Genomic DNA, 115,343 nt, shown 5'->3' with positions numbered 1-115,343 from the left:
TGTAGTTCCGCCCCCAATGTCTACTATCATGCTTCCTGTTGGCTCATTTACTGGAAGTCCAGCTCCAATAGCTGCTGCCATTGGTTCTTCCATTAGATATGCATCTCTTGCACCTGCACTTTTAGTTGCTTCCTCTATTGCTCTTTTTTCAACTTCAGTTACTCCAGATGGAAATCCAACTACAATTCTTGGACTTGTAAGTCCTTTTGGGCTAACTTTATTTATAAAATGCTTTAGCATCTTTTCAGTAACATCAAAATCTGCAATGACACCATCTCTCATAGGTCTAATTGCAACAATATTACCTGGTGTTCTACCTATCATTTGTTTAGCCTCTTCGCCAACGGCAAGTACCTTATTAGTATTTATATTTATAGCTACAACAGAAGGTTCTCTTAGTACAATTCCTTTCCCCTTCAAGTAAATTAACGTATTTGCTGTTCCTAAATCTATTCCCATATCACGAGATGTTCCGAATATTCCCATTATAATTTCCCCTTTCGTATCTAAAGCATTCCTTTTTCTTTTAAACTCGTATAAGTTCCATTCCCAATTATTATATGATCAAGCACTTCTATTCCTAGTAATTTGCCACATTCCTTAAGTCTTAAAGTAATGCTTATGTCTTCCTTACTAGGCGTTGGATCCCCTGAAGGATGATTGTGACAAATAACCACGGAAGCACTACACTTTTTTATAGCTTCGTAAAAAACTTCTCTTGGATGTACTATTGAAGTATTTAAATTACCAATTGAGATATCCTTTATGCTTATAATTACATTCTTCGTATTAAGCATAACTAATTTTAAGTATTCCTTTTTTAAATATCTCATATCCTCCATAAGATATTCTGCAACATCTTTTGGGGAAGTAATTTTGTACTCTTCTCCTGATTTAAAGCTTCTAAATCTTTTTGAAATCTCTATAAGTGCTAAAAGTTGTGTTGCTTTGGCATTTCCAACACCTTTTAAATTCATAAATTCTTCTGCACTTGAGCTGTAAAGTCCATTAAGGCCGCCACATTCAGCAATTATCCTACCACAAAGACTTATAATATTTTCATCTTTCGAACCTATTCTAAGTATTATAGCTAACAGTTCATTGTTGGATAATGTATCAGCGCCATATCTTAATAGTTTTTCTCTTGGTCTTTCATTTTGGGGCAAATCCATAATTTTATAAGCCATTACTATAAACAACTCCTTTATAGATTGACCCCCATCTCCCTTAACATATAATACAATTTATTCACTGGCAACCCCACAACACTATAATAGCAGCCCTTTATTTCTTCTACAAATAAAGATGCTCCTCCTTGTATTCCATAAGCCCCAGCCATTCCACTAGATTCGCCTGTTTCTATGTAATTGTTTATTTCTTTTTCTGATAATTTTGAAAATTTCACCTGTGTACAAACATATTCAGTGCTAATCTCTTGAGTCTTTGTATTTATTACTGCAATTCCTGTATATACCTCATGTGTATTACCGCTTAAATCACTAAGCATTTGAACAGCTTCAAGATTGTCTTTAGGCTTACCAATCACTTTACCGCGAAAATAAACAATAGTATCGCATCCTATTATAACAGATGAGTGTTTCACGCTACTGCAAATAGCCAAAGCTTTCCCTTTTGCTAAAGTCATAACATAGTCTCCACAATTCCCAGAAAATAATATGTCACTTTCTTCAAAATCACTTACCATCACCTTAAAATTACTAGTTATTCTTTTTAAAAGTTCAGCCCTGCGCGGCGACGCAGAAGCTAGAATAATATTCACTACACCACTCCTAATATTTCCTATATAATATTATTGCCAAAATAATGCCTATAATAGACATAATATTAATATTAAAATTTATACCGAAATTTATTGCAAGCACTTTTAAATCTATAAGCATAGGTGTACTCATACCTATCGTGAATGAAGTCTTAAAAAATTTGAGTGCACCGATATTATTTCCTAATAGTTCACCTATAAAACTTCCTGAAATGGCACCTATCATTATAAAAAAAATAAAATACGGATTTCTTTTATCTGCACTTTTCAAATCGTTCGCCCCCCACTTTACTTATATATCTTATACATTTTAACATTTAATAAATTGTTGCACAAGTATATAAAATTATTATTCAAAAAAAGTTAATAATTAAATTTCATTAAGTTTGTGGAATACCAACTGAATATCAGACGTGAAAAACCGCAAATAGATTAAAATAATCCATTTGCGTGTAATCCTCTATGCCTTTAACATCTTTTTTATAAATTTATATATATATATATATCCCTCTTCTGTTTTTTCTTTTTTAAATTCCTGTGGTAATGCTGTTAAATATGTTTTTATTTCGCTCATGTTACTATAATTTTTACTTTTTTCATCTGCGCCCTTTAATGTGAGCATCCATTTCTTAAGATCCGCAGTTTTATATAATTTAGTATCTTTTTCTGAAAGTTTATTTAATATTTTAACATCTGCGCTTATCATTTCATTTGTTTGCGCGCTGGTTGAATCTGATCCATCTAATTTGTAGCTAATCTTAACAAAAGTTATTTTTTTTGCATTAAGTTGTTTAATAACACTTTCTACGCCGCCACTTGGATAAACTCCTAATATAACTTTATTTAAATTACCTTCTACAATAATAAATGGTGTACCAAATTCAGTTAAGCTATTTTTAAGTTGCAAAGCACTGTCCTTATTACTAAAAACTCCACATTGCAATGCTACATAATCTATACTATTGCTTACCGCGGTCGATTTAGAAGTGTCTACCGCATCTTTTTCTAAACTTACTTTAGTGGTCTTATCCGTGGTGCTTGTACCTTGCATATTATGAGGTAGCAGTTTAGAAAAAACTGTTCCCAATGCAATTGCTACTATTAATGTTAATGTAATAATAATTATAAAATTATTATTTTTCTTGGGCGCTTTATAATTATATCTTGTATATCTCACTTTAACATCCCCTAACTTAATAGATCTCTCTTAGAATATTATTAATAATAAAATGATTTTAGAATCAAAAAATAAAAATATATTAGAAACCTGCGTGGAATAATTTATTTCCCATTTAATTTCTACAACAAAAATAACAGACATTAAATGCCTGTTTTTCTAGTTTATAATTGTTTTCTTTAAAATGAGCATATCATTGTTTTTACTATCTAGTTCTAAAAAATTATTTGTTACTCTACTTATTTCAAAGTTATTATTTTTCCATAATTTCAGCATATCATTATTATTAGCTGAAACAAAAGTATAGAAATTACTTATCCCATAATTCTCATGAAAATGCTTTAAAAATTCATTAATTATTATAGTTGATACATCATCACCATACATTTTCGATTCCATTAGATAACACATAATCCATACTTCATTAGGATTTTTAAACTCTATCCTACCCTTTAAAATGCCAATAAGTTCATTTTTACATAAGACTTTAACAAAGTACTCACCTTCACTGACAAAATACTCTAAATATCTTTCATAGAATTCTCGAATGCCATAATTTAATCCATCTTCTATGTTATAAACATGTTGATTATTAATCCAATTCTTTATTTTAAATATATCTTCTTTTTCTACATTTATAATACTAACATCATTGAACTTAATATCTATGTTAAACATGCCTACCCCTCTTTACTTTCATCTCTAATTAGAAATTATTTTTATAACTCATTAATAAATATATTCTACGTTTATTATCAATTTCCTTCAATTTTAATTACAAATTCTATCGACTTAATTTTAGTATCTAACAAACAGTTTTAATAACAAATTCCATAAGCTTTACTTTTAAAATTAAAATAACCCCATAAGGCCTTATAGGGTTATAAACTAATTATTTTTTCTTTATGTTAAATGTAGGCCATTCTTTATTCATCTCTATGCATAAGTGACAAATTTACAATTCTTCTAACTATCTCTTTTGCTTCTGCATAAGGTATACCGCATCTAGTCAAACGCCTAAATATTGCAGGATTATACTTTTCAATTCTAAATACAATTGACTCAACACTATTGTATTGTGGCTTAGGCTTATTGTAAGGCTGCTTAACAGGTTCTCTACTTTGATACTTATCTAATTGCCTTGAAGCCTCATCCTCATATTCATAGTCATTATTAGTTTCCTCACCATACGATGCTCCCATTGGATTAAAATCATTTGTAAACATATCTTCGTTAAATTGACTTGATCCCATCCATGGATTCATTCCAGTATTTTGGTTAATTCCCATACATGAATTTGTTCTCATATTGAAATTTGACTCCTGCCTAAATCCTTCTGGCATTCCCATATTTGGCATAGCATTCATTTGACCACATCCATACATCATAGGTTCTAGTGGAACCATTTCATATTCATCCTCGTTGTCTATATCTTCAATATTTCTGTCCTCTAGTTTCATAATTTCCCTCCCTATTCTGATATTACTAATACATTACCAATTTATGCTGAAGGTTGTGTTTTGATACTAATTTAAAAAAATAAAAAGAAGTGACTTCCTTCAAAATAATTAAAATCATTTTGAAGGAAGCCGCTTCTTAACTAGTGCATTTTATAATTCTTTTAATCCTCTTACTGGTTTTCTCATGTTGCTATCACCATTCATAGTTACAGGATTTTCTTCGTTACTTTCTCTTTTAGCTTGTTTTTTGTGTTTTATATCTGGGTCATTCTTTTTGTTTTTCATAAATAACACCTCTTTCAGATGTTAGTTTTTCCATATTCCTTTTAATAATTCATTTCTTTTAAAATTAATAATAAATAAAAAAAGGTGTGTCATTTCATTAATTAATAACCTGATATACTATTCATAGCATCGCTCATTACACTTGCAAATAATGCAAAAAATATTACGTATAATACTAGAACAATTGCGCCAAATATTAACGATGCTTGACAAAAAGTCTTCTTACTTCTATTTACATCATGTCCTGTTGCCCAAACTATTGCTAATACAAAACCTACAATTGGAATACCCATTACTAACAGTGTTACCAACCATTGTCCTATTGTCATTGGAATTTCATTAACATTAACTGCCTCATTAAAACTTGTTTCCATTTAAAATTCGCCCCCTAATAAATTCTTTTATACTTATAATTATTCTAATTAAAATCTTACCATATATTCTAAAATACTACAATAAATACTTATTATATTATAAAATCGACCAAATCTTTCTTTTAAAATAACTACAACACATCCATATGATTTTAAACACATTAGACGCGTTGTACGTTTTGGCGCTATTCTATACAATAAAAAAGTACCAACACAATCAAAGTGTTGATACTTTTTTATTCTTTGGTGCAACAGACGGGACTTGAACCCGTATGGTCTCCCACACGTCCCTTAAACGTGCGCGTCTGCCATTCCGCCACTGTCGCATATATTATCTAGTAAAAAGGATTAATCTTGCAGTCACTCCGTATTGGTACCCCTCACGACTACAAGATTGATTATATATCAGTTTGATGTAAATTGTCAATATTTTTTATTCACTATTCCTTATTGATATCACTTAACTCTTTACCGTATAGTTTCACATAAACATTGTAATTTGTCTTTACTTTTTTAACATACTTATCTGTTTCCTCAAAAGGTATTACATCTAATGTTTTTCCATCGCTTGAGTACTCCGCAACCTTAAGCCACTTCTGAACATTTCCACGTCCTCCATTATATGCTGCAAGAACCAATTCTATATTTCCACTAAATTCAGTATTTAAATTATTAATATACCAACATCCCATTTCAATATTAAGTTCGTCATCATATAATTTTTCAACATTAAAATCTTTTAATTTCATATTCTCCGCAATCCAAGTTGCTGTCTCAGGCATTATCTGCATAAGCCCGTATGCGCCTCTATGTGAAGTCGCTTTATCGTCAAAATTACTTTCTGCTCTAATTACTGATATAACTAAAGAAGGGTCTACATTATATTTTTGTGAATACTTAAATATTTGATCCCCATATTTAATTGGGTAAAAACTTTTAAAAATGGTTTTAATATTAATTAAAATAATAAACAGAATAACTAGGCATAAAATCTTTATAATTTTTTTAAACATCATTTTTCACATTTAACCCCTCTAGTTGTGTAATAATCGAATCTAGCTGCAATTTCGTATTTTCAACGCTTCCTCCGTTATCAATGATGAAATCTGCAAATTTCTTCTTTTCATCTATTGACATTTGAGCTCTTATTCTATCCATTGTTTCATCTAGATCCAAACCATCTCTAGACATGACCCTTTGTATTTGAACATCTTTCTCAACCCACACTAAAATCGTTATATCCATATTAGTATGAAAATGATTTTCTATTAAAGTAGGCGCATCTAAAAAGCAAATTTTCATATTTTCTTCTTCACATATTTTTATTCTGTCATTTATCTCCCGTCTTATAAAAGGCATAATTATGCCTTCAAGCTTTTTTCTTAGAAGATCACTCTTAAATATATATTTTCCAAATTCTTTCCTATTAAGTTCACCTTTTTCATTAAAAAACTCATAACCGAATTCTTGTTTAATAGTGAATGCTATCTCAGGGTATATTATAAAAACCTCTCTAGCCACAATATCTGCATCGATGATAGGAAAACATTTGTCTCTTAGCATATTTGTCACAGTGCTCTTTCCACTACCTATCCCGCCTGTTATTCCAACCTTTAACATTATATTATCCCCCGCTTTTATAGTTAACCGCAATTTATAAGTTATTAATTATTTAGCCTCATACCAACTTTCACCAACACTTATTTCTACTTCTAACGGAACTAAAAGTTTAATAACATTCTCCATTTGATCCTTAACCAAATCTTCAACTTGTTTAATCTCATCCCTATATACATTTAATATCAATTCATCATGTACTTGCAAAATCAACGTACTTTTAAGTCCCTCTTCCTTTAATTTATCAAATACATTTACCATAGCTAGTTTAATAATATCTGCAGCACTACCTTGTATAGGTGTATTCATAGCAAGTCTTACACCAAATGCCTTGACCATTTTGTTTGAAGATATTATCTCTGGTATAAATCTACGCCTATTCATTATAGTAGTAACACTACTATTTTCTTCAGCCTCAATCACTATGTCTTTCATATATTTTTTAACATTTGGATATCTTTCGAAATAAGTTTCAATGTATGTTTTAGCTTCTTTCCTAGAGATATTTAAATCTTTTGCTAAACTAAATTCACCAATACCATATACTATTCCAAAATTTACAGCTTTAGCATTACTTCTCATCTGTTTTGTAACCTCATCTATTGGTACATTAAATACCTCAGAAGCTGTTTTAGTATGAATATCACTATGCTCCATAAAAGCCTCGATTAAATTATCATCTTTAGCTATATGAGCAAGTACTCTAAGTTCTATTTGAGAATAATCGGCAGACAAAATAACACACTGATCATTGTGTGGTATAAATACACGCCTTATAGCTCTGCCCATTTCGTTTCTTATAGGTATATTTTGCAAGTTGGGTTCTGTGCTTGAAAGCCTTCCTGTTGTTGCAACTGTCTGCATAAAGTTTGAATGAATTCTACTATCTGTATCAATTGCTGCCTGTAGTCCCTCAATATACGTAGAAAAAATTTTTGTTACCCCTCTATACTTAGTAATTTCTTCTATTATAGGATGCTTATCTGCTAATGCTTCTAAAACTTCAGCATTAGTTGAATATCCTGTTTTAGTCTTCTTTATTACAGGTAAATCTAATTTCTCAAACAATATCTTTCCTAATTGCTTTGGTGATTTTATATTAAATTCTTCTCCTGCTAAAGCAAAAATAGTGCTTTCTAACTCAACTATATCTGCAGCAAACTTTACTTTAAGTTCTGCTAGTTGATCTTTGTCAATCGTAAATCCTTCCGCTTCCATGTATGATATAGCTTCTGTCAATGGCTGTTCCACCTTATACAGAAGTTCTTCCATTTCATACTCTTTAATTTTCTTTTCTAATATCTCATAAAGTCTCTTTAGAAGTGCAACTTTATTAATTTCTTTATCAAAGCCTTCACCCTTAATAGTAATTCTAAGATTTGTATCCATAAGAGTTTCTAAGCTGTATTCTTTTTTTGCAGAATCAAGTAAATAAGCAGCTAGCTCTGTGTCAAATTGTACACCTTGCAATTTAATACCTTTTTTATTGAGAGCAGCGTAAGCATTTTTTACAGCATGAGTCACTTTTTTAATATCATTACTCTCAAGTATAGTTTTCAAACATTTTATAGTTTTTTCTTCATCATCTTTATATAATTCATCAACTTTGATAAGATAGTTTTTTTCTTTGTAATTAAGGTATATGCTATCTATACACATTTTAGAAAACACATTTGCAAAAGATATATCAAAAATTATATAAATAGTATCTTTAATTTCGAGTATAAGCTCCTCAAGTAATGAGACCTTATCTACTACTTTAAAATCAGCAGAAAATACTTCCTCAGTGGAATTTTCATCATCTGCTATTTTACCTATTAAAGATTTAAACTGTAACTTATGAAATAAGTCTCTTACAGCACGCACATCATATTTTTCTTTTGATTTAATTGATTCTAAATCAATCTCCATAGGAACACATGTAATAATAGTGGCTAACTTTTTACTAAAAATAGCCTGTTCACTATATGTTGTTAAATTTTCCACTAGTTTTTTTCCACTAATTTTATCAATATTCATAAGAAGATTTTCTATACTTTTATATTCTTTAATAAGCTTATAAGCAGTTTTTTCACCTATTCCCGGAACTCCTGGAATATTATCAGAAGCGTCTCCCATTAATCCTTTTACGTCTATAAATTCTGTAGGGGTTACTCCGTATTCATCTGTCATACGTTTTCTATCATATATTTCTTTTTCTGACATTCCCTTTTTATTAATTACAACTTTAACATTATCTGTTGCAAGCTGAAGTGCGTCTCTGTCTCCTGTTACTATAAAAACTTCAAGTCCTTCTTTTTCTCCAATTACGGATAAGGTACCAATTAAATCATCTGCTTCAAATCCATCTAATTCAAAGATATCTATAGCCATTTTCTCTAAAAGTTCCCTAACTATAGCAAACTGTCCTTGCAACTCATCAGGCATTTTTTTTCTACCTGCTTTATATTCTTTATATTCCTCATGACGAAAAGTAGGTGCGCGCCTATCAAATGTTGTAACAATATAGTCCGGCTCAAATTCCTCTTTCATCTTTAAAAGCATAGACGTAAAACCATAAACTGCATTAGTGTATATCCCATCCGAATTTGTTAGGGCCGGTAATGCATAAAAAGCTCTATACATAAGACTATGGCCATCTAAAATTAATAGTCTTTCCTTAGACATTGTAAATCCCTTCTTTCAATATGTTTATAATAAATCTTGCATTATGTTCTATTTAATATTATACTCGCTCTAATATTATACTCAATCAATGCAATTATTAACGTTCTTACTACTTGAATATTAATTTTTATTCACCTATGAACACTTACATGAGGCTTAAACCTCACGTAAAAATTTTAGCATATTATGTCCTTAACTTCTAGTTAAATTTACCCTTAATTTCATATAAAAAAGTTTCTCTTATATTATACCCATAAAACGTCCTAAGAATTAACAAACTTTCTAGCTATTTTTTATACATAAAAAAAGATCTACAAAATAAAAATATACTAATTTATTCTAAATAAATATATATCTGTTGCATTAATTATATATATATGGTAAGATATTTTTTGTCAGGTATGCCGAAGTGGTGGAACTGGCAGACGCGCTGGACTCAAAATCCAGAGGTAGCAATACCGTGCGGGTTCGATTCCCGCCTTCGGCACCATATATTTTGAATAATGACTGTATCACTTAGTTTAAAAGCTAAATGGTTCAGTCTTTTTTATTTATTTGCAACAATATTTATAACAACTAGGTTTTAATTCTATTTCTTTGATCTAATATTCCTTATAGCTTATGCTAATATATTGAAAGTATTTCACTGAATCATTTATTTTCTAACTTAAGATCCTCAACTTCTGTTTCTAATCTAGTCTTCAATTTCTGTGATATAATCTTACACTAGACATATTGTGTACCTAATATTTTTCATTCCTTTATCTCTTTAAAAAGCTCATATGCCTTTCTCCTTGCTTCTATAAGAACCTCTTCCCCCATAGGCGTAATTGAGTAGTACTTTCTTATCTTTCCATCTACATTTCTATTGTTAACTTTTAAAACCCCGCTTTTCTCTAGATTGTGAAGTATAGGATATAGAGTTCCTGCACTTATATCATATCCATGCTCTTTAAGTTCATCTATCATCCATAGTCCATAAAAGGGCTCCTTTTTAGAATGATGTAATATATGAATATGAATGAATCCTAAAAATAATTTTCTCATAATTTGCTCTTGCATTTAAATTCCTCCTGTGGTATCTTATTTATAATATCGAATTTCGATATCAATGTTAGATATCATCTTTAGCTATTTACTTTATATTTTATCAATTGGATATAATATAGTCAAGGAGGTCATATCATATGAAAGAAATATTTTATTATTTTTTTTAAAATAGGTTTAATTGGGTTCGGTGGTCCCATGGCACATATTGCAATGATGGATTCCGACCTTGTAGATAAAAGGAACTGGGCCACAAAGGATTAATTTTTAGATGGTCTTGCGGTATGTAATATACTTCCAGGGCCAGTTTCAACTCAGTTAGGTATGTATTTGGGATTTCTTAGAGGCGGAATTTTGGGTGGGATATTGGCTGGTATTGGTTTTATTCTACCTGCATTTGTAATTATAAATATACTTAGTTATGTATATTTATAATTCGGCGAGATACCTAGTATAACGGGTATACTATATGGAATTAACGCAGTAGTTATTGCATTGATATCGTCTTCACTGTTAAATATGTATAAGAAGACAGTAATTAATAAACCACAACATCTCATATTTTTAGTTACAACAATTGCTATAACACTCTTCAAAGTGAATATGATTGTTGCAATGCTCTTTGCTGCTATAATTGGCGTATTTATATATTCAAACCCAACTAAAAATATTAATGGTAAGAAGCTATTTTCAATTGCTGCTCCACTCGCTTTTGCTCCACTACTTTTAAGCCTGTTTATGTTTTTTATAAAGGTTGGATCATTTATTTATGGTGGTGGTTTAGTTGTCATCCCTTTTATAGAAAATGAAGTTGTAAATAAATTAGGTTGGTTAACTCAAACAGAATTTTTAGCAGGTATAGCCCTGGGACAATTAACTCCTGGCCCTGTAGTAATTACTGCGTGTGTTGGCATATCCGGTATACTAGGTTCAATACTAACTTTAATATAACCCAAAGGAGGAATTATAATGACCCAACCATTATTTCAAGCGAATAATCTTATTTACAAATCCAATTTAACTTATAATGATGTAAAAATTAAGCAAGGCATGATTAATTTTATTGTTGGGGATAGTGGATGTGGTAAAAGTACATTTTTAAAGTTATTGAACCAATCCATAAATCCCGTCTCTGGTGAACTATTATATAAAGGTATCCCAGTTGATGCGTATGATCCTATTGATCTAAGGCGTGAAGTAAGCCTAGTTTCTCAGGAAGTATTTCTTTTTGATGAGAGCATAATAGATAATTTCAAAAAATTTTATTCGCTAAGGCAAAAACCTATGCCGCCTAATGAATATATAAGTTTAATTACCGATCTTTGCTGCGTAAATGTTCCGCTTGATCAACATACATCTACCCTTTCTGCTGGTGAACGTCAAAGAGTTTATATATCTATTTTTTTATCATTATGCCCTAGTGTTATATTACTAGATGAGCCAACGTCGGCATTAGATGAGAAAAACAGTCATAAACTAATGAAAAACATAACAGGCTTCTGCAAGGCAAGGAATATTGATGTTGTAATTGTAAGCCACAATAAATCTATTGTTGAAGAATTTTGTGAAAATAAAATTGAAATATTTAAGGAGGGTTAACCATGGAAGGAAGAGTAACACTAGGTATTTTCCAGTTTTCACTTATTTACTTACTTCTAATTATAGTGCTCGTAGTTATGAAAAAATCAAGAGTTAATCAAACAAAACTTCTTCTAGTTGCAAGCTTAAGAATGACCGTTCAACTTGTAATTGTGGGTTATATTCTTCAATATGTATTTAGCAATCCAAAACCTATATTTACTATAATTTTTTTAATACTTATGCTTATTTTTTCTGTTCATATCGTAATCAAAAGCAGAAAAGACTTAAATTACAATTTTAAAATTGCAATAGGGGCATCTTTAACATTTTCAGGACTTTTTGTTTTAATTTTCTTTGTAACTGTAGTTGTAAGAAAATCCATATTTAACCCCCAATACACTATACCCTTAGCTGGTATGATTATTGGTAACGCTATGACTGGAGTAAATATTGCAATAAAAACATTTATGGATGACATAAACAAAGAAAAAAATAAAATTAATACTCTACTTAATTTAGGAGTTGAACCTAAATATATTTTGAAACCTTTTGCTAATAATGCTTTAGAAACCGCCTTAATTCCTACGCTAAATTCCATGATGGGAATGGGTATAATCTTTTTACCTGGAATGATGACAGGTCAAATATTGTCAGGCACATTGCCTACCACGGCTATTATGTATCAGATAGCCATTATGATTGCAATTTGTACTTCTGTTTGCATAACAGTTTTTTTATCCTTAAACTTAGGGTACAAATCTTTATATAATAGTAAAAAACAATTTATATAGATTTAATATTAGGTTAGTAAGTATTTATATTTAGTTAGTTTTAAGTTAAGTATTAGTAAAATCCGGTAAGCCATGTCTTAATGCCATATCAATTTTATCTGCAATTAATTTAGCATTCAAGCCAACAGACATGCTATGTTTTATCCATGGTCCTGGATTTAGTTGTGCACCTATTGACAGCTCTCTTTCTGCTTCTTTTGGACTTAACATAATATCTCCTTCCATAAACTAAACTTTTAATATATTAATTTAATTTTCATTTTTCCACAAATTCGCAATAAAACATATAAATAATTATACCATAATTACCATAAATTAATTTTGTTTGTAATTTTCTTGAAATGATTAATAGCCTCAATGTGAATGTAACTTAATTTGTATTGTGTTACTTTCAGAATATCTAAGTTTTTATATACGTACTCCTCCTTAGATTTTGTTAAAGATAGCTTTACAAATCATAGTATTATTTTATACATATTACAAGCCCTTTTTATTGTTAAACATTTACTATTTTGTAGAATATAAAAGGTATTTACATTGCATTTGTAGAATATATTAACATAAGGAGATGATATTATGTCAAACACATTTGAAAATGAAGATATCTGTACCTTATGCGATGAAAAATTTATAGATAATGATATTGCATTTTCTGAAATTCATACTTTAAAACCAAATACATTAAAAGGCGATACAGTAAAATGTAATATATGTGGTGAACTAACCCCTTGCGATAAAGAAATATAGGAAGAAAATTTTAATAAGTATTAGTGAAACAAGAGTTGTGAGTACTGCAACTCTTGTTTCATTATTTTAGTTGACATATTTTGAGATGCACAAACCCTCATTATCTTTGACCTTTAAATTCTACTATTAGGGATGAGTACATATAATATAAAAATATAAATTATGAGGGGGATTTACATTGCTTGTAGATATAAGTAAAGAAGAAATGAATATTATTATAAAAGCGCTCTCATATAAAATTATAGCTAATACCGAATTTTTAAAGATTGCTTCATCACAAGAATATGTTGATTCATATAATAGTGAAATAAGTCAATTGCAAAACTTGTATGAAAAATATACTGTGATGGCAAATTGGATTTATGAATAGTTATACATTCCCGTCTTCTCACCATAAGGCTTTCAAGAGATTTCTTGAAAGCCCTTTTTTATGCAGAAAATATTAAAAGGATATTTTTTTATCACACATCATATCTAATTATTTAATTGAGCAAAGACTTTCACATTTGGCATTTCTTTGAATATATATAATATGGAAATAATTTTTGGAGGAACTATATGAACAAGCTTTATAATACCGAGGAACCCATTACACCATGGAGAATGATGGATGTGCCTATTTCTACTTCTAATAGCAACACAACTATGCCTATTCAAATGCATACCCCTAACACTAATATGACTATGGGTATATCTATGCCTAATAACAATATGCCTATACCCATGCAAATAATGCATCTGCATATGATGATGAAAATGTGTATAACAATGCATATAAACACTCTGGAAATGATGGATGAGATAGACGATAAGACTGCTAGAATGGATAAGGTGGAAGATAAGACAGGTAAAATGAAAAAGATGGATGAAATGATGAATGATAAGGCAGCTAAGATGGCTAAAATGGATGAAATGTTGAATGATAAAACAGCTAAGATGAGCAAGATGGATGAAGTTATGAATGATAAAGCAGCTAAAATGAATAATATGGATGAAACGATAAATGCTAAAACTGCTAAGATGAGCAAGATGGATGAAGTTATGAATGATAAAACAACTAAGATGAATAATATGGATGAAACGATAAATGCTAAAACTGCTAAGATGAGCAAGATGGATGAAGTTATGAATGATAAAACAACTAAGATGAATAATATGGATGAAATGATAAATGCTAAAACTGCTAAGATGGGAAAGATGGATGAAGTTATGAATGATAAAACAGCTAAGATGAATAATATGGATGAAATGATAAACGCAAAAACAGCCAAAATAAGCAAGATGGATGAAATTATAACTGATAAAACAGCTAAGATGAATAATATGGATGAAATGTTGAATGATAAAACCGCTAAATTGGACAAGATGGATGCTAAGATGAATAAGATAAATGATAAAAGACATCAAAGATGAGAGAAAATAAATCTATAAGATTTAAGTACATGTGAAGTGAAATTCAGAAAAGCAGGAACTATAATACGCCTGAGTATATTTTTTTTAAAAAGAGCCTATCTGGCTCTTTTATTGCTATTTAAACAATTATTATCCGATATATGTACACATGGTATTGCGGATACATCTGACAAACTTAAAATACTATAGTAAAATGAATATAAAGTAGAAAACTTTAAGTAATTTATATGCAAAGGAAGTAGACAATGATAAAAAACGTAAAAATGAGATATCCAGGATATCTTAAGGAATTTAAATGTATAGGTGGAAACTGCAAAGATAGCTGTTGTATTGGATGGGATGTAGATATTGATAAAGTTACATTCAGACAATATTACAAAGTTCAAGATAAAGAAATGAAGCGTATGTTTCAAAAAAACGTTCATAATAATGATGACTATCTAAGTCCTGATGTAGATTATGGAAGGGTTAAACTAAAAAGTGGGAAACGCTGTGCTTTTTTAGACGAAGCAAATTATTGTATCATTTATACTAAAATTGGAGAAGAGTATCTTTCAAATGTTTGCACATCCTTTCCTAGAATAACAAATATAGTAGATGGATATTATGAAATGTCCCTAGATGTAGCATGCCCAGAAGCTGCAAGAATCCTTTTGCTAAAAGAAGACGGGATTGAATTTAAAGAAAGTAAAGAAACTTTAGATAAACACATAGTATCAAGTGATATCGATACTAAATCGAAACAATATAATAATTCACCTGTAAAGTATTTCAAAGAAATTAGAGATTTAAGTATAAAAATAATACAAAACAGAAAATTTAATTTAACCCAAAGGCTTTATATATTAGGTGATTTTATAAAAACATTAAGCACTAAACTTGAAAATAAGAATAGTAATGTATCCAAATTTATAAAAGAATATGATATGAATTTTATTAACTACTCTTCTAAAAAAAATCAATTGAATTATATGACTCAGATGGATTTCTTTAAAAAAATGATGGGTTTTCTAAATGTATTTAAAGAAGTGGATAGTGTTTCTTTTAGGGAATACACTAAACAAATAATATCTGGATACAATTTAGATCAAGACGAGGACATTAGTAAACATTCTGAATTTTACATAAAAGCATTTGAAGATTATAACGAGGATTTTATGAATAAGAATAGCTATATTTTCGAAAATTTTTTAGTGAATTTTATATATAATAATATGTTTCCATTTTCCGAGTCAGAATCAATATTTGATGGCTATATTATGCTTTTAATAAGATATTCATTTATTAGATTTTATTTAGTCGGGAAATATCTATGTACTAAAGAGGATACCAAAGAAGATATAGTTGATTTTATTCAATCTTTCTCAAAAACTATAGAACATCATAAAACTTACTTAGTTGAATCACTAGAATATGTAAAAAATAATAATTTAGATAATATGGAATTTGCTAAAAAACTTTTATAAAAATAATGCCAGAAGCATGAGCGCTTCTGGCATTATTTTTACATAACATTCTATAACTAGCTAACCCTAATCTATTTTCGAAATAATATCTATTCACATAAAAATTTACCCAACTCCATGTCTTCTTTGCTAATATGATTTATCCACCAGTTACATATTCTCTGTTGAATTATAATAATTGATGACGCTTTTATACCATCCAATTCAATAATTTTTCTCAATTTTGACAGACCGTTTTTAAACTTTTGGTGTTCTATGTGCTGAAGTTCATACCCTGGATAATTATTCTTCTTTTGTATAGATTCTTCTTCATTAAAATGTTTTACAACATAATCTTCTAAAAAATTTAACATATTTAATATTCATTCTATATTATATTTTAAACTTTTGAATCATTTTATTTAGCTTTTCAGCTAATTCTGCTTGACTTTGCGCAGCCTGTGCAACCTCATGAATTGCTGCATTTGTTTCATTGATACTTTCTAGTATTTCTTGTGAACTAGCAGAAGATTCCTCAGCTACAGCTGATACATTTTCTATTGCACTTTTAACTTCTGATATCGTTTCTGTTACTGTATCCATTGAAGTCATAATATCAGTAGATAATCCATTATAGAAAGATGCATCTTCACCATATTGCTGCCCAACATTTATTAAAAATTCATAATCCGGTTTAACTTGAGATTCAATGTATTCAAGCACCTCATTTGCATTTCCCGAAAGATTTTGAAATGCTTTCTCTACTCTTACTGTTACTTCTTGGATGTTTCTAACCGTCTCTGTTGATTGCTCTGCTAGCTTTCTTACCTCATCTGCTACAACTGCAAACCCTTTACCCTGCTCTCCAGCCCTAGCCGCTTCTATTGCTGCATTTAAAGCTAGAAGATTTGTTTGAGCTGCTATATTTCCTATTGCTTCTGCCATTATCTTTACCTCTTGAACAACCTTGCCTTCTTCTATTGCATTAATTATGTTTTGTTGTTTTACATTATATACCTCATTTGTTACCTCGTAGCTTTTATTTGCACTCACTTTGATTTCAATTGCTCTCTTTTCAATTTCTTTTGCAGACTTATTCCCCTCATCAGCCTTCCTTGATACTCGAAGTGCGTTTTGTGCAATATCTTCTGTTGTTGCATTTACTTGCTCCGTGGTAGAACTTAATTGCTGTGACCCTATTGATATCTCCTTTATAGATTCTCCAACTATTTCCATCTTCGATGAGATCTCTTCTGTAGTAGCAGAAAGTTCTTCACTAGTGGCACTGATACTTGACGCCCCTTCCATTATTTCTGTAATTAATACTTTTATGTTTTCTCCAGCTTTATTTAAAGAAGTAGCCATTTTTCCTAGTTCATCATTTGCAGTAATTTTCATTATCTGTGTTAAATCTCCATTACTTAAATTATTTGCAAACATCACCACATTATTTATTCTCTTCATAAGCCATGTCGACAATTTTAATCCTATTGAGAAGCTAATTAACAACCCTAACATAATAAGTACTATGGTGACTATTACAGTATTTTTAAATACACCCTTGTTAGAATCGGATTTAATTTTAGCAGATGCTCTATTATCTTGTATTATTGTATTTAATCCATCTTCTATTTGTAATCTCAATGCAGTAAACTCGCCAGTATATTCTTTTGTACCTTCTTTATAGTTACCACTTTTAATTAAATCAATTGTTTTTGTCCTTTGCTCTCTGTATTTAGTTAGTACCAATTTCAATTTATCATAATCATCTTTTTCTTTTGCATTTTCAAAAGGTATCTTTTCATATTCAGCATAATACTTATTATTTTCTGCTGCAATGACCTTGAGATCGTCCTCCATCTTACTAATGTCACTTCTGAACTCAGAATTAATTATATGTTCCATATCCGATTTTCCTCTAGAACTGTTATTTTGAACATTATATATATTCTCTATTCTAGACAAATTGTTATTGTAAATGTATTCACCATTGTTATTAATAACATTTATTCCATTTAATCCACCAAGGCCAACAATAATTAAAAATACGGCACTTATTATATTTATAGCTAATAATTTTTGTGATATTTTCATATTTTTCAACATTTTAATCCCCCCATTGAAATTTACTGATACTAATTTTTAACACGTATCTCTATATCCCTCCATTTATTATATCGTACGCTAAAATATTTACTTAATCCTTATATTTTTTACTTTTATTAAAAAAAATTGTAATATTATAAACTTTTACTTATTACCATAAAAATTCACACTCTAAACCATATATCTACATTTTTAAAATGTTGATATGTTTGAAGTTAACAAAAAAACCAGTACTAAAAATAGTACTGGTTTTTTTAATACAACTATTACAATTCATTTTAATCAATTGAATATATCATCAGCCTATTAATCCATTTACAATTGCGTTTGCTATGTTTTCCGCATTAAATCTATCCATATCTTCTTTAGAATCTACAAATCCACCTTCTAAAAGTATTGCAGGCATTTTTGTGTTTTTTAATACATATAAAAAGTTACCATTCTTTACTCCTCTATTAACATAACCTAATTTTGCTATCTCAATTACAACTCTTTTAGCTATTTCTTTACTCTCCTTTGAAATTGCATAAACTTCTGTTCCCTTTCCACGTCCTCCGTTAAAATGAATAGACACATACACATCTACATTTTCTTCATTTGCATTAGTAACTCTCCTATAAAGTGAATTACTCAAATTAGAATCGCCTCTAGGAGTGCACTTGACTACATCATGCTTAAGCAGTTTTAGTTTTTCCATGACGATATCTCCAACTTCTTTATTTAACTCATCCTCATTTTTTATACCCACGTATCCCATGTCTGCAGGTGGGCAATTATGGCCAATATCAATTCCATATTTCAAAATAATCCCCCTCTAATAAAGCATTTTTTTTAAGCGTATTTTTTAACTCTTATTTTAAAATATGCAATTAGGGCAATTTTGTGTACTAAAAAATAAAGATTCAACATATTTTATTTACAAGAGCGTTGAATCATAGGCGAAGCTATTCATTAGTTGTGTAACAATTTATAACCTGTAGTACTTCAATGTGGTTAAAGGATGTGGTTGTTTGGGTATTAATAGAAATAAATATATTTCACTTGTAATATGTGTGTTTTTTTCTTTCAGCCTTTTCGGGTGTAAATACAATTTTAATAAAAAAGTTTTTAATAAAAGTAAACCAACAAATTATTATTACACCAAATTATTAATGAAAGATATGTCACTTAAAACTCCTAATGAGCTTTATGCCTTATATATGAATTTTTATAAGAAGAAAGATTTTTCTAAAGAGGATTTAACTACTACCTCACAGTTTTTCAATTCATTAACTAACTCTAGTTTCGTGTCTAGACCATCAAACTTACCTGCTAAACCAATATATAAAATATTTATGACATTTAGTGAAAATAAATATGTTATAAATATTTATGACGAAAGATATATTTCAATTTATCCATGGGATGGCGACTTCAATATGGATTATATTGACACAAGTAAAATGTATAAGAACTACAATCTTTATGGTCTATGCAAATACCTTATACCTGAATAAGGTATAAGGTATTTGTTATTTTATTAAAGATTCTTTCATTTGAATAATAGTCTTATTCAAAATCGGATGAATAACATAAGGTGCTATATCACTTAATGGCTCTAAAACAAACATTCGTTCTTGCATTCTAGGATGAGGCAATATTATTTCTTCTAATGAACTAGTAATATTATCATACAATAACACATCCAAATCTACTGTTCTAGGCCCCCATCTTATAACCCTCTCACGTTTTAATTCCTTTTCAATAGATAATAAGAATCTTACAAGTTCTAATGGATTTAAAAGCGTTTTGACCTCAATGGCGCAATTCAAAAAATCATCTTGCTCTAGATATCCAACTGGCTTAGTTTCATAAAGTTTTGACGTTTTCGTTATTTTTGTATGATAAGAATTACTTATTTGTTCTAAGGCCATTTTTACATTTTTGTCCTTGTCCCCCATATTTCCACCTATACCAATATATGAAGTATGCCAACATCTATCTACCTCTACCGCCACATATTGAAGTGGCCTACCAATAGGCGCCCAAGGCTTTTTAATTTTAACCTTTACTCTTTGAACCAAATCATATTTTAAAAGTATGAACTCGGCTACCTTCTCTGTAGCTCTTTCTATTAGATCATAACTTTCCTTCTTGAATTCTTCCTCCACTAGGTGACAAAGCTCACCATAATGAACAGTTTTCATTATATCATCAGTAGTTCCGGCTTCTCTTAAACTCAGGAAAAGTTCTAAAGAAATTAAGAATCGTTGTCCTAAGGTTTTTTCCTCTTGAAAAACACCATGATTGGCGTAAATTTCTAAATCTCTTATGTATATTTTATCCATAGTATTATCTCCTCTTTATACCTAAGTTATTTTCCTAACTTCTAAATATGGCATCTGTTAAAACGCAAACTCTTTTATTTTCTTTTATATCATGAACCCTTATAAATTCGCAGCCCTTCATTATACCAATAGTCGTAGTTGCAAGGGTCCCCTCAAGCCTTTCACTAGTATCTAACCCTTGTGCAAATCCTATCATAGTTTTTCTTGAAGTTCCAAGTAGTACTGGGTATCCTAAACTATGTAACTTTTCTAGATTGTTCATAGTTCTCAAATTATCCTCATAGCTTTTTGCAAACCCAATGCCTGGATCCAAAATAATATTTCCCCTTTTTACTCCTGCTTTTAGTGCAATGGCAATACTTTCCTCTAAATCCTTTAACACGTCATCAATTAAATTTTTATAATTTTTATTATCCCTATTGTGCATTAGACAACAAGGCACATTGTACTTAGCTGCGACTTTTGCAATATAGTCATCCTTCTTAAACCCCCAGATATCATTAATCATATCCGCTCCAGCCTCTAAGGCAAGTTCTGCAACCTTACCTTTATATGTATCTATAGAAATAGGAACGCTTATCTCCTTCTTTAAGGCCTCTATAATTGGAATCACTCTTTTTATTTCCTCTTCCTCGCTAACAGAAGCATGACCAGGCCTTGTTGATTCTCCTCCAATATCAATAATGTCCGCTCCCTGTGCCACCATTATCTTTGCCTGATTTATCGCTGATCCAATATCATTAAATCTTCCCCCATCAGAAAAAGAATCAGGTGTAACATTTAATATTCCCATTATGTAAGTTCTTTTACCTATCTCAAAATCTTGAATACCTATTCTCATATATTCCTTCCCTTCTATAAGTTCTTATGTATTTTTTGCCTCTATGAATTTCAAGTTTTTAGTAAGTTATCTTCAAATTTTGTTTATCTTGAGGCCATTTACACTTATCAATAGCACTACAGTTAATACAATTCCTTGATAGCTTGTCACACTTATATAAAATATCACTTAAACTATTAAAACTTTCAGTATTATTTCTATGGTTTCCTATTGCCTCTAAAATCTCATTTATTTCTTTGATATCATACTTGCACTCATTCAATATTTTTTTAGCAATATGCACACTAGCAATATTGTGATCGATCCCATTTTCATATTCCTCTCCCCGACCTATATCATGCAAAAGAGCAGTAGTATAAATTATGTATTTAGGCAGATTCAAATCATTTTCTAGATTAATTATGTACATAAGTCTTGCCACATCTAAAAAGTGTTGCATATCATGTTTACAAAACTCTCTATTTTTTTCCATTTTCTCTATCTTCCTTAAATTATACTGAAAACTATGATTTTCTATAATATGATCTATTTGATTATTCATTGAATTTTGATTTCAACCCCTTTAGATTAATGTCTATTCGACTTATAATTTTCTACATATCTATCATAATATCTTTTTATTGCTGCTACAACTGTACTTTCAGTAAGAACTTTATCTTCTATTTTCCTTATTTTCATTATACCCATGACACTATTAGTAATAAAAACGCCCTCAGCTTCCATTAAATCATCTAATGTAAACTCTCCCTCTTGTACTTTTAAATCCATCGATAATGAATTATTAATAATAAAACCCCGCAAAATACCCGGTAATAACCCACATTTTATCTTTGGGGTAAATATAACTCCATTGTTAATAAAAAATATATTGCTTACAGCTCCCTCAGTTATAAAACCCTCTGTGTTTAGAAATATGGCTTCATTATAACCTTTTTTTATGATTTTATCCCGCTCAATTATGTTTTCAACGTAGTTAAATGACTTCACATATGTCAAATTTGAAAAAGCATTTCTTCTAACATCACTTAATCCTAATGAAAATCCACGCTCATAATCGCTATGCTTATATGAAATTTCCCTTGTAGTAAATATAGTGTTTTTATCAGATACCATGATCTTAAGAACACAATTCTTGCAATCAAGTTTTTTCGTAGCATTATAAATTTCTGCTAGAGTAATCTTTTTATTAATGCCTAATGTAGTAAGACCTCCATTTAGCCTTTGTAAATGCTCCACCAGAAGTATTGGTTCTTCTTTTACGAGCAAGGTCTCAAATACTCCTCTCCCAAAGAAAAACCCACTATCTAAAGATATCTTGTCTTCATTTAAGTTACCATTTATCAATATCATAACACCCTCCTAGTTGCCACCTTAGCGACAAATTGCAAGTTGAACAACTATTATATAACTTTATTAACTAGCTTACAGCACTCGCATTAGAGCCCTTGCTTTATCTAAGGTTTCATCATATTCAAATTTTTCATTTGAATCCCAAGTTATACCCCCGCCCACCCCAAAATAAGCATTCTTATCTTTTATTAAAATTGTCCTAATAATTATATTTAAATCCACATTTCCGTCAAACCCCAAATATCCCAGAGCCCCCGTATATATATTTCTTCGTACAGGTTCTAATTCCTCAATAATCTCCATGGAACGTATTTTAGGTGTTCCTGTTATCGATCCTCCTGGAAAACAAGCTTTAATACAGTCTATTGAACTTATCTCATCTTTTAACTTGCCTACTATTGTAGATACTAAATGAAAAACTGTACTATACTCCTCTAATTTAAAAAGTTCTGTTACTTTAACTGAACCAGGACTACAGACTTTACTTAGATCATTTCTTTCTAAATCTACTACCATTAGAAGTTCTGCTTTGTCCTTTTCGCTATTTATCAATATGTTTTTATTTTCCAAGTCCTTTTCTATATCTATTCCTCTTGGCATAGTACCTTTTATAGGCCTTGTTTCTACAATTCCCTTATTAATTTTCAAAAATCTTTCTGGCGAAGAGCATATTATATTAAAATCCTCAAAATTCATAAATGCAGCAAACGGAGCTGGATTTATGTGTCTTAAATCTTTATATATTTCATATGCATTTTTACTAATACTACAACTAAATCTTTGAGATAAATTAGTAATATATATATCACCGCTTTTTATATAATCTCTTACTTTTGATACAGTATCTATATACTTGCTTTTTTCAAAACCAGAAGTAAATTTATTCGTTATGTCTCCTACTTTATCATAAATAATTTTATTACCCTTTTGTATACGTCGTTTAATATCTTCAATACTTTCTTTCTGAGATTTAAGTATTCCTAGTGCAGATACATATACGATTTTTTCAAAATTATCTAAAATGATGATGTTATCATAAAAATTATAATAACAATGAGGAATATCTATATCTTCTTTAGCTATAATTGGCAACTCTTCTATTTCTCTACCCAAGTCGTAAGAAAAATATCTTATACCACCAGCCACAAAAGGCAGCTCGGTATTATTTTCTAAATCATATTCCTTTAGAATTTTATTTATCTCCTCAAAGGTATCCCCCAAATATATTTCTTCATTCTTAAAGCACATACCATTTTTACTTTTAAATGTTAAAAATGGATTAATACCTATAAAGGAATACCTACCGAGCGTTTTCTCGTCACGACCACTATCCAATAATATAGTATTAACATCATCTTTAAATATTGAATATATATCAAAACCATCAAGTTTAGTATTGAATTCTTCAATTATTAGTTTCATTTTTTCACCTTATTCTTTAGTAATTTTGTTTTTAATTTTAACCTCATCAATAAAATTTTTGAGAAGTTCATGTCCATATTGCGTAAGTTCTGCTTCAGGGTGAAATTGTACCCCCTCAATTAAAAATTCCTTATGTCTTACGCCCATTATAACTTTATCATCAGTCTCACTAGTTATTTCTAATACCTCTGGCAAAGATTCTCGTTCTATTATTAATGAGTGGTATCTTGTAACCTTCATTGGGCTCACAATATTCTTAAACATATATTTTCCACTATGATTTACATCAAATACTTTTCCATGCACTGGTTCATGTCCATGTATAATTTTACCACCAAATACCTTACCAATAATCTGATGACCTAAACATATACCTAAAATAGGTATGCTCCCTTTAAATTTTTCTACTATTTCCATGCAACTACCTGCACATTCTGGAGATTTTGGGCCAGGTGATATAATTATCGCTTCTGGATTAATTCTTTTTATATCCTCGAATGTAACTTTATCATTTCTATATACTACTATTTTCTCACCTAGCTCTTCAAAGTATCTGACTAGGTTGTATACAAATGAATCATAATTGTCTATCATCAAAAACATAATTGTTCTCCTATTCTGTTATAATTAACTATTATATCAAATACCTTAAAAAAAATCATTATGATTAATTCAATGAAATGGATTACAACATATATATCGCTATTAAATATTTTATTAAATGGCAATTGATAATAATTATTTATTAAAACCCTTTATATATTACACATTATTAGGTAAAATGGTATTAGACACATAAACGTAAACTAGCATACAAGTATGGTGTATACTTAATATATAACTAGTTAAACATTAAATTTGAGGTGATTATATGTACAATCGAGGTGATTTCCATCTCCATACAAATGCATCTGATGGAAAACTAAGTCCTAAGGAACTAATTCATGAAGCTTCTCTAAATGGTTTAGATATTATTGCAATAACAGACCATGATACTACACTAAACGTTGAAGAAGGAGTTAGAGAAGGTATAAACAATAATATAAGGGTAATCCCTGGTATAGAACTATCTACTATCCACAACAATGAAAGCATTCACATTTTAGGTTATTTTAAAGATGATAAATATAAAGATGATGATTTTCAAAAATTCTTAAATGATATTGAAGACTCTCGAATATTTAGAGCTAAAAAAATAGTAGAAAATCTAGATACATTTTTTAAGATTAAAATAAAATACGAAGATGTTTTAGATGTAGCACAAGGTGTAATAGCAAGGCCACATATAGCAAAAGCAATAATTAATGCTGGTTACAAATATGAATGGACATATATATTTGATACTTTCCTTTCAAACGATAGCCCAGCATATGTGCATATTAAGAGAATTTCAACAGCTGATGGTATTAGCATATTAAAAAAAGTAAATGCATTAGTTGTACTTGCACACCCTGTTCTCATTAAAAAATCTTCTATAGATGAAATGTTAAGTCTTGATTTTGATGGTGTTGAAGCAGTTTACCCAATAAATACAAAAAAACAAAAGACTCTTTTAAAAACGAAAGCGAAAGAATACGGTAAGTTTATTACTGCAGGTTCAGATTTTCATGGTATTTCAACATCGGACACAGGTCATGGCCAAGTTGGCTCAGTTTTCTTAAGTACTGATGACCTAGAAAAGTTTGTAAAAGAATTAGATTCATAAAAGGAGATGTCTCTTTCATGATTAAAAATCATGAAAGAGACATCTCCTTTTCTTATAAATTTCTTTCTTTTAAATCACTAAAAAAAGTATATATTACGTAAACTGCATTCGAACAAGCATTAGTAATTCTTAAGTGATTTTAATGTAAGATACGTTAAGAAAAGTAAATGTTTGAGCGTTAGCGAGTTTTTACTTTTTAGTATCTTTCATTAAAATCGGTTTAGAATTAATCAGCGTAGTAAGATGCAGCTGTAGTAATAAATACTTTTTAATTCTATATTTCTAGCAAAAATGCTTCGTAAGCTCTAAGTGCTTCATATATATCTGCCTTACTTGCAATTTCTAGTGGCGCATGCATGTTATGAAGAGCAACTCCTGAATCAATTACTTGCATACCATACTCAGCTAATATATAAGCTATTGTACCACCGCCGCCTTGATCTACTTTTCCAAGCTCTGATGTCTGCCAAGAAACGTTATGCTTATCCATTATAGTCCTAAGTTGCGCAATAAATTCTGGATTTGCATCGTTACATCCACTTTTCCCACGAGCTCCAGTATACTTGTTTAAAACTATACCTTTTCCAAAATATGCTGCATTACGTTTTTCCATAACTGATGGAAAGTTTGGATCATATGCTGCACTTACGTCTGACGATAGCATTTTAGAATTTGCTAATGCTCTACGTACTTTTAAATCACTATATTCTCCCATTAAATTGACAATCTCAGCTACTGTGTTTTCAAAGAATTTCGATTGCATCCCTGTTGCTCCGATACTTCCAACTTCTTCTTTATCCACAAGTATAACAATACAAGTTTTATCTGTTTCCTTAATGTTCATTAATGCTTGATAAGACGTATATGCACATACTCTATCATCCTGTCCATAAGCCATAATCATGCTACTATCAAGACCGTAACTTCTAGCTCTGCCTGCAGGAACTACTTCTAGTTCTGATGATACAAAATCTTCTTCATCTATATCGTATTTATCATTTAAAAGTCTTAATATATTTAACTTAACTCTGTTTTTAGCTTCCTTGTCTGCTACCGGAATACTTCCCATAAACACATTTAAATCTTCGCCTTCAATTCCTTTGTCCATAGTTTTTTTCATTTGATCTGCTGATAAATGAATTAAAAGATCTGAAATTCCAACTACTGGTTCTTTTTCATCTTCACCTATTACTATATTTACCACCGTGCCATCTTTTTTAACTACAACTCCATGGATAGCTAAAGGAATTGTTACCCATTGATACTTTTTAACTCCACCATAGTAATGTGTTTTAGCTAATGCTAAATCTGAATCCTCATATAATGGATTTTGTTTTAAATCTAATCTTGGCGAATCAATGTGAGCACCTAAAATTTTAAATCCTTTTTCAATAGGCTCAGATCCAATTAAAAATAATGCCAAAGTTTTTCCCATGCTATTAACATAAACTTTATCACCAGCTTTTAATTTAGTGTCTCCGTTTATATAGGTATCAATATTTTTATATCCATTTTTTTGGGCAAGTATAATAAACTCTGAAACACACTCTCTTTCAGTCTTGCATTTTGACATAAAATCTATATAATCATCAGATAATGCAAATACCTTTTTCAAATCTTTTTTATTATATTTGTCCCAGGCTAATTCATATTTTTTTTCTAAATCTTTAACATCAGACATGTTTACAACCTCCTTAATAAAAATATTATACATATTAATATATTTCTAAATATTCCCTTAAATTACAATTGAAATTACTAATTTTAAATAAAACACATTATATGTACTTTCAAATCTGTTTTTTACCTATTCATTTTTACGTGCTGCATTTACTTCCTCTATTCTCATATTAATAGTTTCAACAGGCGTTATCTTTGAATTCAAGCTATACCTATAATTGGCTGCTGCCGCTTCAATAATTACTGCTATATTTCTACCTGGTCTTACTGGGATTGTAATTTTTCTTAAATGTACATTTAGAATATCCATAAATTGATTATCTATACCAAGTCTATCATATTCTTCACTCTCGTTCCATTGTGTAAGCGATAGGTATAAACTAATAGTCTTAGTATTTAGAACGGAACTCATACCATAAATTGCTGGAATATCTATTATACCCATACCTCTTACTTCAAGCATTCCAGAGGTTATGTATGGACAATGACCTAATAGCACACCATCAATTTCTTTAATGTCTACTGCATCGTCAGCAATCAACCTATGACCCCTCTTTATGAGTTCTAACGCACACTCACTTTTACCTATACCACTTTCTCCAGTTAATAGTATCCCTATACCATAAACATCCACTAGAACTCCATGAAGTCTAGTTTCAGGAGCTAGTTTTGTATCCAAGTAATTTGTAAGTTTGCTAATAAATCTAGTAGAAATTAATTTTGTTCTTAAAAGCCAACGTCCGTTTTCCTGCGCGGCTTCAAGAATTTCCTTATGAAGCTCCAAATCTCTAGTGATGATAACGCAAGGTGTATCCAATTTAAAATATTTATTAACCCGTTTCTTCCTAAGGTCAGCCTCCATGCAGTCTAGAAAGCTCCACTCTGCCATGCCTATTAATTGAACTCTCTTATTACCAAAATACTCATAGAAGCCAGCAATTTGAAGCCCTGGTCTATTGATATCACTAACATCTATTTGCTTACCTTTTTCGCCTTTTACTAAAACCTCCAACTTAAAATGCTCTATTAAATCCTCTATAGTCACAGCCATTAGAATCCCTCATTTCTACTAATTTATACTAATTTATAAATTTATTATTTATTATTTATTGATAAGCTATTATTATAATTTTATAACTTCATTTACTCTTATTTAAATACAATTATATTACACTTTCTTTATTGTATTTAATTGAGATCTAAAATTCTTTTTAACATTATCAATATATTTTTGTCTTAATTCTTGTTGCTCTAATTTTTCTTCACTTGAAAGTTCCGATTCCTTACTTTTCTTATAGAGATAATTTATCCTGCTTGTCAATTCATCTATACCCATATTAATCACTCCTAAATAATTGCCATTTTTTTAATTATACCAAAGTATTTTATTTATAAATAGCAAAATACAAACATATACCAAATATTATAGAATAGAACAAGAAAATTAAGACTTTTTTCGTCATTTACATATTGTACCAAATAGCTTTTTTCAACATCTGCGCGTGTCGTTATGTAATTTTTTACCATTATTTTATTGTAGGTTTCGAAACTTTATGGTTTATTATGTATTTTTTTATATTTAAATGACTTTTAAAAAATTTAACATACCTTGAATATTATGGTATTATATATTTACTCCATAAAAACAATAATTAGGAGGTGAGGGATGAATATATGAACGTTAAATTAAACATTATAAAGAGAGAATTGGAGTCTTTAAGAATGATATTACATTTCCTGTTAAACTTCAAAAAACCTACAGACAAAATAGTAGTGTCTTGCAGTCAGCAATTAGATGAGGTTATTGTTAAGTACCAGAGAATTAAAGCCACTTCAAAAAGAGTGGCTTAACAAGTTCATTCTTTAATATATCCCATTTAACATAAAAATTAATTAAATATCTAATTCAATTAAGATATCATCAATATCAACATTTGAATCTTTATTATAAAATACTACAGCGAATTCATTAAATTCATATGCATCTTGAGATATATCACAACCAATGAATTCGTACTCAATTTCCATTTTTTCAGCACATTCTTCCATTATATCTTCAACATTATCTGCAGCAATATCGCTAAGATAAGGTAAGAAAAATTCTTCGTACCAATCTTCTTTATCTTGTTTAAAATCACCTTCTTCATTTGCATAAGAAGTAGCAGCTTCCATTTCTACATGATCATAGATATATTTAAACTTAAGTGCTATAGTTTCTTTTTTATATTCAATTTCAACTATATCATTTAAATCATTTTGATTCAAAAAATTTATTATATATTGTTTATTCAAATATATCACCTCCACGTATCATTAGTAAATTATTTATTAAAATCTTTCTTTATTAAATTTTTTACTATTATATACTCATAATTATAACAACTACATATATATCTTTTTTATTTTTATAAAAAAAAAGAAAAATTTCACTTTAAGTGATATTTTCTTTTTTATTATTAAAGATTTGAATTAAAATTTATTTTAAAATCTGTAAATATTCTTCCACAAATTTATCAGCTAATTCATATTCTTTGATGTCAGGAACAAATTTAAATTTAAGTCCTTCCTCAACAACTTTAAATTTCAAAGACTTTAATCTTTGTGTAAGCATTGGAACTCCTTCTCCACTCCACCCAAACGAACCAAAAGCAGCAGCTGCTTTGCCTCTATTAGTTATTGGACATACTAGTGATAAAACGTCCCAAGCAGGCTTCACGGCATCTTGATTAATAGTTGGTGAACCAATCATAATCCCAGATGCTTTTTCAATAAGTTCTACTATATCGCTCAATTTCATAGATGTTATTTCATGAGCTTGTGCCTTTATACCACTTTCATTAATCTTTTTAGCTATATATTCTCCCATTGCTTCTGTATTATGATATGCAGAAACATAAAAAATCTGGACATTTTTTTCTTTTATTTCATATATTTTAGCCCATTGTCTATAAAGATCTACATACATTTTTATGTCATCTACGTGAATAGGGCCATGGCTTGGCGCTACCATATCTAACTCTAAATCTTTAATTTTATCTAACCCGTCATTCACAAATTTTTTAAATGGTCCCATTATGCAATCAAAATAATATTTCATTTCTTCTAAATAATCACCAGAGCATGCATCAGTAATGCAGTTAGATGGTGAATAATGACAACCCATTACATCACAAGTAAACAATATTTTTTGTTCTTTTGCATATGTGAACATTGTATCTGGCCAATGTAGAAATGGTGCTGAAATAAATTGTAATGTGTTTTTGCCTAATGATATATCTCCTGCTGCAATTATGCTATTAAAATCTCTATTAATAATTTCTTTCAAATACATTATAGCTGCTTTTGAAGCAACAATAACAGCTTCTGGATAAACTTCTAAAAGCCTTCCTAGAGAACCACTATGATCTAATTCAGTATGTTGAACAATTATATAATCAACTTTTCTATCTCCAATAACACCTTTTATTTTGCCCAAAGATTCTTCAAAAAAACCATTTTTTACAGAATCAATTATTGCAACTTTCTCATCATCAATTAAATATGAATTATAGGTAGTTCCCTTCTTTGTTTCCATTATAATATCAAATACCTTAAGATTTGGGTCATTTACACCAATCCAATATATATCTTCTTTAAGCTCTTTTGTTTTCATTCTAAAAACCTCCTTGTAGTTCTATTTGTAAACACCATAAACTTAATTGCTGCCTACCATAAAACTATCTAATGTTTTTCTATTTAATACATTTTACCACATTTAGCAAAGCTGTTCAACTAATAATAATTATTAGTTAGATTTAAGAAGGGGACGGTTAACGCTTTTTAATATTTATTTTAATTCAAAATTTTAATAAACCTTGTGTGCGTTTATTTCCTCATCCAATAGTTAATCTAACATTTTTTTGTTTTTACATTAATTCAAAAAATATTTTATTTTAGATGCATGTCCACCTTTTCAAAATTGAAAAAAGTTATCTATATTACGCAAATTTTTTATTTATTGTATCAATAATAAATAATGTAATTAGTCTTTGTATATTTAAATCTACACTTTATGAATAACAATTAATAAATTCCTCAATAATATTTTTATGCTTTTCTTTTGTATCAATGAAATTAATTCCTATACTACTTAATTTTGATACCCTAGCCTGTGTAATATTCCCAAGTATTTTACATATCTCTTTTGATTTGAAATTACAAAGACTTCTCATTAATACAACAATTAATGCTTTTGGTTCAACAAGATTTCTACTATATTTCATGCGAATCTTAGTCTTTGATATATTCATCTTTTGTGAAACAAATTCTACCACATCATCTGGTTTAAAGTTCCTTATAATTATTTTTCTTTCATTTTTATACTCTGTTTTTTCGTCTTTAAATTCAAAATCTTCTTTCAAATTAATTTCATCCTTTAATTCAGATTCCTCATTCAAATTTTCTTCATTATTTACAAATATAAGATTATAATAATTTTTTCTTGCTATTTTTATGCAGCTCCCAAATAGTTTCAAAACAAATCCATAATCCACCAATCTAAAAGAGTCACGTCTTTTCCCTAAAAATGTTGATAGACTTGAAAATGCATATTTCTCAGGGCAATTTTTGTATTCACAAATGTCATTAGGATTATTATGTATATATAAGGATAATGTCATTAAGTATCTGTCGTTATCAACTATTTTGCTTTTAAATCTATCCTTAAAAAGATGTCCTTCTCTCTCATATTTTCTATTAAAGTACATTGCATATGAAAAATTTATTCCATGCATTACCCTAGAGATATCTGAACCATTAGCATCAATTATTAAATGTGAATGATTATTCATAATACAATACCCGTAAATCTTAAAATTGTACAATTCTTTATACTTCTTTACAAGTGATAAATACTTCTCCTTATCATCTGAATCCTTGAATAATTGTACCTCACTAATACTTTTACACATAATATGAAATATAGACTGTTCCGTTTTTACTCTTGCCATTCTTGGCATAAAAATCACCTCTCCACATAAACTTTCCTTTAAATTCTAGCCTTAGAACAAAAATTTATTCATTTATCAAAAAAATTTGCTATAAATTACTCTATTAGTTGTTACCTGTCTCCCCTTTACCATTTATGCTCAATTATTTAGGCAACTAAGCAATTAATTGTTAACCGTCCCCTTTATCCCTTTTAAAACTGTCGTTAAAATTTATAATTTCTTTAATATTAAAAATACTCCATCATATACTCTAATAACATGAACTTTTAGGAGGTATATATGAATATTTTAATAACTGGTGCAAAGGGTAATGTTGGAACATATTTTTGTAGTTTCTTGTCAAAATCACATACTGTATATGGATTAGATAAAACTGATCTTAATGTTACAGATAAATTATCAACTGAAAAAACTTTAAATTCATTAAAGCCTGACGTCGTTATTCATACTGCGGCCATTACAAATAAATATATTTGCGAGTACAATGAGACTTTAGCTTATGACGTAAACACTGTAGGAACGTTAAACCTCGCTCATTGTTGCAATGAGCTTAACATACCCATAGTGTACCTATCCAGCACAGATGTATACGGTGATATAAAGTCATCACCCTACAGTGAAGTTGATGTATGCACCCCAATGAATGCTTATAGCAAGAGTAAACTAGGAGGTGAAGAATTAATACAAACAATTTGCAAAAAATATTTCATTGTTCGAACCTCAACTATATTTGGTGGCAATGATTGTTTTGTTAGGAAACTTATAAAAGGAAAACATACAGCAATCTATCTATTTTCTAATCCTACTCTTTCTATGACTTATATCGAAGATTTAATTGTGGTAATCGAGAAACTATTAGCCACTAAAAAATATGGTGTCTATAACTATACCAATGAAGGTTGTTTATCAAAATCAACTCTTATAAATAGTATAATAGAATTTAGTGCCCTTGATATCCCCTTAATTGTAAGCTCAGACAAGCTTTTATCTAATCTTATAAAAGAGCCCAAGTATACCTGTGTAAATAATTCTCATATAAAGGACGTTTTAGATATTGATATTCCGACTTGGAATGATAGGCTAAGCAATTATATTGAAAAATGTAATATTGACATTTAATGACGTTCAACATTATTTATAGATAATACAAACAAAAGTATATATCGATTCCAATATATACTTTTGTTATCATATACAAATAAAACTTTTAATTTATTGCTCAGATTAAAATAGTAAGTCAAAACTTCTTAATTGTTAACCAAATTTTTCATACTCATATCTAAAACCGTAAAAGAATGAGTCAATGCCCCTACAGAAATATAGTCAACTCCACAGCTTGCTACTTCACCAATATTATCTAGAGTTATATTACCAGATGCTTCGATCAAAGCTTTTTTGTTAATTATTTCTACAGCCTTTATCATAGTTTTGGAATCCATGTTGTCTAGCATTATAATATCAACTCCTGCTTCTAAAGCCTCATTAATTTGCTCTAGCGATTCAACCTCAACTTCAATTTTTTTAACGAAGGATACATTCTTACGTATAATATTAACGGCCTCTTTTATTCCTCCAGCAGCACTGATATGATTTTCCTTTATTAGAACACCATCAGACAAGTTGTATCTATGGTTACACCCTCCCCCAATTTTGACTGCATATTTTTCAAATATCCTCATGTTCGGAGTTGTTTTTCTTGTATCCAAAATCTTTACACCAGTGCCAACTAATTTATCTAGATAAGTTTTAGTGAGCGTAGCTATTCCACTCATTCTTTGAAGATAGTTTAACGCCGTTCTCTCCCCTATCAATATATGTTTTGTATTTCCACTCAGTTTTGCAATGCACTCCCCCTTAATAACAATATCCCCATCTCGTTTAAAAAATTCTATATTAACGTCGCCGAGTATTTTAAAAACTCTTTCAAATACCAACAGTCCCGCAATTACGCCATCTTCTTTCGCAAATAAATCAGCGGAGCATTTAGACTCATCTCCTACTATATATTCCGTTGTAATATCGTTTTGAGGTACATCTTCTTTTATTGAATCTCTTATAATATTATCAATAATTAACCAATTCATTCCTCATACCCTCCCCCATTGTCTTAAATTTATCTATAATTATATTTTTATTAATTTCGCTATAGTTAGTAATAGTGTTTATGCATTTTTCATTTTCATAATCTAAAGTCTCATTCTCTTTAGATTTCAAACTATTAACCATAAGAATGGATTTATTTATAAACCCTGAAGCTCTTCGAGAAAAAACGAGGGCTTCTAGTAGTGAGTTACTTGCTAACCTATTTGCTCCATGTACACCAGTACAACTTACTTCACCGCAAGCAAATAAGTGCTCCATGGACGTTCTAGAAAACAGATCAACAGCGATCCCTCCCATATGATAATGTTCTACAGGTGTTACTGGGATTTTGTCTTTTGTAATATCTATACCACTTTCCAAACATTTTTTGTAAATCCCAGGAAACCTATTTATAATGTATTCCTTTTCTTTAAATGAAATATCTAAAAAGACAAAGGGTTTGCTTGATTTTTCCTCCTCATCATAAACTGCCCTCGCTACTACATCTCTTGGTAAAAGTTCATCAACAAATCTTTTGCCTTGTTGATTTATAAGTTTAGCGCCTTCGCCTCTTAGAGACTCAGATATAAGAAATTTCTCACAATTTTCGTTTTCGTCATATAATGCAGTTGGATGAAATTGAACATAGTCTAAATTAGAAGTTTTAATGTTATGCCTAAGTGCAATTGCTATTCCATCACCTGTTAATCCCCTCCTATTAGTTGAATTTTTAAATAGACCTCCAATTCCACCTGTTGCTAAAATTGTTTCCTTAGAATATACATTTGTTGTTAACCGTCCCCTTGTTATAATTGCTCCAATACATTTATTATCTTCAATAATAATATCAAGCAGTGTAGTATTTTCAAAAATTCGAACATTCTCTTTACTTCTAATTTCTTTTAATAAGGCTAGAAAAAGTTCTTTACCAGTTTCGTCCTTGTTGTGTACAATTCTATTAACACTATGCGCACCTTCCTTAGTATATTGGAATTGTCCATTTTCTAAATCAAAGCTAACTCCATAGTTTTTCACTCTATTTATATTATCTATTGACTCATATACTAGAGTTTTTACGGCTTCTCTAGAATTTTTAAATTTTCCTGCCTTTAGCGTATCTTGAATAAACAGTTCATAATCCTTTTCATCTCTAGCTACTGATATCCCCCCTTGTGCCAATGACGTATTACATTGATCTACAGAGTCTTTAGTTATTAAAAGTATGTTTAAGTTATCGTCTAAATTTAATGCAGCATACAACCCAGCTGCCCCTGTTCCGACTATTAGAACATCTACAAAAATATCCATAATATCACCTCGCCATTTCATGCATCGCATTAAGACACTTGTGAGCGGCTAATCTTATTTCTTCATCTATTATTATTTCATGTTGATTGTAAAGGAGACTACTATATACATCCTTTAAGGTATTTCTCTTCATACTGCAACATGTCATAGGAGACTTTGGTGTTATAAACTTTTTATTAGGATTTTTATTCTTTAAATCATAAAGCACTCCTTCTTCTGTAACAATCATATATTTTTCCCCAGAATCTGCTGAAGCGAAATCAATTATTTCTCCAGTGCTTCCTATAAAATCAGCTAATTTTCTAATTTCTCTATTACATTCTGGATGGACTAAAATCTTTACTTTTGAATCTGCATTTTTAACTTCCATTATTTCTTGCGGGCTCACAAATTCATGTACGCGACAAAACCCATTCCACAAAATCATATTCTTAACATGAGCTTTCTCATTTATATATTCACCTAAATTCTTATCTGGTATAAATATTATTTCATCCCTATTTATATTATTAATTATTTTTAATGCATTTGAAGAAGTACAGCATATATCGCTTTCTGCTTTAACCTCCGCCGTTGAATTTATATAGCATACGACCTTAGCCTTAGGGTGCTCTTTTTTAAGTTGTCTAACATCCTCTCCATTAATCATTTCTGCCATAGTGCATCCTGACTCTATATTGGGCAGCAACACTGTTTTACCTGGTGATAGTATTTTTGCACTCTCAGCCATAAACTTTACTCCACAAAACACTATAGTCTGCTGGCTGCATTCTTTAGCCATCTTACTAAGATAATAGGAATCTCCTACAAAATCAGCTATCTCTTGGATATCATCGTTTTGATAATAATGTGCTAAAATCAAAGCATTTTTTTCCACTTTCAATTCTTTAATCTTTTTCTTTAACTCCTGCATTTACTTTTACACCTCTTTCTACGCAATGTATATACTACTGTATATACACCTTATTTCATATTATATTACCATTTGTATGGTAATAAATCAATGTATAAGGAAAATTAAAAAAAGGTATGCTCATTGATATTTATTACCAATGGGCATACCTTTTTCAATTAAGTTTTAATCCTCAGTTAGTTCGTACATTTCCTCGGCTCTCGACATATATAATACTCCATCCAAATGATCAATTTCATGACAGAAAGCTCTTGCAAGTAATCCTTCAGCCTCATACTTTACAGGTTTACCTTTAATATTAATTCCTTCAACTGTTACATTTGTTGGTCTAAATACTTCACCCTCATACCCCAAATAGCTTAGGCAACCCTCATAATCCTTTTCATTTCCAGATCGTGCCGTTATTTTAGGGTTTAATAATATTATTGGTTCTTCTTCTTCGTTTCCTAAATCAATTAATATAACCCTTTTTAAAATGCCAATTTGTGGAGCAGCAAGACCAATTCCAGTACCCTCATAAAGTGTATCCATCATATCATCCACTAAGTTTAATATCTTTCTATCTATTTTATCAACCTTTGTGCAAATTGTATTAAGGCGTTCATCCCCATATTGTAGAATTTTTCTAACTGCCATATTCATTCCCCTTTTTTATGTTAACGAGATTTTGTTTTACTTATTAACTTTTAACTCAGTATAATTTTTAACTTGGTACATTTTATATTCTATTCTAAATATGACTTTACATCAACTAAATTTCATAAAAAAAAATTAAGGTATCATAAAAGACACCTTAATCTTATCATAATTATCCACTAATTCTTTTAGCATCAGCTAGTTCTTGAGCTTTTTCCATCATACTTTTAACCTTCATAAGTCTAGTTAAAGCACCACGTTCATTTTCCTCAAGCTTCATTCTTATAAACTTTATTGTTTCATTAAGTTGAGGTATAGTCATGTATTCAAGAGCATTTACCGTTCTTCTAGTTTTTTCAATCTCATCAGCCATTAGCTGACAAGATTTCTCTACTTCTGCAAGTTCTAGAAGTTCAGGAAGAGCTAAATATAACTTTTCTATAGCTCCATCAAGATCTGCTGAAGTACTGGCAAATCCGTATGGGTATATGCTTCCTGGATCATCTTCTAATTCTCTTTTAAACTTCATTATAGGAACATTAACACTCATAAGATTTTTTGTCTCAACTTCAACAGAAATTTTTTCTTTTGGATACGCAATTGCTTCCTCTAGAAATTCTGATGACATTAAAGCACTTGCCATAACAAAATCCTTAAAAGAGTTTTGTAATTCTTCTTCAACCCTTTTTCTAAGTTCATTGTTATGTTTTATAAGGTCAATGAATCTTCTCATAAGTTCATCTTGCTTATCTTTTAATAATTTATGCCCACGAGTAGCCGTTCCTAATTTTTTCTTAAGTTTGGTAAGTTCCATTCTGGTTGGGTTCACATTTAATTTCGCCACGCTTACTCACCCTCTTTTATTGGTAAGTATTTTTCTACGTATTCATCTCTAATTCTCTTAAGTTCATTTCTTGGGAGAATAGATAGAAGCTCCCATCCTAAATTTATCGTTTCTTCAATAGATCTGTTAGTTTCAAATCCTTGGGAAACATATCTTTTTTCAAAAGCATCTGCAAATATTGCGTATTTTTTATCTGCTTCAGATAATGCTGATTCTCCTAATATAACTGCAAGCTCTTTTGCTTGCTTACCTTGAGCATATGCAGCAAATAGCTGATTCATTGTATCTGCATGATCTTCCCTTGTTTTACCTTTACCGATACCTTTATCTTTAAGTCTAGATAATGAAGGCAAAACATCTACTGGTGGTGTAATACCTTTCTTATAAAGTTCTCGACTTAATATAATCTGACCTTCAGTTATATATCCTGTTAAGTCAGGAATTGGATGAGTTATATCATCTTCTGGCATTGTAAGTATAGGAATTTGAGTTATTGATCCTTCAAGTCCTTTAATCCTACCTGCTCTTTCATATAAAGTAGAAAGATCTGTATATAGATATCCTGGATATCCACGTCTACCTGGAACTTCTTTTCTTGCAGCTGAAACTTCACGTAGTGCCTCACAATAATTTGTGATATCTGTCATAATTACAAGAACATGATACCCTTTTTCATAAGCAAGGAATTCAGCTGTAGTAAGTGCCATTCTAGGTGTAGCTATTCTTTCAATTGCTGGGTCATTTGCAAGATTCATAAACAACACTGTTCTGTCTATTGCACCAGTTTTTGTAAAATCATCTACAAAAAACTGTGCTTCTTGAAAAGTTATCCCTATAGCTGCAAATACAACAACAAATTTAGTATCTGAATTTAATACCTTTGCTTGCCTTGCTATTTGAGCCGCAAGTTGCGCATGTGGAAGACCTGAACCAGAAAACACTGGTAATTTTTGTCCACGAACTAAGGTATTAAGTCCATCAATAGCTGAAATACCAGTTTGGATAAATTCTGATGGATAATCTCTTGCAACTGGGTTTAATGCTTCTCCATTTATATCTAGTCTCTTATCAGGAATAATCTTAGGTCCACCATCTTTAGGTCTACCAAGTCCGTCAAATACACGTCCAAGCATATCTTCTGAAACTCCAAGTTCCAGTGGTCTGCCTAAAAATTTAGCCTTACTGCCCTTTAAATTAATTCCTGCAGAACTTTCAAACAACTGAACCATTGCTTTATCTTCATTTATTTCAAGTACCTTACCGCTACGAATTTCACCGTTTTGTAGTTCTATTTCCACAAGTTCATCGTATTTTACGCCTTCAACTTTTTCTACAACCATCAGTGGTCCTACAACTTCTGTTATAGTTTTGTATTCTTTAATCATTTACGACTCCTCCTTCCGTTATTAATTTTTCTACATCGTTAGATAAGGTCGTAAATATATCATCAATTTGGGACATATCAGCTTCTGCAATATATTTTGCTCTTGCTATTTTATCTCTAACTGGCATTTCCAATATTTTTTTGAAATAAACGCCTGCACTTAATGCTTTTTCACCTGCTACATAATATGCTAAAACAAGTTTTAACATTTTATATTGTTTATCAAGTGACGTAAAAGTATCAACTTCATGGAATGCATTTTGTTGCAAGTAATCTTCTCTGATTGATTTTGCAACTTCTAGTTTCAATCTATCCTTTTCAGAAAGAGCATCTACACCTACAAGTCTTACTATTTCATCAAGTTTTGCTTCTTCTTGCAAAATAGTCATAGCATTAACTCTAAGATCAGTCCAATCGGTTGCAACATTCTCATTCATCCAATTAGCTAACTGATCTATATATAATGAATAAGAATCTAACCAATTTATTGATGGGAAATGTCTTCTATAAGCAAGTTGTGCGTCTAGTCCCCAAAACACTTTTACTATCCTAAGTGTTGCTTGAGTAACTGGCTCAGATAAATCTCCACCTGGAGGTGATACTGCGCCAATAACTGTAATTGCACCTATTCGCGTGTCGTCTCCAAGACAAACTACCTTTCCAGATCTCTCATAAAAATCAGCTACACGCGAAGCTAGATATGCTGGATATCCCTCATCACCTGGCATTTCCTCAAGTCTTCCTGACATTTCACGAAGAGCCTCTGCCCAGCGCGATGTAGAATCTGCCATTAATGCTACTGCAAATCCCATGTCTCTAAAATACTCAGCTATTGTTATTCCTGTATATACAGAAGCTTCTCTAGCTGCAACTGGCATATTTGATGTATTTGCAATGAGCACTGTTCTTTTCATTAAAGATTCACCTGTTTTTGGATCTTTTAGTTCCGGAAACTCATTCAAAACATCTGTCATCTCATTGCCACGTTCACCGCAACCTATGTAAACAACTATTTCCGCATCTGCCCATTTTGCAAATTGATGTTGAACTACAGTTTTTCCACTTCCAAAAGGTCCTGGAACACATGCAGTACCACCCTTAGTTACTGGAAAGAAAGTATCTATTACTCTTTGACCTGTAACTAGTGGTTCCACAGGATTTAATTTATCAGCATAAGGTCTTCCACGTCTTACTGGCCATTTTTGCATTAATGTAATTTGTCTAATTCCACTATCCGTTTGCACCTCTGCTACTGTTTCTTCTACAGTATATTCTCCTGCTGTTATAGAAATTATAGTTCCCTCTATTCCTTTAGGCACCATTATTGTTTGCGTGATAACAGTTGTTTCCTTTACAGTTCCTATAGCAACGCCATATGATACAACATCTCCAACTGATGCTATAGGAACAAAATTCCATTTTTTCTCTCTGTCGAGTGGTGAAACATTTACACCTTTTGTTAAATAATTACCAGCTATAGCTCTTATTTTATCAAGAGGTCTTTGAATACCATCAAACATTGATTCCATAAGGCCTGGTCCAAGTTCAACACTTAATGGTTCACCAGTCGTAACTACTGGATCTCCTGGTCCAAGACCTGAGGTTTCTTCATATACTTGAATAGAGGCTCTATCCCCTCTCATTTCAATTATTTCGCCGATAAGACCCTTTTCTCCAACCTTAACTACGTCATATATATTAGCTTCGTCCATGTCTTTTGCAACAACTAATGGTCCAGAAACTTTTACAATTTTACCGATTTTCAAGTTATATCCCTACCTTCCTATAAAATATTTACGCCCACTGCTTTTTCTACATTATCTCGAATTCTTTGCATTCCTATATTTAGTGAGCCTTGATTACTTGGAATTAATATAATGGCAGGAATCATCTGTCTACTGTATCTTGCTATTGTTTCATCTAAGTGCTGAGCTATTTGCTCAGTAACAAATATAACAGCATAATTACTTGACGCCATTTTGTCGATAGCTTTTTTAGCTTCATCCACCTCGATAACAGGATATACGTCAATTCCAAGAGCTTTAAAAGCAAGTATTGAATCCTTATCACCAACTACTCCTACTTTATGCATAAACTTCACGCACCCTTTCTCTTATAACAGACGTATCAACGTTATTTAATTTTCCAACCATAATTATTCTAATTATTTTTATTTCTGTTTCCTTTGCAGCTATATATGCAAATATTGGCTCAGGTCCAAATGTTACATATTTAGCCGTTTTTAGATTTTTCATAATAAAGTTATCAGATAATTTCTCTAAACTAGAGAGTTTACCTGTTTTAATATATTCTTCTAATCCAATTCTTATAAGTTCATCATATTTTGATGAAGTAAATTTAGCTGCAATATTTTCAATTGGTTCACTAAATGCTGTTAATAAAACCTCTCTAGATATATCTCCACCACTAAGTATAACTTCATTAAAAAAATCTACATTTTTTTGTTGTTTTTTTAATCTAATTATTGACTTAATATTAGAAAAATCTATACTTGTATTAACATAATTGATTATAAAATCAGTTTTTGTCTCTTTTGCCTTAGCTAACATATCTACATACATATACCTATCCAATATAATGTCTATCTTTTGAGGATCGTTAAGTTCTTTGAATACTTTTTCAACCTCAATTATAGCTTCTCTCATATTAGCACCTAATTTTTTATATTCCGAAGTTGTAATGTAAAATTTTAATTCTTCAATATTTACCGTGCCCACTGGAATTAGCATATGAGAAAAATCCTTATCTAAAGCTCTTCCTTTTATCAACACTTTGATATTATGATAATCATATTTCAAACTCATAATATCTACTATAGAAGAATTAGGAGATACTTCATACATAAGGGCGTATACTCTATTTAGCTCATCCTTAAGTAATATATTGTAGTCCTCTGCTCTTTTAACATTACCCATCATACTTGCATATTCAGTCTCTTGCAGAATTTTAAGTACGTCACCCGCCGAGGAACTATCAATCATTCCCTCAATCTTCACTTTACTCAGGAGTCTTTTTTCTAATACTCTTAGCCTAGCCACAGCTTGTGTAAAATCCATATTATTCATATATGGCTATCCTCCTTGTTTTAATCTGGAGTAGATATCAACTCTAAAATAGTATCTACTCCTTAAATTTATTTAAATAATACGTTAACAATTTCAGGTTCAAGTTCATCCCTTAATGAATTAACTAGACTTTCAAAGGTATTATTAATCTCTATACCATTTTTAAAGACTACAAATCCACTTTTAATATCACGTTCATCAGAACTTAATTTTAATTCGCCTAATTTTCCATTGGTTTTCAATGAAAGATTAATTTCATATAAATACTCATTACTTACAATGCCTTTATATTTCCCAGGAAGTATTATTTCTTCATTCCCTGCAATTGGCATTGATAAAAGATAATTTTTTAAAAGTTCTAAATACTCATTATCGCTCATTGACGTAAGTTTTTCTAGCGCAATCTCAAATACCTTATCAATCATATTTTGCATAGCAACTAGCTTTTCATTTCGCGCTTTCAGCTGTGAATTTGATATAATTCGTTTGCTTACCATGATAGCTTCAACCTTAGTTTTCTCCATCATTTGGCTTTTCAAACCTTCAGCTTCTTTTGTTTTATTTTCTATCAATATATTCTCATTATTTTTAGCTTCTTTTAATATAACTTCTGCTTTTATTTTAGCATCTTCAATTATCTTAGCTGCTAACTTCTCTAAATTTGACATATACCCACTTCCTCTAGCTTGTTACTTTTTTAATTAGAGTGTCTTACTTACTAGTATTATTGAAACAACGAATGCTAAAATTGCATAAGTTTCAACCATTGCTGAAATGATGATAGCTTTTGTACTATGATCAGGTTGTTTTGCTACTATTGCAATACCAGCAGCGGCTGCCCTTGCTTGATATAATGCTGAAAAGTATCCTACGAAAGCTATTGGTAATGAAGCCATAAAATAATATAAACCAACGTCTAAAGTCATACCTGCAGTTAATTTAAGTAATACTATAAGACCTATAACAAACCCATAAAGTCCTTGTGTACCTGGTAGTAATTGAAGAATAAGAACCTTACCAAACTTTTCTGGTTCTTCTGTTGTAAGCCCCGCTGCTGCTTCACCAACCATACCTACTCCTCTTGCTGATCCTATCCCCGGTAAAATTACTGCTAAAGCCATTCCTAACGCAGCGAAAATAGTCCCGCCGTTTTTAATCATAAATTCCATAAATGTCATAATTAATTCCTCCTTAAATTTGCTTTCCTTTTATTACATTAATATATTGATTCTTTGACTTAAACACTTTGAAGGCTTTTCCCCCACCTTCATAGAACTTACTAAAATACTCTACATATTGAAGCCTAGCACTATGAACGAAAGCTGATAGCGCACTTAATAATAAATTAAATGTTTGTGCAAATACGAATATAAATATCCCAAAAATGATATTAAAGGGGGCTGGAATCATTTTAATAAGCATATTAAAAGCAGATGCTATAAATCCGCCGGCAAGTCCTAGAGCCATGATTCTTGAATACGAAACCAAATCACCTATATAACCAGAAATACCATATAACCCATAAAGACCTCCGCCAAGTTTTGCGCCCACTCCTTTGTTTTGTCTTCCTTGAGTTAATACTAGTGCAACCATTCCTATTATCATAACCCATTTTCCTATGCTAACTACACCAGGACTCAATTTCAACATGTCTCCACCTAATAATAAAAATGCTCCAGTTAATGCAGCGTACCATGTTAATACATCATAAACAGCATCCATTGGTTTGCCATCACGAATTAGCATATAACCTTTAACTCCAAGTCCAAAATAGATTTGGATTGTACCTAATACTATAGATATAATCAATAATAACAATATATCCTCTCCAGGTTTTATTAAACTGTGAGCTGATATATATGGGATTATGTCTCCAAAAAAACTGCCATAAATAATACCTGATATTGCTGTTGGTATACTTAAAAGCAAGAAAAATTTAGCGAATTTTTTCTGACCTGCATCTAAATTAAACTTTTTAATTGCAATTGCGCAAGCAACAAACATCACTAGACCATACCCAAGATCCCCAAGCATCATTCCAAAGAATACCATGTAAAACGGTGCCATTACAGGCGTTGGATCTATCTCCGAATATTTAGGTAAACTATACATAGATACTATTATTTCAAACGGGTCTACGACAGCATTATTCTTTAATAGAATAGGTACTTTATCATCTTCCTTGGAAGCTTTTTCAATTTCTAAATAGAACTCTTCCTTAGTTGTAGACTTTATTAATTTTTCTAAATCTTTTGATGATTCTGTTGGTACCCATCCCTCTATAGCAATGATATTTTCTGTTTTTAAGAAATTTTTGCACGCTGAAGCTTTTATATGTTTATTTGATAAATATTCATATACTATTTTAAAATCTTCCATATATCTACAATCATTTTTCATTTCAGTATTTATATCATTTTCTTCTTTTAGTATCTCGCCTAATCTTTTCTTAAACTCTCCTACAATTTCTGCTGAAATTCCATCGTATTTTAAATTAATTACATTGAAGCTATAATTTTTGAGTATTTCTCTAGCTTTATCTTCATACTCCTTATATACCAATGTTATTATATTTATTACTTTAGTCCCTTCACTAATAACTTCTAGGTAGGAACAAGGAATTTCACTTTCGAACTTTTCTCTGAAAACATCTTTAAAAGCTTTTGGTAATGATCCCATTATAAATATTGAAGAATTTAATGATTTTAAATCCTCAAAAGAAACGTCTAACTGTATCCACGGAGTTAATAACTCTATTTCAGATTTAATTTTAGCTTCTTCATTCTTCATTTTACTCAGATCATTATCTCTTTCTTTTAACTTTTGATAGTTTTCTTTATAGTTTGATTTTGTAGCTAAAGTCTCTAACTCCTCATAATCTAAAGAACTTTTACCTTTGACTAGCGATTTTATAGCCCCTTCTTTTTCTGAGTGTTTTATTAATAGATCTAGGGCAAATTTTACTTTTGCTTGCTCTCCTTCTATATATGAAACTTTCTCATTTTCCGAGTCTTTTACAAGAGATTGCAAATTTTCTTCTTCATTTTCTTGTAAATTTACAAATTCAATATTTTCAAATTTGTGAAAGTTATCTAGCAAAGCTTCTTTTTGAGATTCAAAGGCAAGCAATGTGAATTTACTCATTTTAACTATTGCCATTATTTTTTCACTATCCTCTCAACCACCATGTTAACCGACCTATCAAACCTTTCTTTTTCTAAATTGAGTATATTCTCAATTTCTATCTTACCAGTTTCATTTATTGGTTCAGACTTCATTCTACCTTCCTCTTTAGCATCTTCAATAATTATTTTACTTTCTTCTCTTGCCTCATCTAAAATCTTTTTATACTGCTCTTCAGAATATGCTTCTGATTTTTTTAATATTTCCTTACTATCTAAGATTGCCTGACTTATAATATCAGCTGCTTTCTTTTCCGCATCTTTAATACTTTTTATTGCTTCTAATGCCAAAATATCACCACCTTCTTATGAATAAACTAAAGTATAATAATTAAAACCTTAATTATTAATAAATACCAAGTGTGGTATTTACTATTAAATATTATGTAGTATTTAATACACCTTGATTATACTAATTATTAATACAAACTTCAACATTTTTTTAACATTAAAAATATTGACAATATTGAAACTATTGTTTTTCTAATTAATTCTCTAAAATATACGTTATATCCTTTATATTCTCCTCATCATTAATATCATATACTAAATAACGAAATTCTTTATTAACAACATTATTATCAATATATCCTAAAATATTAATCATGAATTTTTCAATATGGATGTTAGATACATTATTTATAATATCGTCTTTTAATAATTTTTCTTTAATTTTTCTTTCTACTTCTTTATCTACTTCTCTAATTAAGAAATTCGGAAGCCACTTCTTTTTGTTATATTTAAGATAATCAAATTTAACAATTTCCTTAAGAGCAAAGTTTTCTTCCTTAATTTTTTCATCATTAAATTCAATAAATATTTTATAGTAATCTACTGATGAAATATTTCTGCTTAAATATCCCTTTTCATAAAAGAATAAACCTAGTTCATAATAAAAATCAAAAGGTGTATTAAATTTTTCAACAAAGTAATTTAGTATAGTATTAAACTTTTGTGAGTTATGGTATTTATCTACCATTTTCTCTACTCTTTTAAGTTTCACAAGTTCTTCATAACTTATATCCTTTGTTTTTAAAATCTCATATGGTGGATAAGGTGCATATACCATCCCCCAAAGAAGTGCTTCATTTATCATATCTGAGCCCTTAAGAAGCTTTAAAAACCCTAGTTGTATTACTTCTATATTAATGTCGTAAACATCATTAAAAGATTTTCTAAATGAATCATAATTTTCTCCAGGAAGACCTGCTATTAAGTCTAAATGTTGATTAATCGTCTTTATTTTATTTACTTTTACTACTTTTTCTCTTATCTCATCAAATTTTACAAATCTACTTATATTATTAAGAACTATTGGATTAGTTGTTTGTACCCCAACTTCAAATTGAAATCTGCCCTTTGGTGCCTTAGCTAAAACTTCTAATTCCTGCTGATTTAACAAATCTGCTGATATTTCAAAGTGGAACATTGTTTCACACTCTAAATTTATTAGATACTCCCAAATTTCTATAGAATATTTTGGATTGCAATTAAATGTTCTATCGACGAATTTTACTAATCTTACCTTTTTATCTGCTAGAAATTTCAATTCTTTTTTTACTCTTTCAGCATTCAAAAACCTAACTCCATTAGTTGTGGATGAAAGGCAGTATTTGCAACTAAAAGGACATCCTCTTGACGCTTCATAATATACTATTTTATTAGTAAATTCTTCTTCCACGTATGGGAATATAACCTCGTTTATATCCATTAATTCTCTCTTACCATTATAACCAATTTCGCCATAATTATTATAATATATTCCAAGTATATTATTAATGTCGTGATTAGAATCATTAGTAGCTACAAGTTCATTATTTAAATTAGATTTCAAACTCGCCTCACAACTAATCTTCCATTTAATAAATTCTTTATATGTAACCTCGCCTTCACCTTCTATTACAAAATCCCCTACATTTTCTTTAAGGAAGACCTCACAATCATAACTAACCTCTGGTCCGCCATAGAGGATTTCAATTCTACTATCTACCAGCTTAATTAGAGATGCTACTGCCTTAATGTAATTAATGTTCCATATATAGCAAGAAAATGCTACAATATCTGGTTTGCCATTTAAAATTTCTTCTAATATTCTTTCCATTTGATCATTTATAGAAAACTCCATAATATTACATTCATAGTCTAGCTCTTCTGTATATGATTTTAAATATCTTATTGCCAAATTGCTGTGAATATATTTTGCATTAATACCTACTAATGTTACTTTCATCTTCTGATTTCCCTTTCTTTTTGCACATCATATAATAAATACCGTCTGAGTTTTTCAAAGTTAGTATTTCAAAATAAGGTTTTAAAATTTTTATTGTATTTTCTTTAGAACTATTTTTAAATATATTTAAATCCCTTAGATTTATATGCTTTGTATTTTTGTCTGGTAATACAATCTTTATTCTAGAATTGAAAATTTTAGCAAACCCTTTATCTACATCCCATATGTGTAGAAGCCCACCAACCTTTAAATATTTGTATATATCCTGTATTAATTTCTTTTTATTTTGAGATAATTTTATATCACTTAAAGTAAAAAACAAAACGCAGAGATCATACATACCTTCTTCAATTCCTGCCTTCTCATCTTTTCCCTCTATATAATCTACGCTGCTACTATCATCGATATATTGTTTGTAGATATTATATATAATTCCATGGTTAGCAAAACCTATATCCAATATATTCCCTTTGAAAATTTCTTTTTCTAAATTTATAAAAACCTCCTTCTTCAATTGTTACTCCCCCCTCTATAAACACAACTTCATACGTTGTTACTTATTTTTACTTATTCTTCAAAAACAAAATAATTCCTCTAATATAAAGGAATTATTTCTTGATCTCATCATAAAAATTCAACATCAGTCCTGCAGTAGTCTTTTGAGCTCTTTGAATTATAAGTGAAGATACTTTATTGTACCGGTCTTCCTTATCCTTTATATTTACGTTAGCATTATGAGTTTTACTAGCAAATAGAGCATTGTTTTTTATATAATCCCCTAATTTATCCTCTTTTATTATTTCATTAGTAACAGGGAATGAATAATCACTCATTAATTTGCCTATAATCCAAAGCTCAAAGTTTCTGTGATTTTTGAGTAGTTTATTGTTTACGTGTTGAGGTACCGTAGCATCTTGAATTAAATGACATGCTGCTCCAAAGTAAAATAGTGCTTGCCTTGTATCACCAGCTTTCATAAATCTCAGCGCACATTTGTAATATTTTTCAAATTCAGCTAATGCATTTGAAAAGCCATAAAGGCCAGTGCCCTTAACATGATGATAAAAGTGGTTTGAACTTTTAAAATCTTGATCAGCCCAAGTAACTCCATTATTTAGTTCTTTAACATACATTTTATAAAAACTATGAGCTTCGTTATATTCCTTATTTTTTAATATTTCGATAGCTTGAATATTTATAAATTTATGAACAATACAATGAGTTTTCATGATCCTTTTTTTAATTGGGTTTACTGTTATCATTAATCCTCGCAAAGTTTTTCCATAAGTAGATTCAATTCTTTTCTTCAAACTGTTCACCTCTTCATTTAGTATACTCTAAATACGTCTGAAATACATATTTGGATTTATTTTAATGTTTATATTTTATCCTAACTACTTTATATACTCTTATTATATTCTAATTCTTTTTTCTTAAAGTAATAAGCATTGTAATTATTAGGGTTAAAACTATGGCTAATAAATAGTAACTAACTTTTTCCTTCCCGTTGATTAAATCACTATTCATATTTTTTTTAATACTAATCAAATATCCACTTTTGTTGTCTAGTACTATTAAATCATCAAAAAACTTCATACTAGATATATACGATTGCCCTTTGAATCCCACCTTTTCTTTAAGTGCACCATTTTCATTTATTGCATATATGCTATTATCATTTTTTTCATAAAAATATATACTGTCTATACCCCCAATTATTCCTTTTTTATCAATTGCTAAACTTTCCAAACTATCTACTGCTTTATGTTGGTAAATTGGTGCTTTTGGATTTGTTGTAGGATGATTATCTAAAACAAATGGTATAGACACATTTGATGAACCTTTGAATTTAGGAGAACTTATTGGATCTCCCCCAGTATAATCTGGAAAACCATACCATTCATTTTTTTTAATTTCATATATATAATCACTATCCCCTTTTACCGCCCTTAGTCCCCTCTCCTCCATGCCACCTACAGTTACTAATATTTTGCCCTCATTATTGAAATCTATCCCCTTCATATTCCTTATGCCCCAGGCAAATTTACCTTGTGCTCCAGTCCTTAAATTATAAATTATTATAGATGAATTACCAATATTATTCTCTTTTATAATTTGTCCCTTTGAATTCTTCGTTTGATATGATACAAATGCCCCGGTTTTCTTTTCTCCAAAATTTAATCCTCTTATAGTTATATTCTTAGGAGAACTATCATGATTTTGAGGGTAAGCGGCTAACCACGAATTATCCAGACCGACTACTCCAGAATTTGTAGCAGAACCTATAGTAACAAATAGATAATCTCCATTTATCCTAATTAAACTCTTTTTGTAATCGCCATAATTAGGGATACCTTTAATTATTTTTTTATTTTCCTTGGATTTTAAATTATATGAATATACAAATGTCCCTGATGCATAATACAACACATTGTCTTTACAATCTAAACTGGTTATACTTATATCTTTATTTGTAAATATATTGTGTGCTTTATCAAATTTGTCTATGTACTGAATTCTATCTTTGAAAGCCACATAGTAATTTCCTTCATTATCTTTTGTAAAATCAACTGCATTATTTAGTCCTTTAAATAAAATTTGTGATTTTATCACATCTTCTTTCATACTAATACTATATTCTTTAAAAGAAGAACCTTTTAGTGAATATAGAGCAAAAGCCATTGCAGCTAAAATAACTATAAATCCAATGGTTTTTTTCATACTTGCCTCCTAAATTATAAATACTCTAACTTATATATATTTATATAGATTAGAGTATATGTATTAATAATTTACTAGCAATTTTTATGAACCCTTTTTTATCATAGTTAAAACAATAAATCTCTCTTTAATTACACTATTTTAACATAAAAACTCCCCAATTGGAGAGTCTTCTATATAATATATTTGTTTACGAAATCATCAACTACAGTTAATGTGTCAAAATTATTAACATTTTTAATATTTATTTCAACTTTTTCATTGGTAAAAACCAATGTTTTATTTCTACCTGAGTTTATTTCTTCTTTAAGTAAATAGCCCATAATATGTTTAATATCCTTATAATAGCTATGTAAATATATACTTTTTTCATATAAATCTATAATTATAATATCCTGCTTAATTACATCATTATTTTCTACTATTTCACCATTTGCAAATGTATATTTCCTTGTCCCATTTACACTTCCATCATTGTTATGAACTTTATATAGCAAGTAACTATTTGCAACCTCGTTGCTAAACCCATTAGAAATAATTAAATTTAAACTAGTGTCTTGTTTACTTAAATAATCCTTGCTAATTAAATATTTTTTAATTTTGTTACACTCTTTAATAGCTCTATTTACCTTAAATCCAAAAAATTGTTCTTTTATAAAAGAAGCTTTTGCATACTTTTGACTAACCTGCTCACTCACCTTAGTCCCCCCATTATTTATATTATGCCGAATTATAATATAATTTCTGTTATAACGTAGCATAAAAACATTTTCACATGCATTTACAAATATATATAGCATTAAATTAAATTTTCGATTAAATATGTGTTTTATATTTAATAGTATATAATTTCCACAATCTTATGTCAAATAATTTTAATGTTCTAATAGAATATAATCTTTATCCTCCACATATTAATTATTAATAACTGTTACCTAAAGGAGAAGAACAAGGAGGAACTTTTTTTATGATTAAAGATAATTTTTACAAAGACTCGATAATACTGACAGTGTCTAATCTAACTGCTGGCATATTAAGATTTATGTTTTCCATTTTACTTTCTAAAAAATTGGGAGCAGAGGGTATGGGATTATATAGTCTTGTAATGCCTATCTATGATTTATTTACTTGCCTAATTTGTGGTGGAATGGTGACAGCCATTTCAAAAGAAGCTTCATCCTATTACGGAATAAATGATTATGGCAATTTAAATAAATCCATACATACCGCCTTAGTTTTTGATTTCGCATTGTCTGTATTAATAACAATCTTTGTATTTCTTTTTTCACCTTATATCAGTACATATGTAATAAAAGATCAAAGAACATTATATTCCCTTTGGGTTATCTGCCCTGCTTTAATTTTTGTTGCTCTTTCATCTATATATAAGGGTTATTTTTACGGAATTTCAAATGTTAAAGTACCAGCTATTATAGATATCGTTGAAAAAACCGTACGAATGGCCATAATACTCGGTATTATAAATTTCTTTGCACTAAAAAATGTAACTTCTACGGTAACTGCTACATATATATCCTTATCTGTTGGTGAACTTATCAGTTTTATATTGTTATATGCATTCTATAAAAAAAGTAAAAATAAATTTAAGGGTTCGTTTAAAAAAACTGAAGGAAGAGCTCAACTTTTATTTAATGTACTTATCGTATCCTTCCCATTATGTTTAAATGGTTTTTTAAACACTGCAATTTCGGCACTATCCACATTAATTGTTCCCGGTCGATTAGTCTCTGCTGGAATAGAATATACTGAGAGTTTAGCATTAATCGGTAAGTTTTCTGGTATGGCTATGAGTATAGTATTCTTCCCCTTTATTGTTGTAATGTCCATGGCAACAATATTAACTCCAGATATTTCTAAAAGTATAATTAAAAATGATTATAACAGCTTAGAACTTAGGGTACATGAGGTTATAAAAATTTCGTGTTTGCTTGGAATTTCTACTATGATAATATGTTTATGTACTGGAGATTCTTTAGGTAAATTATTTTTCGATAGGTACGATTTGGGTATCTACATACGAATTGCTGCTTTAAGTGCACCATTCATTTACATGTCTGGTTCCACTTTCGGAATTTTAAACGGACTTGGCAAACAAAAAGATCTTTTAATAAATTCTATAATAACCTCTGTACTTGAACTTGTACTGTTATATGTTTTGTTAGGTATTCCAAGTATAAATATATTAGGCTATGGCATAGCTCTCCTTATATCTTCTATTGTGAGTTTTATATTAAATGTTATTTCAATTCAAAAAGCCTGCTATATACATTTTCCAGCAGGGGAGCTTACAATTGATATCGGCCTTAGTATATTCTTATATTTTGTACTGAAAATCTTGAATAGCACTTTACCAAATTCTATTTTTATTACTAAAAACATAGTCATCATTATAGCTGGTTTCTCTCTATTATTATTCTCTCTTATTCTTACAAAAAAATCAAACAAGGCTAAATCTTAAAGAACATCTTCGGCGTTATTAATACTCACCGAAGATGTTCTTTATTTTCCTAGCCTTGGCTACTTTTCTACTTAATTCTGTTAATAATGGAATTGGGTATAAATTTCGTTATTTTACGTGGAAATATCTCTAGATCTTCCTTAGTTATTCCACCTACAAATACTAATACTAAAAAATAAGTTACTATAGCTAAACACATAGTCATGAATATGGCTATAACACTCTGTATATACTCACCCTTTGTAAAACTAAGTATAAACTTAAAGTTACTATACATGAATTTTGAAACTATTGCCATAACAGCTGCTGCTATTATAGGTTTTATTGCATGACTCCACAGTTTACCTTTAATCCTTAGCGCTTTATTTATCGCAAAATAATTTAATATTAGTAGTATAGCAAAACTTACACCATTTCCCATAATTGCACCTAATATATTTAAGCTTGGAATTGAAACAAAAATATAATTAGTAATTACCTTACCTATTAATGCAATTAGAGCATAAAAAGTAACTAAGTAAAGTCTCCCAACTCCTTGAAGAATTGAAGTTTGAATACTGACCACAGCCATTAATATTATCACTACTGATCCATAACTTAGCAATCTCCCAACACCAGAATCATACGCAAGGACATACACTATTGGTTTAGCTAGTGCTGCAAGGCCAAACGCAGATGGGACTGCCACTAAAAAACATAACCTAAAAGCGTAATTGATTTTATCTTTTACAGCCTTTTTATCATTAAGCGCCATCAAACTAGAAATAGATGGCAATATAGTTATTGCAAGTGATGTAATAATAGCTATAGGAACATTTATTAATGTTGTATATTGAAATAATACACCCCATAAAATAGTGACTTGTTTTTGAACAATGCCAGAAGCTAACATTCTTGATTGAACAAGCCCTAAATCAATTAACAATCCAGCTTGTTGTATTGCTAAACATATAGTCATTGGAAGGGCAACTGCTACTAGTTTTTTAACTATTCTTTTTGTTGTAAATCTTTTTATATCAATCTTATTTTGGCCCTTGGGGATTCTAAACACCTTATTTTTTTTATAGTATTTCACCATATATATTACAGCAACTAATGCTCCAATTGAGGTTCCTATGGTACCTCCTGCCGCACCTTTTGCTACTCCATATTTTATAAAAAAAGCTGCAAAAATCAAACTAAATACTGTATTTGCAATTTGTTCTAGTACCTGTGATACAGCAGTTGGTGTCATATTTCCTCTTCCTTGAAAATAACCCCTATAAGCTGATAATACCGAAGATAATAGAATCGTTGGCGAAAGAGCTAAAATTGCTAACTTTGCAGTAGAACTGTGAGTTCCATCAGCTATGGTTCCTGCAAAAACAAGCATTAAAAGTGACATTATTATGCCTAATATCAATAGTGAAAACCTAGCTATCTTAAAGGTCTTTATAGCATCCCTATAATTTCCTACAGCTACAAGTTCAGATACCATCTTTGAGATCGCCACTGGAAGTCCTGCATTTGTTAATATATATATATATACAAATATAGGATATGCAGCCGCATATACACCATACCCCTCAGCTCCTAATATCTTCCTTAAAAAAGGAACATATAGTAGAGATAAGATTTTAACCATAAAACCCGCTGCAGATAATATGGCAAAACCTTTTGAGGTGGATTGCTTTTTTGAATTTGCTTGTTCACTCATTAAATTCACCCTCTAAAATTTAAATACGTCTCTTTTAATCTTTTTTAATACTGGAGGCAAACTCTCAGCTATTGTTTTATTTTCCATATATTCCAAGCCCTCAGGACAATTTTTGAACATTGCCTTATACGCATATAGATACTGATAATCTAAGCCATATTTGTTATTAAAAAAGCTATTCATTTTCTTATCTCCATATTTTGGATCACCAACAATAGCATTCCCTAAATGGCTTAAATGAGCTCTAAGCTGATGGCTTCTTCCTGTTAAAAGATTAATATCTATTAGAGAAAATGTACCACAACTTTGAATGTTTTTAACTTCCATAGCTATCCTTTTTGTATTTGGCATCTCAGTATCAAAAACTTGAGATATGTTTGCATCTTCATTTTTGTATATATATCCCTCATAAATTCCATCTTTTATTCTATTCCTTACTAAAGCCATATAATATTTTTCAATGTTTCTTTCTCTTATCATTTCATTTAAAAGTTTAAGAGATTTGAAGTTTTTACCAAACATAACTATACCTGAAGTATTTCTGTCTAATCTATTACACGGTGCTGGCGTAAAAGTTATTTCATTTTCAGGTTGATAATCTCCTTTATCAAACAAATGAGAAAGTACATAATCTGTTAACGTAGCTTCACCATCTTTTTTGTCAGCATGTACTAAAACTCCCGGCCATTTTTCCACCATAAGAATATTAGCATCCTCAAAAGTAATCTTTAACTTGTTGTCAATTCTTTGAAATTCTTCTTTTTTAAACTCACTGGTAATATATTTTGTTTCAACAATATCACCTTCTACTAAAGAGTGTTTTTCCTTTATTTTGCTTCCATTAACCCTAATATCACCTTTTCTAAAAGCTTTATATATTTTGCTTAGTGGTACATCTCCAAGTACTTTCCTCATAAATTTATCTGTTCTTTGTCCCGCTTCATTTGCTCCAATTTCGATCCTCATACATATCCTCCTAGTTCTCTTTTATCGATTAACGAATTTTGTACATATTACAATTTATTTTATAATAAATAACTTTCTTATTTTAAAAAAACTAATTTCATTTTATAATAACCAATTTAATACTATAATAAACCATCATATATCTTAAAAATTAACATCGAATGTCTATTATATACTAAATTGCGTTATGAATTCAATAAAAATTCGTAAGCTAATTTACATTGCATAGCTACACCTATTGCTAAACAGCTTTCATCTATATCAAATAAACTGCCGTGAGCAGGGTTTATTATACCTTTTTCCTTGTTCATACTTCCTAAAAAATAAAATAAAGATGGTCTCTCCATAGAAAAATAAGCAAAACTTTCCACTCCCATTGTAGGCTGATCTAGTTTTTGAACATTAATACTGGAAAGCAGCTCACTTGCCTTATCCACAAATAGATCTGCTAATTTATCATTATTGTAAAGACAAGGATAACTTTCCTCAATATTAATTTCACATTTTCCACGCATTGAGTGAACTACACCTTCAACAACTTGAACTAATCTGGTCTTTATATATTCTCTATGCTCACTCTTCATAGTCCTCATAGTTCCTGATATTGTCACGTCTTCTGGTATAATATTTTGAGCTGTTCCTCCATGAATTGTACCAATGGTAATTACAGCAGGATCTGTAGGTGGAATTTCACGGCTCACAATACTCTGAAGTGTAGTAATAACAGTACTTGCTATTACAATAGGATCAATGGTCATATGTGGGCTTGCACCATGCCCTCCTTTACCTATTATCTTAATAGTAAATGGATTTGATGCTGCATATGCTACGTCCCTTTTTAGTCCAACAGTACCTGCGTCAAGCCACTCTTCTACATGAAGTCCAATAACAGCATCTACACTTGGGTTTTCAAGTACTCCAGCCTTAATCATTATAGGCGCTCCACCAGTAGTTTCTTCCGCTGGTTCAAAAAATAATTTAACATTTCCAGATAATTCATCTTTCATGTTATTTAATATTTTTGCTGCGCCTAAAAGTATTGTAGTATGGGCATCATGACCACACGCATGCATTTTACCATTGATTTTAGATGCATAATTGCACGTCTTCTTATCTTGCAATGGAAGAGCATCCATGTCTGCTCTTAGCGCAATTGTTTTATTCCCATTTCCCCTTATAATAGCACAAATCCCTGTTTGAGCTACATCATAAAACTCAATCCCCTCTTTTGTTAAAAAATCTTTTACCTTTTGAGAAGTTCTAAATAAGTCAAACCCTAATTCGGGGTTCTCATGAAGGTCGCGCCTAATGTTACTTAACTCTTTCTCAATATTTTTTGCCTCATTTAAAAAATCCAATTTATACACCTCTTCACTTATATTTATTATTTTTCCCAATAGATTTCAATTATATCTCCATCATTTAGTGCCTGATTATAATTGGCTTTACTACCATTAAGCATTAAAATTAAATTCCCTTTTGAAATAGACAAATCAAATTCTATATAACTGAATATATCCACAAATATGTATTTATCTTTATTGTTAAGACTTACAATTTTTTTATTAACTTCAATTTTAACTTCAGTTTTAACTTCATCTTTAACATCAAATTTAATTTCAGATTTTGCCTCTATCCCTCTTACTTCTAATTTATTATCAACATCTTTTACGTTCTTATAATCTTCATTTGGATTCATTTTCTTTATATTTTCTATATAAATCTTGTCACCTTCTTTTATAACATAATCCTCAATAAGATGTTTATTATTCATCATAAAAGTAGAACTCGTCAATTTATCATCAAAATACTTAACATACTCACTAATAGTATTAGGGTATTTTATTATAACATCATCATTTTCTTTTATTATGGCGTTTATGAGCACTCTTTTTTCATTTATGAATGGCACAGGCTCAATATTGCGAATTACACCTTCAAAATAAAAACTTATAGCTTGAATATTTTTAACATAATCCATAATTGTAGGCTCGGCATTTTTACCATCTTTACTGAATATGGCTTCAATAATGTCGCCTTCAACTACCTCAGAATCAATATTACAAAGAAGGTTATTAATTTTAATTTGGGCACCCTTAGCTAAGGTCCCAAATGCTACTCGTTTTATTCCCTCAAAATTAAATCTGATATTACGACCGTTCTTACCAATCAATATTTTTGGATTTATTCCTTCTTGAACCAATACATCCATTACCGTATGTTTATGGGCATTAAATAGACTTATAATCTTTTCATTTATAGTTACTTCAACAAAATCATGTCCTCGCCTTTTTATAGATATTAATGCTATACCTAAAACTGTAACCCCAATACTTCCAAGACTAGCATCGCTTATGCATTCAACAACTGACTCACGGCCTTTAATAGCAACCCTTTGTACTGGCAAATTTAAAGTTTTAGCTATATTTTCTTTAATAAAAGGTGTATGAGCCCCACCCCCTACTAAAAACACAGCATTCGGAGATTTCCCGCCATTTAATTCTATAATTCTATTTCCAATTTCCTCTGAAATTTTTACAACTATTGGGGTAATTATTTTTAAAACTTCTTCAGGATCTATTTCATTTTCAAGACCTAAAACATCTATGTATTTAATTTTATCATTTTTACTACATTCCTTTTTTATTTTTTCAGCTGTGTTAAAATCAACTAAATATGTTTGTGCTATCATTTCAGTTATCTCATCCCCTGCAATAGGAGCCATACCATACGCACTAATACTATCATTGCTGCTAATAGCAATATCAGAAGTACCTGCACCAATGTCTACTAATGCTAAATTTAGAAGGCGCAGATTTTGAGGAACAGCAGCTTCCATCGCTGCTATAGGCTCAAGTGTTAAACTTATAACCTCAAGTCCAGCTTTATTCATAACAGCATAGAGGCTATCAACTACCGATCGTGGGAGGAATGTAGCAATTATTTCTACTGCGATTTTCTCTCCTTTGTGGGAATTTAGGTTTGTTATTATGTATCCATTTAAATAATAATTTTTAACGCTATACCCAACGCAATAAAGCTTGCCTTTAGCCGAAAGAGCGACTTCGTCTTCCGCCATTTTAACTGCAGTAAGTTCCAAACTCCTAATTGATTCCCTATCGATTTCTTTGTCTTCATCCACCTCTATTTCAGTTTTAATTGAAGTTGTTCTTAAAAACCTCCCCGCAGCAGCAATAGCTACTTTTGTTAATGTAATATTTAGTATATTCTCTATTTCTTTTTTTACCTTCAGCACCCCACTTGCAACCAATTGAATATCATGAATTTGGCCATCAATCATAGCTCTTTCTTCATGCTCCATATAACTTTCAGCAAGTACTTGAAATTTTTTATCGTAAATCACCCCTGCAGTTCCTATTATAGATCTTGTTCCTATATCTAAAGCAAATATCAGTTCCTCCGCATTTACATTTGTGATTTCCTTTATATTTGTAATTTCCATATATATACCTCTTCCTACTATAATTCATAGAAATAATTTCCATGAATTTTATTAAGCTCATATTCTTAGAATATGAGCTTAATAAAATTATATAACATTATATAACAACATTCAATAAATCTACTGCAATAACTTAATTACTCCAGAACTTTCTGATATATAAGGTAATTTTCTTATAATAGTATAAATGTATTTTAATTTTGATTTATCATCATTTAAAGCCTGTTCTAATGGTAGCTCATTATAATATTGTAACTTGCACCAAAAATCTACAAAATCATCTTTTGTAATAAAAATAACGTTTTCATCCTCTTTAACTGTAAACCCAGAATTAGTCTCCTCCAGGATTTTTATATCACCAAATTCTTCATTTGATAAAATTAACCGAACATCATCCCACATTTTCTTAAATGCAACCATTAAAATCCTCTCCTTAATAAACAATTTATAGATAAGCAGTTTGTTTTAATAATACATCATGTGATAATGTTTTGTCAATTATTTCTTTAATTACAATATATGTCCAAGCTTTCTGTTTCCATACTTCTAAACTAATTCTATAATTAATTCCCCATTAGTTTTATCTACACTTACTTTCTTACCATCTATAAGATAAACATCTTGTTTTCTTAGTTTTTCATCAAACTCTATTTCAGCAATGTTAATACAATTAAACATTGAAATTAACTGACTCTTAACTGTATCATCTTTCTGAACATCAGTTAATTCTATTTCTTTAAAAGTGTCTACCCCATAATAATAACCACTTAATTCTTCCATTAATTTGTTTGAAAGGCATTTTGCACATTCTGGAAATAGCTTATCCCACATTTTACTATTTAAAGATTTAAATATATTATCTAGGTTTATAGGAACATTATTACTGTAAAATTTGTAATAAATATAGATAATAAATATTTGCCTATGTGCCGCGATTTCAGTATTTAATAATATAATGTAATTTAATGCTACATTCCTCATTCGCGTATTTTCAATATCTAAGTTTTTATGAGCATAGTTAACTTGTTTTTTCGTTTGATCAGCATAATATATTATAATTATTGCTAGAAGTAATGTAATCAAAAGAACTGAAAACCCACTGTGTATATTAAACCATTTTACTATATTCATAAATATCAATTCCCCTCCAAAGTCTCTCACTAATTATATTGTTCCCTGATTTATTCATCTACCAAATAACATTTATTCGACACAAAGGTATATTATTCCTCCTTAAATTCATAATATAAAAAAATAGAGTATATAATAAGATGCTCATAAGCTATTGTGTCTTATCTTGATAATTAAGTATGGATTTTTTATCTCATTTACTGTAATATATTAGAGATAATGTTTTTATTTATTATAATTAATAGTTTCAATAACACTTTAGTAACAATAAAAGAATAGTTAATGTATAAAAAATAGAGATATCTGCAGTGAAACTATTATCGTTATCTACAGGTAAGTAGAAGGTGAAAAATGAATAACAACAATGATAGATATAATAATATTTTAGCAATAATTGCAATTACTAAATTCGCTACTTTGCTATTTATATTAATACTTATTTTTAACGATCCTTATCCCGAATTGAATTATATAAATCGTGCTCAGTTAAATTGCGCAATATTTCTTATATTTTTCTCATTAGCGTATTTATTATGGTGGCTTATTTATTTTAAGGGTAACTTTAAACAATCCAAGAAACTTTTAATTGTGGAAGATGTCTTATTTATTTTTATTCTTTCTTTTTTCATTTTATTATCTGGCACTTATCAGAGCCAATATAAATATCTGTTTTTCTTCAGTATAATTACAACTACCATATCTCAAGGCAAGAAGCATGGTTTAATAATTTCTTACATATCATCAGCTATTATATTATCAATAGATTTGATATTTATGCCTAATTTATTAGTAAACACCTATTTTGAAAATGACTTGGTGTTATCGATAGGATTTATCATTATCGCATGGATATTGGGTGAATACGTAACCTTTGAGAGCAATCAAAGAAAACTATTAGAAATGGAATTACAAATGATAAAGTTAAAAGAAGATGCAAAAACAAATATTAAACAATTAAACCAAACCAAAGAACATAATAAATTTATAACAGAATTCTTTTGTAATATATCCCATGAATTGAAAACTCCATTAAACGTTATTTTTTCTGCTCTTCAGATGATGAATATGTACAATGACAACACTGAAGAAGAATTTATTGAAAAGAGAAAGAAGTACTTACAAATAATGAAGCAAAATTGTTATAGACTTATTAAATTAATTAATAATTTATTAGATATGACAAAGCTTGATTCTGGGTTTATTACTCCACAAATGGAGAATGGAAACATTGTTTGTTTCATTGAAGATATTAGCATGTCTATAATTTCTCTTGCTGAAAATAAAGGGATAACCATAATATTCGACACTGATGTTGAGGAAAAACTAATGGCGTTTGATGGAGATAAAATAGAGAGAATAATCCTTAACTTACTTTCAAACGCTTTAAAGTTCACTGACAGAGGTGGAAAAATATATATAACACTAAAGGATAACGTAGATAATATAGAGGTCTCGGTTAGAGATACAGGAGTAGGGATACCCGATGATAAAAAGAAAATGATCTTCGGGAGATTTATGCAGGTGGACAAGACATTAAAAAGGAATAATGAGGGAACTGGAATAGGACTTTCTCTAGTTAAAGCATTTGTGCAGCTTCATCAAGGCAAGATAATTCTTAAAAGTGAACCGAATATTGGAAGCGAATTTATTATCATTCTTCCGGTAACTCTAGCTAGTAAATCCATCGATCTAACCGAAATAAAAAAAGATATAGCTGACCGAATAAATATCGAGTTATCTGACATTTATACAGAATAAACCAAACATAAAGGAGAAAAAAAATTGATTAAATTATCATTTCTAGAATTAATAATTAGAGGAACTCCTGAGGAAGCAATTTACATGTGGGCATGTTATATTTTGACTAAAACTAAGTTTGAATTAAAAAGATATTTACTCTCTACAACACTATTAGTCCTTGTAACTTATTTAATACGAAGTCTACCAATAAGTATGGGAATAAATGTTGTGTTGTTTTTAGGTGTACTCATTTTAACAAATATAAATGTAAATAAAATAAGTATTATTAAATCAATAAGTGTAAGTGTAAGTGTGATTATTTTAGAATCTATATGTGAATTTATTAATATGTTAATAATTAGATATTTGTTTAAAGCTGATTTAACTAAGGTATGGAGTAATCCTTTTTTAAAAACAATTTATGGAATTCCATCGCTTGTGTTATTTGTAATTCTAATTATAATAATTACTGCGGTGTTCAATAAATCTAAAAAAGAAGATATACAGTTATGATTACCCCTGTATATCTTCTATCTCGTTCAGTTCTGATAAAAACATAGGCTTAATTGTAATATACCTTTTTTCATTACTACATATTTCGGCCCAATCAAGAATAGCACAAATAACAAAACCAGGACCAGATGCTGTTTCACCCTCTTCAACTCCTTGTAATTTATGGGCAATGTATCCTTCAACTGAATTAATCATTAATTTAGCACTGCCTAATTTGGCACCAGATTGGGCATTTCCTTTTTTTGCTTTGCCATCATTGTCCATTACAACCTCAACTGCAGCATCAAAAGCGCCCCACCCAAGTTGATTTTCTGTAGATATCTTTGAAGAAACAATTCCTTTATCACCTTCATCAAACCAAATATCACAACTATCTCCGCTATAGAGTGTAACCGTTACTTTTCCCCTTGAATCATTAAGTTTTCCTTTTATTTTTTTAATAACTAAACTATCAGTGTCTTTTATTGCTACATTTGTAATAGTAGTCATAGGTTATCCGTTCCTTTCAACACCGTTATTTGTTTTATATTTTATTACCTCTCATTATGATTAGGATATTGTAATGGAAATATACTAAAATATTATAGAAATATACTGATGTAGAAATATTAATAATATGCTATAATTTCTATAGCTTTAAGTCGTGGTTGTGAAATATAAACAATAATGGTGCAACTAAAACATATTTAAAAAACATAAGGTCAATTAAGAACTAAATTCAAGGAAGTGATATGACTAATATGATTTCATTAATAAGCACGGATGTTCTTGCAATCATCGCACTTTGTTTTACAATAAGTTTTGCTAAACGGAACGTTGTAATATGTAATAAAAAAAATATGATTTACATATCTGCAGCATCGCTTACAATTATTCTGCTACTTTTAGAAATCACGACTATTTTAATGGAACTTTCAAGTAACAATAAACTTATGATACCTCACCGTATAGCTAACATTTTAGGATTTTTTTTGAGCCCTATAGTTCCTTTCGTTCTTTTATTCTTTAATAGCAATAAAGAAAAAAAATTCTTACATAATTGTTTTTTAACAATACCCTTATGTATTAATGCTTTTATGTGCGTACTAAGTTATAAAACAGGCTCCATCTTTTTCGTCGATGCTCAAAATCAATATACACGTGGAAATTTATTTTTACTGCCAACTATAATTTGCATTTTTTATTACGTATTACTTGTAATAGCCGTAATCAAAAATAGTATTAGGTACGATATGGAAGATAAAAAATTTTTAATTCCTATTCTTTTTATACCAATACTCGGAAGCATTCTTCAGATTTTATTTAAGAATTTAATACTAATTTGGAGCTGCGCCTCAATATCTTTGCTGATATACTATATTTTTTTGCTTGAGCTACAATTCAAATATGATGTTCAAACTGGAATTAAAAATCGTGCATCCTTCGACAACGAAATGAAACAATATGTAACTAACGATAAAAACGCAACAATAGTTATGTTTGATTTAAATGACTTAAAGAGTACTAATGATAATCACGGACATAAAGCTGGAGATGAAATGATTTTTGATACCGCAAAAATTATAGAGGAAAGCTTTATAGGTATTGGTAAGGCTTATAGAATCGGCGGCGATGAATTTTGTGTTATTTGTAGTGAGATTCCAATGGAATTATTAGAAAGTACTCTATCAGATTTAGATGACTTTTTAATTAAAGTAAATCAAAAGAGGAACATTAAAATTGTACTAGCTTATGGACATGCATCTTACAACAAAAATGAAAATGAAAGCATATATTCTACATTTGTCCAAGCAGATAAAAATATGTATATTCACAAATCAAAATTAAAGCACCGTATTATTCATAACTGAATTTACGGTGCTTTTAGAATCTATTCTCATTGCAAAACTTTTGATATCAAAGAGTTGTTATAAAGTATATTGGTATCAAATTTCCGTGTAACCTCTCCCTCAAACCTAATTTCTAATTCCTTAATAGTAATTGAAACTACAACTCCATTACCAAAACTTTTATGTATCACCGTATCACCTTCCTCAAAAGGTAAATCCGAATCACTTGCGCCCAATATATTACACTCTTTAATAAACCTAGAAGTTTCTTTCACTTTTCCTTTTACACTTTTACTAATGCATAACCAAACATTATCTATGGCTCTTGTAATTCCTACATAAAATAGTCTTCTCTCCTCTTCTAGGTTACTATCTATACTATTTATATGAGGCATGTTCTCCTCATTACAATTAATTAAGTATACATTTTTAAATTCCATTCCTTTTACGCCGTGGATTGTACTGAGTATCACCGCATCCTCATCGACGTTTTTCTTATGCTTGCTGATTTCCTCTTTAACTTCTTCAACATGCGCTAGAAAAGCTATTATAGACCTATATTCTTCTGCTGATTGCCTAAACTCGTCAATAACATCCTCCATCTCACTTAAATCAATCTTAAATTTAGTGCAATATTCTTTTATGTAGTCATGGTAACCAATACTTAGAACTAGATTATCTATAGCACTCGCTAGTGAAGTTTTGTTTAAAAAGAGAATATCCGCTCGCAATTTATCTAACATCTTCATCTGAAATATGGGAATCCCCTCGATCTCCTTTACCATTTCAAAGCAGTCTTCTTTCACATAATTTCTTTTTAATTTTTCCAAATTTAATTTGCTTATATATCTAAATGGCTTATTGATTATTCTAAGAAAACTCACTTTATCACTATTATCAATACTCAATCTAAAATATGCAATTATATCTTTACAAATGAAATGTTGAAAGAAGTCATATTCCCTGTCTAAAAGTTTAAAAGGTATCCTTTTTTTAATAAATACATCTATTATACTTCTGCACTCTACATTTGTCCTGTATAATATAGCATTATCCATATAATTATTGTCATGAATTTCTTTATGTTTTTGAATGATCTTACTAATTTCATCCGCTTGTGCATTTTCATTCACATTGTTAAGCACTGCGATGATGCCGTCCTGATCCTTAAATGCTGATATATTTTTATCATTTCTAAGGCTATTATTTTTTATAAGATTCATAGATATTTCCACTATATTCTTTGGACATCTATAATTAGTAGACAGTGGCAACTTATTTCCACCTACAAAACGCTCCGAAAATCCTACCATACATTCTGGGTTAGAACCTCTAAATCCATAAATACATTGGTCCTCATCTCCAACTGCAAAGATAGAATTCTCTTCATTTAAAAGTTTTAGTATCGCTACTTGCATAGAATCACAGTCCTGGAATTCGTCTACTAAAATATATTTAAATAGTTTTTTATATGCATTAAGTATAGTATAATTTTTAATAAATAAATCCTTACACCCTATTTGAAGATCATCGAAATCAAATAAGTTTTTTTCTTTCCTATAATGTTCATAAATATTATAGGCAGCTGTAAATATCCCCTTATCAATACTGGAAGAGAAATTATCCAACGAATCTTCACTTGTTTTAAATAGTGAAATGTTATTTATAACTTCCTTTACTTTTTCATCACCTACCTCATCCAGGTAAGACATAAGTACATTTTTAATAAGTTTATATACTTCAAGTGTATCAATTATATTTATCTGCCCATAATAGTTTTTGAGAATTTTATAAAACAATCCATGAAACGTACCGAAAAACGGTACCTTTTCTTTTCCATTAATCGCTATGTATCTGTTTTTCATATTGATAGATGCAGCCCTTGTAAACGTAATGACTATAATGTTTTTAGGACTAACGTTTTGTTCGTTTATTAAATGAACAATCCTATTAACAATAACAACTGTTTTACCGCTTCCAGGACCTGCTGTGACAAGCAAATTTCTGCTATTAGAAAAAACGGCAGCCCTTTGCTCCTGGCTTAATTTTGTATTTACTTTGCTATTTACAACTTTATTATTAATGTTTTGTTTAGTATTCACTTTCATCCACCTACTTTAAGTCCATCGTATATTAGTATTATACCTACATTACTATTGTATTAATCTTGTTATTACTTTAAAATGTATTTATGCAATAACTCTATTATATACTTTTATTAAATTTCAAAGGGGAAAAGATTATGATATACTCAAAAGATTTTAATGTGAGGAATGAAAGAAACCTAACAATGCTAGTAGACTTTTATGAATTAACTATGGCAAACGGTTATCTTGATAACGGTGTTCAAGACAAAATTGCCTATTTTGATATGTTCTTTAGACGAATACCTGATGCTGGCGGATACTGTATTATGGGTGGAGTACAACAATTAATTGAATATCTATCTAATTTAAATTTTACAGATGATGATTTATCTTACTTAAAAAGTAAAGGTATTTTTTCAGAAGCTTTTATTAATTATCTAAAGACATTTAAATTTTCTTGTGATGTATGGGCAGTACCTGAGGGCTATCCAGTATTTCCAGGTGAACCTTTAGTTATTGTTAAGGGACCTGTTATTCAGGCTCAGTTTGTTGAAACAATGACACTACTTACAATAAATCATCAAACTTTAATAGCCACTAAAGCAAGTAGAATATGTAGAGCTGCAAAGGGTAGACCAGTTATGGAATTTGGTTCAAGGCGTGCTCAAGGTTATGATGGTGCTATATATGGAGCTCGAGCTTCTGTTATTGGTGGTTGCGTTGGTACCGCCTGCACAATGGCTGAAGAGATGTTTGATATTCCAGCACTTGGAACTATGGCACATAGTTGGGTACAACTGTTTGACACTGAATATGATGCTTTTAAAGCATGGACGCAGACTTATCCTGATAACTGCGTGCTACTAATAGATACTTATAATGTTCTACGTTCTGGTATGCCAAATGCCATAAAGGTATTTAATGAAATACTTAAACCTATGGGCAAAAGACCTAAAGGAATTAGAATTGATAGTGGAGATATTACTTATCTAACTAAAAAAGTTAGAATAATGCTAGATGAAGCTGGATATGAAGATGTTAAGATCACTGTTTCCAACTCTCTTGATGAATATATTATCCGAGGAGTTTTAGAAAGCGGGGCACAAATTGATAACTTTGGTGTCGGAGAAAGACTTATTACAGCTAGATCCGAACCAGTATTTGGTGGTGTTTATAAACTTGTGGCTGTTGAAAATGATGGTGAAATAATACCAAAAATTAAAATTAGCGAGAATGCAGAAAAAATTATAAACCCTGCTTTTAAAAAACTATATAGAATTTTTGATAAAACAACTCACAAGGCTATTGCTGACTTAATTACTTTGCATGATGAGGTAATAGATGAAAGTAAACCTCTTGAAATATTTAATCCAACATATACTTGGAAAAAGAAAAACCTTAAACATTACTATATAAAAGAACTTTTGGTTAAACTATTTGAAAATGGAAAACAAATTTATGAATCTCCGTCTGTTATGGAAATAAAAACACTTTCAGAAAATGAAGTTTCTAAATTATGGACTGAAATTTTAAGGCTCGACAATCCACACACATATTCAGTGGATCTTTCTTGGAATTTATGGAACCTAAAGCAAGGTTTATTAAACCACTATTCCGAGATTCTTGAGGACTAAAAATAAAATAATAATTAACCACGAGATGAATACTAGGAGGACTTATGATACAACCTTTAAAAATTAAACTTTCAAAAGTTGCTTCAGATGAATTACTTAAAATGATTAAACTTGACGAAGAGTACGATAGCGTACGTTTTGTTTATGTTAGTGGTTGTTGCAAAACTACTAAAGTTGACATCTACTTAGATAATTTTATAGAAGGAGACGTCCAAAATAATATTGGTGATTTGAAAATATTATATGATGAAACTCTAATAGACAACATTTTAGAACTCACAATTGCATATAAAGATTCTAGATTTTGGGTAAAAACAATACCTACAAAAGATGCTAAGAAAACTTGTAATAGCGGTGATAGTAAGTCTTGTAATGGATGCTCTGGGCATTGTGATTCTCATTAAATAAACAAAAGCTAACCATTGATTTGGTTAGCTTCTTTTATGTTAGTTATACATTTATTAATGGGACGTCAGTTTTCGCAAATAAATCCTTCTCTTTAAGTCTATCTAATTCATTAAGTTCTGGAAACCAGATTGAAATTTCACGTTCTGCACTAGTAGTACTATCAGATGCATGAACTAAATTTTGAGTTTCATTAATTGCAAACCTTCCTCTTATGCTTCCAGGTTCTGATTTTATGGGATTCTTATCTCCATTTATCTTCCTTACTATCTCAACTGCTTTCTCTCCCACTAAGATCATTGCACATATTTTTCCATCAGTAATATAATTTATTAACTCTTCAAAAAAATCTTTTCCAATATGTTCGCTATAATGTTTTTTGGCATTATCGACTGTTGCAGTAATCATCTTGAGTTCCACAATTTCTAATGATTTTTCCTCATATTGATTGATAATCTTTCCAATTAATTCACGTTTAACACCATCAGGTTTAATTAATACCAAGGTTCTTTCCATTAAAATTCACTCCCTGCTTTTTATTAATTATAATCTTGATTTCTAACTACTTAAACTAAACTTAGAAATAACACATAAGCACATAATCATATTCTTACAAATATTCCTAATATATATACTATTATAAAACATTTGAATGATAAATCAAAGTGTTTTTATTATATTACATAAAACAATAATTATAAGTTTGTATATAAATTATATCAATGATATAATTTATATACAAACTAAAGGTTATTTAATCAAGTACTATCTTATAAGTTACTTAGTATCTAAGTTGCTATAAGGTTCCGAAAAAACTAGGAGGTATTATGAGCGATAAAATTATGAAAATAAACAATAAAGAATATAGCTGTGCCATAGAGTTAACATTGGATATTATAGGTGGTAAATGGAAACCAATTATCCTCTGGAAATTAGCAAAAATGGTGTACTAAGATTTAGCGAACTTAAAAGATCGATGGGTGTAATAACACAAAAAATGTTAACTCAGCAGCTTAGAGAATTAGAAGCATATGAAATGGTTCACAGAAAAGTATATGCAGAAGTTCCTCCTAAAGTAGAATACTCTTTAACAAAACAGGGCAAAAGTGTAATGCCGATATTAGACGTTATGTGTAAATGGGGCACAGATTATTACGAAGGCGCTGTTATTGATAAAAAAGAATAGTGTTATTTTTTCTCCTTTAGGGCATATTAATTTCTTAAAGGAGTGATTTTTTTGAATATAACTAGTTTCTCTTTATCCTACATGTTTTTAGCAGTTTCAATAGTAGAATTTATATTCTTTTTATATTACAAGTTTCTAGTAATTAACACAGGTGCTAAAAGTAAAAAGCGAGAAAAAATCATTGGAAATATGAAAGACCCCGAGCACTGGCGAGGTAGAAATAATATAATAGCTTTTATTTCTTTAGCTTGGTCTCTTATATCTGTATTTGCTTTCATTTACTTGAAATTTTTCTATACTACAGGATTACTCTCAATTGTATATATTTTTGTGTATATAGCTCTTATAGTTCTAAGTGTTTCATTATTCATTAAGAAAAACAAATTAGTACCAGGTAAATAACATTTTAAAAAGCAGTAATAATTTAAATATTATTACTGCTTTTTAAAATATTTATCATAAATATCAATAAAGCTTTTAACAATCTGAGCAGTAAATCCCCATATTACATATTTATTATACTCATAAAAATACTGATCTAAATATCCTTTTCTAAACTTATAGTCTTTCCCACCATTAATTAAATGAAAAGGAAATCCTTCTTGGTTTAATGGCCCTATATTCATATTGTAATGTAGTGGCTTTGTTTCTAAAAAGAAGTTGAGTGGAACTTTAAATATATGATCTACCTCATCCTCACTTGGTTTTATTTCTCCATATTTAAGAACAGCTACAAAAGCATACAATATATTCCCATAAGGGCTTATATAATAATCCATATCACCTAAGATCTCAATTTGATCTCTTTTTAGATTTAATTCCTCCATAGTCTCTCTTATCGCAGTTTCCTTTGGTTTTTCATCTAATTCTACTCTCCCACCCGGCAGACAAACATCCCCTGGCTGGCTTCTTAATTTAAGAGCACGCACTTCAAATACAATTGACACCTCTTCTGCATCTTCTACTAATAATATCATAACCGCACTTTCATCAAATTCCCCTATTACCTTAGGAATTCTATCTTTAAATATTCGTTCTAGCTTATTTATCAAATTAATCACAACCTTTTCTATAGAAGTCCATAAATCTATTCTACCATAAAAAAACTTTTATGTTGCCCCACCAATGCAAGTAGCAACTTTTAATAAATCATTTACGATTGGTCGCCTTGTAGGAATCCAATTAAATGTGTTTTTTGGTGGAGTCGCAATCACTTTCATTAAACGTAAAAAGTTAAGACTTCTAAGTTTTTTAGGCATTGCCATCATTGTTTACGGATTCTTGTTTTTGATAAAAATCAATTTGCCAACATCTCCGGTAACTGGCGAGGTCGAGTTTCTTGATAGTTTTTCTATCATGCCGCAGTCAAATACCATTCTGATTTGCGTAGCTGTAGCCACACTTATACTAAGCATTTCATCGATTTTCATTGGATATAGACTCTATGTAGTCAAATTAATTCCTAGTATTCATATAGAAAAATAATAAATACAACTCTAATTAATCTCTAGTATTTTTCTTATATTATGCTACTACAGTATATGTTGCGTAAGAATGCATTCGAACAAATCTTAGTAATTCTTAATTTATTATATTTTCAGGTGCGTGAAGAAACCCACATGTTTGAGCGAAAGCGAGTTTGTGGGTTTTAGCAGCTGTAAATATAATAAATTTTAGAATTACAAGGTGAAGTGAGCTGCATTAATAGCAACATATATTTTCGTTATAGCATAATAAAAGAAAAAACACTTAACCCATAAAATGTGATCATTATATTAACTTCTCTCTAAATCCGTCATCATTGATCAATGCACCTTGTTCTTAATATGTTAAAATGATATACTTGCTTTGTATTTATCACTAACCGAATACAAAATTTAATTAAGATGGAGAGATGAAAATTGAAAAGAAGAAACCGACTTTCACTATTAACACTAGTATTTACTTTAGTCTTTTCTACAACTGTTTTTGCTGCTGTAAAACCACCAGAATTAATTGGTAAAGCTGCGATTTCTGTAGATATGGATACAAACGAAATTATTTACACAAAAAATATTGATAATAAAATGTACCCAGCAAGCATTACTAAGCTTATTACAGCCTTGTTACTTGCTGAAAATAAAAAATCAACTGACAATTTAACTTATACAGAATCCGCAAAAAATCAACCAGCTTTTTCATATAACTTAAATAAACATCCTATAGCAGTTGGTGAGACTATGTCAGCTGATAACGTAATGGATGGTCTGCTTCTTTTTTCAGGAAATGATATTGCATATATGATTGCTGATAACGTTGGTGGTGATGAAGTAAAATTTGCTAAAATGATGAATGACAAAGCAGCGTCCCTCGGGATGAAAGGATCTCATTTTCTAACTCCAAATGGACTTGATGATGCAAATGATGGACATTATACAACTGCTTATGATCTAACCCTTTTAGGTAGAGCTGCTTATAAAAACGATTGGGTTAAGGCATCTATGGGTAAAAAAACAAGCGTTATAAAATCTGCTAATGGTCCTGAAGCAACTGTTGAAAACAGAAATAAACTTCTTGGAGTCGCTGGTAACGTAGGTGGTAAAACTGGCGTTACATTAAAAGCTGGTAGATGTTTAGTTTCTGTATATGAGCGTAATGGTCGTCATATAATAGGAGTTGTTATGAACTCTGAGTATAACCTTCCACAAGATACAAAAGTTTTTGAAGATATGACAAAACTAATAGACTATAGTTATTCTGCACAAAAAGAAGTACTTAATAAAAAAGATACTGCTATTAAAACAATTTCTGTACCCTATAAAGTTATTCCATTCATAGGACCAAAAAGAACAATTAGTGTTCCTCTTCAAACAAAAGAAGACGTTTCATTTTATAACAACGATGTAAAACCAGTTACTTCACTTAATGTTGCTAGTATAAATCCATGGAAGCTTAATAAAGACACTTCCGTTGGAACTTTAGCTATATCACAAAAAGATTCAAATATGAGCTACAAATTATATCCAACGATTTCAAAATCTGCTCTTATTAAAGCTAACATAATTATATACGTTGCAGCTGCAATTTTATTAATAGTAGTTATAGCATTAATTTTGTTATTAATTTCTTCTATTAGAAGGCGTAAAAATCGTAATGGTAGACGAATAAGGTTTTAAATTACAATTTGTAATAGTATCCATAAAAAAGGACTATATTAATAAAAATATTAATATAGTCGTTTTTTATGGATTTTAATACTAATGTATTGACTTTAATATTGCAATATACTAATATTAAAATACTAATTATTAAATACTCACAATTATATTAATAAGTATTTTTCAAAAGGAGATTTTTATGATTAATGATATAAAACAGTATGAACAAATTGCAGACCTACTAAAGGCTATTGCACACCCTGCACGAATATGTATTATTAGAGGACTTATGAATAAAGGGAGTTGCAATGTTAGCTATATGCAAGATTGTTTAAACCTCCCACAATCCACAGTTTCTCAACACCTTCAAAAGCTAAAATCTTTAGGCATTATAAAAGGTGAAAGAAATGGCTTACAAATTAATTATTCGATAAGTAATGAGACTATCATAAATATAATAAATGCAATATTTCCAGATGAGAGTTAATAGCTTTTATCTCAACAGATAATGCTACATGGTTTTTCTCATAGTATGTTATAACGAAAAGTATATGTTGCTATTAATGCGGCTCACTTCACCTTGTAATTCTAAAATTTATTATATTTACAACTGCTAAAACCCACAAACTCGCTTTCGCTCAAACATGTGGGTTTCTTTACGCATTTGTAAACATAATAAATTAAGAATTACTAAGGTTTGTTCGAACGCATTCTTACGCAACATATACTTTTGTTAACATACTATGAGAAAAAAGATTAGCCGTCATCATCTATATACGGAATCGCACTCTAAACCTTCAATAGCGTAAACACTATTGAAGGTTTATTTGTTATATCTGGAATCTAAAACGTTTATCGACTTCAGGTTTATAAAGCAATCTTAGACATTATCATCATGAATTTAAACCAAGTATGATATTTTTCTGGAGTGACTTGCAATAAGAAACGACAAAACTATTAAATTCCATTTAAAATTCTTCTTTTGGAAATGTAAAATTTGCGTAAGCCTTCCAGGAAGGCAGGCTAGCGAACTTGAGGCAGGATGCCGAATGTGAGTGCTAGCAAATTTTATATGAGCAAAAGGTTAGAATTTCTAAATGGAATTTCTTGTTTAGATTTCGAATGCAAGGCACGCAGGATATCTAGTTATGCATTATATACTCTTTTTCGTTTGCCAAACTTTAATCGCCCATCTAGGCTAACTAATGTTACCCCTACTATTATGACAATACATCCTAGTACTTGCCAAATAGTAATGACTTCGTGTAATATTACTCCCGCTGCAATTAAACTCATAATTGGTTGTAAGTTTATATATGTTGTAAGTACCGTTGCTCCTAGATCTTTTATGCAATGTACATACATGAGATATCCAATGCATGAGCAAGCAATCGATAAAAATATTAAATTAACTACAACTTTTGTAGAAGGAACTTGTAATGTACTGAAAAATAATGAAGGACTTAAGAATAGTGATCCCCACATAATTTCGTAAGTTGTTATAGTTATAACTTTATAATGCCCTTTAAAACTACTACAAACCATGTTATATATTATCCAAGAAAATACTGCTCCAAGCGCCATCAAATCTCCTATGCTCCCTTTTGATAAGAGACTTACTCTTTCCTTAGATGCAATTATTATAATAATTCCAATTAAACTTAATGTAGCTCCAATCATTTTACCAAAAGTAAATTTCTCTTTATAAACTAATCTTTGAGTAAATATTGTAAATACAGGTATAGACGCAATTAAAATTGCAACATTTGACGCAGATGTATATGCTACAGCATAATTTTCAAAAATAAAATATATTGCTACTCCAAAGAGCCCACCCAAGGCGAACTTAACCTTGTCCTCTTTTAAAACCTTTTCCTTAGGAAATTTTACTTTTAATAATATAAATAAAATTATTGCGGCTAATACAAATCTGTAAAATGCTGATAATACGGGACTAACCTCTTCAGATATAACCTTTATGCTTAAATATGATAAACTCCATATAAACATTAAGATAATTGCCATTACATGAGATATTCTTTTATTTGTCAATATATCACACCCTTTCCTTATTGTTTGTTTCAAAAGCTTAATATCTATTATATCTCAGAATTAACCAAGATTACAATATATTTTGACAAATATATATTTAGCAAATTGCATTATCAGTGTACTTATTTATAGTTTTTAATATGCTTAAATACTTTTTATGCAATTCTAGTATTGTTAACATTTCACTTTTAGAGTATTATAGTATAGTATTCTATTATTTATTGCTACTTATGATAATATTTGCATATATAAATTCAATTTATTAAAAATTAGATTTACTTACACATGGAGGTGCCAACTTGAAAAAAGAATTTTCTTTAAGTAATGAAAAGGTAATGATTAATTTCACTGCAAAATACTGTAATAGTCAAGTACAATTATTAGAGAGTGACGGTTTCAAAAGAGTTTTTAACACTTATATTAGAAAGATAAAAAAGAAAAAATCAAATATATATAAATATTTGATTGAAAATGCAAAAGTAGACAATGAAGGTCTAGATGTTTTCATTATACATTTGTTTAAACTCCTATCGGTGCTCGATGTTAATGAAATTATAAATTTAAATACTAAATATAGTTCCATTGTAGATAGTAAAAGCAATTTTGTTGATTTTATAGAAGACTTTTATAGTTTTTGGAGAAAGCTTGAAAGATACACTGTAATTCACAATAATAAAATTAATGATGGTATTGAAAAAACAAGTTTTGTTGAGGCTAATAACAATTTTTCAATGCTTATACTTAATTTATACAGAAAAATTGAAGAGAATGTTATTGGTCATACACCTAAGGTTTATAGGCAACTACCTGCTGGTGGTAATGCTGGTCTAATTGTTAACAATGTAAATTGGCCATTGCCTTTAGGATATGAAGTATTAAAAAATGTTCCCTTTATTGATGCAATAATATTAGATTTACCTTATATAAGTTATCCTAAAAAAAATACTCGCGATGGAATTTTTGATGAATGTTTTAAAAACCCATTAAAAGACTGTACAATATCCACAGATCATTGGTTTTGTTACCCTGCTAAAGTAGGTACACTACTTACATTCATTTATGTTCACAGAGATTTTATGGCTCATGCTATAACGCTATGTAACTTATTTGAAATGGCACGTGAAGAAGAGTATAGGGATGCTAAACCAGACATAGTTTTTGTTTTTGGAGCTAAAGATTCTTTTGAAAAAGTTAAAACAGTATTTTATGATGATGTTGAAAATAATATCATGCTTGGTTATATAAGTTATGGCGACGAGATTGATTACTTCGGTTATGTGAAAAAAATGACTCTAACACTTCATAATCTAATAATGATTAAACGAGGTTCACTACCAATTCATGGTGCAATGGTAAATATTATTATGAATAATGGTAAGAGTGCTAATGTTGTTATCATGGGTGATAGCGGTGCGGGCAAATCCGAATCCTTAGAAGCATTTAGAAGCTTAAGTGAAGATTATATCAGTGACATGACAATAGTCTTTGACGACATGGGATACCTAACTCTAAAGGAAGGCTCAAAACCATTAGCCTTCGGAACTGAAATCGGTGCTTTCGTAAGACTAGATGATTTAGACGCAGGTTATGCTTTCAAAGAAATTGATAGAAGTATATTCATGAATCCTGATAAAATTAATGCAAGACTTGTTATGCCAGTTGCTAGCTATAAAGCTATAATTAAGGGATATCCAATAGATTTATTCCTCTATGCAAATAATTATGAAGAAGTAAAAGAAGGAGTAGAAGAAATTAATTTCTTCACAAATCCAGCTGATGCTATTAATGTTTGTAAAAGAGGTGCAAGGATGGCAAAGGGTACTACTACTGAATTAGGTCTTGTAACCTCATATTTTGCAAATCCTTTTGGACCCGTTCAGAAACAAGAACAAGTAGATGTACTCATAGATAGTTATTTCAAAGACTTCTTTGAAACAGGTGTAAAAGTTGGCCAAATTAGAACTTCCCTAGGCGTCGCAGGTCAAGAAAAAGATGGACCTAGAAAAGCAGCTAAAAAACTATTTGATTTAATCATAAAATAAAAAAAAGTATATATTACTATTAATGCATTCACTTCGCTAAGAACTACTAATTTTATTTTTAATTAATCTGCTAAAAAATATAAACTCGCGTCGCTCAAACATATATTTTTCTTAACGCATCTTAATTAAAAATAAAATAAGAAGTTCTAAAGCTTATTCAAATGCATTATACGTAATATATACTTTTTTTTGCGCCTAAAAATATTTGTATAAAAAGGAAAGTCCCCATCTTAAAAAGTGGGGACTTTCCTTTTTGTTATAATGAAATTATCAGAATTAGTATTTATTCAACTGAAGCTTTAGCAGCTTTAGAGCTTTTATAAAATTCCTTTACCATGTCAAAGTTTCTTTTTAGTCTTGGTCCATTATTCAGTTTAAGTACTCTGTCAGTATTTTTGATTATATAATTTTCAAGCTTATCCATGTATATATTACCCTGTATTTCACTTTGGGTAACCATAGTTAATCCTTTTTCCCAACTAGCCGTTAATTCTGGATTTAAAAGTGTAGGGATAGAATTTTTCACTACATCAAAGATAATTTCGCCAAGAAGCGTTGGCATAACCACTTGGGTTTTATTATTTGATTTAATGTATTCTATTTTTTCAAGTTTTGTTAAAATCCCTGAGCGAGTAGCACTTGTTCCAATTCCAGAACCTTTTATATGTTCTCTTAGTTCTTCATCCTCAATAAGTTTACCCGCATTTTCCATAGCAATAATTATTGAACCCGTTGTAAATCTTTTAGGAGGAGATGTTTTACCTTCTTTTACAACTAAATCTTCTAGTTCAACACTTTGCCCTTTTTTCAATAAACTTAAGAATTTCATATTTGTACCCGCGCGGTCATTATTGTCACTATCAGGTTTTAGAACCTCTAAATAACCAAGTTCAATACAAACCTTATCCGTCGTAAAAAATCTTTCCGTATCAATCTTTGTAATAACTGAAACCTTACTGTATACAGCAGGTGGATAAAAAATCGCCAAAAACCTTCTAATTACCATATTATAAATTTTCTTTTGTACATCCTTTAGTGATGCATAATTCTGTAGACCTTCACCTGTTGGAATAATAGCATAATGGTCTGTTACTTTGCTATCATCAACATATTTTGTTTTAGCTAAATTATTGAACCACTTCTTTTCTATAATATTCGCTGCTATATTTTTTATCTCTGTATTTCCATTTAGATTTATTAATTTTTTTATGTTGCTGTCAATTTCTTTTGCAACCGCTGTAGTTAACACTCTAGCATCTGTTCTAGGATATGTAAGCATTTTCTTCTCATATAAAGCTTGAATATGACCAAGCGTTTGCTCTGGGTTTATCTTAAATATTTTAGAACATTCATTTTGTATTTCTGCTAAATTAAAAAGTAACGGAGCATTTTTATTTTCTTTTTTCTTAGTTATGTTCTCAACGATGACTTTACCCTTAGTTTCTCCATTCATACTATTATCTAAACTAGAATCTCTTAGTTCTCCAATTAACTTTTCTGCAGTTTCCATTGTCTTAAATCCGCCCTCATTATAAAGTAGAGGTGAATCAAAATATTTAGATCCATCTACTGCTTTCCACTCTCCATCATAGGTATTTTCAGAGTCAACCTTAAAGCTGGAAGTAATCTTATAAAAAGGAGTAACAACAAACTCTCTAACTTCTCTTTCCCTTTGAACTACCATTCCAAGTACACAAGACATTACACGTCCCACAGCAATAACTATATAGTTTTTACCAAGATAACTACTCACTGTTTTTCCATAGACTAGACTTAGTAGCCTCGAAAAATTGATTCCCATCAAATAATCTTCCTTCGCTCTTAGATAAGCGGCTTCCGATAAGCTATCATATTTGCTTAACTCTTTTGCTTCTTTTACACCACGAATAATCTCCGCCTCTGTTTGGGAATCTATCCAAACTCTTCGTTTTTGTTTATCAGGGTTTCCAGCCATATCATCTACTAGTCTGTATATGTATTCCCCTTCACGCCCTGAATCTGTACAGACATAAACCCTATCAATATCCTCACGAACTAATAGGCTACTAACTATATTAAATTGCTTTTTAACTCCGTCTATAACTTCATATTTATACACTTCTGGTAAAAATGGCAAAGTACTTAGGGACCATTTCTTAAGTTTTTCATCATATTTTTCAGGATAGCTCATAGTTACAAGATGTCCAACGCACCATGTTACAACAGCTTTATCGGACTCTATATATCCATCAAATTTTCTTCCATTTATTTTCAAGGCTTTCGCAAATTCTGCAGCAACACTTGGTTTTTCTGTAATAAATAATGCCTTACTGATAATTACCACTTCACTTTCCATTAAATCGCATTAATAAACCTATCATATATGCCTCTAATAATTGCTTTAAGATATACATTATACCATTATTTATACTCCTATTTCAAAGAAGTATTTTTTTATCTACCTTAAAGTTCGTTTAGGTATTCTTTCAAATCTTCTCCCAAGCCTTTTGTAAATTTCCCTCCCTCTAATTTATAATATAGTGCATTAGTAGCTTGTTCCATTATTAGCTGTACTAAATTTGAATGGCAGGTAAGAACAAAAATTTGATGCGTCTTGGCGAGTTGTACTAAAGCCATAACAGTTTTTTTTGTATGTGCTATATCAAAGTTAACAAATGAATCGTCAAGAATTACTGGTAAACTTGGTTTAATTTCTTTTATTCTGCTAATACGAACTGCCAAAAATAATTGTTCTTTTGTGCCCCTACTTAACTCTCTAGAACTCTCTTTAACAGTTTCATCGCGTTGTTTTGTTTTAAAATCTCCTTGCATTAGATCATCTTGAGGCATTATGTTCTGATATTCCCCTGAAGTTATTTCACTTAAAATATCACTAGCGTCTTTTAATAAATTATCCTTGGCATTCAATAAAAATCTTTCTCTAATCTTTTCTAAAAATAATGCAGCTGTACTATAAACAGCATATTTTTCTGCAAGAGGTAGTAGTTGACTTCTAGCTCTCCTAATCTCAGTCTCGTGTTTCACTAACATCTCATCAGAGTTCATTGCTGTCAATTCATCCTTTAGTGTCTGTTTTTGATTCTTTAACCTATCTAATTGCTCTGCTAATTCTATATTTTTAGAACATGAAGTCTCATAATAGGAGTCGAGCTCAGTCGCACTAATATATTGCTTATACAAATCAGAAAAAATCCTTAATAAATCTTCATCTTCATTATTGCTTATAACAATTTCTTTTCGCAGATTATGTAATATTCTTTTTACGCGCTCGCCCTTTACACCTTGCAATAACTTCTCGTTAATAATATTTAAAGAATTGTTTTTATTTAAATATTCAATATACTTTTCACCCTGACTTATATATATTTCTAGACTTATAATTATGTCTTTTGATTTATCCTTACTAATTAGCAGTAGTATTTCCTGTTCTATGATCTTTAATTTTGATAAACTAATTTCAGCTTTTTCTGCAAGTATCAATTGCTTATTTAGGTCCTCTACAATTATTAGTTTATCCATGCAAATAACTTGCATATTATCTAAATTTATTTTATGTAGATCTTTAGTTTGAAACTGAGTAAATTTGTTAATCACATTATCTATGTTGCTTAGCGATTCATTTATATAATTAAATTCATTCATTAATTTTTTATTTAATAAGTTATACTCATATACTTCATCTTTTAAATAAGCAACAGTTTTAAAATACTCATTAATACCTTCTACACTTACTCTGCCATCAATTTTTAGCATATCCCTATACTCATCCATTACGTTATTTAACTCTCTTAGATTTTCATCAAGACGCCTAATTTCCAAAGAATTGTTTTCTTGACTAACCTCCACCTTATCCAATTCAGCTTTAACTTCTAAATTCCTGTTTATTATCAGTTTACTACTTGAGTAATTTATAAATAAATACAGCCCTGTCCCTATTGCACCAATAATTATTAATGAACATCCTAACAATTTATCTATAAAAAACACTACTAATCCTATAATCATAAAGATCGTGGTTAAATATAAATACTTTTTCATATAAATATTAGTATTAGAGGGTAACATTTGTTTTTGTAATATATTATTTTGAAATTTAAAGTCCTGAGTTTTTTTATCACAATCAATTATATCCAATTCCGCTTTTTTAAAATATTCAATATTCTGTGTTAAAATACTTTGGTTCACATCATCACAATTAATATCTGAAATATCTTTAAAACTAACCCAGTTAGTATTGGCCTTTTTTATTTTATTCATTATCAACTGTCTTTTTTCATAATACTCATTTTTTATAACTAATATATTTTTGCATATTTCTTTTATACCGGATATGCCATTATAAAAGCTACTAATTACGACCTTATTTTTCAAAAGCAATTCTTTCTCAAATTTCTGATTGCTTGTACTTTGAAAAAAGTAGTTATCATCATGCCATTGTTCTAGTTTTTTAATATATTGAATTTTTAGCGTCCACGCTTTGTCTAAATTATATTCTTTAACATCCTGTTCACTAAAAGAATATGCTTTAAGTTCAATCTCAAGCTTTAATTTATTTTGGTTAAGCTCATAATAATGCCTTAAAGTTTCTAATTTTATTAAATTATCATTATTATTTTGTAGTTCCTCTTCTTTTGAAATTATAGTCTCAAGAACACGTTTCAAGTTCTGCTTCTTATCTACAAAACTACCCAATTGCAGAATTGATTTGTTCCGTCCTTCCACTCCTCTTTTAATGTTTTCAGTGAATGGTTTAAACATTTTAGTCGCTGGATTTCCACGAGTTCCACCAATTGAGTTAGCTTTTTCTCTTAACTCCTTAGCAACAAATGGAATTTTAACAATGTTTTTAAATCCTGCCCCAAGCAACATTGACTGTAGATTGCTATCTTCCTTCCCCTCAGTTTTATTTAGTTCATCAAGGCTTATAGTAAACAGTTCTTTATATGTCGCTTTATCGATGTTATATAGACTTTTATTGTTATTATTATGGTTATCACTATTATAAACTATCTCTGGATTGCTAAAGCCTTTTAATAGTACATTTGCACTTTCACCATCCTCGAGTAATAAATCACATCTAACATCATATTGAAATTTAGCTGGTGGCAACTTACTTCCTTGAGTAAATCCAAAAGGTATATTTCTAATCATCTCCATTAAGCTAGTTTTACCGGACCTATTTGCTCCACCAATAACTATTATTGTTCTCCCCAAGTCTTCCAATTTCTCACCCTGGAACACTCCAAAATCCCTAATATCCAATTTTGTTATTATCAAATTCTCACCACCTCTACGTTATATCTAAAACATCTGATAATTTTTCAATGAGTAATTCTCTAGCCTGCGATATAATATCAGCTATAGTTTCTTCATCAAAATCAAATTTATCGTCATCTATATTTTCTGTGTAAAGTTGCTCTTTCCATATTGATCCCCAGTTTTTCACAAGTTGGTCTATATGTTCTGAGTCCATAGTGTATGTCCTAATTACTTCCTCTAAATCCTCAAAAATAGAGTTTTGCATCTTTAGATTTTCAAAATCTTGTTTAAGAGGAGTAGTCCTAAATATAACCGAGTCTATCCACATAAAATGTTTATTGCAACTCAGTTCTTCGTTTATACTTTCTATAAATTGCTTGTAATCATCTTCAGTCATGCGTGATATTTCCTTATGTAAATCCATTCGCCCCTTTACCTTTACTTGTAGAATATATCCTTTAAATTCATTGCCCATGTCTTTCTTTGAATACTTTATACCACATGCATCTTCAGGGACATCATAGGTTAAACTACTTATTGCCTCAACAATTACTCCAATTAAATCACCATAATTTTCTATATTGTCCACATCATCTACTATTATTTCCAGCATTTTATATACAACTGCTGCTATAGGTAATACCTCCATATCCACAATTTCTTTATTTTGCGCTGTAACTAAGAAAACTCCCCCTACTCCCTGCTCCCCCATATCACGCCCTTGAGGAATTCCTGCGAAAGCTATGATAGGTTTTACATTACTTAAAATACTTAGTTTATGAATATGTCCGAGAGCCCAATAATCTATATTAGGTACCTCCTTAAGGTCATTCAAGGTACAAGGAACATAGTTTTTATTATCCTTTTCTAAAGCAGTATGTAACATTGCAATATTAAAAACATCATTATCTAATAAATATTGTTCATAGATTTTTTCTTTCTCATTTCTTTTCTTGTAGGATTTTCCAATAATTTTTGCAATAACTTGTCCTTCCTTGTAAACTTCAAAAAACTCTGGCTTATCAGAGCTTAATATATGAACATTTGGTGGCATAGCAAACAACTCTTGCCCATCATGTAATGCATCGTGATTACCATAAATAACATATATATTTATGTTATTTTCATTTAAAGTTAAACATTGATTAATAAAAAATCTATTTCCTCTTACAGATCTTAAATAACTGTCATAAACGTCTCCACAAATCAATATAAAGTCAACATTATAATAAACAGCTTTATTACAAATCCTTTCAAAACTATTGTAAACAGCCATTTTACATAATTCCTGAATTTCTTCTTTTGGATTTCCATTTACATTTAAGAAAGACCCTAAATGCAGGTCTGAAGCATGAATAAATCGAAATATTTCGCTCATTATTTTTTCACCACCCAATATATATTTTGCCATAAAATTCAAGCTTTTTTCTGATTGCTTCTAGTATAATAAACAAAAAAAAGCATACAATAATGTTAGTAGATGATTTAAAATGGTTGAGCCTAGAGTGCTCGTAGGCTGAAATGGCTTTAGAGTATTCGGCCAAAGGTGTGTACGAGATCTGCTAAGGTTTTTTATATGCCGGAGGGAAGAGTGTCATGGGTTCTTAACAGCTGTATATTTGCCAAAGTGTATATATATGGTTCTCCCGGATGTGTGATATTCGAGCTAAGATGATATAGGTTGCCGCAGGTTATATTAATAACTAGGGGTTATTTTAATTGAGAGATTATTTTCAGCTCCCAAGGTGTTCTATATGGTCGAGCAAAGATGTATGTATGTGCTGTAATGCTTATCGTTATCAATCGATAACGTATGGGTGTGTAGGGATGTATATGTGTTGTAGCGCAGATTGTTTTGAGTTGTCAAAAAATCCCTAGGGTTAAAAGGCAAGTTATTTGGTACATATAAATAAATAACAAGTCAAATGGCCTAGCACAATGACTCGTTATTTGTTTATTTGTACCTTATAAAAACTTGCCTTAATTATTTTATAATGGTTTATAGCGTTAATGTATTATTTTTTTATCATTTCTTTATCTTCACTCATAGGCTGGCTAACATCATAATGCCCTTTAATGCTATCTACCTTTTGTCCATCAAGAAGAAATTGAACCTTTGTTATTCCAAGCTCTTTGTCCAAAATCAATGTGTTTATTATTGAAAATAAAGCCATTCCTTCGCCGGAAGAACCGCCTTGCATTTTTTGAGTTACATTACTCTTAAAATTAACATAGGCTATATTTCCCTTAACCAAAACATCTATCACTTCTAAATCTGTAGGCAGTGTCGCAAATAATTTTGTTGACTCAGTATTTTTTACACTTGGTCCCTTTACTAATTCCTCTACAATAGATTTAGCTGTAGGGTTTTTTAGAGTTCTTTTCTCGGCTGCTAAGTACATAGCTTGATCATCACTAAAATACAGTGACACTTCGCGACTTTTTATACTTTCATTCTTAACTTCTTTTGCTCCATCTGTGTTTTTCACTTCAGCTTCCACCTTAGTCTCTTCTGTAGATTTTACTGCTGTTTCTTCCTTGGCCCCTTGTGAATTTTCTTTAACTACTTTGCTTGAATTGCTATCATCCTTTGCTTTAGATTGACCACAAGCCGTAAGCATAAAGATTAAACCACTACACAGTATTAATGAAATCATTTTTCTCATATTAGTCACCATCCTATTAAAAATTAAGTTGTTCAAAATGCACATACCATTTAGAATATGTATCTCCATTTTTATCTCTATAGGTTCCTTTGCTGTCCTTTACCATAACCGTTGCTCTTTTATTTATTTTATAAATAATACCATTATATTTAATACTATCACTTATAAAACTCACCTTTTGGCCAATATTTAGTCCAAAAACTTTTGAAACTATTTCCTTTTGATTTGGCAATTGATGTACTACATCTGTATGCGCAAATATATAATTTACCATTGTTTTAAACCTATTCTTTTTACAGCTAGATTCTTTATACAGATGTAGTTCAATCAAATGGCATAATTCATGCTCAAATACTATCTGGAATGCTTCTAGGGAATCTTTTGTATTGATACCAGAAACTATCTTATCTCTTTCTACCTTATAATACTGGTAAAAAAACTTTATACCCATTCTAATTTCATATGTTTCTTCTTCCTCATCCAATAGTTTTATTTTTCTACTATATATGGTTTTCCCTGCAGCAGATGTCATTCTAGTTGATAAGGAAAAAATCAATGTTCCCTTGTATCTTTGACTAAAATAATTATAAAAAAATTCTTCATCATATAAATAGAATAAAATTTTAAGCTCCACCTTTGACATACATTGTATATCTCCAGTGTTTACATTTTTAGATTTTATGATAAATTTATTTCTTATATTATTCCTTTTTTCGATTATAGCTAAATTGCTATATTTTAGTTCTTTTAAATTTTCTTTATCCATAAACCTTACATCCTTTTGCAAAATCGAGTAATTTTAAACAGTTTTTAAAATAGCTTCATCAATTATAAAATTAATCGTGTTTTTGGACTCATTAGACACTTCTCTTAATCCATCAACAAACTCCTTTTGAATTTCAACTACATCAATATTCTGCAAACTAAATTTTTCTTCTATTTCATGAATCTTTTTCTCTAAATTTTGTTTGTGAAAAGATAATGTTACATCTTTTTTAATAGATAATTTTAAAACTAACAATAACCCTAAATATTCTCTTTTATTTAAATTTAAATCATTATCTATATCTAAAGAATTTTTTATTAATGTTTTATTTAAAAACTCTAAAGATTTATTTAATTGATTATTGTATATCTTAGTATCTTCATTACCTACGATAAATGCTAATATTGCTTTTATAGTATATTTTACGTTGCTTTCTAAACTATCTGAAACGCTAGTTCCAAATGCTCCACTTGCAAATTGTTTAGCTGCTAGTGATCTTAACAACTCAGTTCTTTTATAATCAGCATATTTACCATGAATTTCTTTTAGTTTTGAAACATCTTTGTAATAAAATGCTGTTGATTGTGAGTCACCATTTAATTTTTCATAGGATAGTTCTAGTCTCTTCGTTGTTTTAACAGGTAGTAGTTCCCTTATTCTTATTCCAAGTATTGGATCTTCCATCTCTTCATAAAGAATAAAAGCAGTTTCTTTGCAAATTATTCCAACCTTTTTAGAAATTTCAATAATTTTATTATTCATTGCTTCTCGTAGTTCACCACGTTCATATTTAACCCTATGCTGAAGAGATTCTATACGTTTTTTATACCATACTTTTTCAATTAAATTAACGTTTTCCTCTAGTTCTAGATCATTTAGCATTATAGTTCTTTGTATTCTATTTTTGCCTACTTTTCCTTTCAAAGTGACAACTCCGCCCACTTCTCCATTAATTTTAGCAAAAATTGCAAATGGCTCTTTATCATACATATACTCGATAGTTCTTGGGAATGTTGTCTCCACCTTCATTTTGCCCCAATCAATTTCAATGTCAGTAACTTGTGGATTTTTAATTCTATTAAATTGCTTAAGAACCTTATCTTCAATTCGCTCATCAGGATTAATAATTTCAGCAGCTCCATAACTAATACGTGCTAGTTTATTTATAAAATAACTATTTACACTAGTATCTATTCCAAAAGGAAAAATTCGACTTTCTTTAATATTTTCTTCCACAAAATCTAATATTTCTCTCTCATTTTCAACCACATCATCTGTAAATAAGAATATTATATTTTCTTCTATATCGCTTTTTCCAAGAAGCGCGTATTTTATTGCATCAAATATTACTGCATCTTTTTCAGCTTTGAGTTCTTCAATCCAATTACTGGCATTTGTTAAATTTTCTTCATTAAATTCAACCTTTGTCTCCTTAGAGAAGTAATTAAGTTTATCTCCAAAAGCAACAACATTAAATGTATCACCAATGCTCAAATTTCTAAGGCATAACTGAAGTGCGTTTTTAGCCTCTATAAGTTTATCGCCTACCATAGATTGAGATATGTCTATTAGGAATATATAATTCGCTCCAGCTGTTATTTGTTCAACTTCAATTTCCGGAATAAATCTTAAATATAAAATACCTTTATCTTCCCTAGGATAGTCATATATCATTCCCGTAGTTTCTAATTTTTCTAACTCTTCTAGTGTAATCTCTAAATTACTATCCATTTTTTGATTCTCTTCGTCTAAAGTTACTTTATATAAATTATTCTCTTCATATTCAACCTTTAATTTATGAGAACTACACTTAAATTCTAGTTTTGTTAATGATTCAACAAGCAAACTCAAAGTGAATTTATAATTATCCTCTTTGACTTTGTTATTAAGTTCACTAGCGATTACCGCATTGTTTATGTTTATGGGAGTTATTATTGTTGGAATTATTAATTTTAAATTTCTGTTTTCGTAGCTAAGTTCCTCTATATATGATACCTTGATTTTCACTACTTCATTTGGTATTATCTTTCCAATAACTATTCTAATAATATTATCTCTAAATTCTTCTAGTAAAAAGGTATTATTATCTTTATTTTTAAAATTCTCATATATCTTATTTGCTTCTTCCTTATTTTGTATCAAGCCCTTTATAGTTCTTCCACCTAGCACTGCCTCGAAACCAGATATAACTGCTTTCTCTGGAATTGGAAAAGTATAAACCGCTTCCACATCATTTATTCCTTTGTTCTCATATACATGATCAATAGTATACTCAGCGAATTCTCCACATAAATTACCTCTTATATTAACTTCTTTTAAAATTATGTTGTTTTTCAATTCTTTTTCATTTTTCATTTCATTAATTGACATTGTATCCCTCCTGATTTTATATACCAAAAACATGCAGAATCATTTAGATATTATACACATATTTTATCATTAATATATACATTAGTCTCTCAATTTTTTGCAACAATTTTAATTTTAGCTATTATTTCCATAGATGCTTACAAACTACCTTGTTATTTGTTTTTATCTACCTTATAATAATTAGTATATCCTATGGATTGTATTATTAATTTAAGTACTATTGAAAGGGGAGATTCTTATATGAAAAATTGTATAGTAGCTCAATCAGGAGGTCCAACAGCAGTAATAAATGCTAGTGCTATAGGAGTACTAGATGCTAATATTATTTCTAATTACTATGATAACGTTTATGCTGGCATAAATGGAATACAAGGTATTTTAAACAAACATATCGTAAACCTATCAAACATTCCACATGATGAGGTTAAAGGATTAAAGTATACACCATCCTCTGGTCTTGGTTCTTGCAGGTATAAGTTAAAACCATCTGAAGAAAATACCGAAGAGTACATAAAACTTTTTGAAATATTAGAGGAATATGAAATTAAAACCTTCTTCTATATCGGTGGTAATGATTCCCAAGATACTGTTCATAAATTTAGTGTCTACGCAAAACAACATAATAAGGATGTAAAATTTATTGGAATTCCTAAAACTATAGATAACGATCTACCAATTATGGATCATACCCCTGGCTTTGGAAGTGCAGCTAAACTAATTGCCACGTCTGTTCTTGAAAACTTCTTAGACGCCAGTGTATATCCAGCTAAAGGTGTTTTCATACTTGAAACTATGGGACGTGATACTGGATGGCTCGCTGCTAGTGCTTGCGTTGCAACTATTAATGGCAAACCTGCTGCAGACTTCATCTATCTACCAGAAGTAGCTTTTGACACCGAGAAATTTTTAAAAGATATAAAACAAAAACTTACTGAAAAAAACCATGTTTTTGTAGTAGTTTCTGAAGGCATCCGAACAAAAGAAGGTAAATTCCTAGGAGAACTAGAAGGAACAGGCCTTGATAAATTTGGACATGCTCAATTAGGTGGTGTTTGTGCCAACCTTAAGAATTTAATCTTAACTACAGGTACAGCTGAAAAGGTCAGAGTTCTAGAACTTTCAACAATTCAACGTTGCTCTATGCACTGTGCGTCTCAAACAGATATTGATGAGGCATATGAGGTTGGAAAAGCCGCTGCTAATTACTCAATTGAAGGAATAAGTGGATACATGATCGGCATAAAAAGGCTTTCAAATTCTCCATATAAAGCAGAGCCTTTTGCACTTGAAGCATCAAAGGTTGCAAATAACATTAAATACTTCCCTGAAGAATGGATTAATAAAGAAGGTAATAATGTTACCCGCGAGGCATATGAGTACACATTGCCATTAATTATTGGCGAACCAAAAATAACAATAGAAAATGGTCTTCCAAAATACACATTTTTAGAAGAAGCTTTTAATTTATAAATAAAAAAAGATGCGACCTATCAATTTTCCTGCGTGGCACAAAATAAGAGTTTGAACCGTGAGTTTCTACTCTTCTTATTTTGTGCCACTTCCAGATAAATTATTACTATATCATATTTACGCTTAGATGTGTCTAGTATGGATTTTATATAAGGAAATAATAAATATCAATAATGCCTCGAATTTAAGATTTTTCCATGACAATAAAAAAAATCTGAATTTCTTTTTATTGTCACTAAATAAACAAAAGGTTCTACGAAATTTTTCGTAGAACCTTTTGTTTATTATGTTACGATAGGGATTTCTCATTACCATATCTAAAATAAATTAATGAATTCAAAAATCTCTGGTATTTACTAATCTCAGAGCTAACTTCACGCCCTCTAAAGAATACCATTGAAATAACTTCCCATAAAAATACCCAACCACCTATGTTAAATCCTTGTTGTATTGTTCCCAGTATTATATTTTCCCCAACAGTTGTACCTAAAAAAACAGATACAGCAAGTAATCCAAGGGATGCGAGTACATATTTAAATATCTTCCGATAATTATTCTTTAACACTCTAATTTCTTGATGTAAATAAAAAGAATAGTAGGTTTTAATACCTGCAATTAGCGATTCTTCCCTGCTAACATCTTTTTCTTCTTTGGGCAAATAGAAACATATATCTACTCCATGTTTTTCCGGAATTTCTTCAAAACAGTTTTCAAGAAAAATTGCTAAATCTGGATCCATGTCCCTTTTTCTAAAAGGAGCATTATCCCAATCATTAAATATATCATTGTATTTATCTATAGCTACTTGTATAACATAATTTCCAGTTGTAGCATTTTTCTCATAGATTTTTTGAAGATAATCACTTTTTTTCGCTTTCATGGTTTTTTCCTTCCACTTTGTATTCATGTTCTGCAATACATTTTGCATTTTATCAACCCTTCATAACCAATTCAGTTATGTCTTATTATACAACTCTTACTCTAAATAGCCAAGTATAGCCATTCTACATAGTCTATCAATTATCAAGACTATTCATGTTATCCTCTGCTTCCCGTTAAAGTCCGTATGTTTAGAATATTTTCTTGCAAATATTTGAATTTATATAATTAGAATATATAGAATGAACTTAAATACCAATTTAAAATTTTCCCACCCCAAATAATCATCAAAAGCGTTGCAATTATAATGGATGGTCCAAAAGGCATTTCTGATCTACCCTTCTTCTTCTTAACTGTTAGCAAATAAACACCTATAACTCCACCAATTATAAAAGAGAAGAACATCATAACAAATGTTAGTTTTAGACCTAAAAAGAGACCACAAAGCCCACAAATTTCAGCATCACCCCAACCCATTCCCTCTGTACCAAGAATGAGCTTTGACATTATAATAATAAAACTTATGGTGCCTGCACCTAAGAGTGCACCGTATATGTAAGTAGCCACTTGCTCTCCTAGGTAAAAGTTCACTCCTAGTGTGATAATACCTATTGCTATTGCAAGCCATGTAGTTGTAGTGTATACATCCATAGTATCATAATCAATCATAGCTATAACTATTAAAAAAGGTATAAGTAATAGATAACGCAAAAGGTTAATGCTTATTCCATATTGAAAATATGTTAATAAAAAAAACACTGCCGTAGTAAATTCTACCAGAGCATACCTAATAGATATTTTCTCTCCACAGTTTCTACATTTTCCTTTTAAAAATATCCAGCTAAGTACTGGTATAAGATCATAAGGCTTTATTTTATTTCCACAGGATGTGCAATGTGAAGGAGGATATGCTATATTCTCCCCTTTTGGTATTCTGTATATGCATACATTTAAAAAGCTTCCTATTAATAGTCCTAATATAAAAATATATATTGCGAAAATAGTTTCCATGGGTAGCACCTCCTTGAATTTATTTTACTTCTAAAGACAATAAAGTTTTCATTTATAAATTTATAGCTATAAAATTATAATATATCCAAAGTCATAACAAACTCTGGATATACGCTTAAAACTTAAATAAGATTGTTTTGTTTGTATCTATGGTGTAGTTACTGGTGCAGTTACAGATGGATAATCTTCACTCTGAGTTGGATACAATTCTTCGCCAGCAACTGTAACAAAAACGTTGTCAGTAGGATCAATCTCAACAAGAAACGTGCCACCAGTAACCGCCTTAACTGTTGGTGTAACTTGAATGTAAGCTTTTATTTCGTCTCCCAAAGGTTTTGCACTAATATATGTTGCTTTAGTTATTCCCTCTTTAGCAATAAGCGCATATGTAGCATCAGCAATAACCTTTGCACTAGCTACATCGCTTTTTATTTTAGCATCTTTTTGTATTCCATTGTACTTAGGCACTGCTATTGCCGATACAATCGCTATAATTGAAATTACAATTATAAGCTCAATTAATGTAAACCCCCTTTTTTTATATTTTCTAATAAACTTTTTGCGTAAACTTTTCCTCGATACATTTTTCATATTAATATTCCTCCTTGGAATTTTATTTAGATTTACCTAATTATTGCCAAGGAAGAGTACTTTTTATTCACTATATACAAATGTATATTCACCTAAATTTCGCGGTTTTATTTAAACATGTCCGTGAATCAGAAAGACCTGTCTTATTATTGTAAAACTATAACTACTAAATCAATCTATGTATTTATTTTGGTATAAACATATTTGTTGAAAATTATATCAACAGTTACTTGTTTTGTAAATTATTATGTTGATATTATATATCATATTTTTAGTATATTCAATTTAATTATTAAGAAAATATAGGTCAAAAAATAAATAGCCCTTTCCCTAAGGATTAGACTATCATACATATTAATCTTATAAATGTGCTTTTCTTTTTATTTTTTTACTCGCTATTTCTTAACAAAGAGTTCTATAAAGTCAAATTTCTTATAATCAAACAATCCTCTAGATGTGATTTTAACTTCTGGTATCACAGGTAGCGACATAAACGACAAACTAATAAATGGGTCATATTCCTCTCGTACACCAAATCCCCGGGCAATTCTACTGAGCCTATTTAAATGCTCCGCCACAAGATGTGGGTCCTCAAATGTCATTATTCCTCCTATTGGCAAGCTAAGCTGTGCAATCACCTTTCCACCTGAAACCATAACAATCCCACCGCCAATAGAAACTAGAGTATTAACAGCTACCTCCATATCCTTATCATTATCCCCCACTACTATAATATTATGAGAATCATGAGCAATTGTTTGCGCTATTGAGCAATGCCTTAATCCTAATCCTTCTATAAATCCAACAAAATGTTTACCAGTATTATGATGTCTTTCAATTACTGATATCTTTAATACATCTTTTTCTACCATTCTCTTTATATATCCATGTTGGCTTTCTATTTTTCTTTGTACTAATTTAGTTTCTAGCGAATTTGGAATTAATTTTATCACATTTACAACACTGGCTTTGCTTTCAACTTTGAATATTTCACTATCTATGAAGTCCATATGCATAGAAGATTTTACATTTATTTTTGCATGGTTTTTAACTGGTAGTTCTTTATATTCTTTACCATCTTTTATAACCTTGATTATATTTAGACCTTTTATATCCTCAAAGAGTACCAAATCAGCTTTATACCCTGGTGCTATGGCACCTCTATCCTTTAAGTCATAACATTTAGCTGCATTAAACGATGCAATTATAAGTGCTTTTATAGGGTTCAGCCCTTGTTTTATAGAAATTCTGATACAATTATCAATGGATCCAACCTCTAGTAAGTCATCTATATGCCTATCATCTGTGCAAAATAAAAACCTTCCAAAATTACGGTTATTAATAGCAGGAAGCAGAGCTCTTAGATTCCTTGCAGCAGAACCTTCCCTTAGCATTACATACATCCCCCTACTAACCTTTAGTAATGCTTCTTTAGCATTTGTGCTCTCATGATCTGTTTTTATGCCTGAGCTTAAACATGCGTTTAATTCATTCGGAGATATGTTCGGGCAATGTCCGTCAACATGCTTATTCCTTGACATATATAACTTTTTTAATATCTCCGAATCATTATTAACAACAGCGGGTACATCCATCACCTCACCAAGTCCCAGAACAACATTATTATTAATTAGTTTCCTTAAATCCTCAGAATTAAGCGCATATCCACTATCCTCAAATTTTGTTGCTGGAACGCAAGATGGTAACATAAAAAATATATCTATAGGTGCCTCCTTACTGTTGTCAATCATCAGGTCAACGCCATTCATCCCCTCTACATTAGCAATTTCATGTGGATCTGCTATTATTGTAGTTATACCTTTTTTAATTACTATCTCTCCGAACTGTTGGGGCATAATCATAGATGATTCTATGTGTACGTGTGCATCAATGAACCCCGGGGTCACATATAAATCTGAGCAATCAATTTGAGTTTCTCCCGAGTACTTACCAATTCCTATAATAGTATCTCCAACTATTGCAATATCGCCTCTATCTATACTTTCAGTAAACACATTAATAAAATTAGCATTTTTAAGCACCAAATCTGCTTTAATCCTACCCATAGCAGCATCAATATTTTTTTTCACCTGATTCATAAACTTCCCACCTCATTTTTAAAGAATATCTTATTATTAAATTATTATGAAATATCCCTTAGTATTCCGAATTAATAGGTTAATTATTATTTTTCAGTAAATAAAAAACACAGCTATTGCTGTGTTATGTCTTCCTCTGTTTTTAAACCTATTCTATTATTCCAATCTACATACATATAAAATAAACTAACAACATCCTGTTGATTATATAGCAGTATTTTTTCTTTTTTCTCTTCTGGCATTCTGTTTATATAATCATCATCTTTCACTATTTTACCGAAGGTTTTGGCCAAATTAGAGCCACTTATCAGTTCACTTTCGCGATCGATTTCAAATATTTTTTCTAAGGTTTTAAGACCAATACATTTCCCTTCAGCTTTTTCATAACATTTTTGTAGATCTATTTCTCCGAAATATCCCTCTAATAAAAAATCTATTTTATGGGCTTTCAATAAATAGTTTATAACTGTAAAATCATTGTTTCCTGAAAAGGTAACGATATATTTTTTATTATATTTAATTTTCATTTCTTCAAAATAGTTTTTAGATAAAGTTAATATTTCTATAGCATCTTTTTTATTCTCCGCCATATATTGAGTAACCTTAATCTCATTTGTTATTTCATCATAAAAGCAACATCCAAAAACACCAATACATATGGGTTTCTTATAAATGTAATGTTCTAAATCAAAAAACAAAGCGTCTTTAAAGAGTTGTTTATTTCCGTCTATGATAAGTGAGCCTTCCGTTGAAATTTTTCCCACCTTAACATTACTAAATTTTGTAATCACAATATCACTCTTTTCTAATAAGTTTTCTAAAAATCAAACCCTAAATTTTCCTATATCAAATTTAAAACTCAGCTTCACTTATATGTTATCACATTTTCGCTATTTTATAAAATCATTTTATTAATTTTTATATTTCGATTTTTTTTATAAATATTCCCTTGCTTAACATTGACACTAATTGATAACCATGATAATATTATACTTGAGAAGAGTTTTCATTAAGGAGTGATTATTATGAGCGTTTATGATTTAAAACCAGGAGATAAAGCATTCATCGATTCTATATCTGGTGATGATAAATTTGCTAAAAGATTATTAGCATTAGGCTTCATCGAAGGTACTGAAGTTAAATTAGTCGCTACTGCACCCCTAGGCGATCCTATAATTATAAATTTACGTGGTTTTAATTTAGCTATCAGAAAAAATGATGCTAAAAATATTTATATAAAAAAAGCTTAGCTTTAATATCGAACAAATAATAAGGAGGACTTGAATGATTACTGCCGCTTTATTAGGTAATCCTAATGTTGGTAAAACTACTTTATTTAATGCACTTACAGGTTCTAACCAGTACGTAGGAAATTGGGCTGGGGTTACAGTAGAAAAAAAAGAAGGTTTCATAGCAAGTAAAATTAAAATTGTGGACTTGCCTGGTATTTATGCCATGGATACTTATTCTAACGAAGAGAAAGTTTCCAAAGAATTTTTAAAAACAGGTGATGTAGATGTAATTATAAATATTGTCGATGCGTCAAGTCTTGATAGAAATTTATACCTTACAACTCAATTAAAACAATTTAATAAACCAATAATTTTAGTACTAAACATGGTTGATGTAGCACTTTCTAAGGGAATTGACATTAATTATGACCTTTTAGCTGAAAAACTAGGGGTAAAAATAATACCTATAACAGCATCAAAGGGTAAAGGGATAACCGATGTTAAAGATTGTCTTCTTAACGAAAGTTATATTACTACATCCTCAAATAGTCTAAAATTTAAAGATGAAAAAGAGACTTATGCATATATTGAAGTTTTGCTTAAATCTTGCACTAACAAAAAATCAATTAATAAAACTTCTGTTACAGAAAAAATTGATCGAATTATTCTTAATAGATTCCTTGCTTATCCACTATTTTTCGCTAGTTTATTTATAATTTTTATGTTTACCTTCAACTGGGTTGGACAACCATTAGCCGATTTACTAGATAGCTTGCTTAATGATATTTTTGTACCATTTTTAACTAATATGTTATCTAATAACAGCGCTTGGTTTTCATCTCTACTAATTGATGGTATCATAGGCGGAGTAGGTTCCGTAATAGTGTTTTTACCAGTTATATTGGCATTATTTTTAGGAATTTCATTTTTAGAAGACAGTGGTTACATGGCAAGAGCTGCTTTTATAATGGATAAGTTAATGAGGAAAATGGGGTTATCAGGTAAAGCCTTTATTCCATTGATTGTTGGTTTCGGTTGTTCTGTGCCAGCTATAATGTCTGCAAGAACTCTTGAGAGTGATAAAGACAGAAAATTAACTGCACTTTTAGTCCCTCTTATGTCTTGTAATGCTAGACTTCCAGTTTATGCATTATTTGCATCAGTATTTTTCCCAGGCAAAGAAACCGTCATGGTATTTTCATTATACCTATTGGGAATTTGTTTAGCCTTCGGAATAGGCTTATTATTTAAAAACACTTTGTTTAAAAAGAATGAAGAACCCTTTATTATAGAATTACCTGAATATCAATTACCAGAACCAAAGAGCCTATTAATACATACTTGGGAAAAAGGTAAAGGTTTCTTAAAGAAAGCTGGTACTATAATTTTCTCTATTTCCGTAATAGTATGGTTTTTATCAAATTATAACACTACAGGTATGGTTGATATAAACTTTAGCTTTTTAGCTAGTATTGGTAGATTTATAAATCCAATATTTATTCCACTCGGATTTGCATCATGGCAAAATTCGGTATCACTTTTAACTGGTCTTATGGCTAAAGAGGTAGTCGTTGGTACCATGGGTGTTATATATGGTGGCAATCTAACACATGCATTGCCTAATTATTTTACAACCTTATCCGCTTACAGTTTCTTAGTTTTCGTATTACTCTACACTCCTTGTGTATCAGTAATTGCAACTATGAAAAAAGAATACGGAAATAAAATGGCAATTTTCTCAGTAGCTTATCAATTAATATTAGCTTGGGTAGTTTCTTTCATAATATTTAATGTTGGTAGTATTATAATAGGGTTATAATTGAATAATAATAAATATATACGTATATTATAAAATATAAAAGAGGTGATGCTAGCGTGGAATTTATTATTGTTGGCGTGATTGTTATTGCAGCTGGATATATCTTGTATTCTAATATAAAAAAGAAAGCAAGTGGAGATTGTGGTTGCGGAAATGGTTGTAAGGGCTGCAGCAGCAATTGCGATATGAAACCATCCACTAAAAAGGATAATAAAATTTAAATAAAAAATAGGATAGTACATAAATGTACTATCCTATTTTTTATTTCATGAGCAACTACTTTATTCATATAAAAGTAAATTTATAATAAAATTTATAGTAATTGAGTGGTAACTCTTTTTAAAGGTTCATTTGTATTTATATTATTTTTCATAAGCGTTTTTTGCTTTTTAGCCAACTTTTCTTTCCTCTTAAGATCGAGGTCATCTTGAATAGTATTAATCACTTTGAAAATTTTAGGCAAATTTACTACATCTTCATAATTATGAAGCATGAGAATTTCCTTTGATTTTTCATCATGGTTTATTAGATACTCTTGATAAAGTTCAACCCATATAGCTCCATTTATCTCATCTTTTCTCTTAATGCCGATAAACTGCTCTACACTCTTTAAACTGCAACTCATAATCCCCATTTTTTTATGAAAGGGTCTTATAAACTTATACAAATCCAAATGTTCCCTAGGCATTCTAAATCCAAGATCATATCTATACATCTTTCTAATTATGAAAGGTTCATCAAAAGCTGTCCCATTATAAGAACACCATCTTTTAAATCTGCCCATAGCTTTCTTAAGTTCTTTCAATAGACTCTCTTCTTCGTCTGGCGATTCCGCAAAAAATTGAACAATTTTGAATTGATCTTTATTTATGTAATACCCTAAAGAAATCAATACTATTTTATCATATTCCAGATCAAAACCTGTAGCTTCGATATCTAGATAGATAATAGTGTCCATCTTAAATTTAACAAAAATTTCACTAGGTAAAACAACCTTAATTTCATATTCTTTGATAAACATAGTTCCCCCTAATCTATAAAAAAAAGAAAAGCATACATTACAACAAACGTGTTTTTATTTGCTTAGCAAATGTTTTTTTATTTGCCTAGCAAATGTATTTTTATTTGCTAAGTAATCCTAAACAAGTTTTAAATTTTTCTATAATATAATAATACATTAAAAAGAGCGTTATTGCAAATTCTACAATAACGCAACCCAACGTAAATAATGGGCATATTCTACATTCTGTCTACAACTTCTATTCCTATAAGGTTTAAAGCGTTTTTGATTACTTGGCAAGTAGCTTCTACCATTTTAATTTTAGCTTGCTTATTAGATTCATCTTCTAAATTAGCTATATTGTGTTGATTATAGAATTTATTAAATGCCTTAGCTACTTCAATAGCATACCTTGTAACCATAGATGGTTCTAATTTATCAATAGCGTGCAAGATTGAATTTTGGAAACCTTCTAATTGCTTTACAAGTTCAAACTCTTCTTTAGAATTTAATTTATTATAATCAAGTACTACATCATTTGCAGGTTTATTACTATTTTCTTCAACTTTTCTTAATATGCTTTTTGCTCTAGCATAAGTATATTGGACATATGGACCTGTTTCTCCATCAAAACTAAGCATTTCTTCCCAGTTGAAGACAATATCTCTTTCTCTACCATTTTTTAAATAAGTAAATATAATAGCTCCTATTCCTACTTTTTTAGCCACATCCTCTTTATTCTCAAGGTCTGGATTCTTAAGATTTATTATTTCAAGAGTTTTAGCTACTGCTTGATTTAATAACTCATCTAGGAATATAACGTCACCTTTTCTAGTAGATAATTTCTTATCTGCAAATCTTACTGTTCCAAATGCCACATGTTTACAATCATCTGCCCACTTATTACCCATAAGTTTTAAAGTAGTAAATACCTGATTAAAATGAAGTGATTGATCTTTTCCAACTACATAAATGTTTTTATAAAAATCATAAGTTTTCTTTCTATAAGTTGCTGCTGCTAGATCACGAGTTGCATAAATTGTAGCACCGTCTGATTTTTTAATTATGCAAGGTGGCATATTATACTCATCTAGCATCACAACCTTAGCACCATTACTTTCTACTAGTAATCCCTTATCCTCTATATCCTTAATTACGTCATCCATCTTATCACAGTAAAAACTTTCGCCAGCATAAGAATCAAATTTAACGTTCAATGTATCATAAAGTTTTTTAAATTCAATTAGGCTTATATCTCTAAATTTAGTCCAAAGTCTAACTTCTTCTGCAGATCCATCTTCTAAATTTTTAAAATACATTTTTGCTTGTTCATTAAGTGTTGGGTCAATATCAGCCTCATCATGGAATTTAACATAAATTCTTAATAATTCTTTAATAGGTTCTTTTGTTAATGCTTCCTCATCTACCCAGTTTTTATAAGCATATATAAGCTTACCAAATTGTGTTCCCCAGTCTCCTAAATGATTAATTCCAGTACAATTATACCCTTCAAAAGAAAGTATCTTATATAGAGAGCTACCTATAACTGTAGTGAACAAATGTCCTACATGAAATGGTTTTGCTATATTAGGTGATGAATATTCTACTACTATATTCTTACCTTCACCCATTTTCGATGAACCATAACTTTCTCCCTCTGCTAGTATCTTTTCTACAGTATTTTTAATAAATACTCCTTTGTCTAGAAAAAAGTTTAGGTAAGGACCAAAACACTCTATTTTTTCAAACCCACCATTTAAATTTTTTTCCCCATCAATTTTTTCTTTTAGATCATTAGCTATAGCATTTGGTGCTTTTTTCATAGTTTTTGATAGTTGAAAACACGGAAAAGCAAAGTCTCCCATTTCAGGTTTTGGTGGTATCTCAATTAAACCCTCTATAATTTCTATGTCTAAATCCACCAATTGTTTAATTCTCTGTGCAACTACTTTTTTATAATCCATATAAATTCCCTCCAGTTCCGTTTGGGGTAAATAACGATTGTTATTGTTATGTCCCAATAATTTTGTGTTTTGTTTTGTATATAACAAAAAACCCATCTCTAAATAAAGAGACGGGTTATATTTCCGCGGTACCACTCTAGTTGACTATAAAGTCCACTCAATATTTTAACGCTAGTTAGCGGCTTGCCCTATGAGAATCAAAAGTTATTACTTTTAACTAGTTCAGGTAGCTTCTCCAAGGTTCTTTTCCTAAAATTAATATAACATTAATTTTGTTAAATAATTGCTCATTTAACTTCCTATACTCTACAAGGCTTACACTCTACCCTTGCTCGCTTTAAGATTAATAAGAAAGTACTGTCCTTATCGCAGAATTTAATCATTATACATATACTCGATAATACACTAAATTATATCACTATTACAAGATACTTGTCAATTTTTATTAAACTATTAAATATGTTTGTTGTGACATTAACCTTTGATATAATCGGAAAACTTTTGTAAATCAGTTATGGGTTCTCTGCAAGTGAAATTCTCGCAAACATAAGCAGTAGCCAATCCTTTTAATTCCTTATGTTCTTTTAACTCAGGATTAATAGAATTCAACCTTTCATCACCAGTATTTATTACCACTGTAGCAAAAGGGAGGTAATTATTATTAATTTCTTTAACCATCGCTTCAGTATTACTACTTAACTCGTCGCCCACAATAATAATGTCCTTCCCCGGTACATTGCTATATAATAGAGCGTTCATAAAATATGCATGAGCACTTTCTATAGTTTTGACCTTTGGTGCAAAAGCTTTAAATTGACTATATGCCTCTTTCTCAAGTTCACTATTAGCACTTAACCTAGCAAGCCTTAGCATATTTAATGTAGCTACTGAATTGCCTGATGGTATTGCACCATCATATATATCTTTAGGCCTAATAATAAGCTGTTCACCATCAATTCCATATAAAAACAATCCACCCTGCTTTTCATCTTTAAATAAGTTAATCATATTTACATTAAGCTCTATTGCTTTAACTAAATAATTGACTTTAAATGTAGCTTCATAGAGTTCTATCAAAGCATGAATAGTGAATGCATAGTCATCTAAATAACCTAAATGCGCTACTTCACCGTCTCTGTATCTGGCCATTAATCTTCCTTTATCATTAATCATATTGTTTAGGATAAACTCCATTGCCTTTTCAGCTTTATTTATATAACTATTATTATTGAAAACCCTTCCACCATATGCTAAAGCTGCAATCATAAGTCCATTCCACGCGGTTAATATCTTATCATCCTTATAGGGGTGAATTCTTTTTTCTCTATAATCAAACACCTTTTGTCTCATTTCCTCAAGATCAATCTCTAAATCTTTGTTTATGACAGAACTACTATTTTTGCCAATAAGATTTGGAATATTTCTCCCTTCAAAATTGCCTTTGCTTGTAATATCATAATGTTCACAATATATTTTACATTCTTTTTCACCCAATACTAAGGCAATATCCTTTATCGTTAATAAATAAAATTCACCCTCGATGCCTTCACTATCTGCATCTTCCGCTGAGTAAAATGCACCCTCATTTGAAGTCATATCCCTTAATACGTAAGTGAATATATTTTGTGCAACTTCTTTATAAAATATTTTACCGGTTGCTTCAAAAGTCTCAATATATATAGATGCTAATAATGAATTATCATATAACATTTTTTCAAAGTGTGGAACTAACCATTTTTGATCTGTTGAATACCTTGAGAATCCAAATCCAATATGGTCAAAAATACCACCTTCGTACATGGCTTCTAAAGTTTTTTCCACAATTTCTAAGGCGGCCGGTTCATTATAATTTTTCCAGTATCTTAATAAAAATTGCAAATTATGAGGTGCGGGAAACTTTGGTGATCTTCCGAATCCACCATAATTTTCATCAAATACACTCTTAAAGCTGTGAAATGCATTATGTATTTCATCTTCACCCAATTCTTCTCCTAGTTCAACTAAATTAACCTTGCTATCCATGCTTTTTATATGTGCTACAATTTTTTCACTAGATATTAAAATACTCTCTCTTTCTTCAGTCCACTGCTGAGCTAGTGAACTGAGAACATCCTTTATTCCTGGCATACCTCGTCTACTTTCCTTATGGAAATATGTACCTGCATAAAATGGTTTTTTATCTGGACTCATAAAAATAGTTAAGGGCCATCCACCACTTCCTGTTAATGCTTGACACACCGTCATATAAATACTGTCTATATCAGGGCGTTCTTCCCTATCTACCTTTATCGCTATAAAATATTTATTCAAAATAGCCGCTACCTCTTCATCTTCAAAAGATTCCTTCTCCATTACGTGACACCAATGACAAGTCCACTGCGTGAACCATTACGAGTACCCAATAGATAAAAAGACAGGCTTGTTTTCAGCCTTAGCCTTTGTAAATGCTTCTTCTCCCCATGCAAACCAGTCAACGGGATTCTGTGAATGTTGAAGTAGATAAGGAGATTTTTCATTTATTAATCTATTAGGTATACTTGTAAAATTGTTCATTGCAATCACCTCCTAAAATTTATTATGTATTAGTGTATAGTATAACCTAACAGTAGAACTTTAAGCCCCAAAACATAAAAAAAGAGAGTAGAAGAAATTTATCCTCTGCTCTCTTTCACCAATTAAAAAACCAATTATCTTATCAATAAATAGTTTAACCAGTATATATCAAAAAATACATTATATTAACGTGTTTTGAGTAGTGGCTGTAAGCAACTTTTAACAGTGTATTAAGTTATTTAGTTGTATAGCTTATTTCTTCTATTTCATACTCAACAAGTGAACCAGAAGACATTATAAATATATCATTACTTCCATAAGTTTTAACACTATATTCAGCATAATAACCATTTTTGTAATATGCATTATATTTAACTACACCTTGAATAAATTCCATAGTATTATTATTAATGCAAAGAATAATCGTATCTTCGCAGTTGTAATATATTTCAGTTCCTTCAATTTTATAACGTCCATCCTTGGCTACTATTAAATTTGAAACTTTCTTTTCTTTCATCCTCATTGTCTCCCCTCATGTCAAAGTCTTTAAGACTAGTTGAGTATCCTAATCATATTATAAACTACTCCCCTTAAAATATATTACCTCAAGTTTAAAAAAACATCAATAACTCATTTCATAATGCTTAAAGTCACAAAGCATAAAAAAAGAGAGTAGAAGGAATTTATCCTCTGTTCTCTCTTTGTTCTATCTCTTTTACTACTCTTGTCATTGTTTCTGCATATCTCTTTAGTGCTGTTTGTGATGGTGTATTCGCTCTCACAGTTATTCTGCTCATTCTGCCATTTATCATTCTTTCCTCAGTTTTCTCATATGTATACTGTCCTCTTGCAACTTCCATTACTAATCCCCCACAATCGTTTTACTTTCTAAAATTCATGTATGGAAAAGAATTAAGTTGTGACATAAAAGATATAAAAAAGAGAAGGAACAAAAGACTTGTCAAGTCATCGCTCCTCCTCCTATTACTTCCTGTGCCTACAGTTATGCCTTCGGTCTGCCTACAGTTATGCCTACATTGATTCTATTTCCTTGAGTATATCAGCGATGGATACAGGTCTTTCACTCTTAGCTGACATGGCGATCTCTGCCAGACGTTCGCTGTGAGAAAGTGCAAGAGCCACAGCTTTGACAATAGTATTAGGATTCTGTTTCTTATCCAACAGTAGCTTCTCCAACCGATCCAACGCTAACATTCTTATTCCCACAACTTTTTTATTGGTGTAGATTGCCAGCATACGTAGAAAGGTGTCTGAGTTCCTGTACTTCGATATTGTTCTGTGATCAATCAAAAGTCTGCGAGATAGTTCTCTGTTAGAAATTGAGACATCTTCTATCACCATGGGTAACATTAAGGCACAAACCTCGTTCATTTGGAAGTGCTTTGAGGAATCTGTCTTAACTGCTTGACCATCTTCATCGTATACAATAAGTTGCCTATCTTCAAGGCTGTCGAGTATTTCCTGGTTTTCATTTTTGTTTAACATTAATATAACCCCTCTCTATACAGTTAAAGAGACAGGAAAAGAAGCTTAAGCCCCTGTCCTGTCAGTCTTTGTCTGTGTCCTATAACTTATCTAAGAAATCCTGTAAATCAATATCTTTGTACTCTTTTGGAAGTGGAAGCTGTTCCATATCTTCCTTTGATTTATATATGTTAAATTGAGCATTTGAATTGGCACGGTCTCTCATTAGATGTTCTTCTATATATGGTAGGCTGTGGCAGTTCAGTAAAGGTGATCCGTATTGAGCGTAATTTCGGTGAGGCATGAAAAGGTTCTGGTGAAAGAGTTCATTTGTAGCAGTCTTTTCATACTGTTTTATCCCAGCAAAATTACATATGTCGTTATAAGCAAAGATATCATTGATAATAGAATCGTGAGCCACCTGAAGTGACAAGAGTAGCTCTGACTGTTTGTCTCGAAGTTTGCCAAGCTGTCTGTACGCCTCTTTTTCCACAGTAGCGTTATAAGTATTTAAGTCCTCTTGGAGTTGACGAGAAGCTTCTGGTACCATCTTTTGTAAACCACCTTGCATAATCTCACGTATCTTTGTTAACTTCTTAAGTTCTATTTCCAACTGTGATTCTGCGTTGGAGTTTCGTGCTGAAATATTTCCGAGTTCCTTCTTTGAACTTGCAGAGCCTTCTAGGATATCACGCTCGATAGCCAGATCAACATCAAATTCTGACTGCTCTATACTTGATTTTAATTGCTCAATCTTAGTGTTACATTCATTTATCTTTCCTTCGAATTTGCCGATATAAGTGTTAATTTCCTCAGTGTTAAATAATTCCTGTTTACCTATTTTCATGTTATTTTCCTCCTTTGTATTTTGTGGTCTTTGTAGTTTTTAATGGGGATGGTATAACATTATCTGATTGCCTAGCACCTTCAAATATCTTTTTATACTGTTGTGCTACCTTTCCCTTTTGAACTTTATTTTTAACAGTCTTAGTTGCCATTGCTATTCCCCCTGTGTTTCTTCAGTTTGTATTGCTTAAGCTTTGCACTTCCTGTGTTTATACTATCTACGAGTAAATATAATTCTTCCATGTCTGAGTAATCCAAGTTTAAATCTGTGTATAACTGGTTAAGTTCTATGTTTAAGTTACTGCTAATGTTTGCTCGACCGTTGATTACGTTATAAACGAACGTCTTTTGAAATGGAAAGTCTGATTCCTCGATAAGCTTCTGCCATGTACTTCCAAGGTAAACAGGTAAAACTGATATAATGTCTGCACTAAATTGTATATCATTCATTTTATTATCTCCTTCGTGTTATATTTGACTGTGATTTCTATGTTAAAAAAGGTAATTAAGTGTACAATTTTAAGTAAAAGGAGAAAGTAACCAGAGATTAGTGTTGGGAAGACACTGTTCTTTCTGGTTACTCTATATAGATTCAAATGTAAATATCAATGTAAAATGAAGTAACAGGTGACGACTGCTACCTATACTCTAAAGTCACCAACACATCCAGTTACAACCTGTTATAAGCTATTACAGTAAATTTCGTAACCGTAGCAATATCCATTCATATAACCAATGTAAAACTCTTGTGGAGCAGTATAGTCTGGGAATTTTAACATAGTATTCTCGAAAGATTTAACTGCTAGGACTCTTATGTTTTTGATGTAATCTGGCAGTTCCCCTTTGCCTAAAGCACCGTAGCAATAGACCACACCCATTGCGAATCCATCGTGTGTAAAAGAACTTATCTCACTTTCTGAGTCTGTGTAATAGCCTTCTGATATCTTACGGAAAAATGACACCATTTCTTGGTCTGACAATTCAGCTTCAGGTTCGTTACTTCTGCTATTACCTTCCTCGTACTCAGCCCTTAAATCCTCTTTGCTTTTCATCATTACAGTACCCCCTCTTATTTATCTCTGTGAATGTGACTGTATTTGTCTGTGTGACTGTATTTGCTCCTGTCTCTGTATTTCAGCTTCAATTTCCTTTTTAACCTTATCTATAGTTATCTTAACAAGTAGTTCCTTGTACACGGTCTTAACAAACTTATCAGCTTCCTTTGAGGATACTTCCAGCTTCCTCTCTGTGCTGAACTTTAGGAGTGTATCTGTAATAACATCCTTTAGCATTTGTGTGCCATTCTTGGCTCCTGTCTTTGCTATATTATTTATCATGGTCTTTACCTCCACTGCCAAAAGAAATCTCGATTCCTGTCAGAGTTACTTTAGCTACTTTTATTTTCATATCTGCAAGCACTCCTAATAATTCAGCTGTATTTTTATCACTTTGGGCTTTAAATTCTGCTATAGACTCTGAAATTTCTTTTAATGTCTCAGTAACATTTTTATCAGTTATCATATTAATTTCCCCTCTCTGTCTCTTTTGCTATAAAACTAAAAACATATTTGTTATTGTAAAAATCTCTCTTCCCTGTGCAAAAATCCGAGATATATCTTGAAGTAATGTGAAGTTCCTCTTCTGCATTTCTCAGCCCATCAAACAACCATGTCGAACCAGTGACAGTATTAACGACTTGTAGTGCCTTTTTAGTCACAGTAGCTTCCCCCTTCATTACAGAAATTGAAACGTACAAACAGTATCTCCACCCTATTAATCATTTTGTCTGAGAGTTTTCGTCTTCCTTTTAACACTTGGCACAAATAAACTGGGCTTATCCCTAGTTCCTGTGCTAACGCTATACTATTCATGTCGTACTTATACTTAAAAATTAGTAGCTTTTCTATCATGTTTAATGTCATACTATATAACCCCCAATACTTTGTTTAATTTATTAGCCTTCTTAACTAAAAAAACAGATAAGCAATAGTTTGTCTTCGGGTAAAGGGATTACTACTGCTTACTTGCCTTCACTTTAAAGCCGTTTGATAGCCACGATTACAACTAGGTATTTAATTATATTTACAGTTATCATGTAGGGATGGTGGAATTATTTTTGTGACTATGTCTATGCACTTATCTGTAAAAGGGTATAAAAAAGAAAGTAGCCAAAGGACAAGGAAACTTTCCCCCTATCTTCAGCTACTACTGTCCTATTACTGTACTACTACTGTTTAATTAAACTTGTAGACTTAACCCTCTGCCCCTTCTATTACTTTCTTGAAGACTATATAATTTTACAGCTAACTTCTTAACGTCTGCTTCTTCACGAATAGTTGCTGTGATATTGTAGTTATTCGTAATGTTGCCACCTGAACCACTTTCATCACCAACATTATCAGGCATAAAACGGGCAATGGCAGTACCTATAGAACCCAGTACATGTTGGCTAAGAGGTATAACTGCCTCTGGCGATGAACCTTCTCCTACACCATTTGAACCGTCTCCTAAGAGCGTTGGCGAAGAAAATATGCCACCTTTAGCGTGCCAAGAAACTCCCATCTTAGGTGCTGAAATATTCGGTGGAGTCAAGTTCCAGCTTCCTGTGATACTGATATGAGGAAGTTTGAAAGCTGTTTTTATTCCAGCCCATAACTGCTTAATTCCTGATACGAATGAACTGAACTTAGTCTTAGCTGTATCCCAAGTCTTTCCCCAAGCTGTACCAAGTGTAGATACTCCAGTTTTAATACCATTTAGGATAGGAGTTCCAACAGAATTCCATACACTTCTAATACTGTTGGCAAAAGAACTCCAAGCTGATTTTATAGCGTTAATTACAGGAATTAGAGCAGTTTGTAGAGACGTAAAGGCTGATTTAATACCGTTGAGAACAGGCTTAACTGCTACATTGTATAACCACGTAAACACAGTACCCAGCCCTTTAATAGCCCCTCCTATAACTTGTGTAACTACCCAAACAACTAGTTGTCCAACTGCCGTAAAAAATCCTATGAAGTACTGTAGAATAGGACTAATTATATCTTTGAACACATATTTGAAAGCACTGCCAATAGATTGAAGCACAGGAAGCACCCTTGTAGTAATAACACTTTTTACCTTATCAAATATTCCTGTGAAGAATGTTAGAAATCCATTGAGACAGCCTTTTAAGAAGCTTACTATTGATGTCCATGCTTTAATAGTGAAGGCTTTTATCTCGTCCCAGTATTTTATAACTAACACTACTGCAACTACTATTCCGACTACGATCGCTATCAAAGCACCTACCGATACACCAATGAAACCAGCCACAGCTACTATTGCGTCACCAACATATAGAGCCATAATCTGTAGAGACTGAAAAGCACTACCAACACCCTTAATGAAGGGAATTACTGTAGCAAAAGCACCAGCTATTGTTCCGATTGCTGATATTAACAAGCCCAGTCCTAGAATTAATGGTGGAAGTACTAGTGCAACACCAGCTAATATAAGCCCAGTCTTCTGTGTACCAGTATCAAGAGCAGAAAACTTCTCTATTAGTCCTGTTATCTTTTCCATTACAGATATTACTGCTGGCTCTACAATTAAGAATAGCTTCTCAGATAAAAGTGCCATGGAGTTCCCCACATTAGCCAGCTTATTTTGGTATGAGTCAGATTCCCTTCCAGCCTGTCCTAGAGCGTCCTTTGTCTGTTTTAGTCCTAAGTTATACAGTACATTAGCTTTCTCAGCTGAGGATAAGTCTGCGTAGTTTCCTTTAAGCCCTTGCGATAACATCTGTGCCTTAAGATTAGCTTCACCCATGTAGATTCCGAGCTTTTCTACAGCATCGCCTTCTCCTCGAAGTCCTGAAGCCATTCTATCTGCTGCTTCTGCAATTGGAATATCATTAAAGGCAGCGGTATCCAGAGTAAGCCTTGTCATTTTCTCACCGAAAGCTAGTGCTTCTGCTGTACTCATACCCATAGATTTAGCCATGTTAATAAATTGTAAGTTAGTTTTGTCAAGAATGTCAGGATTTAATCCCACTTCTTTGCTCACGTTCTTTGACCAGTTTTTAGCTTCTGCTTCTAAGTCACCTAGCACTGTGCTAAAGGTACTATGGAAGGCTTTCATTTCTGAACCAACATCCAATACCTTCTTACCCATTGCAATTAAGGGTGCTGTGATTGCTACAGTTGCTACTGCTCCAATCTTAGACATAGTACCACCTAACGTTTTAAGTTTATCACCAAATCCAGCTAGTTTACCATGTGTTGTGTTGATACTATTTTCCACACCTTGCATACTACTGTGCAGACTATCTAAGGCTCTTGTAGCCCCTGTGGTATCTGCTGTAACTACTATTTCTACACCGTCACTCATTTATATCAATCCCCTCGATTTTCAAGTTTAGTAGGAGTGTCTGCCCATCTGCCATTAAAGTACAGTTAAAACAACACTTCTCTTCAACTTTCTACTCTTGTGGGACTGCTAAAAACAACTATTTACAGATATATATTAAATTTATGTTCCAAAATAAAAAAGACACTAACTCTGTTAAAAGTTAATGTCTTCATATTATATATATCTACATTTTGTTTCTGAGTCTTATTGTACTAATGAATCAACTTGGATTTTAGTTTTTGAAGCCTTACTAAAGTCACCTACTGACATTGCAGTATATGTCTTAGTTGCACCTGCTCCAAGGTTATTCATTGCACCCACTGCTGTTCCAATTAATTTACCACCTTTGTCGTAAAAACCAATCACTAAAGTAAAGCTATGTTCTTTTGTGTCCACGTTCTTAACTTCACCATCTACAATAGTAGTTCCTGATTGACCCTTAGATACTAAATTTGAGAAGGTAAGCACAGAAGCTTTATCTGGTGCTGAAGATTGAACCATTGTATCTACTTCAACTTTATAGCTAGCAGATTTAGTAAAGTCTTCAGTAGCCATTGCAGTAAAAATCTTTGTATCCGTAGGCTGTAAATCATTTATTGTACCCATGGCTGTTCCAAGAAGTTTTTTAGTTTTATCATAGAAGCTTACTTTTATAGTAAATGAATGTTTTTGACCATCATTACTTTTTGCTTCGCCATTTACAGTAGTCGTTCCACTATTTGAAGTTACAAGAATATTTGAGAAACTAATATCATCCTTTTTTACTTCAGGAGTAGTTGAAGCTGTTTTAGCAGTTGAAGCTGTTTTAGCAGTTCCATCTGCTGTGCCTGTAGCTGTCGCAGTATCTCCAGTGGTACTACCTCCACCTCCCATAGCTTTACTTAATCCTACTACAACAATAATTGCTAATACAAAAGTTAAAAACTTATGTTGCTTAAAGAAACTTCTCTGATCCTTGCCACAATGTACACATTTTTTAACACCTTTAGCTATCTCCTTATCACACGCCTTACAGTTTACCATTTTACTAATTTTACTCATATGTAGTCCCCCTATTGTTTATTATTCCGATTATAATATACCATTGTTTATCAATAAACTCAATATATATATCTTCTGTAAAACTATTACTTATATCTGTTATAAGAGGTGCTTACTGTATTGTGCCTACATAGACTTGTGAAACTAGGGTACTGGCTAATGTCATAACTGAAAAGTTAGCTATGGGAATTACAGTTACCTGAACGGAATACTGTTCTTGTCTGCTTTACTTTCCCTTATGCTAACCCTTTGTACTAAAACCTATGACATAACAGTTAATAATATAAGTAGTAATTATAGTATATAAGCGTTACGTACTAGAAATTAGTACAAAGGCACGTTGCTGTGTTAAAGGACTGTTGATATGACTGTGTTCAGTATGTACTGATTTTCGGTACAAAGAGATACAAATGTTGTAATTGAAATATGTCCAATTCTAAACTCGTAATATTTTACCCCTAAGTGCCTCTAAACTCGTAATCCTGTACCCCAATAATTAAGGCTATAATGAGGCTATCACTGGTCTAGAGCGTGTTTTTTAGGTGACATTCCTTATTAGTTATTATAAACTTGCCCTTATACAGTCAATAGAGAAAAGAGAGAGAGAACAGTAACAGTTATCGGTTTCCCTTACGGGAATCCCGTTTACGCTGTGAGCGTAAAATCAGCACGTATCCATGCTATCTCCACTCCGTTACGATAACCTGTCTACCAATTTTAAAACCATACATAATAATCTTATACAGTTTCACAATAATAGAGAGAGTAGAGCAGTCGTTCTGCCCCCACCTCTAATACTCTTACACTGTTAGTCCTGATAATAGCTGTAATACCAGTAAAGAGAGGTAAAGAGAGGTAAAGAGAAGCCAAGTGTATTTATAAAAAGCGTGCAACTCTCTGACAATGACTGTATGAAGCTGTGGTTAAGGCTGTAACACCCTCTATATCCAGCCTATCTATCTGTTAATGTAAAATATTCACGCTTATAGGTTGTTTTAGACCTCAATAACTGGCTATAAAGTTGTAGGACTAAGGTTCTTAACTAAAATCAGGAGGTAATGTGATATGGAAAACAATAATGATAGTAGATATACAGACTTGGTAGACAGAAGTACAGGTGAGGTAATAACAGTTCCTACAGGGTATGTATATAATCAAGGTGACTACTCAATCGTACATAAAAAACAGTCAATCCACCAAATTAAATGGAGAGAAAACGGTAATAATCAGTTTACATTCGCCATTCAGGATAACGTGAAAGAGTTGCTGGTAACTGAAAAGGTTACTCTAACTTCTTTAGGTGCATTGTTAGTACTGTTGCCTTACTTGGATACTGATGGATTCCTTAAGAAAATGGCTGGAGCAAAGGATAAACCAATGTTAACAAGAGCAGAAATAATAAGCCTGTTAAAAGTATCCTCTGAGAACTTTAAGAAGATTCTTAGCTGTCTAAAAGTTAGTGAGTTAATATCTGTAGAGGGAACAAAAGGGAATCAGATATTTAAAGTAAACTCTCGCTTCCATTTACGAGGAAAACTCCCAGCTGGCTTAGATAAAATCGTAAGAATACAGAACAGAGGTATAGTAACAGCCTTCAATGGTGGCAATGTAAAGCTGGACCAGTTAGGTTTCTTATATATGTTGATACCTTACCTTCCTTATAATAACTGTAGGCTCGTTAAAGACGTTAATGGCTCTGATGATGTTGAAAATGCTCTATCTATTACAGAACTAGCTGATAATCTCGGGCTTACTGTAAAGACTGTAGAGAAGTATCTTAAATTTAAAATAGAGTACAAGTTTAAAGACGGTCTATACAGAGTTCCTATGGCTATATCCTTTAATGCGTATGGAGAAAAGAACAAGAAATCAATCTTAGTTAACCCAGTATTTTACAGAAGGAATATGGATGTTACTGGCGAGATAATGTTTGGAAACTTAGATATATACTTTAAAAACGCCTCTAAGAAAGTTTAATCATAGATACATATCAGATTAACTCCTTTTATTCAGCTTTAAGATATCATTCATCCTTTTGTTCTTCATAGCTTGAACCTGTGCTCGTTTAGCTTCAACCTGTGCACGTTTAGCTTCAACCCTATCCCGATATTCTTTATTATTAAAAAACTGATTGCATACTGGACATTTATATTTATCACCAAATTGAGTAGTTTCTTCACTCAAATGATTCTTTTTTCCTTTATCAGTTAGACATGTTGGACAAAACTTTTCATTCCTTTCCTTGTCTATGTAAATACCGAATTCCTGATTATATTCTAATCCAATTTTAAAATTCACTACACTATTTTTAATTTTTATTAAGTCCTCATATTCGATTCTTTTAATAATTTTATAAGACACAATGTATTTATATAACCCCTTCAATATAGGAGCTAATAGAGCTGTTAATATCAGTCCAATTAGAGCTACTGCCCAGCCTGAAAAAGCTATTTCTGGATGTATAGAGTTTAAAATACCACCAATTGACATGATCTCTCCACCTTTACTGTATTTTTTATTAATGTTTGTACGTTTTTAATTCAAACAACTATGTGCAAAGGAAAAGGCAGTACTATTATGGTACTACCTTTTTTTCTGGTGGTCTGAATATTTCTATTCTTTTAACGGTATCAGTATTAATCCAAACACCTACTTTATTATTATCAACCTTAGTAGTATTCAATTTACTATTAGTAGTATCACTATAATTATCTATTTCATCAAGTGTATCAAGATAATAAGAGATATAATTTATCAAATAAACTTCTCTTCTATTGTCATTGGGATTAGATGAAAACATATCTATCTTACCATAGTAAAGTACATTTTCATCCTTCAAATAAATTTTCACCCAATTGTCATCACACTCCAATGCCTTATTCCATACAACTGAACAAGGTAAAAGATTTGATTTAAATAAAAACTTATTAATCCAGAGAGAGATTTTAAAAGAGGAACATCTTGTAAGAATCCATGATGTCATTACTCCCAATACTAGCATACCTATAATATAAAATAAGCTACTTTTGTTAATAGCAATACTATCTCTATACACAGATATAGTACTAAAAGATTTCCAAGTCGCAATCGAGAAATAAATGAATTTTAATATAAAAATAATAAATCTCAATGAGGTGTCAATTATAAAACTATATAAAACGCTTAATACAACTAGTTTTTTATCATCTATCTTATAATCTTGCCTGTAATTACTACTTATAGTAAGAGCTATATATCCTGGTATAAATAATATCAATAGCTGAGGAATCAAAGTAACAATATCTTTAAATTCCATTTATGTATCCCCCTATTAAGCCCTCTTCTTTGGTGGTGGTGGTGGTGAAATATCTCTAGTATTTTCATTTCGAGTGACCCCTGAGTCTCTTACTTCCTTATGAGGACTTTTAATTGTCTTTGGTATTGGTCTGTTATTCTCCATATTATTACCCCCTATACATTATTTCGTGTCATTTCCATATATTATACCATACTGTAGTATACTTTATCTAGCTGTTAGATACTGCCTTATAGCTTAAAGATATCTACCCTGTAAGATACATCTATAAACTTCCATCAATTACAGTTACATACACTTCATCACGTTAAAGCTTTGAATTGCTGGTGTATACTAGCATATCCAGTATATAACAGTTGGTACAGATATATCCCAGTGAGGTATAATGTCATCCACAATTAACTTAGTTTGTCAATGTAGCTAATTCCCTGTAATAAGATGTTAATTAATGCAGTAAAACCATTCAACATAACAAAAATTATATTGAATGTTCACTTATATATACACCTTTATTTGGAAGTAAATATATGTCTATTTACAGTATGCCCCCATTTTTTAATAGCCCCCCCTATCTCTATCTACTGTAAGACCATCATAATGTAGGGACACGTTGTAAGCCACTCTAAGGCACTGTTAATAACAATAGGCACCACTGGCACCCCCTTGTTATACAGCCCCCCTGTTTTTGTACAGTATAGGGCAGTGTTATTGCGTTCTGTCCCCGTTAATGTTAACTTCTGGGTACACTCCCCACCTATGGCTACCACTACCCTCTAGTGTACTCAGTAATCTGTACTCATAACTGTACGCACAGCCTGTCCCTACTGCTGGCACATACTCTCTGTCATATCCTTACAGTTTATCACTATAATTTATTTAAGTTATTTTATATTTGTTTTACATTTGTTTACAGTTAATTTATATTAAAGTTTTATACAGTTATTTACTGATAATTTATTCTATATTTATTTACTTTTGTTTACATTGATTAAACTTTTATTTGTTTACTTTTATTTACTAAATTGTATTAACCACCCAACGGAGGAAGCTACTCCC

At 30.6% G+C, this 115,343-nt stretch carries 116 protein-coding genes, 2 tRNA genes and 3 pseudogenes (1 of these 121 only partly in view); 29 read left to right on the top strand and 92 right to left on the bottom strand.

Annotated elements, in window-relative coordinates; translation table 11 throughout:
* From KPL55_RS02475 to polA, 13 genes are all read right to left on the bottom strand, one after another.
* A protein-coding gene (locus KPL55_RS02475) for a rod shape-determining protein (protein ID WP_216305129.1) crosses the window boundary here: on the bottom strand, window positions 1-486 show its beginning. Its footprint begins 522 nt before the window's first position; 486 of the gene's 1,008 nt are visible here — the first part of the coding sequence; it begins with the start codon at window positions 484-486; its stop codon lies beyond the left edge, outside the window.
* 20 nt (window positions 487-506) lie between these two features.
* Window positions 507-1,187: a RadC family protein gene (gene radC, locus KPL55_RS02470; protein WP_216305128.1), complete on the bottom strand. Its 681-nt coding sequence runs from the start codon at window positions 1,185-1,187 to the stop codon at window positions 507-509.
* Window positions 1,188-1,204: 17 nt separating this feature from the next.
* The gene (locus KPL55_RS02465; protein ID WP_216305127.1) at window positions 1,205-1,780 is read right to left on the bottom strand and encodes a Maf-like protein; all 576 of its coding nucleotides are present in this window, start codon (window positions 1,778-1,780) and stop codon (window positions 1,205-1,207) included.
* Between the two features lie 10 nt (window positions 1,781-1,790).
* Window positions 1,791-2,051, bottom strand: a complete 261-nt coding sequence (locus KPL55_RS02460; protein ID WP_376770420.1) for a DUF4321 domain-containing protein — start codon at window positions 2,049-2,051, stop codon at window positions 1,791-1,793.
* 189 nt (window positions 2,052-2,240) lie between these two features.
* Window positions 2,241-2,957, bottom strand: a complete 717-nt coding sequence (locus KPL55_RS02455) for a hypothetical protein (protein WP_216305126.1) — start codon at window positions 2,955-2,957, stop codon at window positions 2,241-2,243.
* Between the two features lie 159 nt (window positions 2,958-3,116).
* Entirely contained in the window at window positions 3,117-3,635 is a 519-nt protein-coding gene (locus tag KPL55_RS02450) for a GNAT family N-acetyltransferase (RefSeq protein ID WP_216305125.1), read from the bottom strand.
* Between the two features lie 248 nt (window positions 3,636-3,883).
* Window positions 3,884-4,417, bottom strand: a complete 534-nt coding sequence (locus tag KPL55_RS02445) for a hypothetical protein (protein WP_216305124.1) — start codon at window positions 4,415-4,417, stop codon at window positions 3,884-3,886.
* A gap of 150 nt (window positions 4,418-4,567) precedes the next feature.
* Complete coding sequence (locus KPL55_RS26255) at window positions 4,568-4,702, bottom strand: hypothetical protein (protein WP_281418793.1); 135 nt, start codon at window positions 4,700-4,702, stop codon at window positions 4,568-4,570.
* Window positions 4,703-4,803: 101 nt separating this feature from the next.
* Window positions 4,804-5,076, bottom strand: coding sequence for a hypothetical protein (locus tag KPL55_RS02440; protein ID WP_216305123.1), 273 nt, complete (start codon window positions 5,074-5,076; stop codon window positions 4,804-4,806).
* A 244-nt stretch (window positions 5,077-5,320) separates the two neighbouring features.
* Window positions 5,321-5,402, bottom strand: a tRNA-Leu gene (locus KPL55_RS02435).
* Window positions 5,403-5,516: 114 nt separating this feature from the next.
* Window positions 5,517-6,092, bottom strand: a complete 576-nt coding sequence (locus KPL55_RS02430; protein WP_216305122.1) for a lytic transglycosylase domain-containing protein — start codon at window positions 6,090-6,092, stop codon at window positions 5,517-5,519.
* Window positions 6,082-6,696 carry a dephospho-CoA kinase gene (coaE, locus tag KPL55_RS02425; protein ID WP_216305121.1) on the bottom strand — a complete coding sequence of 205 codons (615 nt, stop codon included), beginning with the start codon at window positions 6,694-6,696 and terminating at the stop codon, window positions 6,082-6,084. Before coaE ends, KPL55_RS02430 begins: the two co-directional genes overlap by 11 nt.
* A gap of 48 nt (window positions 6,697-6,744) precedes the next feature.
* Window positions 6,745-9,360, bottom strand: a complete 2,616-nt coding sequence (gene polA, locus KPL55_RS02420) for a DNA polymerase I (RefSeq protein ID WP_216305120.1) — start codon at window positions 9,358-9,360, stop codon at window positions 6,745-6,747.
* Between the two features lie 403 nt (window positions 9,361-9,763).
* Here polA and KPL55_RS02415 point away from each other — a divergent pair.
* Window positions 9,764-9,850: transfer RNA gene (locus tag KPL55_RS02415), tRNA-Leu, on the top strand.
* Between the two features lie 263 nt (window positions 9,851-10,113).
* On the opposite strand, the gene KPL55_RS02410 is transcribed toward KPL55_RS02415, so the two are convergent.
* The gene (locus KPL55_RS02410; RefSeq protein ID WP_216305119.1) at window positions 10,114-10,422 is read right to left on the bottom strand and encodes a PadR family transcriptional regulator; all 309 of its coding nucleotides are present in this window, start codon (window positions 10,420-10,422) and stop codon (window positions 10,114-10,116) included.
* Between the two features lie 141 nt (window positions 10,423-10,563).
* On the opposite strand from KPL55_RS02410, the pseudogene KPL55_RS26690 reads away from it, so the two are divergent.
* The 4 genes and pseudogenes from KPL55_RS26690 to KPL55_RS02385 form a co-directional block, all read left to right on the top strand.
* Window positions 10,564-11,037: pseudogene (locus KPL55_RS26690) on the top strand (chromate transporter); the annotation flags it as partial.
* Entirely contained in the window at window positions 11,011-11,358 is a 348-nt protein-coding gene (locus KPL55_RS02395) for a chromate transporter (RefSeq protein ID WP_376770421.1), read from the top strand. The pseudogene KPL55_RS26690 and the gene KPL55_RS02395, both read left to right, overlap by 27 nt.
* Before the next feature lie 18 nt (window positions 11,359-11,376).
* A complete protein-coding gene (locus KPL55_RS02390) occupies window positions 11,377-12,006 on the top strand; it encodes an ABC transporter ATP-binding protein (RefSeq protein ID WP_216305117.1) in 630 nt (209 codons plus the stop codon).
* Between the two features lie 2 nt (window positions 12,007-12,008).
* Window positions 12,009-12,779, top strand: a complete 771-nt coding sequence (locus KPL55_RS02385; protein ID WP_216305116.1) for an ABC transporter permease — start codon at window positions 12,009-12,011, stop codon at window positions 12,777-12,779.
* Window positions 12,780-12,824: 45 nt separating this feature from the next.
* On the opposite strand, the gene KPL55_RS02380 is transcribed toward KPL55_RS02385, so the two are convergent.
* A complete protein-coding gene (locus tag KPL55_RS02380) occupies window positions 12,825-12,989 on the bottom strand; it encodes a hypothetical protein (protein ID WP_216305115.1) in 165 nt (54 codons plus the stop codon).
* A gap of 366 nt (window positions 12,990-13,355) precedes the next feature.
* On the opposite strand from KPL55_RS02380, the gene KPL55_RS02375 reads away from it, so the two are divergent.
* The 4 genes from KPL55_RS02375 (at window position 13,356) to fliB (ending at window position 16,405) form a co-directional block, all read left to right on the top strand.
* Window positions 13,356-13,526, top strand: coding sequence for a hypothetical protein (locus tag KPL55_RS02375; RefSeq protein WP_216305114.1), 171 nt, complete (start codon window positions 13,356-13,358; stop codon window positions 13,524-13,526).
* Window positions 13,527-13,704: 178 nt separating this feature from the next.
* Window positions 13,705-13,896 carry a hypothetical protein gene (locus tag KPL55_RS02370; RefSeq protein ID WP_216305113.1) on the top strand — a complete coding sequence of 64 codons (192 nt, stop codon included), beginning with the start codon at window positions 13,705-13,707 and terminating at the stop codon, window positions 13,894-13,896.
* A 188-nt stretch (window positions 13,897-14,084) separates the two neighbouring features.
* Window positions 14,085-14,939, top strand: a complete 855-nt coding sequence (locus tag KPL55_RS02365) for a hypothetical protein (RefSeq protein ID WP_216305112.1) — start codon at window positions 14,085-14,087, stop codon at window positions 14,937-14,939.
* 245 nt (window positions 14,940-15,184) lie between these two features.
* Window positions 15,185-16,405 carry a flagellin lysine-N-methylase gene (gene fliB / locus KPL55_RS02360; RefSeq protein WP_216305111.1) on the top strand — a complete coding sequence of 407 codons (1,221 nt, stop codon included), beginning with the start codon at window positions 15,185-15,187 and terminating at the stop codon, window positions 16,403-16,405.
* Window positions 16,406-16,494: 89 nt separating this feature from the next.
* Here fliB and KPL55_RS02355 read toward each other — a convergent pair whose 3' ends face one another.
* The 3 genes from KPL55_RS02355 to KPL55_RS02345 all read right to left on the bottom strand — a co-directional run bounded on the left by KPL55_RS02355 (window position 16,495) and on the right by KPL55_RS02345 (window position 19,292).
* Complete coding sequence (locus KPL55_RS02355; RefSeq protein WP_216305110.1) at window positions 16,495-16,758, bottom strand: hemerythrin family protein; 264 nt, start codon at window positions 16,756-16,758, stop codon at window positions 16,495-16,497.
* Window positions 16,759-16,777: 19 nt separating this feature from the next.
* Window positions 16,778-18,490 (bottom strand): methyl-accepting chemotaxis protein, encoded by a 1,713-nt coding sequence (locus tag KPL55_RS02350; protein ID WP_216305109.1) that lies wholly within the window; start codon window positions 18,488-18,490, stop codon window positions 16,778-16,780.
* Between the two features lie 298 nt (window positions 18,491-18,788).
* Window positions 18,789-19,292 carry an N-acetylmuramoyl-L-alanine amidase gene (locus KPL55_RS02345; protein WP_216305108.1) on the bottom strand — a complete coding sequence of 168 codons (504 nt, stop codon included), beginning with the start codon at window positions 19,290-19,292 and terminating at the stop codon, window positions 18,789-18,791.
* A gap of 187 nt (window positions 19,293-19,479) precedes the next feature.
* Here KPL55_RS02345 and KPL55_RS02340 point away from each other — a divergent pair, with 187 nt between their 5' ends.
* The gene (locus KPL55_RS02340; protein ID WP_312887195.1) at window positions 19,480-19,986 is read left to right on the top strand and encodes a DUF4883 family protein; all 507 of its coding nucleotides are present in this window, start codon (window positions 19,480-19,482) and stop codon (window positions 19,984-19,986) included.
* 15 nt (window positions 19,987-20,001) lie between these two features.
* Here the strand turns inward: KPL55_RS02340 and folK are convergent, their stop codons facing one another.
* The 6 genes from folK to KPL55_RS02310 form a co-directional block, all read right to left on the bottom strand.
* Window positions 20,002-20,817 carry a 2-amino-4-hydroxy-6-hydroxymethyldihydropteridine diphosphokinase gene (gene folK, locus KPL55_RS02335; protein ID WP_216305106.1) on the bottom strand — a complete coding sequence of 272 codons (816 nt, stop codon included), beginning with the start codon at window positions 20,815-20,817 and terminating at the stop codon, window positions 20,002-20,004.
* A gap of 34 nt (window positions 20,818-20,851) precedes the next feature.
* A complete protein-coding gene (gene folP, locus KPL55_RS02330; RefSeq protein WP_216305105.1) occupies window positions 20,852-21,658 on the bottom strand; it encodes a dihydropteroate synthase in 807 nt (268 codons plus the stop codon).
* Between the two features lie 58 nt (window positions 21,659-21,716).
* Window positions 21,717-22,130, bottom strand: a complete 414-nt coding sequence (locus tag KPL55_RS02325; RefSeq protein ID WP_246599275.1) for an HD domain-containing protein — start codon at window positions 22,128-22,130, stop codon at window positions 21,717-21,719.
* Window positions 22,131-22,225: 95 nt separating this feature from the next.
* A complete protein-coding gene (locus tag KPL55_RS02320) occupies window positions 22,226-23,008 on the bottom strand; it encodes an aminotransferase class IV (RefSeq protein WP_216305103.1) in 783 nt (260 codons plus the stop codon).
* Between the two features lie 72 nt (window positions 23,009-23,080).
* Window positions 23,081-24,430, bottom strand: a complete 1,350-nt coding sequence (pabB, locus tag KPL55_RS02315) for an aminodeoxychorismate synthase component I (protein ID WP_216305102.1) — start codon at window positions 24,428-24,430, stop codon at window positions 23,081-23,083.
* A 9-nt stretch (window positions 24,431-24,439) separates the two neighbouring features.
* Window positions 24,440-25,033 carry an anthranilate synthase component II gene (locus KPL55_RS02310; RefSeq protein ID WP_216305100.1) on the bottom strand — a complete coding sequence of 198 codons (594 nt, stop codon included), beginning with the start codon at window positions 25,031-25,033 and terminating at the stop codon, window positions 24,440-24,442.
* 268 nt (window positions 25,034-25,301) lie between these two features.
* Between KPL55_RS02310 and KPL55_RS02305 the strand changes: the two genes are divergently transcribed.
* Window positions 25,302-26,135 carry a PHP domain-containing protein gene (locus tag KPL55_RS02305; RefSeq protein ID WP_216305099.1) on the top strand — a complete coding sequence of 278 codons (834 nt, stop codon included), beginning with the start codon at window positions 25,302-25,304 and terminating at the stop codon, window positions 26,133-26,135.
* A 274-nt stretch (window positions 26,136-26,409) separates the two neighbouring features.
* Here the strand turns inward: KPL55_RS02305 and KPL55_RS02300 are convergent, their stop codons facing one another.
* From KPL55_RS02300 to KPL55_RS02290, 3 genes are all read right to left on the bottom strand, one after another.
* Window positions 26,410-27,816, bottom strand: coding sequence for an aminopeptidase (locus KPL55_RS02300; RefSeq protein ID WP_216305098.1), 1,407 nt, complete (start codon window positions 27,814-27,816; stop codon window positions 26,410-26,412).
* 126 nt (window positions 27,817-27,942) lie between these two features.
* Window positions 27,943-28,866: an HPr(Ser) kinase/phosphatase gene (hprK, locus tag KPL55_RS02295; protein ID WP_216305096.1), complete on the bottom strand. Its 924-nt coding sequence runs from the start codon at window positions 28,864-28,866 to the stop codon at window positions 27,943-27,945.
* Between the two features lie 117 nt (window positions 28,867-28,983).
* Complete coding sequence (locus tag KPL55_RS02290) at window positions 28,984-29,151, bottom strand: DUF896 domain-containing protein (protein ID WP_216305095.1); 168 nt, start codon at window positions 29,149-29,151, stop codon at window positions 28,984-28,986.
* A gap of 338 nt (window positions 29,152-29,489) precedes the next feature.
* On the opposite strand from KPL55_RS02290, the gene KPL55_RS02285 reads away from it, so the two are divergent.
* The gene (locus tag KPL55_RS02285) at window positions 29,490-29,666 is read left to right on the top strand and encodes a Spo0E family sporulation regulatory protein-aspartic acid phosphatase (RefSeq protein WP_281418791.1); all 177 of its coding nucleotides are present in this window, start codon (window positions 29,490-29,492) and stop codon (window positions 29,664-29,666) included.
* 42 nt (window positions 29,667-29,708) lie between these two features.
* On the opposite strand, the gene KPL55_RS02280 is transcribed toward KPL55_RS02285, so the two are convergent.
* The 3 genes from KPL55_RS02280 to KPL55_RS02270 all read right to left on the bottom strand — a co-directional run bounded on the left by KPL55_RS02280 (window position 29,709) and on the right by KPL55_RS02270 (window position 32,812).
* Window positions 29,709-30,107: a hypothetical protein gene (locus KPL55_RS02280; RefSeq protein ID WP_216305092.1), complete on the bottom strand. Its 399-nt coding sequence runs from the start codon at window positions 30,105-30,107 to the stop codon at window positions 29,709-29,711.
* A gap of 184 nt (window positions 30,108-30,291) precedes the next feature.
* Window positions 30,292-31,467, bottom strand: a complete 1,176-nt coding sequence (locus KPL55_RS02275) for an FprA family A-type flavoprotein (RefSeq protein WP_216305091.1) — start codon at window positions 31,465-31,467, stop codon at window positions 30,292-30,294.
* A gap of 397 nt (window positions 31,468-31,864) precedes the next feature.
* Window positions 31,865-32,812: a transposase gene (locus tag KPL55_RS02270; RefSeq protein WP_216305090.1), complete on the bottom strand. Its 948-nt coding sequence runs from the start codon at window positions 32,810-32,812 to the stop codon at window positions 31,865-31,867.
* Between the two features lie 270 nt (window positions 32,813-33,082).
* On the opposite strand from KPL55_RS02270, the gene KPL55_RS02265 reads away from it, so the two are divergent.
* Window positions 33,083-33,922: an SDR family oxidoreductase gene (locus KPL55_RS02265; protein WP_216305089.1), complete on the top strand. Its 840-nt coding sequence runs from the start codon at window positions 33,083-33,085 to the stop codon at window positions 33,920-33,922.
* A gap of 128 nt (window positions 33,923-34,050) precedes the next feature.
* On the opposite strand, the gene nadC is transcribed toward KPL55_RS02265, so the two are convergent.
* From nadC to KPL55_RS02175, 18 genes are all read right to left on the bottom strand, one after another.
* Complete coding sequence (gene nadC / locus KPL55_RS02260) at window positions 34,051-34,887, bottom strand: carboxylating nicotinate-nucleotide diphosphorylase (protein WP_216305087.1); 837 nt, start codon at window positions 34,885-34,887, stop codon at window positions 34,051-34,053.
* Window positions 34,868-36,193, bottom strand: coding sequence for an L-aspartate oxidase (locus KPL55_RS02255; RefSeq protein ID WP_216305086.1), 1,326 nt, complete (start codon window positions 36,191-36,193; stop codon window positions 34,868-34,870). The genes nadC and KPL55_RS02255 overlap by 20 nt, the downstream gene beginning before the upstream one ends.
* Window positions 36,194-36,197: 4 nt before the next feature.
* Complete coding sequence (gene nadA, locus KPL55_RS02250) at window positions 36,198-37,106, bottom strand: quinolinate synthase NadA (protein WP_216305085.1); 909 nt, start codon at window positions 37,104-37,106, stop codon at window positions 36,198-36,200.
* 165 nt (window positions 37,107-37,271) lie between these two features.
* Window positions 37,272-37,742 (bottom strand): peptide deformylase, encoded by a 471-nt coding sequence (def, locus tag KPL55_RS02245; protein ID WP_216305084.1) that lies wholly within the window; start codon window positions 37,740-37,742, stop codon window positions 37,272-37,274.
* Window positions 37,743-37,914: 172 nt separating this feature from the next.
* On the bottom strand, window positions 37,915-38,586 hold the full coding sequence (locus KPL55_RS02240) for a V-type ATP synthase subunit D (RefSeq protein WP_216305083.1): 672 nt from the start codon (window positions 38,584-38,586) through the stop codon (window positions 37,915-37,917).
* Between the two features lie 2 nt (window positions 38,587-38,588).
* The gene (locus KPL55_RS02235; RefSeq protein WP_216305082.1) at window positions 38,589-39,971 is read right to left on the bottom strand and encodes a V-type ATP synthase subunit B; all 1,383 of its coding nucleotides are present in this window, start codon (window positions 39,969-39,971) and stop codon (window positions 38,589-38,591) included.
* Window positions 39,964-41,736 (bottom strand): V-type ATP synthase subunit A, encoded by a 1,773-nt coding sequence (locus tag KPL55_RS02230; protein WP_216305081.1) that lies wholly within the window; start codon window positions 41,734-41,736, stop codon window positions 39,964-39,966. The genes KPL55_RS02235 and KPL55_RS02230 overlap by 8 nt, the downstream gene beginning before the upstream one ends.
* A 17-nt stretch (window positions 41,737-41,753) precedes the next feature.
* Window positions 41,754-42,062 (bottom strand): V-type ATP synthase subunit F, encoded by a 309-nt coding sequence (locus tag KPL55_RS02225; RefSeq protein WP_216305080.1) that lies wholly within the window; start codon window positions 42,060-42,062, stop codon window positions 41,754-41,756.
* Window positions 42,055-43,056 carry a V-type ATP synthase subunit C gene (locus KPL55_RS02220; RefSeq protein WP_216305079.1) on the bottom strand — a complete coding sequence of 334 codons (1,002 nt, stop codon included), beginning with the start codon at window positions 43,054-43,056 and terminating at the stop codon, window positions 42,055-42,057. Before KPL55_RS02220 ends, KPL55_RS02225 begins: the two co-directional genes overlap by 8 nt.
* A 68-nt stretch (window positions 43,057-43,124) precedes the next feature.
* Complete coding sequence (locus tag KPL55_RS02215; protein WP_216305078.1) at window positions 43,125-43,724, bottom strand: V-type ATP synthase subunit E; 600 nt, start codon at window positions 43,722-43,724, stop codon at window positions 43,125-43,127.
* A gap of 33 nt (window positions 43,725-43,757) precedes the next feature.
* Window positions 43,758-44,234, bottom strand: a complete 477-nt coding sequence (locus tag KPL55_RS02210; RefSeq protein WP_216305077.1) for a V-type ATP synthase subunit K — start codon at window positions 44,232-44,234, stop codon at window positions 43,758-43,760.
* A 13-nt stretch (window positions 44,235-44,247) separates the two neighbouring features.
* A complete protein-coding gene (locus KPL55_RS02205) occupies window positions 44,248-46,215 on the bottom strand; it encodes a V-type ATP synthase subunit I (protein WP_216305076.1) in 1,968 nt (655 codons plus the stop codon).
* Window positions 46,215-46,529, bottom strand: coding sequence for an ATPase (locus tag KPL55_RS02200; RefSeq protein ID WP_216305075.1), 315 nt, complete (start codon window positions 46,527-46,529; stop codon window positions 46,215-46,217). Before KPL55_RS02200 ends, KPL55_RS02205 begins: the two co-directional genes overlap by 1 nt.
* Window positions 46,530-46,725: 196 nt before the next feature.
* Window positions 46,726-48,468 carry a B12-binding domain-containing radical SAM protein gene (locus tag KPL55_RS02195; RefSeq protein WP_216305074.1) on the bottom strand — a complete coding sequence of 581 codons (1,743 nt, stop codon included), beginning with the start codon at window positions 48,466-48,468 and terminating at the stop codon, window positions 46,726-46,728.
* Window positions 48,443-48,982: a class I SAM-dependent methyltransferase gene (locus tag KPL55_RS02190; RefSeq protein ID WP_216305073.1), complete on the bottom strand. Its 540-nt coding sequence runs from the start codon at window positions 48,980-48,982 to the stop codon at window positions 48,443-48,445. The genes KPL55_RS02195 and KPL55_RS02190 overlap by 26 nt, the downstream gene beginning before the upstream one ends.
* A 94-nt stretch (window positions 48,983-49,076) precedes the next feature.
* Window positions 49,077-49,778 carry a zinc dependent phospholipase C family protein gene (locus KPL55_RS02185; RefSeq protein ID WP_216305072.1) on the bottom strand — a complete coding sequence of 234 codons (702 nt, stop codon included), beginning with the start codon at window positions 49,776-49,778 and terminating at the stop codon, window positions 49,077-49,079.
* Between the two features lie 109 nt (window positions 49,779-49,887).
* The gene (locus tag KPL55_RS02180) at window positions 49,888-51,189 is read right to left on the bottom strand and encodes a hypothetical protein (RefSeq protein WP_216305070.1); all 1,302 of its coding nucleotides are present in this window, start codon (window positions 51,187-51,189) and stop codon (window positions 49,888-49,890) included.
* A gap of 173 nt (window positions 51,190-51,362) precedes the next feature.
* A complete protein-coding gene (locus KPL55_RS02175) occupies window positions 51,363-51,887 on the bottom strand; it encodes a hypothetical protein (RefSeq protein WP_216305069.1) in 525 nt (174 codons plus the stop codon).
* A 269-nt stretch (window positions 51,888-52,156) separates the two neighbouring features.
* On the opposite strand from KPL55_RS02175, the gene spoVB reads away from it, so the two are divergent.
* Window positions 52,157-53,668, top strand: a complete 1,512-nt coding sequence (gene spoVB, locus KPL55_RS02170) for a stage V sporulation protein B (RefSeq protein WP_216305068.1) — start codon at window positions 52,157-52,159, stop codon at window positions 53,666-53,668.
* A gap of 67 nt (window positions 53,669-53,735) precedes the next feature.
* Here spoVB and KPL55_RS02165 read toward each other — a convergent pair whose 3' ends face one another.
* The 6 genes from KPL55_RS02165 to KPL55_RS02140 all read right to left on the bottom strand — a co-directional run bounded on the left by KPL55_RS02165 (window position 53,736) and on the right by KPL55_RS02140 (window position 60,924).
* Complete coding sequence (locus tag KPL55_RS02165) at window positions 53,736-55,364, bottom strand: putative polysaccharide biosynthesis protein (protein ID WP_216305067.1); 1,629 nt, start codon at window positions 55,362-55,364, stop codon at window positions 53,736-53,738.
* 12 nt (window positions 55,365-55,376) lie between these two features.
* Window positions 55,377-56,330 (bottom strand): RluA family pseudouridine synthase, encoded by a 954-nt coding sequence (locus KPL55_RS02160; RefSeq protein WP_216305066.1) that lies wholly within the window; start codon window positions 56,328-56,330, stop codon window positions 55,377-55,379.
* Between the two features lie 185 nt (window positions 56,331-56,515).
* Window positions 56,516-57,697 (bottom strand): M20 metallopeptidase family protein, encoded by a 1,182-nt coding sequence (locus tag KPL55_RS02155; RefSeq protein ID WP_216305196.1) that lies wholly within the window; start codon window positions 57,695-57,697, stop codon window positions 56,516-56,518.
* 17 nt (window positions 57,698-57,714) lie between these two features.
* Entirely contained in the window at window positions 57,715-59,793 is a 2,079-nt protein-coding gene (locus KPL55_RS02150; RefSeq protein ID WP_216305065.1) for a cell division protein FtsA, read from the bottom strand.
* 120 nt (window positions 59,794-59,913) lie between these two features.
* Complete coding sequence (locus tag KPL55_RS02145; RefSeq protein ID WP_216305064.1) at window positions 59,914-60,213, bottom strand: hypothetical protein; 300 nt, start codon at window positions 60,211-60,213, stop codon at window positions 59,914-59,916.
* Between the two features lie 126 nt (window positions 60,214-60,339).
* Window positions 60,340-60,924 (bottom strand): hypothetical protein, encoded by a 585-nt coding sequence (locus tag KPL55_RS02140; RefSeq protein ID WP_216305063.1) that lies wholly within the window; start codon window positions 60,922-60,924, stop codon window positions 60,340-60,342.
* Between the two features lie 351 nt (window positions 60,925-61,275).
* Between KPL55_RS02140 and KPL55_RS02135 the strand changes: the two genes are divergently transcribed.
* Together KPL55_RS02135 and KPL55_RS02130 are read left to right on the top strand one after the other, a co-directional pair.
* Complete coding sequence (locus KPL55_RS02135; RefSeq protein ID WP_216305062.1) at window positions 61,276-62,682, top strand: sensor histidine kinase; 1,407 nt, start codon at window positions 61,276-61,278, stop codon at window positions 62,680-62,682.
* Window positions 62,683-62,706: 24 nt separating this feature from the next.
* Complete coding sequence (locus KPL55_RS02130; protein ID WP_216305061.1) at window positions 62,707-63,177, top strand: hypothetical protein; 471 nt, start codon at window positions 62,707-62,709, stop codon at window positions 63,175-63,177.
* Here the strand turns inward: KPL55_RS02130 and KPL55_RS02125 are convergent, their stop codons facing one another.
* On the bottom strand, window positions 63,178-63,666 hold the full coding sequence (locus KPL55_RS02125; protein WP_216305060.1) for a hypothetical protein: 489 nt from the start codon (window positions 63,664-63,666) through the stop codon (window positions 63,178-63,180).
* 242 nt (window positions 63,667-63,908) lie between these two features.
* Between KPL55_RS02125 and KPL55_RS02120 the strand changes: the two genes are divergently transcribed.
* Window positions 63,909-65,027, top strand: a complete 1,119-nt coding sequence (locus tag KPL55_RS02120) for a GGDEF domain-containing protein (protein WP_216305059.1) — start codon at window positions 63,909-63,911, stop codon at window positions 65,025-65,027.
* 26 nt (window positions 65,028-65,053) lie between these two features.
* Here the strand turns inward: KPL55_RS02120 and KPL55_RS02115 are convergent, their stop codons facing one another.
* Window positions 65,054-67,108: an ATP-dependent helicase gene (locus KPL55_RS02115; RefSeq protein ID WP_312887193.1), complete on the bottom strand. Its 2,055-nt coding sequence runs from the start codon at window positions 67,106-67,108 to the stop codon at window positions 65,054-65,056.
* Between the two features lie 140 nt (window positions 67,109-67,248).
* Between KPL55_RS02115 and KPL55_RS02110 the strand changes: the two genes are divergently transcribed.
* Both KPL55_RS02110 and KPL55_RS02105 read left to right on the top strand, forming a co-directional pair.
* On the top strand, window positions 67,249-68,727 hold the full coding sequence (locus tag KPL55_RS02110; RefSeq protein WP_216305057.1) for a nicotinate phosphoribosyltransferase: 1,479 nt from the start codon (window positions 67,249-67,251) through the stop codon (window positions 68,725-68,727).
* Window positions 68,728-68,771: 44 nt separating this feature from the next.
* Window positions 68,772-69,131: a hypothetical protein gene (locus KPL55_RS02105; RefSeq protein ID WP_216305056.1), complete on the top strand. Its 360-nt coding sequence runs from the start codon at window positions 68,772-68,774 to the stop codon at window positions 69,129-69,131.
* A 46-nt stretch (window positions 69,132-69,177) separates the two neighbouring features.
* On the opposite strand, the gene ndk is transcribed toward KPL55_RS02105, so the two are convergent.
* Window positions 69,178-69,648, bottom strand: coding sequence for a nucleoside-diphosphate kinase (gene ndk / locus KPL55_RS02100; RefSeq protein WP_216305055.1), 471 nt, complete (start codon window positions 69,646-69,648; stop codon window positions 69,178-69,180).
* Between the two features lie 311 nt (window positions 69,649-69,959).
* Here ndk and KPL55_RS02095 point away from each other — a divergent pair.
* A pseudogene (locus KPL55_RS02095) lies at window positions 69,960-70,318 on the top strand (winged helix-turn-helix transcriptional regulator).
* Between the two features lie 51 nt (window positions 70,319-70,369).
* Window positions 70,370-70,720 (top strand): hypothetical protein, encoded by a 351-nt coding sequence (locus KPL55_RS02090; protein WP_216305054.1) that lies wholly within the window; start codon window positions 70,370-70,372, stop codon window positions 70,718-70,720.
* Window positions 70,721-70,752: 32 nt separating this feature from the next.
* Here the strand turns inward: KPL55_RS02090 and KPL55_RS02085 are convergent, their stop codons facing one another.
* From KPL55_RS02085 to KPL55_RS02075, 3 genes are read right to left on the bottom strand one after another with little or no spacing between them, the layout of a single operon-like run.
* The gene (locus KPL55_RS02085; protein ID WP_246599278.1) at window positions 70,753-71,370 is read right to left on the bottom strand and encodes an NUDIX hydrolase; all 618 of its coding nucleotides are present in this window, start codon (window positions 71,368-71,370) and stop codon (window positions 70,753-70,755) included.
* Window positions 71,371-71,427: 57 nt separating this feature from the next.
* Window positions 71,428-71,586, bottom strand: coding sequence for a hypothetical protein (locus KPL55_RS02080; RefSeq protein ID WP_216305053.1), 159 nt, complete (start codon window positions 71,584-71,586; stop codon window positions 71,428-71,430).
* A gap of 3 nt (window positions 71,587-71,589) precedes the next feature.
* On the bottom strand, window positions 71,590-71,748 hold the full coding sequence (locus tag KPL55_RS02075) for a hypothetical protein (RefSeq protein WP_216305052.1): 159 nt from the start codon (window positions 71,746-71,748) through the stop codon (window positions 71,590-71,592).
* 471 nt (window positions 71,749-72,219) lie between these two features.
* Between KPL55_RS02075 and KPL55_RS02070 the strand changes: the two genes are divergently transcribed.
* Together KPL55_RS02070 and KPL55_RS02065 are read left to right on the top strand one after the other, a co-directional pair.
* Window positions 72,220-73,473 carry a D-alanyl-D-alanine carboxypeptidase family protein gene (locus KPL55_RS02070; RefSeq protein ID WP_216305051.1) on the top strand — a complete coding sequence of 418 codons (1,254 nt, stop codon included), beginning with the start codon at window positions 72,220-72,222 and terminating at the stop codon, window positions 73,471-73,473.
* Between the two features lie 181 nt (window positions 73,474-73,654).
* Window positions 73,655-73,942, top strand: coding sequence for an ArsR/SmtB family transcription factor (locus KPL55_RS02065; protein ID WP_216305050.1), 288 nt, complete (start codon window positions 73,655-73,657; stop codon window positions 73,940-73,942).
* A 659-nt stretch (window positions 73,943-74,601) separates the two neighbouring features.
* On the opposite strand, the gene KPL55_RS02060 is transcribed toward KPL55_RS02065, so the two are convergent.
* Window positions 74,602-75,507: a DMT family transporter gene (locus KPL55_RS02060; RefSeq protein WP_216305049.1), complete on the bottom strand. Its 906-nt coding sequence runs from the start codon at window positions 75,505-75,507 to the stop codon at window positions 74,602-74,604.
* Window positions 75,508-75,806: 299 nt separating this feature from the next.
* Here KPL55_RS02060 and KPL55_RS02055 point away from each other — a divergent pair, with 299 nt between their 5' ends.
* The gene (locus tag KPL55_RS02055; protein WP_216305048.1) at window positions 75,807-77,549 is read left to right on the top strand and encodes a phosphoenolpyruvate carboxykinase; all 1,743 of its coding nucleotides are present in this window, start codon (window positions 75,807-75,809) and stop codon (window positions 77,547-77,549) included.
* A 283-nt stretch (window positions 77,550-77,832) separates the two neighbouring features.
* On the opposite strand, the gene KPL55_RS02050 is transcribed toward KPL55_RS02055, so the two are convergent.
* The 6 genes from KPL55_RS02050 to KPL55_RS02025 form a co-directional block, all read right to left on the bottom strand.
* Window positions 77,833-79,863 (bottom strand): DNA topoisomerase, encoded by a 2,031-nt coding sequence (locus KPL55_RS02050; protein ID WP_216305194.1) that lies wholly within the window; start codon window positions 79,861-79,863, stop codon window positions 77,833-77,835.
* 128 nt (window positions 79,864-79,991) lie between these two features.
* Complete coding sequence (locus KPL55_RS02045; protein WP_216305047.1) at window positions 79,992-82,826, bottom strand: AAA family ATPase; 2,835 nt, start codon at window positions 82,824-82,826, stop codon at window positions 79,992-79,994.
* Between the two features lie 13 nt (window positions 82,827-82,839).
* Window positions 82,840-84,186: a metallophosphoesterase family protein gene (locus KPL55_RS02040; RefSeq protein WP_216305046.1), complete on the bottom strand. Its 1,347-nt coding sequence runs from the start codon at window positions 84,184-84,186 to the stop codon at window positions 82,840-82,842.
* 637 nt (window positions 84,187-84,823) lie between these two features.
* The gene (locus KPL55_RS02035) at window positions 84,824-85,474 is read right to left on the bottom strand and encodes a GerMN domain-containing protein (protein ID WP_216305045.1); all 651 of its coding nucleotides are present in this window, start codon (window positions 85,472-85,474) and stop codon (window positions 84,824-84,826) included.
* A 16-nt stretch (window positions 85,475-85,490) separates the two neighbouring features.
* The gene (locus KPL55_RS02030; protein ID WP_216305044.1) at window positions 85,491-86,261 is read right to left on the bottom strand and encodes a hypothetical protein; all 771 of its coding nucleotides are present in this window, start codon (window positions 86,259-86,261) and stop codon (window positions 85,491-85,493) included.
* A gap of 12 nt (window positions 86,262-86,273) precedes the next feature.
* The gene (locus tag KPL55_RS02025) at window positions 86,274-88,610 is read right to left on the bottom strand and encodes a VIT and vWA domain-containing protein (RefSeq protein WP_246599272.1); all 2,337 of its coding nucleotides are present in this window, start codon (window positions 88,608-88,610) and stop codon (window positions 86,274-86,276) included.
* Window positions 88,611-88,850: 240 nt separating this feature from the next.
* On the opposite strand from KPL55_RS02025, the gene KPL55_RS02020 reads away from it, so the two are divergent.
* Entirely contained in the window at window positions 88,851-90,080 is a 1,230-nt protein-coding gene (locus tag KPL55_RS02020) for a 6-phosphofructokinase (RefSeq protein WP_216305043.1), read from the top strand.
* A gap of 289 nt (window positions 90,081-90,369) precedes the next feature.
* On the opposite strand, the gene KPL55_RS02015 is transcribed toward KPL55_RS02020, so the two are convergent.
* From KPL55_RS02015 to KPL55_RS01995, 5 genes are all read right to left on the bottom strand, one after another.
* Window positions 90,370-91,008: a hypothetical protein gene (locus KPL55_RS02015; RefSeq protein WP_216305042.1), complete on the bottom strand. Its 639-nt coding sequence runs from the start codon at window positions 91,006-91,008 to the stop codon at window positions 90,370-90,372.
* A gap of 179 nt (window positions 91,009-91,187) precedes the next feature.
* The gene (locus KPL55_RS02010) at window positions 91,188-91,970 is read right to left on the bottom strand and encodes a prepilin peptidase (protein WP_216305041.1); all 783 of its coding nucleotides are present in this window, start codon (window positions 91,968-91,970) and stop codon (window positions 91,188-91,190) included.
* A gap of 147 nt (window positions 91,971-92,117) precedes the next feature.
* Window positions 92,118-92,561 carry a prepilin-type N-terminal cleavage/methylation domain-containing protein gene (locus KPL55_RS02005; RefSeq protein WP_216305040.1) on the bottom strand — a complete coding sequence of 148 codons (444 nt, stop codon included), beginning with the start codon at window positions 92,559-92,561 and terminating at the stop codon, window positions 92,118-92,120.
* Window positions 92,562-92,956: 395 nt separating this feature from the next.
* A complete protein-coding gene (gene ade, locus KPL55_RS02000; protein ID WP_216305039.1) occupies window positions 92,957-94,660 on the bottom strand; it encodes an adenine deaminase in 1,704 nt (567 codons plus the stop codon).
* A gap of 113 nt (window positions 94,661-94,773) precedes the next feature.
* Entirely contained in the window at window positions 94,774-95,451 is a 678-nt protein-coding gene (locus KPL55_RS01995; protein ID WP_216305038.1) for a ribonuclease H-like domain-containing protein, read from the bottom strand.
* Window positions 95,452-95,685: 234 nt separating this feature from the next.
* Here KPL55_RS01995 and KPL55_RS01990 point away from each other — a divergent pair, with 234 nt between their 5' ends.
* From KPL55_RS01990 to KPL55_RS01980, 3 genes are read left to right on the top strand one after another with little or no spacing between them, the layout of a single operon-like run.
* Complete coding sequence (locus KPL55_RS01990) at window positions 95,686-95,910, top strand: FeoA family protein (protein WP_216305037.1); 225 nt, start codon at window positions 95,686-95,688, stop codon at window positions 95,908-95,910.
* A gap of 34 nt (window positions 95,911-95,944) precedes the next feature.
* Complete coding sequence (feoB, locus tag KPL55_RS01985) at window positions 95,945-97,711, top strand: ferrous iron transport protein B (RefSeq protein WP_216305036.1); 1,767 nt, start codon at window positions 95,945-95,947, stop codon at window positions 97,709-97,711.
* Between the two features lie 56 nt (window positions 97,712-97,767).
* Complete coding sequence (locus KPL55_RS01980; RefSeq protein WP_216305035.1) at window positions 97,768-97,932, top strand: FeoB-associated Cys-rich membrane protein; 165 nt, start codon at window positions 97,768-97,770, stop codon at window positions 97,930-97,932.
* A 92-nt stretch (window positions 97,933-98,024) separates the two neighbouring features.
* Here KPL55_RS01980 and KPL55_RS01975 read toward each other — a convergent pair whose 3' ends face one another.
* From KPL55_RS01975 to KPL55_RS01895, 16 genes and pseudogenes are all read right to left on the bottom strand, one after another.
* Entirely contained in the window at window positions 98,025-98,732 is a 708-nt protein-coding gene (locus tag KPL55_RS01975) for a ribonuclease H-like domain-containing protein (protein ID WP_216305034.1), read from the bottom strand.
* A gap of 218 nt (window positions 98,733-98,950) precedes the next feature.
* Window positions 98,951-100,675: an arginine--tRNA ligase gene (gene argS, locus KPL55_RS01970; protein ID WP_216305033.1), complete on the bottom strand. Its 1,725-nt coding sequence runs from the start codon at window positions 100,673-100,675 to the stop codon at window positions 98,951-98,953.
* Window positions 100,676-101,149: 474 nt separating this feature from the next.
* Window positions 101,150-103,228, bottom strand: a pseudogene (locus KPL55_RS01965) (thioredoxin domain-containing protein).
* Between the two features lie 235 nt (window positions 103,229-103,463).
* Window positions 103,464-103,745, bottom strand: a complete 282-nt coding sequence (locus KPL55_RS01955; RefSeq protein WP_216305030.1) for a hypothetical protein — start codon at window positions 103,743-103,745, stop codon at window positions 103,464-103,466.
* Between the two features lie 166 nt (window positions 103,746-103,911).
* Window positions 103,912-104,088, bottom strand: coding sequence for a hypothetical protein (locus KPL55_RS01950; protein ID WP_216305029.1), 177 nt, complete (start codon window positions 104,086-104,088; stop codon window positions 103,912-103,914).
* 172 nt (window positions 104,089-104,260) lie between these two features.
* Window positions 104,261-104,734, bottom strand: a complete 474-nt coding sequence (locus KPL55_RS01945) for a hypothetical protein (RefSeq protein ID WP_216305028.1) — start codon at window positions 104,732-104,734, stop codon at window positions 104,261-104,263.
* 79 nt (window positions 104,735-104,813) lie between these two features.
* Entirely contained in the window at window positions 104,814-105,560 is a 747-nt protein-coding gene (locus KPL55_RS01940) for a hypothetical protein (protein WP_216305027.1), read from the bottom strand.
* Between the two features lies 1 nt (window position 105,561).
* Entirely contained in the window at window positions 105,562-105,711 is a 150-nt protein-coding gene (locus tag KPL55_RS01935; RefSeq protein WP_216305026.1) for a hypothetical protein, read from the bottom strand.
* Window positions 105,701-106,009 carry a hypothetical protein gene (locus KPL55_RS01930; RefSeq protein WP_216305025.1) on the bottom strand — a complete coding sequence of 103 codons (309 nt, stop codon included), beginning with the start codon at window positions 106,007-106,009 and terminating at the stop codon, window positions 105,701-105,703. The genes KPL55_RS01935 and KPL55_RS01930 overlap by 11 nt, the downstream gene beginning before the upstream one ends.
* A 230-nt stretch (window positions 106,010-106,239) precedes the next feature.
* Window positions 106,240-106,614: a hypothetical protein gene (locus KPL55_RS01925; RefSeq protein WP_216305024.1), complete on the bottom strand. Its 375-nt coding sequence runs from the start codon at window positions 106,612-106,614 to the stop codon at window positions 106,240-106,242.
* An 18-nt stretch (window positions 106,615-106,632) separates the two neighbouring features.
* Window positions 106,633-106,896, bottom strand: coding sequence for a hypothetical protein (locus KPL55_RS01920; protein WP_216305023.1), 264 nt, complete (start codon window positions 106,894-106,896; stop codon window positions 106,633-106,635).
* On the bottom strand, window positions 106,886-107,080 hold the full coding sequence (locus tag KPL55_RS01915; RefSeq protein ID WP_216305022.1) for a hypothetical protein: 195 nt from the start codon (window positions 107,078-107,080) through the stop codon (window positions 106,886-106,888). Before KPL55_RS01915 ends, KPL55_RS01920 begins: the two co-directional genes overlap by 11 nt.
* A 1-nt stretch (window position 107,081) precedes the next feature.
* A complete protein-coding gene (locus tag KPL55_RS01910) occupies window positions 107,082-107,276 on the bottom strand; it encodes a hypothetical protein (RefSeq protein ID WP_216305021.1) in 195 nt (64 codons plus the stop codon).
* Entirely contained in the window at window positions 107,269-107,481 is a 213-nt protein-coding gene (locus KPL55_RS01905; RefSeq protein WP_216305020.1) for a hypothetical protein, read from the bottom strand. Before KPL55_RS01905 ends, KPL55_RS01910 begins: the two co-directional genes overlap by 8 nt.
* 316 nt (window positions 107,482-107,797) lie before the next feature.
* On the bottom strand, window positions 107,798-109,930 hold the full coding sequence (locus KPL55_RS01900; RefSeq protein WP_216305019.1) for a phage tail tape measure protein: 2,133 nt from the start codon (window positions 109,928-109,930) through the stop codon (window positions 107,798-107,800).
* 225 nt (window positions 109,931-110,155) lie between these two features.
* Entirely contained in the window at window positions 110,156-110,992 is an 837-nt protein-coding gene (locus tag KPL55_RS01895) for an FxLYD domain-containing protein (RefSeq protein ID WP_216305018.1), read from the bottom strand.
* 1,065 nt (window positions 110,993-112,057) lie between these two features.
* Between KPL55_RS01895 and KPL55_RS01890 the strand changes: the two genes are divergently transcribed.
* Window positions 112,058-112,969 carry a hypothetical protein gene (locus tag KPL55_RS01890; RefSeq protein WP_216305017.1) on the top strand — a complete coding sequence of 304 codons (912 nt, stop codon included), beginning with the start codon at window positions 112,058-112,060 and terminating at the stop codon, window positions 112,967-112,969.
* Window positions 112,970-112,987: 18 nt separating this feature from the next.
* Here KPL55_RS01890 and KPL55_RS01885 read toward each other — a convergent pair whose 3' ends face one another.
* From KPL55_RS01885 to KPL55_RS26245, 4 genes are all read right to left on the bottom strand, one after another.
* Entirely contained in the window at window positions 112,988-113,482 is a 495-nt protein-coding gene (locus KPL55_RS01885) for a hypothetical protein (RefSeq protein ID WP_216305016.1), read from the bottom strand.
* 85 nt (window positions 113,483-113,567) lie between these two features.
* Window positions 113,568-114,287 carry a DUF6338 family protein gene (locus KPL55_RS01880; RefSeq protein ID WP_216305015.1) on the bottom strand — a complete coding sequence of 240 codons (720 nt, stop codon included), beginning with the start codon at window positions 114,285-114,287 and terminating at the stop codon, window positions 113,568-113,570.
* Between the two features lie 15 nt (window positions 114,288-114,302).
* The gene (locus KPL55_RS26250; protein WP_281418790.1) at window positions 114,303-114,431 is read right to left on the bottom strand and encodes a hypothetical protein; all 129 of its coding nucleotides are present in this window, start codon (window positions 114,429-114,431) and stop codon (window positions 114,303-114,305) included.
* A 561-nt stretch (window positions 114,432-114,992) separates the two neighbouring features.
* A complete protein-coding gene (locus KPL55_RS26245) occupies window positions 114,993-115,121 on the bottom strand; it encodes a hypothetical protein (protein ID WP_281418789.1) in 129 nt (42 codons plus the stop codon).
* Between the last annotated feature and the right edge of the window lie 222 nt (window positions 115,122-115,343).

The sequence above is a fragment of the Clostridium lacusfryxellense genome, from assembly GCF_018861735.1.
In the GTDB taxonomy this organism is placed as follows: Bacteria; Bacillota; Clostridia; order Clostridiales; family Clostridiaceae; genus Clostridium_AD; species Clostridium_AD lacusfryxellense.
Note: the sequence above shows the minus strand (reverse complement) of the source record. Positions and strands in the feature narration are given on the sequence as shown.

Excerpts from the sequence above, each read along its gene's own strand:
- radC (WP_216305128.1), bottom strand. The coding sequence starts at position 1,187 with ATGGCTTATAAAATTATGGATTTGCCCCAAAATGAAAGACCAAGAGAA.
- KPL55_RS02450 (WP_216305125.1), bottom strand. The coding sequence starts at position 3,635 with ATGTTTAACATAGATATTAAGTTCAATGATGTTAGTATTATAAATGTA.
- KPL55_RS02445 (WP_216305124.1), bottom strand. The coding sequence starts at position 4,417 with ATGAAACTAGAGGACAGAAATATTGAAGATATAGACAACGAGGATGAA.
- KPL55_RS26255 (WP_281418793.1), bottom strand. The coding sequence starts at position 4,702 with ATGAAAAACAAAAAGAATGACCCAGATATAAAACACAAAAAACAAGCT.
- KPL55_RS02440 (WP_216305123.1), bottom strand. The coding sequence starts at position 5,076 with ATGGAAACAAGTTTTAATGAGGCAGTTAATGTTAATGAAATTCCAATG.
- KPL55_RS02430 (WP_216305122.1), bottom strand. The coding sequence starts at position 6,092 with ATGATGTTTAAAAAAATTATAAAGATTTTATGCCTAGTTATTCTGTTT.
- coaE (WP_216305121.1), bottom strand. The coding sequence starts at position 6,696 with ATGTTAAAGGTTGGAATAACAGGCGGGATAGGTAGTGGAAAGAGCACT.
- polA (WP_216305120.1), bottom strand. The coding sequence starts at position 9,360 with ATGTCTAAGGAAAGACTATTAATTTTAGATGGCCATAGTCTTATGTAT.
- KPL55_RS02410 (WP_216305119.1), bottom strand. The coding sequence starts at position 10,422 with ATGCAAGAGCAAATTATGAGAAAATTATTTTTAGGATTCATTCATATT.
- KPL55_RS02395 (WP_376770421.1), top strand. The coding sequence starts at position 11,011 with ATGATTGTTGCAATGCTCTTTGCTGCTATAATTGGCGTATTTATATAT.
- KPL55_RS02390 (WP_216305117.1), top strand. The coding sequence starts at position 11,377 with ATGACCCAACCATTATTTCAAGCGAATAATCTTATTTACAAATCCAAT.
- KPL55_RS02385 (WP_216305116.1), top strand. The coding sequence starts at position 12,009 with ATGGAAGGAAGAGTAACACTAGGTATTTTCCAGTTTTCACTTATTTAC.
- KPL55_RS02380 (WP_216305115.1), bottom strand. The coding sequence starts at position 12,989 with ATGTTAAGTCCAAAAGAAGCAGAAAGAGAGCTGTCAATAGGTGCACAA.
- KPL55_RS02375 (WP_216305114.1), top strand. The coding sequence starts at position 13,356 with ATGTCAAACACATTTGAAAATGAAGATATCTGTACCTTATGCGATGAA.
- KPL55_RS02365 (WP_216305112.1), top strand. The coding sequence starts at position 14,085 with ATGAACAAGCTTTATAATACCGAGGAACCCATTACACCATGGAGAATG.
- fliB (WP_216305111.1), top strand. The coding sequence starts at position 15,185 with ATGATAAAAAACGTAAAAATGAGATATCCAGGATATCTTAAGGAATTT.
- KPL55_RS02355 (WP_216305110.1), bottom strand. The coding sequence starts at position 16,758 with ATGTTAAATTTTTTAGAAGATTATGTTGTAAAACATTTTAATGAAGAA.
- KPL55_RS02350 (WP_216305109.1), bottom strand. The coding sequence starts at position 18,490 with ATGTTGAAAAATATGAAAATATCACAAAAATTATTAGCTATAAATATA.
- folK (WP_216305106.1), bottom strand. The coding sequence starts at position 20,817 with ATGGATAAAATATACATAAGAGATTTAGAAATTTACGCCAATCATGGT.
- folP (WP_216305105.1), bottom strand. The coding sequence starts at position 21,658 with ATGAGAATAGGTATTCAAGATTTTGAGATAGGTAAAAGAACTTACATA.
- KPL55_RS02325 (WP_246599275.1), bottom strand. The coding sequence starts at position 22,130 with ATGGAAAAAAATAGAGAGTTTTGTAAACATGATATGCAACACTTTTTA.
- KPL55_RS02320 (WP_216305103.1), bottom strand. The coding sequence starts at position 23,008 with ATGATATTGATAAATGGTAACTTAAATGAAGACAAGATATCTTTAGAT.
- pabB (WP_216305102.1), bottom strand. The coding sequence starts at position 24,430 with ATGAAACTAATAATTGAAGAATTCAATACTAAACTTGATGGTTTTGAT.
- KPL55_RS02310 (WP_216305100.1), bottom strand. The coding sequence starts at position 25,033 with ATGTTTTTGATGATAGACAATTATGATTCATTTGTATACAACCTAGTC.
- KPL55_RS02305 (WP_216305099.1), top strand. The coding sequence starts at position 25,302 with ATGTACAATCGAGGTGATTTCCATCTCCATACAAATGCATCTGATGGA.
- KPL55_RS02300 (WP_216305098.1), bottom strand. The coding sequence starts at position 27,816 with ATGTCTGATGTTAAAGATTTAGAAAAAAAATATGAATTAGCCTGGGAC.
- hprK (WP_216305096.1), bottom strand. The coding sequence starts at position 28,866 with ATGGCTGTGACTATAGAGGATTTAATAGAGCATTTTAAGTTGGAGGTT.
- KPL55_RS02290 (WP_216305095.1), bottom strand. The coding sequence starts at position 29,151 with ATGGGTATAGATGAATTGACAAGCAGGATAAATTATCTCTATAAGAAA.
- KPL55_RS02285 (WP_281418791.1), top strand. The coding sequence starts at position 29,490 with ATGAACGTTAAATTAAACATTATAAAGAGAGAATTGGAGTCTTTAAGA.
- KPL55_RS02275 (WP_216305091.1), bottom strand. The coding sequence starts at position 31,467 with ATGAAAACAAAAGAGCTTAAAGAAGATATATATTGGATTGGTGTAAAT.
- KPL55_RS02270 (WP_216305090.1), bottom strand. The coding sequence starts at position 32,812 with ATGCCAAGAATGGCAAGAGTAAAAACGGAACAGTCTATATTTCATATT.
- KPL55_RS02265 (WP_216305089.1), top strand. The coding sequence starts at position 33,083 with ATGAATATTTTAATAACTGGTGCAAAGGGTAATGTTGGAACATATTTT.
- nadC (WP_216305087.1), bottom strand. The coding sequence starts at position 34,887 with ATGAATTGGTTAATTATTGATAATATTATAAGAGATTCAATAAAAGAA.
- KPL55_RS02255 (WP_216305086.1), bottom strand. The coding sequence starts at position 36,193 with ATGGATATTTTTGTAGATGTTCTAATAGTCGGAACAGGGGCAGCTGGG.
- nadA (WP_216305085.1), bottom strand. The coding sequence starts at position 37,106 with ATGCAGGAGTTAAAGAAAAAGATTAAAGAATTGAAAGTGGAAAAAAAT.
- def (WP_216305084.1), bottom strand. The coding sequence starts at position 37,742 with ATGGCAGTTAGAAAAATTCTACAATATGGGGATGAACGCCTTAATACA.
- KPL55_RS02235 (WP_216305082.1), bottom strand. The coding sequence starts at position 39,971 with ATGATTAAAGAATACAAAACTATAACAGAAGTTGTAGGACCACTGATG.
- KPL55_RS02225 (WP_216305080.1), bottom strand. The coding sequence starts at position 42,062 with ATGCATAAAGTAGGAGTAGTTGGTGATAAGGATTCAATACTTGCTTTT.
- KPL55_RS02220 (WP_216305079.1), bottom strand. The coding sequence starts at position 43,056 with ATGAATAATATGGATTTTACACAAGCTGTGGCTAGGCTAAGAGTATTA.
- KPL55_RS02215 (WP_216305078.1), bottom strand. The coding sequence starts at position 43,724 with ATGTCAAATTTAGAGAAGTTAGCAGCTAAGATAATTGAAGATGCTAAA.
- KPL55_RS02210 (WP_216305077.1), bottom strand. The coding sequence starts at position 44,234 with ATGACATTTATGGAATTTATGATTAAAAACGGCGGGACTATTTTCGCT.
- KPL55_RS02205 (WP_216305076.1), bottom strand. The coding sequence starts at position 46,215 with ATGGCAATAGTTAAAATGAGTAAATTCACATTGCTTGCCTTTGAATCT.
- KPL55_RS02195 (WP_216305074.1), bottom strand. The coding sequence starts at position 48,468 with ATGAAAGTAACATTAGTAGGTATTAATGCAAAATATATTCACAGCAAT.
- KPL55_RS02180 (WP_216305070.1), bottom strand. The coding sequence starts at position 51,189 with ATGAAAAAAACCATTGGATTTATAGTTATTTTAGCTGCAATGGCTTTT.
- spoVB (WP_216305068.1), top strand. The coding sequence starts at position 52,157 with ATGATTAAAGATAATTTTTACAAAGACTCGATAATACTGACAGTGTCT.
- KPL55_RS02165 (WP_216305067.1), bottom strand. The coding sequence starts at position 55,364 with ATGAGTGAACAAGCAAATTCAAAAAAGCAATCCACCTCAAAAGGTTTT.
- KPL55_RS02160 (WP_216305066.1), bottom strand. The coding sequence starts at position 56,330 with ATGAGGATCGAAATTGGAGCAAATGAAGCGGGACAAAGAACAGATAAA.
- KPL55_RS02150 (WP_216305065.1), bottom strand. The coding sequence starts at position 59,793 with ATGGAAATTACAAATATAAAGGAAATCACAAATGTAAATGCGGAGGAA.
- KPL55_RS02145 (WP_216305064.1), bottom strand. The coding sequence starts at position 60,213 with ATGGTTGCATTTAAGAAAATGTGGGATGATGTTCGGTTAATTTTATCA.
- KPL55_RS02140 (WP_216305063.1), bottom strand. The coding sequence starts at position 60,924 with ATGAATATAGTAAAATGGTTTAATATACACAGTGGGTTTTCAGTTCTT.
- KPL55_RS02135 (WP_216305062.1), top strand. The coding sequence starts at position 61,276 with ATGAATAACAACAATGATAGATATAATAATATTTTAGCAATAATTGCA.
- KPL55_RS02125 (WP_216305060.1), bottom strand. The coding sequence starts at position 63,666 with ATGACTACTATTACAAATGTAGCAATAAAAGACACTGATAGTTTAGTT.
- KPL55_RS02120 (WP_216305059.1), top strand. The coding sequence starts at position 63,909 with ATGACTAATATGATTTCATTAATAAGCACGGATGTTCTTGCAATCATC.
- KPL55_RS02110 (WP_216305057.1), top strand. The coding sequence starts at position 67,249 with ATGATATACTCAAAAGATTTTAATGTGAGGAATGAAAGAAACCTAACA.
- KPL55_RS02105 (WP_216305056.1), top strand. The coding sequence starts at position 68,772 with ATGATACAACCTTTAAAAATTAAACTTTCAAAAGTTGCTTCAGATGAA.
- ndk (WP_216305055.1), bottom strand. The coding sequence starts at position 69,648 with ATGGAAAGAACCTTGGTATTAATTAAACCTGATGGTGTTAAACGTGAA.
- KPL55_RS02080 (WP_216305053.1), bottom strand. The coding sequence starts at position 71,586 with ATGATGGCAATGCCTAAAAAACTTAGAAGTCTTAACTTTTTACGTTTA.
- KPL55_RS02075 (WP_216305052.1), bottom strand. The coding sequence starts at position 71,748 with ATGAAAATCGATGAAATGCTTAGTATAAGTGTGGCTACAGCTACGCAA.
- KPL55_RS02065 (WP_216305050.1), top strand. The coding sequence starts at position 73,655 with ATGATTAATGATATAAAACAGTATGAACAAATTGCAGACCTACTAAAG.
- KPL55_RS02040 (WP_216305046.1), bottom strand. The coding sequence starts at position 84,186 with ATGAGCGAAATATTTCGATTTATTCATGCTTCAGACCTGCATTTAGGG.
- KPL55_RS02035 (WP_216305045.1), bottom strand. The coding sequence starts at position 85,474 with ATGAGAAAAATGATTTCATTAATACTGTGTAGTGGTTTAATCTTTATG.
- KPL55_RS02025 (WP_246599272.1), bottom strand. The coding sequence starts at position 88,610 with ATGTCAATTAATGAAATGAAAAATGAAAAAGAATTGAAAAACAACATA.
- KPL55_RS02020 (WP_216305043.1), top strand. The coding sequence starts at position 88,851 with ATGAAAAATTGTATAGTAGCTCAATCAGGAGGTCCAACAGCAGTAATA.
- KPL55_RS02015 (WP_216305042.1), bottom strand. The coding sequence starts at position 91,008 with ATGCAAAATGTATTGCAGAACATGAATACAAAGTGGAAGGAAAAAACC.
- KPL55_RS02010 (WP_216305041.1), bottom strand. The coding sequence starts at position 91,970 with ATGGAAACTATTTTCGCAATATATATTTTTATATTAGGACTATTAATA.
- KPL55_RS02005 (WP_216305040.1), bottom strand. The coding sequence starts at position 92,561 with ATGAAAAATGTATCGAGGAAAAGTTTACGCAAAAAGTTTATTAGAAAA.
- ade (WP_216305039.1), bottom strand. The coding sequence starts at position 94,660 with ATGAATCAGGTGAAAAAAAATATTGATGCTGCTATGGGTAGGATTAAA.
- KPL55_RS01990 (WP_216305037.1), top strand. The coding sequence starts at position 95,686 with ATGAGCGTTTATGATTTAAAACCAGGAGATAAAGCATTCATCGATTCT.
- feoB (WP_216305036.1), top strand. The coding sequence starts at position 95,945 with ATGATTACTGCCGCTTTATTAGGTAATCCTAATGTTGGTAAAACTACT.
- KPL55_RS01975 (WP_216305034.1), bottom strand. The coding sequence starts at position 98,732 with ATGTTTATCAAAGAATATGAAATTAAGGTTGTTTTACCTAGTGAAATT.
- argS (WP_216305033.1), bottom strand. The coding sequence starts at position 100,675 with ATGGATTATAAAAAAGTAGTTGCACAGAGAATTAAACAATTGGTGGAT.
- KPL55_RS01955 (WP_216305030.1), bottom strand. The coding sequence starts at position 103,745 with ATGAAAGAAAAGAAAGTTTCAAATTTAATAGTAGCCAAGGATGGACGT.
- KPL55_RS01950 (WP_216305029.1), bottom strand. The coding sequence starts at position 104,088 with ATGGAAGTTGCAAGAGGACAGTATACATATGAGAAAACTGAGGAAAGA.
- KPL55_RS01945 (WP_216305028.1), bottom strand. The coding sequence starts at position 104,734 with ATGTTAAACAAAAATGAAAACCAGGAAATACTCGACAGCCTTGAAGAT.
- KPL55_RS01940 (WP_216305027.1), bottom strand. The coding sequence starts at position 105,560 with ATGAAAATAGGTAAACAGGAATTATTTAACACTGAGGAAATTAACACT.
- KPL55_RS01935 (WP_216305026.1), bottom strand. The coding sequence starts at position 105,711 with ATGGCAACTAAGACTGTTAAAAATAAAGTTCAAAAGGGAAAGGTAGCA.
- KPL55_RS01930 (WP_216305025.1), bottom strand. The coding sequence starts at position 106,009 with ATGAATGATATACAATTTAGTGCAGACATTATATCAGTTTTACCTGTT.
- KPL55_RS01925 (WP_216305024.1), bottom strand. The coding sequence starts at position 106,614 with ATGATGAAAAGCAAAGAGGATTTAAGGGCTGAGTACGAGGAAGGTAAT.
- KPL55_RS01920 (WP_216305023.1), bottom strand. The coding sequence starts at position 106,896 with ATGATAAATAATATAGCAAAGACAGGAGCCAAGAATGGCACACAAATG.
- KPL55_RS01915 (WP_216305022.1), bottom strand. The coding sequence starts at position 107,080 with ATGATAACTGATAAAAATGTTACTGAGACATTAAAAGAAATTTCAGAG.
- KPL55_RS01905 (WP_216305020.1), bottom strand. The coding sequence starts at position 107,481 with ATGACATTAAACATGATAGAAAAGCTACTAATTTTTAAGTATAAGTAC.
- KPL55_RS01900 (WP_216305019.1), bottom strand. The coding sequence starts at position 109,930 with ATGAGTGACGGTGTAGAAATAGTAGTTACAGCAGATACCACAGGGGCT.
- KPL55_RS01895 (WP_216305018.1), bottom strand. The coding sequence starts at position 110,992 with ATGAGTAAAATTAGTAAAATGGTAAACTGTAAGGCGTGTGATAAGGAG.
- KPL55_RS01890 (WP_216305017.1), top strand. The coding sequence starts at position 112,058 with ATGGAAAACAATAATGATAGTAGATATACAGACTTGGTAGACAGAAGT.
- KPL55_RS01885 (WP_216305016.1), bottom strand. The coding sequence starts at position 113,482 with ATGTCAATTGGTGGTATTTTAAACTCTATACATCCAGAAATAGCTTTT.
- KPL55_RS01880 (WP_216305015.1), bottom strand. The coding sequence starts at position 114,287 with ATGGAATTTAAAGATATTGTTACTTTGATTCCTCAGCTATTGATATTA.
- KPL55_RS26250 (WP_281418790.1), bottom strand. The coding sequence starts at position 114,431 with ATGGAGAATAACAGACCAATACCAAAGACAATTAAAAGTCCTCATAAG.